Below are 80,821 nucleotides of genomic sequence, written 5' to 3'. Positions count from 1 at the left end.
TAAATCTACAAGGAGGGGTAGCCATGGAGGATAAGATTGATAAGCTTTATGACCTGGTAGAGAAAATGTATAATAGCCTATCCGGCAAAATAATCAATGCTGAAACCAATATTAATAAAAGGCTTGACAATATAGAATTGACGCAGGAGCAGATGCAGACAAAGTTGGAGCAATTAGCAGAAATACAACAAAGCCACTACGAAGAAAATAAGCGAGAGCATAAAGAAATAATCGATAAGCTGAAAAGGATCGAAACAGCTACCCTGGAGAACGAGACAGAGATATATAATATAAAAAAAGTAAAGTAGGGTTGATTTCCTGCTTTTTTTATGCCATAAAATACTAATAATAAGCATTTTTCATATTTTTGTTCCATTAAATAGGTTAATATCTTATACTTAATATAAATAGTATATTATTAGCAAGGCATGGTGAGAGTATGCGATTTCAATATATTCCATATATATGGCCTTTGATTGTGTCTTCGTGCATTACATTATCTTTGGGAATATATGCATTGCTGAGGCGAAAAAACGCAAAAGGTGCCGTCAGCTTTATACTCAGCATGTTTGTAGTGACCATATGGTCTTCCGGCAATGCTCTTGAAATGGCGGCGACCGACTTCGGCACCAAGCTTTTTTGGGCGAATATCCAATACTTTGCTTATTGCTATTCTCCTGTAACATTGCTTGTATTATGTATGGAATTCACCGGATATCATGGATGGGTAAGAAATAAAAAGGTTTGGTGGCTTGCTGTTATACCTACAATTATCATAATGCTCGTTTGGACTGATGGAATGCACGGCTTGATAAGGTATGAGATGCATATGGATTACAGCGGATTGTTTCCGGTCATAGCTAAAAAATACGGTCCCATGTTCTATATTCATGCTGCATATTCGCATTTTTTGAATATTACTGCATGGATACTTATCGCCAGAGCGGTATTTTTAAAGAACACGGTATACAGAAAGCAAGCATTTGCATTGTTTTTGGGCTTAAGCTTAATTGTTATACCCAATATGCTGTATATTTCAGGCATCAGCCCTGTGAAAAGATTTGATATCACGCCAGTGTTCTTTGGACCGGCGGGGTTGATAATGACATGGGGTATCTTTCGCTATAAGATGTTCGACTTGATACCCTTGGCACGTGCTACTGTGATTGAGACAATGGAAGCAGGGATATTGGTACTTGATTTGCAGGACAGGGTGCTGGATATGAATCCGGCCTTTGAAAGGATCATAGGTTTGACTGCTTCGCAAGCTTCTGCCAAAAGGGTTGAAGAAGCCTGCCCCAAAATTCCGGAGCTGGCTAAGGCTTGTATGGACAGGAATATTGCACACACAGAGTTTTCAATAGATGCCATGGAATATGCAAAGGTTTATGAGGCATTGCTTTCTCCCCTTGCTGACAGGGAGGGTACTCTTATAGGAAGGCTTGCAGTTATATATGATATAACTGATAAGAAGCAGGCACAGCAGGAGTTTTTAAGGCATCAATGGAGGCTTGCAGTGATTGAGGAGAGGGAACGGATGGCCAGAGATATGCATGACAATCTGGGACAGGTTTTAGGCTTCATAAGCTTACAGGCTCAGGGCATCAAGCAGGAACTTCTGAATGCAGGGGTAGAAGTGGCCTCTCTCAAGCTGGACAAGCTGATAGGCGTCACACAGGAGACCCATGATGAGATAAGGCGATATATACGCAATGCCAGGAGTGCCGCCTTTACCGAAAAGGATTTTATCACAGCATTAGAAAAGGATATCATTAGATTTGAGGAAGAAACCGGCATATATGTTAAAAGGGATATGCCTGCTGATTTTACAGGTGAGGTACTGGAGCCTGCTATACGGCTGAACATGCTTAATATCATAAAAGAAGCTTTAAACAACGTGAGGAAACATGCGGAGGCTGATAATGTGAAAATATCCCTTTCACTTTCACAGGAGGAGCTATGCACTATCATAGAGGACGACGGGAAAGGCTTTGATTGCAGTTTATACGAAAACAGCGCCGGTACAAAATTCGGATTGAATATAATGCGGGAGCGTGCCGCCGCAATAGGGGCGAAAATTCGCATAGAATCGCCTGCGGGAAAAGGCAGCAGGATTGCTTTATATCTGCCTGTCGGGAAAGGTGGGAAAAATGAAGATGAAACTAATGCTGGTAGATGATCATCCTTTATTTTTGGAGGGTCTTCAATATCTCCTTGAAACCTATGGCATAGATGTAACCGGTGCAGCCCAAAATGGCAGAGAAGCATTGGAGCAGGCTCGCGCATTGAAGCCGGATATTATTTTAATGGATATCAAGATGCCTGAGTGCACCGGAATAGATGCATTAAAGCTGATAAAGGCAGAAATGCCGGAAATAAAGATAATCATGCTTACCACATCGGAGGAGGATGGGGATCTCTTTGATGCAGTGAAGTACGGAGCATCAGGGTATCTTCTGAAGAACACCAACGCCAGAGAGCTTGTAGATATGCTGTCTGATCTTGAAAAAGGAGAGGTTCCCCTTTCGCCGGATTTAGCTTCCCGGCTTTTAAAGGAGTTTAAAAACAATAGCTCCTATGAGCATAAGCATATGGAGAACCCTTCGGAGGACAGCCGGGAGAGGCAGCTCACCCTGAGGCAGACGGAAATACTGGAAATGGTGGCTAAAGGAATAACTTATAAGGAAGCGGGAGATGCGTTGGGGCTCACTGAGCGGACTGTCAAATACCATATGGGAAGGATCATCGAGCTGCTGCATCTTGAAAACAGGGCTCAGGTGATCGCTTATGCTGCCCGGACGGGTCTTGTCGAGAAGACTCAAAAATAAAAAAATAGGGTATATGGAATAACCCCGCATTGTGCCAGGCATTCAATATACTCAAATTGATAGACCAATCCAAACACTCGGCATCAAGCAGGACAGCTCCGGAAGGCCGGTTGTCATCCATCGGTAACCTTCTTCTTTATTATCTGCTTGATCCAGCATTTTACTAAGTTTTGTCCTGCTGGCGTCTGCCAATCCTTTTCAAGAACCTCATGGCATTTCTGACCAAGGCCTTTTCTTAGATGATGGCAATAAAGGCATTCAAGCGGTTCATAGCCTGTGTCATGTAGATCACAAAGACCGTTTTTCAAAAAATTGCATCCATTGTTTGCATGTTCCTGCAAGGCAAAATTCCCCTCACAACCTTTGAATGCAGGGGAGAGAACACCGAAGGCCATATCGGGTGAAATTTCCAGCATCATGCGGCTTCCATAGCCAGCTTTGATAGCCTTTGATGCTTCCTCAACGGTCCACCAGCCCGGACGAAGACAATATGATCTGCATATATCACAACTGCACGGTTCAGATGGCGGATATCTTTCACTCAAAGATTTATACTTTCTCTTTCTTTTCATCGCGCCCACCGCTATCCTTTTCCATCATTCCGCAAAAGAATTTGAGTGTTTTAACCATATATCCCACTACAGATTTTACATCTGCAAGTCCATGTTGTGCCATAATGTATTCCTTTGTCAGAGCAATTGATACATAGTTATATTGTTCCGCTATGATACGGGCTTCGACAGGTTTAATCATTTTGCGCCGGATCATCTTATTAATAAGTCTTTCATAATAATCCGCAGGCTCCTTGACGAGGTACCGGTAATACATTTCGGCAGCTCGTGGATTTCTGTGCTTTTCACAATCAATAATCGTTGCTGTGTTTGCGAGAGTGCTACCGACGTTTTTTCCAACATAGAAAAGAATGCTTTTAAACACTTCTTCCGGCTCCATAAGCATGAGCATTTGATCAATTTCTTCGTTCGACGGCCTTGTTTCGGGAGCATATTTTATGAACTCGTCAAAAAGGGTTTCGAGAATGTCGGCTTTGCTTTTGAAGTGGTTATACAATGAGCTTTCTTTAATTCCAACCTTCTCTGCAATGGCACGCACCGAAACGCCGTCATATCCGTTTTTTGCAAACAAATCTGCGGATATGTCCAAAATTTGGCGTGTTGTTGCCACTCCTCTTTTGCGTTTTTGGGCGCCATCGCTTTTCACATTATCCATACATCCCATCTCCTTTGATTTTATTATAATATCAATCGCTAGTTTAATCAAATATAAAGTTAACAAACGTTAGTTTAAGTGCAGCGTTTTAGCACAAGAAGTATATGGAATGCTGTTATGAGAAACCATTTTGACCTTTGCAAACCTCCTTATTGGAAGGCTGCTAATAAGGGCTGTATTTTTTTATTTCTTGTGACTGTACTTTAGTACATTGTATATTTGCAGAAAAATATGTAATATCTAAGTAATTATACAGAAGTTTCAGATTATTGATATAAAGTACGGAAGAACTATCGAATACTATGGGGAGGGATTGGATTGAACAGTGCAAAAATGAAGCCGATTCTGGCATTCATGCTGATAATGATAATGTATATGTCTTTTTCAAGCATAACAGTATACGGCGGATATCAATGGTATTTGCTCAATGACGATGGAGGTTCTCCAGGCTCCTGGACAAATTTGAATGATGAGGTTGCAAGGGCTGCCTCTCTTAAGAACGGGCCTTCCGGCGGCAACCCGGGATATTTCTATTACTTCAAAAATGACGAAGACGGTACGAGAGAAATGGCTGATGCTGAGATTGCAAGAACTGTCAATTTGAATGAGGAACAAAAGATGTTGTGCAATTTGGGGCAGCTAACAATTAATTTTTCAGTAGACTATTTCGGATGGGATGATAGCAATGGTGATAATGATCGGTTTAAAGTCCGGTTATATAAAAACGGTACCGCACTTATTCATGATTCAGGTTATTATATAGGAAATAAATCCTGGGAAACGCTGCGGAAAACCGGGATTATTCTTCCTGCCGGCACCACAAGCATAAAAGTGGATATATATGCGGACAGGGATGGCGGAAGTGACCTGGACGTGTATCTGGATAACATCAAGGTATGGGTTTCCGATGAAACATCGCCTGCAATGACCGGTGCAGCGGTGGATGGAATCAGGGATTATAACGGCAATGCAGTGCCGTTGAAAAAGGACGAGGATACAGGGGAATATCTGGATAACTGGGTCAATACTTCGGATACAATTTATGGGAGTGTAAAGTATAATGAACCGGTAACTATATCAATGAGTACTTTTCTGATGACAAATATTCTGCATAGAGATGGCTCAATGCTCTTAGGAGATATTCCGGGCAGCACCTCGCCTAAATACTCCCATGAGTATCAGATTCCGCTTGCCGGTGCGGACAGATTGGGGGAAGGAAGCGGCACTGTAAAATTCTTTTACAATCCCGGTGAGGCGGGCCCTTTCAGCATACCTGTAGGGGACATTGGAGGAAACGATGCCAGATACATAGAGAAGCCGAATATAGAGAAATATAAACTCAAGCTGGATAATGCAGTTCCCGAAATAATTTCACCAGCATGGCCATATGACAGCTATAAGACCTACGAACCGGACAGGACAAGCGTGGATATTATAGTTCGCGAGGAAAACAGGGGGGCTGAGCAGTCGCCTCTCACCTTGATTTATCATTGGGAATATAGAGATATAAGCGGTATCAAAATAACAGGGCCGGAGAAGAAAATGCTCATAAGCAATACTGTAATACCCGTAGAGGATGATACTTATACCACCTATACAGTCAAAATTGATATTCCCAATGGAAGCGGCATACCCCCTTATCAGGAGTTCACGCTTTATGCCGAGGTAAATGATGAAGCGAGAAACGTATACGGGAACAATTATATATGCTTTGGAGTAAACCAAAATGATGCTACCCCGCCAGCCATAACCTGGGATAAGAGCATTCACGGCGATGGGACAGCAGTGGACCTCAATGAAGAAGAAGATACCCTATATGCCGCAAGCCGTACGGTTTCTTTCAGTGCGGAGGATTTGGAGAGCGGCATTAAAGAGGTAAAATATCTTTGGACAAGAGAGACCTATAAAGAGGGTACAGATGTAATAAACAAAGCGGTGCTGCCTGCAGAGGACGGCAAATATCATATACAAGGGACAAGCTTTGATGCTCCGCTGGAAGGTGTATATTATCTCAATATACTGGCATCAAACGGCACAGCAGCCGAAAGCATCAGCAGCAAAGCCTTTTATTTTGACAATGAAGGCCCTCGTGCTTCAGGTGAAATCATTTATATAGACGAAAAACCTGTTTCAGCACAATACCACATAGAGGATAGGGCTTTGCAGGGTAAGTTTTTATATGCTTTATTGACTATGGATATGGGCACCTGGGACTATGAGCCGGTCACTGAACCTGACATATCCGGAGGCATTAAGGATGACGGCATGTGGCGTGCATTGGAATTGGATAGTATGGAAGGCACTGCAAGCATAGATGGAGTGCTTGGTGGCATATCTGATACCGGATACTACAAGCTGATAGCCAGGTTTTATGACGAATATTACAATTGGACACAAATTGAAAACCAGATATCCTTTGATTTTGATCCTCCCATAATCAAGGTTAAAGATCTGGGAGAGCCGGAAGTATTTCAAAAGGATCATGAGGTCAGTATAGAAATAATTGATATGTCATATGTAGATTTACGGAGTGATGATTTTTCTGTAAACTGGGTAGACGCAACCGGCGTAGAAAGGATCCCTGCCAGCTTTGAAAATCTTCAATCCATTATCATAAGGGGAAGCGATGCTTTAAACGGCAGATATCATCTCAATATCAAGGCGAAGGATTTTGCCGGTAATAGTACGGATAAAACAGTTTTTGAGGATGGAAATCCTGCAGAGTTCTGCTTCGATAATAGCCCTCCAACGGTAGATATAACATATGATAAGGAAATTGCCCAAAACATATTCAAATTCTCCTATTCAGAGCTTAAGGATGCTTATACTGATGTAGCTTTGTTCAAATATGGAATATCAGCATCACCGGATAATGAGCCTTCAGAGTGGATAGACATAGGCATTGCTTCCAATCAAGGGGAAGTAACCTATCCTGCCGCTGAGGGGGTATGGTATCTGCATATAATGCTTCAGGATACATTGGGCAATGAGCAAATCACCTGCCTTACGGAGCCGCTCCGCATAGATTTGACCAGGCCATCAGGGAGCATCGCTTTTGGCAGCGGATATACCAACAAGCTGAATGTACCGCTGCAGCTCAGAATAGATGAACTGCAAACAATAGCCGGTAAAACCTTTAAGACCATATTATCGGATGATAGGACAATGCTTGAGGATGAGGCAATAGAGGCAATACAGCCAGCGGACTGGAAGGATATAACCTATGAAGATGGACTGGCGATCTGCAATTGGGCCCTTGCAGATAAAGAAGACGGGGAGCAGCGGGTATTTGCCAGGTTCATGGACGGGGTCGGCAATATATCAGATATATATGAAGCTTCCATCATATTGGACAGAACTGCTCCCACAGGAGAGGTGGCCTATGATATCACAGGGCCAACAGCAGGGAGTGTGATTGCAAGCTTGACAATGAATGACAATTATAATGCGGCCTTGCTCAATAATGATGGAATCAGCTCTTATGTATTCAACCGCAACGGAGAGTTTGAGTTTGTCATCGCGGATAGTGCCGGGAATAAGGCTCATATAAAGGCTGTTGTAAATAATATCGATAGGGAATCTCCAAAGGCATATGTCACATATTCCCATCCCAGAGATATATGGACCAATGAATCCATAACCGCTGCCCTTCATTTGGAGGATATAAACGGCTATACGATTTTGAGCGAAGGCGGATTTACCCACACCTTTGATGAGAATGGGGAATTTTTGTTCCGGTTTGAGGACACTTTGGGCAATAGTGGGAGTATAAAAGCAGAGGTAAAAAATATAGACAAGGAAGCGCCGGAAGGCAGCATCATATATGCCGGAGGAGATACAGCACCGATCACTGTATATCTTGATGCCCACGAACCTGTGGAGGTAACAAACAATGGCGGAAGCTTTAGATATGTGTTTGATGAAAACGGGGAATTCACCTTTGAATTCCAAGATAAAGCAGGGAATACCGGAACAGCGGTTGCTTCAGTATATACGATCACCTCTCCTGAAAGTTATATGAATGTTATGTACGGTGACTCAGGAGGCCTCACAAATGAAAACATCAGAGCGGAATTCACACCCAACCCCGCTTCAGCATGTATAACAAGCCCTACGGCGGAAGGGGATTCACTTGATACATATACATACCGCTTTATTGATAATGGGGATCATTCCGTATCGATAAGAGTTTTTAGTGAAGAAGGGAATACAAGGACAGTAACAGGCAGCGTTTACAATATTGACAGGATTCCGCCGGAGGCATATGTGTATCTTAGCACAGAAGAGCCCACAAACCGGGATGTGACAGCTATCTTGCTCACCCACGACGACAGGGGGAGAAATGTAAAGATCCTGAATAACGGGGGAGGATCAGAATATGTGTTTAATGAAAACGGCACCTTTACCTTTGAATTCATGGATGAGGCAGGAAATATAGGGTATGAGGAGGTCACCGTTTCCAATATTGACAAGTCGGCGCCGGAAGCCGGCATCAGGTATTATACCGATGAGCTCAAGCCCAATAAGGTATTTGCAGAGATATACTTTCCGGAGAAAGGGGAGGAAGTTGAGATACTGAACAATAATGGCCTGGATACCTTTGAATTTGTAGAAAACGGAACTTTTACCTTTCTCTATTCGGATAAAGCGGGAAATACAGGTGAAATAACCGCAAGGGTCAGCAATCTGTCTGACGGCGTTCCAGCGGGAACCATTGAATATTATATAGGGGAGACCAAAATCTATGACCCGGATGAAATGATGATAAATAAAAGCGTGACGGCAAAGCTGGTTTTAGCCGAAGAAGGCGGCCCCTATACCATAGTCAATAACGGAGGCAGCAGCAGCTATACCTTTGAGCAAAACGGAGAGTTTACATTCGTTTATGAAGATGGAAATTTCAACAGGGGCCTTGCTGCAGCTAAAGTGAGCACCATAGATAAGGAGGCGCCTGAGCTCCGGATTGTTGCAGACACTCTAAGGCCTACCAGAAATAATGTTATTATCACAGTAAGCTACAGCGACAATACAGGCATTGCAAAAGTAAGGCACAATATGGAGCCGGAGAGCATCATATCCTCTGAAGCGGGGTTCGACTACATATGCACCGAGAATAAGATAATTGAGGTTGCTGTTGTTGACACTGCGGGAAATGAGACTGTAAAGGCATTTGATGTAAACTACATAGACAGGAAAAAGCCGACGGCTGAAATAGCCTATACTCCGCTCACCGGTACGAACGGAGATGTAAAAGCGGTATTGATCATGAATGAACCGGGAAGGATTTTGACCAACAGCGGCAAAACGGAGTATATATTTACTCAAAACGGAGAGTTTGTATTTGAGTTTGAAGATTATGCAGGCAACAAAGGATCAAAAACAGCAGCTGTAACATGGATTGATAAGACTCCTCCCGCAGTGTCCCTGGAATACAGCAATGGTGAAATGACCAATAAGCCTGTTGAGGTCATACTGCGGGCAGAAGAAGGTTCGGTGATCATAAACAACGGCGGCTCAGCGAAGAGGGCCTTTTACAGGAACGGGGAATTCACCTTCAGAGTGATGGACGATGCAGGGAACATCGCTGAGATAAAGGCCGAGGTAAAAAATATTGATGCAGACAAGCCTGTGATAACACTTAAGGGATCGCCCTATACAACTATTTTTCAGGATGAAGCTTATATAGAACCGGGATATACTGCGGTTGACAATATAGACGGAGATATATCAGCTCAGGTTATTGTAAAAGGAAGTGTGGATACAGGAATACCGGGAATATATATTTTGAGATACAAGGTATCCGATAGGGTGGGCAACAGCGGTGAAGAAATAAGGACTGTAAAAGTATTGAGCCCAGGCGAAATTGTGCTTCTCCTCAACGATGAGGTCGCCGAAGGAGAAAGCGTGATTTTAAATGATTTGGATGTAAAAGTCAGCGCCCTTGGCAGCGAGGGGAGCTTAAAGCTCAAGTGGGAAAAGGGCAAAAGGACCCAGGCCTATTTCAAGACCGGAGGATACACTGTTGCTCCCGGAGAAACCGTCAGGCTTGAGGCATTCAATTGGTACACATTCTTCCTGCAGGATAGGGAAAGAAGGACAAAAACTATACAGGTATATGTAAATCAGTAGCGGAGGTGAAATGATGAGCAGGAGATTAAAAGCAGCTTTGATGCTTGCGGTTTGGGTTTTAGGCCTTATTGGTAATTCAATTCTGGAAGTCAGCGCGGCAGGAGTGCCGGAAGTGCAATCTATCAAAAACAATATAGTTGAGCTTTTGGTAAACAAGGAGGACGGAAGGTTTGCGGTTAAAACCGCCCAAGGCTCTCCAAGCAGGCAGGAGGATAATAATAAACCTTTGCTTTTTTCGGAAGGTGTTCCCGAGACCACCTTCACTACCTTCAGGATTGATGGAAAGGATTACATATACGGCAATTCATATAATGGGATAGTCATGGATGGAGGCATGGTAACAGCGCCAAAGGTGGAGGGGATGAATAATATCTCCGGCTGGAGAATCGGAGATATTGCGGTCACACAGAAGCTGGAGCTGACGGACAATATGAAAAGCAGCGATGTGGGAAACATCAAAATAAGCTATTCCATCACAAATAACGGTACCAAAAGCAGCATGGTGGGAACGAGGCTCCTCCTGGATATGATGCTGGGGAGCAACGACGGCTGCAGTGTTTCGTTGGACGGCAACACAGATATTTCTTATGAAACCCAGGTTATGGGAGAAGATATTCCCGTATATTGGAGGTGTACAGACTCTGCGGACAGCCCCAGGGTGGTGGCTTACGGTTTTATAAAAGGCTGGGGCAATACTCAGCCTGACAGGATGACTATTGCACATTGGAACGCACTATCCGCTTCAAAATGGGATTATTCTATCAATCCAAAGCGAAATATAGGTTCATCACTCAATGAGTACAAAAGTGCAGATTCCGCAGCGGCACTTTATTGGGAACCAAAGGCACTGGAGCCGGGTGAAACCATACAATTTGAAACTTACTATGGCCTGGGCAGCATATCTGACAGTACCAATGGGGATACCTTCAGCGTGAATGTCCTGGCTCCCGCCAGGCTGAATATTAAAGGAGACATATATGAGAACAATCCCTTTGATATTTTGATGGAGCTGGATAACAGCCTTGAAAGCTCTGAAGAGCTGGTGGGCATCAATGCCGAGCTGATCCTTCCGGATGGCCTGGAGCTGGCAGAAGGCCAGCAAAGCAGCCAATATCTATATAGGATACCTGTCAGCCAAAAGCAGACGGCATCCTGGAAGGTAAAAGCATTGAATACCCAGAGGATGAAGGTGCTGCAGTATATGATACGCATCACCTCCTTGGACAGGGAAATCAAGAATATAAAGAAGTTCATCATAATTCCGGGTTTTGAGGATGATGATTCCGATATAGGTTATACGGATATAGTGCCCAGGAATCTTTATTATGAGGATGAGGATAATGCCATACAGATCATAGGCTATGGATTCGAGAAGCTTAAGGATAAAAGCAGCTATGAAATGAGCCTGGTAAATACGTCGAAGGGGAATGCCATATACCTTGGCGAGTCCGATATAAGCATAATCAGTGACAACCAGGTCCGCATAAGAATTGCAAAAGGTTTGGATACGGGAACGTACAAGCTTGTAATAAACCATAAAAACGATATGCTGGACTATACCCTTGGACAATATATAACGGTGACATCGGATGTGAGATATAAATCCAGAAACTATGGGATTTTGGTAATAAAAGAGGAAAACATCGGCGGCAAAAGGGTTCAAAGTGCCGTGCTTTATGAAAATGAATCTCAGCTCAGTGCCGGCGATAAAAGCAATGCAATGCTGATAATCAGAGGCAAGGTGAGAAGTGTATCCGATGGAAGGTTCGATGTCTCCGGTGATACCATAGCCATAAATAATGACATATATTACAAGGGCTATGGAGACAATAATCTGACTGTATCCAAAAGCGGAGGCAGCTTCATAGTAAAAGGAAACGGCGAGCTTTACATGCAGTCGGCACTTTTGGGAAAAAGCATGGATATAACCTTGAAAAAGGGCCATTTCTATATCGATTCGGCAGAAGCCGTCATTGAGGATGAGGATGGCTATGTAGATGATACCAGCGTTTTGTATGTAGGATACTTCCCCATACTGGTAAAGAAGATTAAGATACAGAGCGATGGGGAAGTGAAGGTTGACGGAATACTGCAGCTTGAGAACAAATACTTCAACTTCCTTACCAGCATTGGGACAGGCTTTATGGAATCAGATATAAAGGATATGGGCATAACGAATAAGAAGATAGACATCGACACGGAGATTACGATACCATTTCCCCGCTGGAAGCTTGGGGGCTTTCAGTCCAAGGATTATATGACCAAGAAGTCTGCCAGCATCACCTTTTTTATCAATACAACAAAAGGAGCCTATGGCTTCAAGACCAAGGCAGAAAATCCCAAGCTGAAGCTGCTGGATATAAATGCCGAAATGGCTTTTGATAAGAATCTGTATCCCGACTATTTCGAGTTTGAGAATAAATATGGTGCAATACCCAAGCCCATAGGAAGCACAGGGCTGGCTTTTGAGAGTATTGGGGGAGGAATTTACGGGCTGAAGTCCATGATGGATTCGCTGCGTTATGGTATTTTGCCTACGGGCTCCAGCATCGCAGTAAGGGCGGATATTGTGGACTTGCTGACCTACCATGCGAGAATAAAGGGATATACATTGGTGGGGCTTAGGGATATTGAAGCAGTCTTGAGCTGTTCCGGTATCGATCTTGAAGGAGACGGGTATATTTATTTCATAGACGTTGGAGATATCGCGGGGCACTTTGATTTCAGCGGTGGTTATATAAGCGCAGACCTTAATATACTCGATATACTGATAGCCGACGCCTATTTCGGCATAAGCAGCCATGAGATAAAAGGCTCGATCAGCGGGAAAGTCAAGGTGCCGGATCGTGTCTGGTTTATAGGGGGAAAGACCATTAGCAGCTTCGGCGCAGGATTATCCGACAGAGAAATAGAAGGCAATGTCAAGTTCATGGGCGTTGGGGTTGGTATTTGCTATAAATGGGGCGGATCAGTAAGTTTTGACGTGGCATCCCTTGGCTCTCCGGATAAAAAGAGCATATATACAGTCAAAACTAAAGATGCCAGGGGAGAAGATGTAACTATAAGCTATGGCACCAATATAGAAAAGCTCAGAGATATCCCATATTCCTACAATGTCTGCTATGGAGGCAGCATAGGCGGTGCTCTTGCTCTGGGGGCTTCTGCTTACACATATAAGGCCAAAATAGATGAGAGCGTTGAATCTGCCATAATCGAGATGAAGTATGATTCCTCTGCAAAACCGGAGATAACAGTGACAGATCCGGATGGAAGCATATATGAGCTTGTTGAGGAAGTAAACTATAGGAACCATATCATACCCGCAGATGTGTCTGATTCCGGAATGGAAGAAAAGCGGCTGTTCGTGACTATTGTTTCACCAAAACCCGGTGAATGGACAATAGAATCAGATAAAGCTGTAAAAATGACCTTGTATAATGCCAAGGAACCGGCTGTTTTCCAATCACTTTCTGCAAAGCAGGAGGAAGGCAGGATCAAAGTGGATTGGGAGCTTAACAAAACTGAGGAGAGCGAGGTGGCCCTATACCTTGTAAGGGAGGACGGAATTTCAAGCTCAATAGAAATTGGGGAAAATTTGGATGGCGCTTCAGGATCATATGAATGCCCGATTCCGTCAGGGATAACAACAGGAAGCTATAAAGTCCGCGGCGAGGTAAAAAGGAACGGCACCGGCTTTGATGAAATGTATTCGGGAAAATTTGAGATAATAGATGCTCTGGCACCGGAGATCCCTTCGGATTTCACAGTAAAAACCATAGGAAACGGCATGATGAAGGCACAATGGGACGAAGCAATAGGAGCGGATGAGTATCGCATATATGCAGTGGATGATGAGGGAAAAATTGATAAAACCGTAGAAGCCATGGTAAGCATAGACGGAGACAAGACAGAAACAATATTCGGCGGGACATTGTTTGATGGTGAAGGCAAAGAATACGGCTGGCTTACCGGCAGAACATATAAATATGGTCTCTATGCAGTCGACAAAACACTTGCAGCGGGTTTGGAGGAAGAGCATATCAGCAAGCCCTCCTATTCGGAAGAAATATATCTGCCGAAGCCCCAGCCTCCTGAATTTACAATTGATTTTACTTCCGAATACGGCAATATAAATATAGAAAAAGATGAGAATGACAATGAGATACGATATACAAATGCCGAATATATAGATTGCAGATATCGGTCAGATGAAACGGCAAAAGCAGTATTCTACATCAATGGAGAAAAGATCGATGAAGCAGAGAACAAAAATTACAGCTTGCAGCTGAACCTTGTGAGGGGCAGCAATATGATAGAGATCGAGGCAGTAGGGGAAAACGGGGATAAGGCCATAAAGGCATATGATTTTTATTATGATGATAGAGCCCCGGAACTGATGGTGCAGAGCCCAAACAGCAATGATGCCATACAAAGCGGGAGCATATTGGTATCCGGAAAGACAACGGCAGGCAGCAAGCTCTATGTGAATGGAGCCCGGATGACTGTGGAGGAAGATGGCAGCTTTAACGAGGAATATATGCTTTCTGATTTGCAAAGGGAGACCATCACCATAACCTCTATGGACCTGGCAGGGAACCGTACAGAGTATTCTGCGGAAGTCCTCAACTCAGGTATCAGCGATATAGTGAAAGTAAAGATAATGCCGGAAGATATACAGATGAAGATTGGAGAAAGGATACAGATGAGACTCTATGGGATGACTGAAGATAACAGGCAAATATTATTGGAGCCGGATAAAGTAGATTGGCAGATATATGATACTGAAGGGTCGGCATCTATAACAAAAGACGGTTTATTGACAGCAAGGAAATATGGCGAAATTGCGGTGAACGCTGAATATATAGTTTCAGCCGATAGGGCTTACGAAGATGCTGCAATCGTCAGGATATTGCAGAAAACAAGCGGTAAGGACGACGAGGATGAGGATAAAGGCATTCCTACAGATATTCCTGATAATACGGGCATTATCAGAAACAGTGCCGAAACAGGAAGCCTGGTAAGAAGAAAGCTGGATTTTAGGGCAAATGAGGAAATAATAATACCGGGACTTCTGAAGCTCAAATTTACCGGTGACGAGCTATTTAAAAACGGATACATAGAAGTCCATGAAATAAAGGATCTGCTGGAATACAGGGACCAGAGCGATAAGGATTTCCTCAGCAATATATTTGATATCAAAGCACCGGAAGGATATAAATCCAATTCACCTGTTGAGATGACGATTTATTTCAATAAAAACAAAGCCAAGGGTTTAAAACACATAGGCATATATGAATATGATGAGAAAAACAGTGCTTGGGAGTTGATTGGGGGAGCCGGTGATGAAGCTAACGGCTCTGTTACGATAAGGATTTCGCATTTCAGCAAGTATGCAGTTATGGAAAACAGCGGAATAGCTCTTATGACAGATATAGAAGGCCACTGGGCGAGAGATGCAGTGTACAGGCTCATGGACAAAGGTATCGTCAACGGCATAAAATCAGCAGCCGGCGAATACATGTATGAGCCGGAAAGGCCGGTTACAAGGGCAGAGTTTGCTAAAATGCTCTCTCTGAGCGCGGGTTATGTGCCGGATAATGGTGACACAGATCTGTCTCAATTCGCAGATGATGGGGAAATACTGCCATGGGCAAGGACATATATGAAATACTGCAATAAAAGGGAATGGATGAATGGAAAGGGTATAGGCAAGGCAGTATATATGAAGCCCAATGACACCATAACAAGGGCTGAAGCAGCGGCCATGATATCTAGGGCATCAGGCTTTGCAGCAGCTGATAAAAATATAAAAGCAGCATTTTCCGATAAGAACAAAATACCGGACTGGGCAGCGGGATATATTGATCAACTGACGGAGGAGAAGCTTATGCAGGGCTATTCTGACGACACCTTCAGGCCGGAACAAGTGCTTATTCGAGCCGAAGCGGCAGCCCTGTTTGATAATTATTTGAAAAAATAAATCCTTTTTCTTTGCCGTATACTTGACACACAGTTGTCATATTTTGTATGATAATATTCAATAAAAACGGAGGAGATGGATAAAATGGTCGAGCTGCCGGAAGCTGTTGTGCTGGCGAATCAAATAAATGATACGTTGACCGGAAAGAAGATAAGGAAGGCAACCGCCAATCATACACCTCACGCCTTTGCCTGGTATACAGGTGATCCTGCCGGTTACCATGACTTGCTTGCGGGTAAGACGATTCTAGGTGCAACATCCATTGGAGAACATGTAGAAATAAAGGCTGACGACATGATATTGCATATCAGCACACCATTGCGCTACCATGCCGAAGGTGACAAGCTGCCTCAAAAACATCAGCTGCTGCTTGAATTTGAAGATGATACGGCTGTGAGCGCCACTATACAGATGTGGGGATGCCTATTCTGCTTCAGGGACGGAGACCAGGAAAGCGTTTCTGACTACTATCCGTTAAAGATATCCCCGTCGCCTTTATCCGATAGCTTTGACAGAGCATTTTTTAACAGTCTTTTTGATGAGAAAACGGCCAAGCTGTCGGCTAAAGCGTTTTTAGCCACGGACCAGCGTATTCCCGGGCTTGGCAACGGGGTCTTGCAGGATATCCTCTGGACGGCAAAAATTCATCCCAAGCGCAAGATGTCCAGCCTTACAACCGGAGAAATCGATGATATGTATGATGCAATAAAGCGTGTGCTGAAACAGATGACGATTAAAGGCGGCAGAGACACGGAGAAGGATCTGTTCGGGCATCCTGGCGGATATAAGACTGTATTGAGCAAAAATACGGTTGATATGCCCTGCCCTGCCTGCGGTTCCTTTGTAAAAAAAGAAGCCTATCTGGGAGGCAGTATATATTATTGTAAAGGCTGTCAGCAGCTTTAAAGCGATACCCATAAAGATACCAGGCCATGCGGCTTGGTATTTTTTTGCTTGACCTTATGGTATAATAATTGGTGTGAGAATATCAATATATAGAAAAGGATAGCAATAATGAATTACAGAAAAGATGAAAATAACGGACAGAAAATATTTACGGATATAAAGGATCCTGCCAGGGCAGAGGTTGTCAAGATTGCATGGCCGGTCCTGGTAGAGCTTCTTTTAGGCTCTTTATTCGGAATGATAGACATGATGATGCTGGGAAGGATAAGCGACAATGCATTGGCAGCCGCTTCCGTAGCCGCTGTAGGCATAACCAACCAGCCCTTATTTATAGGCTTGTCTCTCGTCCAGGCACTGAATGTGGGCGGAACAGCTATGATCGCAAGGTACTATGGGGCCAATGAAAATGAAAAAATAGAAACGGTATTGAAGCATGTTGTATTATTGAGCATGCTGATGCTGACCATTCCCTTATCTATATTGGGGTTGGTTTTTACAGATTCCATAATGACTTTTATAGGCGCTCAGGCAGACGCTTTGCAGGCCGGAAGAGGCTACTTCAGGATTGTTATGGTAGGCTTCCTTTTCCAGTCCTTAAATATGTCAATATCAGCGGCATTGAGAGGGATAGGGGAAACAAAGACGCCCATGAGAGTAAACCTGAAGGTCAACTTTTTAAATGTCATCGGCAATGCTGTGCTCATATACGGCTTGCTGGGATTCCCGAAGCTTGGAGTGACTGGAGCCGGCATATCCACCGCCATGTCTAATGCAATAGCCAGTGTGCTTTTGCTTGCTTACATAGTTAAAGGCAAAAGCATTATTAAAATCAGCCTCAGACACCCCTTTAAATTTGACGGGAATATCATATACAACCTGATCAAGATCGGTGTGCCTGCAACCCTGGAGCAATTAGCATTAAGAACAGGCATACTTTTGTTTGCCAGAATAGTTGCCGGTTTGGGAACCGTTATCTATGCGGCTCACCAAATAGCATTGAACATATTGGGGCTTTCCTTCCAGCCAGGCCAGGCCTTCGGCATAGCAGCTTCATCTTTGACAGGCAGGACCTTGGGCGCTAAGGAGCCTGAAAAGGCAGAAGAATACGCCAAAAAAACACGGAGAATAGGCTCGATGATCTCAACTTTTATGGCAGTGATATTCTTCTTCTTTGGCCCTCAGCTCGTCAGCTTATATTCTCCTGATCCGGTAATCATCCGGAATACCTCTGCCGCGCTCAAGGTCATAGCGCTGGTACAGCCCTTCCAGTCATCCCAATTCATATTGGCCGGGGCTTTAAGGGGTGCAGGGGATACATTCTGGCCTTTGGTGTCCACATTTACAGGTGTGCTGCTGATAAGGGTCGTCTTAACACATATATTTGTAAATATTATGGGTTATGGTTTGATAGGAGCCTGGATGGCCGTATTTATTGACCAGATTATAAGATGGGTATTTGTTTATGCGAGATTTAGAACGGGCAAATGGAAGCATGTGAAGATAAGATAAATGAATTGTGTGAAATAAAAAGTTGTAGAATAGGAATTCTACAACTTTTTATTTTTTGGCTGTCATTTTATTACTGGATTATAAATGCATATACAAAATTTTTAGAAAATTATAAAACATAGAAGGAAATTGAAAAAGAATGTCGAATTAACAGTTATGGTCATGACCGAAATAAGACCCAAATAATTAAAGGAGGTAGTATTATGAATTTTAATGCAAAAGAAAACAAGGTTATGAAAATGCCACATACTTATGTAATTTTATTTTGTATCATAATTTGTATGGCTTTGCTGACCTATATCATTCCTGCAGGAGAATATGCGAGGGTCAAGGATGAAGCAACAGGCAGAACCATTGTAGATCCCTCTGGATTTCAAAATGTTGAGAGTAATCCCGTTAATGCTTTCGGATTATTCAAAGCTATACCAAAAGGAATGAATGATGCTGCAAAAATAACATTTTTCATTTTTATTGTAGCAGGAGCATTTCAAATAATTACTTCAACTGGAGCAATTGAAGCTGGCATATTGAAGGTTTCAAAGGTCCTTAAAGGTAATGAACAGCTATTGATTCCAATATTTATGTTCTTATTCTCCTTAACAGGAGCATTTATGGGATTCGGTGAAGAGAATATGGTATTTATTCCGGTCGCTATTGCTCTGTCTAGAATGCTCGGTTATGACGCCATAGTGGGAATGTCATTGGTAACTATTGGAGGAGCTTGTGGATTTAATTCTGCGATGATGAACCCCTTTACTGTGGGAACAGCTCAGGGAATAGCAGAGTTGCCTTTGTTTTCAGGCATAGGGCTTAGGTTTATTGTTTGGATAGTATTGTTAATAGTCTCGATTGTATATGTAATGAAGTATGCAAAAAAAATTAGAGTAAATCCGGAGTTAAGCATAGTAGCAGATATTGAAAAGATGGAAAAGGACAGTAATACAGTAGATCTTAACAGTGATTTTAAATTAAAAGGTTCGCATTATCTTGTTTTTTTAACATTGTTGATTGGCTTTGCAATTATAGTGTTTGGCGTTTATAAATATGAATGGTACATAAATGAAATAGCTGCTGTATTTTTAGCTATGGGTGTTATTAGCGGATTTATAGGAAGAATGGGACCAAATGTAATGGCACAAGAATTTGTAAATGGAGCAAGATCTATCGTATTCGGAGCTTTAGTTGTAGGAATTGCAAGAGGTATATTAATTGTAGCTCAAGATGGCAAAATATTAGATTCAATTATTTATGCTTTAGCTTCTATAATTAATTCATTTCCTAAATCAATATCTGTTTTGGGAATGTATATTGTACAGATTATCATAAACTTCTTTATTCCTTCAGGAAGCGGGCAAGCTGCAGCTACAATGCCTATTATGGTGCCGCTATCAGATATACTTGGTATAACAAGACAAACTGCAGTATTATGTTTCCAGTTTGGTGATGGATTTACAAACAGCATTATACCAACCGCTTCTACTTTAATGGCTTCTCTTTCCTTAGCGAAAATTCCTTATGAAAAATGGGTTAAATATATTGGAAAACTGATGCTGATATGGATGGGCATAGGAGCTATATTTGTATTGATAGCAAATGTTATTTCTTATGGACCTTTCTAAAAAACAGAGATATCCAAGTTTGCTTGTGAGGTGTGTAATATGTATGATTTAAAAATTGTCAATGGAACAATTATTGATTTAAAGACCAATAAAGAGATAATTGGTGATATTGGAATAAAAGATGGGAAGATAAAAAGCATAGGAAGCTGCCCCGAAAAAGGCAAAGTAGAGATTGATGCCGGTTTAAATATTATATCTCCTGGTTTTATAGACATTCATATTCATGAAGAAGAAATAGAAGATGTGAAAAAGACTAATAACTACTTTACTACAAGCAAGATGATTTTAGAAGGTGTAACCACAGTGGTAGGGGGTAACTGCGGGAGCAACAGGCAAAGCATAAAGGAGCTCTCGGATTATATAAATGCAAAGGGCTCACCTGTGAATTACCTCAGCTACATAGGCCATAGATATCTTAGGGCTTTAGTCGGCAACGATGATCCTTATAAAAAATCCAGCAAAAATCAAATTGAAGCTATGGCAAAAGCAGCAAGTATTTCATTATCTGAGGGGGCTATTGGCGTTTCTTTTGGACTTGAATATTCTCCAGGCGCAGATTTTGAAGAAGTAACTGATTTGCTGGATTTAATCGGTAAAAAGGATATGCTTTTGGCAGCTCACTACAGAAAGGATGCAAAGTATGGCATTGACTCCATCAAAGAGCTTATAAGTATTTCAAAACATACATCAATACCTATGCAAATATCTCATATTGGAAGTTGTACTGCTTTTGGCATGATGGGTGAATCTCTTGAAATAGTTCAAAAAGCCATAGATGAAGGTATTGATGTATCAGCTGATTGCTATCCATACGATGCATTTGGGACGTATATTGGATCAGCAGTTTTTGATGAAGGATGCTTTGAGTTATGGAATAAAAGCTATGAAAATATTATGCTGACGGAAGAACCCTTCAGAGGAGTTAGATGCGATGAGAGCCTTTTTAACAGAGTTAGAAAGGAATATCCTAACATGATGGCAATAGCATATGTGATGAATGAAGAGGAAGTTATAGAGGCTTTGCAAGCGCCTTTTGTTATGGTGGCAAGCGATGGAATGTATAGGAATGAGCAGGGACATCCCAGGGGAGCAGGAACATTTCCTAAGGTATTGGGCAAATATGTAAGGGAAATAAAAAAGCTTTCTCTCGCAGAGGCTATAAGAAAAATGACTCTGATGCCGGCGGAAAGACTGGGGCTGCCTGCTAAAGGGAAAATTGAAGTAGGCTTTGATGCAGATATTGTTATATTTGATTCTGAAACGATTATGGACAAAGCTACATTTAATGCCCCCGCACTTCCCCCGAATGGTATCAAATATGTAATTGTTAACGGAGAAATTGCTGTAAAAGATAACATTATTGTAAAAGGTAATCTTGGTAGATTTATTAGTAATAAAGAGCTGAAAATGTAGCAGGGGGAGGAAATCCTTTGGACATACTGAAGAATAAAGTTGATAGTATTTTTCCGGAAGTAACAGAATGGAGGAGACACTTTCATAAATATCCTGAACTAAGCAATAATGAGAAAAATACATCAGAAACAATAGCAAGGATTTTAGAAAAGCTTCCATTAGATATAAAGAAAAATATTGGAGGATATGGGGTTGTAGCCGAACTCAAAGGTGATAGCAAAGGAAAAACAATTGCTGTAAGGGCCGATATGGACGCCTTGCCCATTCAAGAAAGGAATGAAGCATCGTATTCTTCCGGCGTGAAGAATATAATGCATGCTTGCGGACATGACGGACATATTTCAATTGTTCTGGGTATAGCTCATGTCCTTTCCGAAATGAAGAACAGACTTAAAGGAAATGTCAAGTTTATATTTCAACCTGCAGAAGAAAATGCTCCAAACGGGGGAGCTAAAGCCATGATCGAATCTGATGTTCTTAAAAACCCAGATGTGGATGCTATTTTAGGCGTTCACATCTGGCCTGATTTAGACCAAGGTAAAATAGGCATCAAAAAAGGGCAGCTTATGGCTTCCTCGGATTATTTCAAAATTGAGGTATTTGGCAAAAATGGACATGCTTCAGCACCCAATGAAGCGGTGGATACTCTATTTACAGCATGCAAGATTATAACAACTCTGCAGTCATCGTTGAGCAGGATTTTGAATCCTCTTGATCCTTCCATTGTTTCTGTCGGCACATTAAAAAGTGGGGTAAGATATAATATAATATCAGACTATGCAGTTATAGAAGGAACAGTAAGAACTCTATGTCTGGATTCTAGAAGATTAATTAAAAGAAAGATCTCTGATGTTGTTGACGGCATATGCAAAATAATGGGAGCCGAAGGTAAGGTAGACTATGAAGAAGGATACCCAATTTTAAACAATGACAGCAAAATTATAGAAATAATCGAACACAGCGCCAGGGAATCTTTAGACAATCAGGATGTTGTAATCTTAGAAAAGGCTGCATTAGCTGCTGAGGATTTTGCCAATTATTTAAAGGAAGTCCCGGGAGCGATGATATGGCTTGGCAGTAAAAACTATGAGTTGGATTACATTTATCCGCTTCATAATCCTAAGTTTAATTTTGATGAAAGTATTTTGAAAACAGGTATAAATGTTTTGTCGGCTGCAATAATCAATTATCTGGATAATAATTAATACAGTTTACTTATGCCTAAACCTTTATTTTATTATATAATTGAATTTTACAAGTATTACAAGTAGAATATAGATAATTATATAACCATGAAATAAAGGAGTTTTATTTTATGAAAATAAAGATAGGTGTAATTGGTGCATGTGACACTGTAAATAAAGTAAAAGCTGCATCAGATGAGTTTAAAAGCAAGGCAGATATCTATATTTACCCCTATTCACATAAGGATGAAATTTTCAAAATATTAGAAGAGTCCGAAGCTATTGTTGATATAATATTATTTTCTGGTCAAGTTCCTTATAATTTAGCCAGAAAAATGAACTTGGTAAAAAAACCCTATTACTTTATACCATTTACAGGGGCTACCCTATACAAAGCATTCTGGGAGATGAAGGGAAAAGGGATTGACTATGAACGCGTCAGCTTTGATACAATAGAGAAGAAAGATGTTATGGAAATAGCCGAGGAATTGAGCTTAGCCAGTGAGAGATTTTACATAAATGATTGTCATGAAGATATTGACTATGACGAGGTGACAAAATTCCATTATGAGCTTTGGAAAAAGGAAGAAGTAAATGTAGCATGTACATGTTTGAATTCAACATACATTAAATTAAAAAACCTAGGGATGCCTGTAATAAGGCTTTTCCCAACGGTTTCTTTGATCAAGGAATATCTAAATAAAATTATATATGATGCTAATATTGCAAAGGCAAAGTCTGCTCAAATTGCAGTCCAGATAATAAAAATAAATCATGATTATGCAAACATGTCATCTGAATATTCTTTTCTTGAACTAAGAAACACTATTGAAAAACATATAATAAATTATACTAAAATAGTTATTGGTTCAATGTTTCTTTTCGGCAGAAATGAATATTTAATTTTTACTACCAGAGGGGCAATAAACGATGAAGTATATGGATCTTCTATAAAAGAATTGGTAGTAGAGTGTAAAAAGAATAAAGTAAATATCAATTCAGGCATAGGTTTTGGTAGTACAATTTATGAAGCAGAGGTAAATGCAAGAATAGGCTTAAGCTATTCTGAAAAGAACAGGGATAATTGCTTATATATGGTTAGCGAAAATGGATTGATAACAGGACCGTTATGCAGTGATTACAGCGAATATGGAAGCTACCATTTGACATCATTTGATGAAAAAATCAAAGAGATATCAACAAATACAAACTTAAGCAGTGCTTATATTTCAAAAATAAAATCAATAATAAATTCAAAAAATAAGAACACCTTCAATGCAGAAGAATTTTCGAATTATTTGGGTATAAGTGTAAGAAGTTCTAGGAGAATTTTGAATCAGCTAGTTGACGGAGGATATGCAAAAATAGTTGGTGAAGGCAAGAAGAATAATACAGGCAGACCATACAATATTTATGAAATAAAATTTTATTGATTTTTCAGAATTCATGCATGAATATAGATGCTGTGCTCAAGGCAGCAGGTGCAGATAAAAAGGATGCTATAGTTTGTAAGGAATGAGGATAGATAAAGTTACAAGATAGGAGTAGAATTTATGAACTATATCTGTATAGAATGCGGCAGCAAGTTTCCATTAGAAAGCAATGCTTGGAAATGCAGCTGCGGAGGGTTGCTAAACCTTGAGTATGAAAAGAAGCCCATAGATTTCAAATCCACTGCAGCAGCAAGGGATCACTCGTTGTGGAAATATATTGATGCGCTGCCCTTTGAAAAATATGATTGTTGGAGAGGCATTACTTTGGGTGAAGGAGATACTCCTTTGATTCGGATTGAGGGGAACTTATATGCAAAAGCGGATTACTACATGCCCACTTTATCCTTCAAGGACAGAGGGGCTGTCGTTCTGATATCCATGGCTAAAAAGCTTGGGGCAGGCAGAGTTATTGCGGACAGCAGCGGCAATGCAGGGACGGCGATTGCCGCCTACAGCGCCAGAGCGGGTATGAAGTGCGATGTGTTTGTGCCTGCGGCAACCTCGGATAAAAAGATAAAGCAGATAGAAGCTCATGGAGCAGCGATCCATAAAGTGCCCGGGACCAGAGAGGATACTGCAAAGGCTGCTATAGATATGGCAGAGAGCACAGGGCTATTTTATGCCAGCCATATTTATAATCCTTTGTTCTGGGAAGGAACCAAGACTTATTTTTATGAGGCCTTTGAGCAGCTGGGCAGACTTATGCCTGATGCTTTTATCATACCTGTAGGAAATGGTACTCTGCTTGTGGGGGCGTACATCGCTTTTAAGGAGATGCTTTCCTGGGGAGCCATCGATAAAATGCCCAGGATTTTAGCTGTGCAAGCAGAAAACTGTGCGCCAATTTTCAAGGCTTTCGTCGGAGGAATGGATAAAGTGGAGCCCTGTAAGAACCTGGGGACATTGGCAGAAGGGATCGCTATAGCAGCTCCTGCCAGAGGCGCTCAGATATTGAAGGTGATACGCGAAAGCGGAGGAGATATCATCGGAGTGTCAGAAGAGAGCATAACCGAAGCCAGAAGGTCATTGGCCTGCCAGGGCATATATGTGGAAATAACTTCTGCCGCCAATTATGCGGGCTATTTGGATTATATAAAGAAATACCCTGAGCTTAAAACTGCCAAAGTGGTATTTCCTTTATGCGGGGCTGGTATCAAAAGCAGCTAGACAGGCCATAAGGCGCTGCCTAGCCCATATCTTCGATTTCAGTATCTTTATAAATTTCAGCGAAGCCTTTTTCTAAAAGCTCCATAAAATTATCATAGGGCATCTGCTTATATGTGCCGTTTTCATCAAATATCTTCACCAATTTGCCGTCAATTTTAGAAAGCCGCCATTTTGCCTTTATATCGCCAAGGTTGAATATTATTGTTTCTCCGCCGCGTAATTCCATATATCATACCTTCTTTACACCTTTTCATCATTAATTCTACAAAACCTTGGAATTTCCTTTTATCTTTCGTATATAATAGAAATTGGAGAATAATATATGGAGGGCTTAGGATGAAAATAATGAAAAGATTGATTGCTCTGACAATCATATTTTCGATGCTGATAATGCCTGGCGCCACAGCTTATGGAGACAGCATTATTTATATAGCTTATTTCAATAAAACAGTGCTTCAGGGTGAAACCTTCATGATCTATATATCCGGGATCAAAGCTGATGATACGGTAAAGGTTACATCAGACCTGAAGGCCAGATCGGAAAAGTATTTTCCATATAAAAACGGAAAGCTTGCCATCATAGCCGTAGGCTGTACTGCAGAGCCCGGAGAGTATGGATACGACATCCTGATATCCCGCGGAGACAAGGTCTTAAGAGATGTGAAGAATAAGATAACGGTGAAGGAAAACTCTTTTAAAAAGGATTACATAAAGGTTTCAAAAGAAACTCAGGAAAAGAAGAGCCAGGATAATTTGAATTTTGATACGGAACAAATTGCCAAGGCCAAGGCTGATCCGGAGAATCTGCCTCTTTATAAAGGCAGGTTTATTGCTCCCGTAGATGCCGAAATAAATACCGAATTCGGGGCAATGCGCTATGTAAACGGCGTCAGGAGCAGCGTTCACTCCGGATTGGATTTCAAAGCCAAAAAGGGCACGCCTGTGATGGCTTCCAATGACGGAAAGGTAGTGCTTGCCATGGAGCTGAATTCATCAGGCAACACTGTGATTTTAGATCATGGGCTGAATATATATACTTCCTACTGCCATCTGGACAGCATCGGCGTTGAGATAGGAGACCGCGTTGAGAAAGGCGATATCGTAGGCAATGTCGGCTCTACGGGATATTCTACGGGACCACATTTGCACTGGACTTTTTCCATTGGAAGGCAATCTACGGACCCAAAGCCTTTTATGGATGGCTTCGGAACGCCCAATTTTTAGCTCTTCAAGATAAAGCGATGGACGACAAATGACATGAGATTAATTACTATTGCTAAATAGGCATATTTTATATATAATATTATAGTGCCCGCAAAAGAATGTGAGGGATTTTCACATATATGGATATGCATGAAAATTTCATGAAAATTGCTTTGGATGAGGCAAAAAGAGCAGCCGACATCGATGAAGTTCCCGTGGGTGCGGTGATTGTCAAAGATGGCATAATAATCTCTCAAGCCTTTAATACCAGGGAATCCTCCAAGGATGCAACGGCCCATTCGGAGATCACGGCAATAAAAAAAGCCTGTGAAGCTTTGGGCGGTTGGCGGCTGATAGACTGTGAGATGTATGTGACTCTGGAGCCCTGTCTGATGTGCAGCGGCGCCATACTGCAATCCAGGATCGAGAAGCTTTACATCGGCGCCATGGACCCTAAAGCCGGCGCAGCCGGATCTGTCATAAATGTGTTTGAGGATTACTGGTTTCACCACAAATGTGAGGTATACACAGGAATACTGCAGGAGGAATGCAGCAGTATTTTGAAGGAATTTTTCAAAAAAAAGAGATAGCTGAAAATAATTAAATATGGAGAGGTATCGAAGTGGTCATAACGGGGCTGACTCGAAATCAGTTAGGGAGCAATCCCACGCGGGTTCGAATCCCGCCCTCTCCGCCATTGATAAACGAATCACTCACAAGAGTGATTTTTTTAGTATAAGAGAATGAGTAAGGGGGATTCGAACCCCTCTTCTTTTCTTTTTTGCGGTCGAAAATTTCTTGCAGAAGCATTATAATGGATAAAAAGGTGATCAATCCGGAAATGAATCATGGCATTAACACTATGGATTGATGAAGGGGGTGCCGTGTATCAAAAACTTAATCGAGAAGCATAAACTGCTGCCTGTTCTGCTGGCGGCACTTCTCACTGCGGCTGTGCTGGCAGCGCTGGTCAAGCTGACGGGCACGATCGGGCCCCGGTTAAATTGCGTCACCGTTGCTGAGCAAAAGGGTGTCTATGACCTGACCGGCATTGGAGACCTGGAGGGAACCATTGCACTTCTTACACCCGGCACGGCTTATTACCCCAATACATATCTGGAGCCGAAAAATGCGGATACCGCTGTCCCCGAAAGCATCCACCGATACAAGGAACTGCGGGCGGATTACCTGTCCCAAAAATTTATTCTCCGGCTCCCGGACAACAGTGATGTGTATATGCTGACCTTTTCCCTCTCCGGCCGTCACGCTATGCGTGTCTATGTAAACGGCAGACTTGCCGGGCAGGCCGGCAGGCCAGGCACCACTAAGGAGGAAACCGAGGTATGGGAAAACAACATTACCTGCTATGGGGCTGCTGTAAATGGAAAAATGGAGATCATCCTCAACAGTGCACAGTTCTACCATGCCAAAAGAGGCGCGTCCCTCGCACAGCTTAGCCTTAGCAAATCCGGAGCGGTGCCCGATATGTTTTTTTACGACAGAATGAAGGGTATACTGACAGTAGGTGTGTTTCTGAGTGCAGCGGCAATGCTGACGGCCTTATACCTGCTTCTTTCCCCCGTGAGAGCCAATTTGTATTTTGCCATGGCCTCCGTTATCATGGCGCTGAGGGAGCTGCTGCGAAGCAAGGCATGGATATATTTCCCCATACCCGGAAATCTTTCCTTTATGCTGGAATACATGAGCATGGTGCTGCTGACCATATTCCTTTCGCTGTACCTTGGCCAGTATGCAATCGGAAGGTTCTTGCAGGGCGTCCGGTATACGGCAATCATCGGCTCCTGTGTCTACGGCGTTTGCTTACTGTTTGGCGATTCTATTTTCTACACTTCAGTACTGAAATATTATCAGTTATTGCTGATGCTGTGCATCGTTCCGGGAATTATCCGGTTGTTTTGGAATATGCGGCGCCCGACAAAGGAACAATCTGTCGCCATATACGGCATCGGGGTCTTTTATATTGCCGCCGTATATGATATTTTGCTGTATAGCGGGTTTTTAGGTGACGGCTTGAAGCTGCCCATATCGGAAAACGCCATGGTTGTTTTTGCGCTGACACAGGCTTTTTCTTTGTTCCTAATGAACAGCCGGGTGCTGGGGGAAGCAAAAGAAACTGAGCGGAAGCTGGCGGCGGAGAAGGAGGCTTTGGAAGATCTGAACCGGATGAAAACCGAATTTTTAGGCAATATCTCCCATGAACTGAAAACTCCCCTGACGGTGATGAGCGGCTACGCCCAGACCATAAGACAGCTCGCACAGGGTCCGGGGAAGCTGGACAATGAGAAGGTCGCCCACAGGATGAAGCTTATTTCTTCCGAAGCGGAAAGGCTTTCCCTGATGGTAGGGCAAATCCTTGATGTGACCCGTATGGAGGAGGGGCGTATGTCTATGGAGCTGAAGCCCTGCTATGTGGATGAAATCATTCATGGAGCAGTCGAAACTCATTATCCCATGCTGAACAAGAATGCCAACAGGCTGGAAATCCAAATAGAAAGAGGACTCCCTGCTGTCAATGCCGATTCCGCAAGGATATCACAGGTTATCGTCAATTTGATTTCCAATGCGGTGCGTTTTACCGCAAATGGTCTGATCACCATATCTGCAAAGCGGGAGGATGCTCATATCCTGATCTGTGTCACCGACACCGGTTCCGGAATCAACCGAGAGCAGCTGCCGTATATTTTTGAAAGGTATTATCACAGGCAAAAATCCGGCGGCGGTCAGGATACCGGCACCGGACTCGGGCTTTATATCTGCAGGAATATAGTGGAGCAGCACGGGGGAAGTATATGGCTGGAGAGCGAGGAAGGCAGGGGAACCTCTGTTTTCTTTACCCTGCCTGTTTTATAGGAATCAATAGCGGACCTTGCTGAATATGTATTCTTACCTTCCGGAGTTTACCAGTTCAAACCATCCTCCGCCATCAAAAGCTTTGCTTTTTTCATTCCATCACCACCTTGAATTATAAGAGCAGTTTACCATATTTTGGGAGAAAATGAAATGCCTCAAAAAATCCACCCTATGCTGTTAAGAATTCTTAACAGTCCGCACAGGACGGATTTTTTTTGTTACCCTTGAAGCATACGGCAAGAAAGAGGTGAAAGCCTATGCTTCAAATCACCCGGGCGGATATCGTGGACGGCCAGACGCTGGATATTGAGCTGAGCAACGGGCACCTGATACTCTTCGACACGCGGCGCCTGATGGAAACAGATCCCTCCTATGAGGTCCTGCGGGATATGGAGGTGCTCCCCCGGCCGGAAACGGACGGCCGGAGCGTTTTCTGGCGCGACGGCCCCCGGCTTGAGCTGGAAGAAATCATGACCCTGCTGAACCGGCAGGGACCATTTGAAAAATGAGGAGGTAATAATTAAATGAAACTGAAATGCAAACGTATCGGCAGCCTGCTTCTGGCACTGTGCATGCTGATGACAATGCTGCCTGTGCAGGTCGCGGCGGCAGTGGACGGCACCTTTACCGACAACGGCCTTGAATATAAGGTACTGACGGAGGACGGCGACGCGAAAACGGGCACGGTGGCGCTGACCGGCTATGAAGGCAGTAAGCCCTCAGGCAGCTTCACCGTGACGGATGCGGTATATAATGGCGGCATAACATATACCGTAACGGAGATTGGCGACGGGGCCTTTGAGTATTGCGATTTTGTAAACCTTACCATACCTGACTCGGTGGAAGACATAGGCGATGAGGCGTTTGCGGACTGTGAAGAGCTTGCAAGCCTTTCCCTGGGCAGCTCGGTGAGGACCATCGGGGAGAGCGCCTTTGCATATTGTGGAAAGCTTGAAAGCGTCACTATCCCCGCTTCGGTGGAGGCTATAGGAAATGATGCCTTTAACCAGTGCGGCAGCCTGACGGCATTTACCGCGGCTTCGGACAACCCGAATTTCTCGGCTGAGGGCGGCGTTTTATATGACAAGAGCGGGGAGACACTGGTTATATATCCCCCGGGGAAAGCGGACACTTCCTTTTCGATCCCCGCTTTGGTGAAGACTATCGGCGCATATGCCTTTGCACGCTGTGACAACCTTGAAAGCATCACAATCGGCGGTTCCGTTGAAACCATCGGGGAGAGCTCCTTTGCATATTGTGAAAATCTTGAAAGCGTCACTATCGGCAGCTCGGTGAAGGTCATAGGGGAGAAGGCTTTCTCTAATTGTTATTCTCTTGAAAGCGTTATTTTTGAGGCTAACAGTTCCCTTGAGACAATCGGTGATGGAGCTTTTGGCTATTGCATAAGCCTTATAAGCCTGACCCTTCCCGATTCCCTGGAAAGCATAGGCGCAAGTGCATTTGGATACTGTGACTCTCTTGAAAGCATAAATATACCTGCCTCGGTAAATACCATCGGCGACCAGGCATTTTACGTCATTCCTAAACTAGCGACTATTACGGTGGCCCCGGACAACGGGTATTTCTCGGCGGAAGACAATGTCTTGTACGATAAAGCGAAAACCTTGCTTATAAGATATCTTCCCGGCAAAACGGACACTTCCTTTTCGGTACCGGCTTCGGTAGTAACCATAGGCGAGGGTGCATTTTATGCCTGCGGAGATATTGAGGCTGTGACCATCCCTGCCTCGGTAAATACAATAGGAGATGCAGCATTTTATTGGGCCAGCGGGCTTGAAGAAATAAGCTTTCTCGGCGTTGATCCGCCAAGCTCTATTTCAGATGACGACAGTACCTTTAGCAATACAGACTTGACTGCAATATATGTCCCGGCCGGCAGCGTGGATGCATATAAAGCGGCGCTTCCGGACTACGCGGATAAGGTGCAGGCAGCGCTTCTCTCCGCCACCGGCACCATGGACATCGGCGGCGAAACCGAGAAAAACCTTGCGTCCAATCAGTCCGGCACAGGCTGGACGTGGGATGCTGCGTCTGCCACCCTGACGCTGAACAGCAGCTATACCGGTGAACCCATAGCCATCGACTGCCAATACACAGATGCCATCAACCTTATATACACCGGGGATGTTTCCATTAGCAGCAGCGCCGCCAGCTCGATTTTTTGCCGCGGCAGCCTCAACATCACCGGTAGCGGCGGTACGCTGACGCTTAACTCCGCCGGCAGTGACAGCGCATATTGCGCCATAGATGTTTATTCTGGAGCGTTGACCATCGGCGGCAGCGCGGATGTGAACGCCACATGCGCGGGGTCGGGTACAAGTCCTGCGGCGGTGGTGATATACGGAATGAAGGGCGTAACCGTCAGCGGCAGCGCGGATGTGACGGCTGACGCAACAGGAGCCGACGCCAGCGGTATTTGGGTTGAGTGGGGAGATATCACTATTTCCACAACCGGTACGGTAACAGCCAACGGCAACGGCACAGGCGGCGCCCTCGCTATGTGGAACGTCAGGAAGTTGAATATGAGCGGCGGAACCCTCACGCTGACCGGCAATCCGCTGGTCGGTCATCGTGCAGACCTTAACATCACCGGCGGCAGCATCACCATAGGCGGCACCCCCGTCTACCGCGCCCTGCTGACCCTTTCCGGTGTGAGTGAGCCTGCGCAGGTTACGTCAATCAGCTCTCCCGCATCCGGCTACGGTGTTTCCAGTGATTATACCAGTGATGACGGCAGTCTCTGCTTCCTGCTTCCGGCCGGAAGCAGGATCGTTACCCTGACGGCGGACGGCAAGACCTATACCGGCACGGTGAATGTCACCACAGACCATGCGGCCGCGGCTACGCTGACGTATGCGCCGGGAGTAACCGTTTATCCTATCACCGTAAACAGCGGTACGGCGGATCCGGCCGAAGCGGCGGCAGACACAACGGTCACCATCACGGCAAACGCTGCACCCAGCGGACAGCGGTTCAAGGAATGGACGGTTGTCAGCGGCGGCGTGACCCTTGCCAACGCAAACGCGGCCAGCACCACCTTTACCATGCCCGCAAACCCGGTGGAGGTAACGGCGACCTATGAGGACATTCCGGCAGGCGTTAGGCCCGTAACCGGAATTACGCTGAACCGAACAAGCGCATCCCTGTACCGCAACGCAACCCCGAATACCGTTACCCTTACGGCAACGGTTGCACCGGCCGACGCTACGGATAAAACCGTGACATGGCGGAGCAGCAACACAGCGGTTGCCGCCGTGGATGCAAGCGGCAAGGTGACGGCGGCCGGCAACGGCACGGCGGTCATTACGGCCACTACCACCGACGGCGGTTACACGGCTTCCTGCACCGTAACGGTAACGACCTACAGCAGCGGCGGAGACAAAGACGGCGGAAGTTCCGGCAATGACAGAAGCAGAGGAGGAAGCACTGCATCGGCTGCCGGAACCGCGGTAACGGACGGCGGCGGAACAGTCACAGCCACGGCTTCCGTTGACGGCAGCGGCAATGCATCGGCAGCGGTGACACAGGCACAAATAAGCAATGCAATAGCGAAGGCTTCGGAAGCGGCGGCCAAATCAGGCCGGCCTGCAATGGTGGAGATCAAGGTGAAAGCCCCTGCGGATGCAAAAACAGTGGAAACGACAATACCCCAGGCTTCAATCAGGGAACTGGCCCGGGGAAAGGTGGAAGCCCTGACAATAAATACACCGGCGGCAGAGATCACCTTTGACGCCGAAGCCCTTTCAGCCATATCGGAGCGGGCGGCGGGAGAAGTGAAGATAACGGTAGCAAGAGCGGACGCCTCATCACTTTCAGAGGCCGACAGGCAGAAGATAGGGGACCGCCCGGTATTAGACTTCAGCGTAAAGAGCGGAGACAAGGAGATCACACAGTTCAGGGGGACAGCCACCGTATCGGTGCCCTACACTCCAAAGCCGGGCGAGGATATAAACGCCATAGTCATATACTACATCGACGCAAAGGGAGAAGCGGAGGCGGTTGCCGGCTGCTGGTACGATCCGGCAACAGGAAGGGTAATATTTGAGACAGACCACTTCTCAACCTACGCGGTAGGCTACAATAAAATAAGCTTCAGGGATGTGGAGCAAGCTTCCCCTTACGCTGAGGCGGTGACCTTCATAGCGGCAAGGGGCATCACCGGCGGCACAGGAAACGGCAATTTCAGCCCCGGAGAGGGTCTGACCAGGGGAGAATTCCTTGTGATGCTGATGAGAGCCTGCAACATAGCTCCCGACAGGGATATTTCCGAAAATTTTGCAGACGCGGGCAATACCTGGTACACAGGCTACCTTGCGGCGGCAAAGAGGCTTGGGATTTCAGAAGGCGTTGGAGCGAACAGCTTTGCTCCCGAAAGGAAGATAACCAACCAGGAGCTATACACCATGCTCTATAACTCCCTGGAGGCAATGAACAGGCTGCCGGAAGCGGCCTCAGGCAAAACACTGACCGCATACAGCGACAGCGGGGAAGTAGCCTCCTGGGCAAGCACAGCCATGAGCCACTTTGCCAAAGCAGACATACTGGCAGGCTCCGGAGGAAAGCTGTCCCCGGCGGCGGCAGCCACAAGGGCGGAAATGGCAAGGATAATGTACAGCCTGTTATCGAAATAAAGAATAAGTACAACAAAATGGGGCGGTGTGAAAACCGCCCCTAAATTATTTTTCTTTAATACCGCACCTTGCTGAATATATACTCTTCTTTCCCCGAGTTGGTAAGCTCGAACCATCCTCCGCCGTCCGCCCCCAGCTTTTTGCGCAGGTTGGCCACATGCACCGCTATGGTCCTGGCTGCGCCGGGGGAGCTTCCGCCCCATGCACGGCGGTAGATTTCACCGTAGCTGAGCCGCCGTCCCGCAAAGAGGGCGAAGCAGCCCAGAAGCTGCAGCTCCTTTTGAGTTAGCGGGATGTGCTTCCCTTCAAGGGTCGCTTCCCCGGACAGAAAATCAATGGCAAGAGGAAAAAGCTCTATCCTTCCTGCGGTCATGACGCCGGCCCTCCTGAGCTGGGCCGCCACCCGCGCGCTTAACACGTTCAGGTCATAGGGCTTGGTGACATAATCATCCCCTCCCTGCAAAAGGCCCTTTACCACGCTCTCGTTTTCATCCCTGCAGGTCAGGAATATGACGGGAGCGTTTGTTTTTTGCCGCAGCTCGGAGCAGAACCCGAAGCCGGAGCCGTCGGGCATCATCACATCCAGGAGGATCAGGTCGGGGCTGTGCTCCTCCAGCTGGAACCGTGCCTGCTCAAGAGTGGCTGTGCAGACCACCTCATAGCCCTTGCCCTCAAAGTATTCCCGGTTGATTTCCAGTACGTCGGCTTCATCCTCCACCATAAGAAGCTTCGCTTTTTTCATTCCATCACCACCTTGAATTATAAGAACAGTTTACCATATTTTATGCGAAAATGAAACGCTGTAAAAAAAGTTCGCCCCTGCTGTTAAGATTTCTTAACAGCACACAAAGGGCGGGCTTTTTTTGTTATCCTTTCCTCATAGATGAAAGTTTGGAATTTTATATAGCAAGAAAGAGGTGACGTCTATGCTTCAAATCATCCGCGTGGACATTGTTGACGGCCAGACTTTTGACATTGAGCTGAGTAACGGGCATCTGATACTGTTTGACACACGGCAGCTGATGGAAAAGGATAATTCCTACGAAATCCTGCGGAATCTGGAGGTGCTGCCCCGCCCGAATACCGATGGCCGGAGCATCTTCTGGCGGGATGGACCCCGGCTGGAGCTGGATGAAATCATGGCCCTGCTGAACTGGCAGGAAAGCAATTAAAGATGAGGGGGAGTATTTAAAATCAGACAAATACGGAAGAGGTCCTTGCAAAAAAAATGTGTAAAGGAGGTAATATATAATGCGACACAAGCCTAAGAGAAAAATTTTATCATTATTGCTGGTGGTATGCCTGATGCTGGACAGCTTACTCGGCATGGCTTTGCCTGTATATGCGGCTAATATTGGCGCTAATGCCTATGGGCACCAGGCAGTATATACCCCCGTGAATTATCTGTACACCACGGTAGCCCACCCCAGTTATGTGGTAAAGGGGGGAACGAGCTACGCCAATTTTCTATCATTTAAGCTTTTCGATGGCCAAAACAGCGACTGGAACAAAGTGGGTGAGAGCATTTACAAGGATAAAGCCAAAACAAAAAGCTGGCTTATCCGCAATCAATATCTGCTGAACGAATTCGGCTGCCGCAATGACATCCGGGTGACGAAAAACGGTAAAACCACATATTATACCAGCCCGATAATACAAAATAAACCTGACACAAAGATTTTCCCCGGTAACTGCCGGGTTGGATACCGGGATGGATCCTTTTACGCAACATATAACTTTGAAGGTCTATCCTGGCAGGATTCCGATGCATGGATAGGATACGGGGCAAACAAATATGATTATGCCATAGCCAATATGAATCACGAAAAGACGGGCAATATAGGAAATATGCTGGTTAAAGGAGATATTCAATATTTTCTGGCTTTTGAGCTGGACGGATACAATCACAGCTGTATATTCTGCGACAGCTACGATACTTCTACTTTGAAGATTTTTGGCAATCAGTACAAAAAGCAGGAGTTTGAATCTTTTAACCGTACAAATAATGTGCCTGACTTTGGAGTCGACAAAGCCTGGTTCCCGGCGAATAAGTTAACAACATTATATTATTCCGGAGATTCGGGGCATGACGAAAAGATCAGCGCCAAGCTTACTGAGGCCATTCTGGTGGGGCGGGATATTGCAGGCCCCAGGATCAAAAGCATAAAAGTCACTTCCGATAAAGAAGGCAAGAATGAGTTGCCGGGAGGGGCTATCACGCTTAACAATATAAACAGCCTCAGTGACCGCACTGTATATTTTCAGGTGATCTGGGATGAGCCGGTAATGTTTAAGGGTCTCACCAATGCGCAGACAGCAGCCCTCAGCCTAAAAGTGCAAACACAGGGCATAGACGGCACCAGCGGCATGATGGCCGAGGCACCTTTCTTGAGCTTTACTCCCAAAAAATCCGATTCTACACCAGTTATGACTTTTGAATATAGGCTCCCTGACCCCTATAACGATACTTCTCCTGTTACCCAAGAGAGAGGGTATTTCTATAAATTCACCAAAGTTGTTGTCAGCAGTAATGAAAATGAAAATCTATGGGGGAATATTACGGACATCGCCGGCAACAAATTTGCAGCCAACAGCAATGGCCAGCAGCCTGCAGGCAAGGTGGAATGTGCTATCAGCAGCTCACCCTTTGTAGATCTTCGCCCCTTTGCCATAGAGAATATCAGGGTGAATAAGGATAAAGCACCGGGCAATGAGTTTGTAGAACCGGGAGAGTTATTGTCTGTTACTTTAGAACTGAACAAGAACTTCGCCTATGAAGTTTTCGGAATTGACAGGGTCAATAATTATTTCAATAACGGGACAAATTACGAGAAATTGCCGTCGATAACCCTGAATATTAAAGATTCGTCAGGGCAATATGTGACCATTGCCCCCACCAATCCGACAACCGATCGGTTGGTCAAAAAAGTGTTTGACGGCGGCGCTTGGAAAGATTCCTCGCCAGAGCAATATTGGACCTCGCCGGCCAGCTCGTATAAACCCGTAGCGGCGGTGAACGCCAAAATAAATAAGAGTATATGGGGGCCCGGCAGCGTCAAATATGAAGCAAACAGCATCACCTATAATATACAGCTCTATCCGGGCTATACCATAGACGGGGATACCATAAAGGTAACCAAGGTAACCTCTCCGGCTGGCGCAAAGGATACGGCCGGCTATAGGCTTATGAATTATGAGGATAAAGGCGGCGTCTTAGAGCCTACTAATCTGCCGGCAGCGGCGGCGGGCAAGCTGAGTAAGTATAAAAAAGCCATGGATAAACAATATAAGCTGGACTTTATACCCCCGGTTATAGATGTCAGTGTCAGCGATGAAGAAAACGGCATCATCAAGGTCAAGGCGGATATCTCCGACCAAAATCTTTGGGGATGCGGCGCAGCCTTTGATATCAAAGTGGAGGGGAATGTCAATGGTCAGATAGAGTATCAGCCCTCGTCAAACGGTACTTATACTGAAGCTAATTGGGTCAAGGCTCCGGAAGGCTCCGCCCGTATCGGCGTAAGCGGGCCTATAATGGGGAGCGGCACGAATAGAAACGCCTATGCATTTATAAAGCTGCCTCATGAATCGGAGGTCAGCAGCGTCACCGCGGCGGTCACCGTTACCGACGAGGCCCGCAACAGCTCCGAAGGATCAGGGAAGCTGCCTCCGGAGGGCGGTTCCTGGAGCGGCTTTGACAGGCTGCCGCCGGTGGTGGCATTGACCAAAGATGGAGAAGCCGCCAAAGTAGACATAAACGATATGAGCTCGGTGACTTATACCTATGAATGGCAGGACACCTTTGAAGCAGACGGCACTAACCGCAAAGGCGAGCCGGGTACGTATACCGGAAGCGGTTCAGAAAATATGTACACAATTTCCTATACAGGTACTGCTCTGCCCGAGGGCAATACGATACATTACAAGACCTTGTGGGTCAAGGCAGAGGACAGTGAGGGCAACGAGAGCAATCCTGTATCCATGGATTTTGCCTTTGACAGGACCTATGCGGAGATAATTATAGGAGATATTAGCACCGGCAGGCTTGGAGCAGGTGAAGTGCCGGAGGCAAATATAACATTGAAAAATGTGAAGCGCTACTGGTATATGTGGCTTGAAAAGCCCACTGATTATATATATAAATATGGCACAGAAGAAATTACGGATGACATAGATTATGGCGATACGGCGGCATATGTGGCTGGTAAGGGATGGGGTATTTTCGGTTCTCGGTTTAACGGATGGGATCCGGAGGATGATAATATAAAGTTTGAGCGAGAGGTGGAAAACCAGCATACCGGTGGTTTTGCAGGCTTCTCCTTAAATAGCTTGATGCCGGGCAGCCCTGACAGCCAGGCTGAAGGCACTGTGGCAGGCGCCGTATACGCCGGCGGCTTTGACGGCAAGGGCCAAATCACCGTTGCAGAAGCCGTATATGCAGGATTGACAGCTGGGGAACCTTATACAAACATAACTGATCTGGATATCAAGCTTGATTATGATAATACCCAGGTCATAAGATGCGAAGACGATAAGCCTGAATATGAAGATCAGAAATGGATGCTCAGAAATGAGGAAAGCACTTATGAGCTTATGCTCCAGACGAAACCTGCTAAAGAGAGCAATCGTCCATTGGTGCTTCTGATATGCGTGGAAGATCCCAGCGATGAAACGGAAATTGGTGCCACACCCGGCAATCTCCGTTTTGCCTCCATAGAATTTGACACCTTTTATAATGAGCCGGAGATGGCAGTGCGGCAGATGAGATTCTCCACCAATGACAGCAGCGGAAATCGCATAGACCATGAAAGGCAAAGCGATGAAGGTTGGATTGAAGTAAACGAAGGCTTATATTGGCCAATGGATAAGTTCTATAGCTGGAGCGGAGGCGATAGGATACAGCAAAATCAGCTTATGATAAATACTACCGCATTCCATGACTTTGGCGAAGCAGAGTTCTACTTAGGTGCAGATCCGGCCACAGGCCTTGAAAGGCTGCCCGATGATGGCATAAAGCTTGAGCTTCGGAAAGAGCTTTACAGAGCTAGATACAAAGAAGAAATGGAAGACGGCAAGCCGACAAAGCTTGTATTTGATGATGATGGCTTATACATCGAAACATCGAAGCTGCCGGTAACGGTACAAAGTTGGGCTATAAATAAAGCTGATCTCACAAAGGCACAATTGTTTGCCGATGGCTACATCAATAATACCATAGGCAGCCAGCAGGACTTCACCTATGGCAGCAAGGCTTACAGATTCACAATAAAGCTGGACCCGGCCCTTGTGGACGCGGTACCCTATGAGATTCACCATGTTGGAGAAGATGAAGATGGAAATCCCGAACTGGAAGTATGGTATGTACGATATAGCTTCTATGCCGTCTATGATTATGGCGAGGATATAGAGTCACCCGATGATGAGCTCATAAGCAGGTTCATCTTTGACAATACCGTGCCAAGCGCCCGGTTGGAGGCTGTAGCTTATGAATATGATTCTGATAATTATTTCCGCTCCAGGGGCGGGGATGATATGCCGACGACGACAGAAGCGGTTTTTCAAGTGGATGTGAATGGCATTGATTTCACTGATGTGACGTCTTCACCTGCACTTGTTACTTACGGCGGCACGGATAAGCCCTGGCTGGATTTTGAATTCTATGATTCAGGCTTAGATATAAACGGAGCGCTGCCTCATACCCCAAGCCCTTATATGCCATTAATTTTGGCAGCAAGGGACAACGAGGATACGAAGCTTGGCTCCCGGCCTGCAGTGAGATGGGGTACCGGGGATAAATTGGAGGTAATGGGGAACCGAGTGAGATTTAAAAGCGATGCACCAAATGACGAATTCACCATTGATGAAGAAAGCATCAGACTTGAATCGGATTTTGTAAAGCCTATATATGGAGACGCCGGTGTGACCCAAAATGAATTCGACAGCAGCCTCATATACTATCAGTTCTACGATGATATCCGGGGAGTTGAATCGCCCATTTACGTTGTTGACCTGAGAAGGGACGATACACCGCCGGTGGTGGAGCTTAGCGTATCGGAGACAGAGATGCCCGTCAGGGAGGTAAGTATCAAAGTGGACGGCCTCTATGACATCCATCCGGTGACGGCAGGAGACATTACCACTTATATAGTAGATACCCCTGTGGGAGAAATTGAATTTGAAGTGAACGCATGGCGCAAGGTTGACCCGGGAGAAACCTTCAATACCACAGAGCCCGATGGGGACGATTACTATGATGAGGGAAAGGACTTTAATGATGACGGAGAGCATCAATATGTAAGGGTAAAGCCTGACAATGACGGCGTATATACCTTTATCCGCAACGGTTATATCCATATCGTAGCGATGGACTCGGCAGGGAATGCTGCGAGGGATTTGATTGTCAACGGTAAAGCCGGCGCCCCTTCGATGGAATGGGGAATGCTGTATGAGGTTGCAAATATAGACCTAGATCCTCCAAAATTCGTCACCGAACCGGTTTGGACAGCTGATGCTGCCCAAGGCAAATTCACTTTGACCGCCAAAGCCGATAACACTGCCACAGCGGCCTATATAAGATTCGACAAGGAATATACGGAATTTTTGACGGGAGATAACTATGATGAGCAAGAAGTAGAGCTTGAACCCCCTATGTTTGCAATAGGAAATATTCCCGGTCAATTAGGAGGCAGCTTCAATCCGGATACCGGTGAAATTGACTTGACTGTGCATATTAAATATGGCGGAAACAAAGCCCTGAAAGCAGCGTCTATTATTTTCACGGATATAGCCGGCAACGAGGCCGAGAGCAGTCATGATTTCGGCGCCGGGCTGACGGGAGTAGTGCCAAAAATCATCAATACCACAACGGGGATAGCTGAAAATGTGAATAATTACCCTGTTTACAGCTATGGAGAGAGCCTCGGCTTCAGCGCGCCGGTGAAGATCGATATGTATAACACGGGTTTTGCTTTGGAGCATGAGAACCTGCCTATTTACAGCGACGGGGCCATGCCTTTGGGCTATGTGGATCTCTTCGGCGGCACCTATGTGGAATATGTCTATGCCGATATATTCGGCCCCGGCTTCAGCCACAGCGTAAAGCTTTATGCCGGTGATGAGGAGCTGGATACCAGCGCCACTGTAAATAAAGGCGTCACCAATAAAGACATAACGGTAAAGATAGATACAAGCGGCACATCCGGATTAACGATTAACGGTGTAAACCAATGGCAGACCGCTGTAACAGAAAACGGCTCTGTGAATTATACATTAAAAAACAATAACTTAGGCCAGGAAAAGACCTTCACCCTCCCCATAAGCTGTATCGATAAAACTGTGCCGGAGGCCTATGTCAATACTGTAATAAACAGCTCCGTAGATGAAGAAACCGATGAAACCGCCGTCTATTCAATAACCTATGAGATCACAGGCTTCAGCAAGAAAAATGTGACGGTGATTGATGAAGCCGGCAACAGCGCACCCATAAGCATCACCTTTGACAAGAGCTCGGAAAGCAAGGCCTATACCTTTAGATTCCGAGATGAGGCGGGAAACATCGGCAGCTATGCCATAGACGTCAGTGCCATAGATTTCAGCGACCGGTCGGATGCGGAGATAAAAGGATACCGCCTGACCTTCACAGGCTCCGGCAAGGATGGAGCCAATATTCTGGGAATATATACCTCCGGCGGTGAGGCCATTAATCTGGGAGCGATAAACAGCGATGTGGCGGTAAAAGCCGAGGCGCTTAATTCCAGCGGCGAGACGGTGCCTGCATTGATGAGCCTTGTGGGTACGGCACCCCAGGGGGTTACAGCCTTTACAGCTCAAAAGAGCATGCTCTTTACCCTGGAAAAGGAAACGGAGCAAAAAGTCACGATAAAGCTTACGGGGCCTGCTAATAATATAGAAATACCCATAGCTCTGCCCGGGGGCACCATTGACAAGACCTCGCCCATAGGGACGATAAACTATGCGGAAAGCGGCGGCAATATTAAGGCCTACCTGGTGCCTTTATGCTCAGACCTGGCTGAGGATGGTGTCAATGTGACAGGGCAAAAGGGCGATGGTATAGCGCTGGAGTTGAAAAAGGACTCGACCGGCCATTATGTAGAATTTGACGCCAACGGCAGCGGATATTTTATCTTAAAGGATAAGGCGGGAAATATCGGTACTGTAGCCATTGCTGTTGCCACCATAGATAATAAGGCGCCCGAGCTGGGAGCGGAAGGCTGGTCAGGGGTTATCGAAGCCTACAGCAAAGCAGATAGCTGGATTGCCGACCTGGCTAAAATACTCAGCACCCCCACCAATAACTCCATAAAGGTGTTCTTCTCCTTTAATGAGCAGCTTTCAAAGGCTGAAGCAACTGCTTACGACAACAGTACGGATAAAAACGTGCTATCACCTGCTGAGGATTATGTCACCGCCCTTGTATCCGGAAATACGGTGACCATAGAGTTTAAGCAAAATTGCCAGGCAAAAATTTCGGTCTATGATATAAGGGGAAATGAAACAGTCCTATGGCGTCCCGAGGACGGGCCCATAACCATAATAGATAAAATCCCTCCGAAACTGAAAGCAGGTTATCCCCTGCAGTCAGTTGATAACAACAAAGTGACCATGGCCTATAAGTTTGATGAAAATGTCATGCTTTTAAGCAGCTCTGCCGAGGGATACAAAGATGAACATTCTGTAGAGTTTGGAAAAAACGGCCAGTATATCCTCACCTTTGCCGACAAAGCAGGCAATGTGCTGAGCCAGTATCCGCTGATCGAACAGATCGATGAGCTGGCACCCCATATAAAGCTAAGCCTGGAATTCGCGGGAGAAGGCAAAGAAGCAGGGGGCAAAGACGAGAAGGACAATGCTTTTTACTATACGAACCGTGATGTGCGGATCCTCCTCAATGTGTCAGATGATGCCGCCGACGGGCTGACCGTCACGGCATCAAAGCAGGGAGGCGCTCAAATGACGGTCACAAAAGAAGATGTCACAGTAGACACCAGGAACTATACCCATCACCTGACGGCTATGGAAAACGGCGTCTATGCCATCACAGCCAAAGACAAATGGGGGCATGAAAACACCGTCTATGCCAATGTGACCATAATCGACAAGACCCCTCCCACCATTGTGATGGCAAGCACCAAAGCAGTGGCCGTTGAGAAAAATGCCGGCGGGGAAGCCGTCAAAAATGCGGCTCTGCAAGGTGTGACGGCAGCGGATGCCCAGTCGGGGGCAAACGGAGGCGTGACGCTGAAGGCGGATATGTCAGATGTTGACCTGGCAAATCCGGGCAGCTATGCGGTCAAGATCACCGCTGCCGATAGATTGGGCAATGAAAGTATAAAGATGCGTACGGTGAACGTGCTGAGCGGCGAGCTCAGAATCTTTGAGATAAACGGCCAGTCCCTGGAGGCCAATGACGTTTTCATCACAACTCCGGGTAGGATTACCGTTTCAACAGCTCACCAAAGCTTCGGCGGGGAAAAAGTCAACCTCTACTATGCCCAGGGCTACAAGACCGCTGCTCAGATGAAGTACGCCACGCCCTTTGACGGCTCCGAGGGCTTTGATGCAAGCATTAAGGGAAATTACACCATACTGGCACAGAGCGCGGAGCGGGGCATGTACCTTGTATATGTCTATGTGTACTAAGAAGGGAGGGGAATAGTTATGATGAAACGTATAATATCAGTTTTTCTTATAGTCACCCTCATGCTCACCTTTGTCCCCATGGAGCCGGTTTGGGCGGCGTGGACAGAGCCCAAGACGGTGGAAATCGCCAATCAATATATCAAAGTGACAGTCAGCCGGGATAACGGAGGCTATGTCATAGCCACCAAAGACGGAGATATATTAAAAAAGAGCGATGATGATATGGCTTTGACCCATCGGGGAGCCAATATGGATACCTCCTTCACCTCCTTTAGGATCGGAGATAAGGATTATATATTCGGAAATGATTACGGATTCCTGGGCCAATCCACAACAGCCGTGACAACGGCTGTTGACCCCATGGGGGCCTGGGTGGCCAGCACCTGGAGCGTGAAGGATGTAGAGATAGAGCAGAAGATCACGCTGGTGAACAGCGAGATCTCAGAGCAGCTGGGTACAGCCATGATAAGCTATACAGTGAAAAACAAAGGAACCGGTTCTGCCAATGTGAAAAGCAGAGTCTTGATCGACACCCAGCTGGGAGACAAGGATTATGGCTACTATGAATTGCCAAAGCAGAACCTGGGGCAGGGCTATGAATACTTCGAATTTGAGCGCACCTGGGACAGCATCGCCGATCCCACCATCAGGATGCCTGCGGATTACTTTGTCAGGGATAATCCTTTTGCATCGGCTATAGTGGGCTTTGGGGTGAACAGCGTATTTGAGGATCAAAAGCCCTATAAGATGACCTTCGCCCATTGGGCCAATATTGCTGCGACGAAGTTTGACTATGCGCCTGATTTATCATTGAACTTCACCAACGGCATCAACGGCACCAAAACCGCCGACAGTGCCGCCGCCCTCTACTATGATCTGGGGCCGGTGGCAGGGGGAGGGGAGAAATCCTTCTCCACCTATTACGGGGTAACCGCTAATTTAAAAAATAAGGATAACAAAATTCTCATAAACACCACCGCACCGTCAAAGCTGGAGTTCACCGACGACAGCAATACGGCATATAAGGGATCGGAAAAGGATGTGGGGGAAAACATCGTCCGCATCAACACCACCATCACAAATCCTTCGGATTCAAAGAAGATGTACGATAATCTGGCGGTAGTGGTATATGCCCTTGGGTTTGAAACCCAGCGGCAGACGGATCTGGGGAACTGGGTCGAATACGATAATTCAGATCCGGTATATACGGATGTGATCAGCTTTGAGCCGGGGCAGAACCGCACCACCTACTTTGATTTCAAATTTACACCGGATAAAAACGCTCAGCTGGGCAGCTTCGTGACAAAGGTATTCGATATGGACGAAGATGTCAATGAGCTTGGCTCCTATGCGGAGGAATACTGCCTGGGCACCACGGAGAATTTTATAGTATTGCCGGGTACAGATCCTGACCTCCCCGCCATAACCTTGGCGGAAATAGGCCCTAAGATACTGTACAACGATGATACCCGCTACCTCACCGTGACAGGTCAGGGCATGAGCTTCTTCAGGAGCGATCTTTTAAACAAGATCGAGCTCAGGGGCGAAAACGGAAAAACCCATGAGGTCCCCATCGGCAATCTGACCTATGAACAAGGCGACAGGCCAAAAAGCGTTACGATGCAGATAAGCGGCTATATGGAGCCGGGGCCTTATGAGCTGCATTTCCTTTGGAAAACGGATACGGGTGAAACGGCACTCCAGGGTGTGCCGACGGATTTCACTTCATCCGCCATGTTTGTCCATATGTCCGGCGACCCAAAATACCGCAATGATCAATACGGAGTAGTGACAGTCCAAAGGGATGAGGGCAATAAATATAAAGTAGTACCCTATAAAAACGAATCAGCATTTTCAGCGGCGGGTGTAAACGCCGATGATCTGCTGCTGTCCTTCAGAGGGGATATCCTTCAGGATAGGGAAAACAAGAATTTCTATCGCATGCTGGGCAAAAATAAAAACATCAATATCAACCATATGTTGAATTACTACGGCAGCGATCTCACCATAGAGCAAAAAAACGATGGCACCGCAGAAGTTTTAATGGACGGCAAGATCACCACCATAGGTGCCAATACCACTGTGCGCGATGGTACGGCAGCATTTAGATTAAAGGCAGGCACAGAATACATTGTCCCCTTATACAATGCACGGGGTGAGATAAAAAGCGGTGATAGTATAGCCCTGGGGCAGGACTATATCGAGCTTAAATGGGATAATGCCTTTGACACTTTGCGGACCATAGGAGGCTTTTTAATCGACCTCAAATACGGTGTGCTGGGCAAGATCCAAAACTCAGACGGCAGCACCTACGATATCATATCCTTCGGAGGGGGCCTGGACCTGGGCTTTCTCACACCCGGGGGAGCGGCAAAAGCCCGTCAAAATAAAAAAGGCGGGGATAGCTGGACCAGGGAAACAGTGGTGGATGAAGATGATGATCCCGACGGCTTCGGCTTTGGATTAAACTTTGATGATGAGACCGGGGATATAACGGCACAGACAAAAGAAGTGGATGCGCCTCCGAAAAACTCAAAGCCCAGCAGAGTTGAGGCCGGAGCTGCCATTCACGATATATTGTACGGCGGCAAATCCCCGGGCTATATAGGCATCAATATGGACGCTCACGTCAGCCTGCCTCAGCTCGTCAGCTTTTTGCCCAACAAGATCGAAGCGGATTTGGGGATCAACACCATCGGCGGATACCAGGTAGGCTTTGACGGCAAGGTCAAGACAGCGACTATGGAAATGCAGCTTTCACTGGTGATAAAGTCCAATCCGTCAGGGGCCCCCATCCCGGATAAATTATACTTCACCATTGGCGGCTTTGAGCCGGGCTTTAATGTGGACGGCGCGGGAGTGCTCTGGATAACCGGCGGGGGAGGGGGCTTTGATAAGCTCTATGACACCATATACGGCAAGGACGGCATACCGCCTTTGACACTTTTGCTCCATGTGGAATTTGACGTGACAAAGATTTTATCAGGCAGCGCGGATCTTGAATTGTCCTTGCGCTCTATTTCAATAAGCTTTGATGATCTGAGCCTGAAAAAGCTGAAGGATGCCAAATTCATCGACGGAGGCCTGGCAGCCATAGGCTGGTATCCCAATTTCAGCCTCAATCTGAGGGCAGGGGTCACCTATATGCAGATACTTAAAGGCTCCATGCAGATAACGGCAGGAGCCGGAGGCGATACAAAAGCCTTCTTTGAATTTGTCCTCCGGGTATCCCTGACTTTGCCCAAGATTATCCCGGTAGTCGGCGGAATGCAGATAGCATCGGCGGAGCTGGGGGGAGGCACGGAAAAGGTATGGGGAACTATTATTCTCCTTGAAATAGTAAAGGTTGGCTTTGTCTACTACTGGGGCGGCGATGTGGAGTTTACCGCCGGCAATGTGGGCGGCGGCGAATCCATGGGCTTGGCTCCAAGCGGGCAACCCATCATGTTTGCCGATGCGGGAGAGCGGCGCAGCTTTGCCTTATATAAGGCCATGACCGCACCCCGGGAAGTGGGGGCGGACCCGGAGACGGGAGAAAGCCAATTTGTATCAGTGGGCAGCAATCTGTCCTTCGTTGCGGGGAGCAAGGTTGCGGCAGATTTCGCGGATATGGCGGCTCAGGCTATGCAGCCTGCCGGAAGGATGAGGGCTCTCGCAGCCACTCCGACTCAGATATATGCCAATGAGCAGCGGACCAGCCATCTGGTGCAGTTCGGCGATGCGGACGATTATATTTTGACGGTGAGCCGCGCCGACGGTGAGGAGCTGACCGGAGATTATCTGCAGGAGCATATGACGGTGAAACAAAACGGCAGCTTATATCCTTTGAAATACTACACGGCTCCCGGAGCAGGGGCAACGGATACGGAAAAGGAAAATGCCCTGAAAACCGCAAATGTAAATATTGCGGGAGGCGTGGCGTATATAGTAATCCCCCATACTGACCTTACAATAAACAAAAATTTCTTGATAGAGTTTAATGATAACAAAGCCTATGACGTGGGTGCTATTTATGTGGACCCCATAAGCGAGCTCAAAACTTGCGGATCATCCTTATCAGGAAATAGTCTCACCGTCAATTGGACGGGAGAAAATATCAGCGATACGGCAAAGATAATCGTGTCCATATCCGACATAGAGGGTCAGGACGGCGTTATCCTCAATACTGTTGATATCTTTGCAAAATATACGGGAGATAAAGGGGAAGCGGTGTTAAACATCCCATCGGAGATGGCCGGCGGGAAATATTATGTGACCTTGACCTTGAGCGATGAAGAAAAATGCTTTGAAAAGTATGAGGCAGGCAGCGTTAACGTCACAAACAGCAAGGCACCCGGAGCACCTATATCGGTGGTTCTGAGCAATGCCGGCAATGACAAGCTGAAAGCGGATATCACACCCGCTGATCCGGGCGATGCTAAGCTCAAAGGATACTTTATCGATGTTTACGAAGACGGCACGCTGGTTGACGCCGGGCTGTATTTTGACAAAGACGATGATATCCTCATCGGAGGTCGTTATGATGTGCCGGTAATGGATGGTGAAGGAAAGCCTACAGGACAATCCGTGACGGTGGGATATACTCCCAGAAAGAGGTACAGTATAAAGGCGAGAGCAGGGAACATTGAAGACCCGGATCCGGATATTGACGGCGATGAAATATACCATTGCAGCTCATATGTCAATTCGGAGGCTGTGGCATTAAAAGGAGCAACCCCGCCAAAGCTGACTATAGCCTATGACCGGGCAGCGGGCAATGCTTTGATTACCTCAGACGTTGCCATTACAGGAGAATTATATATAAACGGCGATATAGAGGATGGCAAGTGGTATAAATTTGATACCCCGGCAACAAGGATGGCCCAGCCCCTCAGCTTGCCTGACGGCGAGCATAGCCTGGAATTCCATGCCGTGGATGGGGATGGAGACCATGCCATTGTGCAGCAAATAGTCAATATTGATACCACCCCGCCCTCATTCATGCTGGAGGCTCCTCTAAGCGGCAATACCTTCAGCGGAAATACCATCTTGGTGCGAGGAACGGCGGATCATGACGCCGTATATACCTTTAAGCTAAACGGAGAAGCAGTTATTCCTATTGAGAAAGACAACATATTTAAGGATGGGCTCTTAAGCTGTACCCTTCCTCTGGGCTCCGCGGCAAATTCATCGAAGGCTGCTCTTGAGATCACCGCCGCAGATGCTGCAGGCAATGCGGAAACAAAGCTGGTGGAGCTTACAAATGCGAAGCTGGCGGATATCAACAGCATCGCGATTTATAAGGAGGCTTCCCCCGCAGCCAATGGTCAGATCAGCCTGAACGAGGCGGAAAGGGCGGAACTTCGCCTTATGGGCTTCATAAAGGGCGGAACCACGATAGACATAACCGACAGTCCGGCTTCAAGACTGGAGGTGTTCGGCGGCAGCTCCGCATCCCTGGAGGGGAACCTTGTCACAGCTAAAGCGGAGGGGCAGACTTTGCTGAGGGCCCAATACGATCTGGGCGGCGGCAGGATGCTGCAGGACGGCGTAGTGATAGCTGTAGCTGAGTCTGCCTATGGCGTCAGCCTCAGCGAGAGCGGCACTTACACCTTTGCAGGACGCAAGGAAGGATACGGCAGTACAGCCTACAGGGAAGTAATCGTAGCCAACATCGGCAGCCAATCTACGGGAGAGCTTGCTGTGTCGCTTTCCGGCAGGAACGGCAGCAGCTTTGCCTTAGCCGGGACTCCCATAAGCAATATTGACAAGGGCGGCACCGGAAGGTTCTCCATCAAGCCGAAGGATAATCTCCCGGCAGGAACCTATGAGGCAACTGTCACGGTTTCCGGGAGCAGCGGCATCACCGCATCCTTTAACGTCAGCTTTACCGTAAGCCCCAAGGATACATCAGGCGGCGATGATAAGGATGACGGCGGAGGCAGCAAAGGCAGTGCAGATGCCGGCAAAGCAGCAAAAGAAGACAAAACCCCCTCACCGTTGACACCGGAAGCAAAATGGGAAAATCCTTTTGCGGACATCAAGGAATCCGATTGGTTCTACTCCTATGTGGAGTATGTATGCTCAGAGGGATTGTTCAACGGCACAACGGAGAGCACATTCTCACCGGCCATGCCTATGACGAGGAGTATGCTGGCAACAGTGCTTTGGCGTATGGACGGATCTCCGAAGCCTCAGGGCAAGACTTTCTTCGCCGACCTGCAGGATGGCTGGTATAAGGATGCGGTGCTCTGGGCCAGTGAAAACAACATTGTATCAGGCTACGGCGGAGGGCTTTTCGGCCCCGATGACAACATTACCCGGGAGCAGATGGCAGTCATGCTTTATCGCTACAGCCAGTACAAAGGCTATGACGTGACGGCAGGAGCTGATCTAAGCGGCTATATCGACGCAGAGGATATAAGCGGCTGGGCTTTGGCGGCCATGAAATGGGCTAATGACCGGGGCCTGATCACCGGCAGGAGCGATAAGGAGCTGGCGTCTAAAGCCAAAGCCGGCAGGGCAGAGATTGCCGCCATACTTTACCGGTTTATGACAAGATATATGGAAAAGTAAGCTTTATAAAGCTGGATAGTGAAAGCGGGCAATGAAGAACTGTCCGCTTTTCACAATTCTTCATTTACTAAACAAAGAATTATATGTATAATTTATATAGAAAGCTAAGTTATTTTGTTCAATATTCGGGAGGGAAATAGCGGTGGGCAATGAGGAAAAAATACTGGAAATGCTAATCGATCTTACAAAAGCAATAGATAATACCAGGACAGAGCTCAAAGCAGAGATTCAAGGTGTCAGGACAGAGCTCAAAGAAGAGATTCAAGGTGTCAGGACAGAGCTCAAAGAAGAGATTCAAGGTGTTAGGACAGAACTCAAAGAAGAGATTCAGGGTGTCAGGACAGAGCTCAAAGCAGAAATTCAGGGTGTCAGGACAGAACTTGAGACAGAAATTCGGGAGAACAGAAAAGAGATTATCAAAATCGAGAATAAGATTGAAAGTGAAATATCAGATAAAATCTGCGGTCTTTACGATAGCAGAGAAGTGACAAATGACAAACTTGATAAAATTTCTAATGATATTGGAGACATCAAAGAAACCATATCAAATGTTGAACTCATCACCGCCAGCAACTGGAGAGATCTAACGAAGCTTAAATCAATAAAATAATGAGCCTGTAAAGTTCTATAAAAATGGTATCAGGCTTGTGCTGAAAAAGAGGCAGCCATCGCGACTGCCTCTTTTATATAGCTGCTTTTTATCCCTTTGCCACCTTTGCAGGGTACCACTTGGCAAACCATATCGTAAAGGCGCCCATCAATGCAGGTGCTGCGGAATTGATCAAACCGGTGTAGGCGGACAGGGGGCTGCTCATAAGAAAGTATGAGAAGGCTGCAATCAGCAGGTATAATACTCCCCATGCCATGGTCAGTATCCTGTTTGTTTTGATGAACAATGGGTTGCTCAATGCTCCGTCACCGCCGTAATCGCCGCTTGAATAATGGGCGGACAATGGTATTTTTACTGCGCAGGATAAAAGCCACAGCATTCCAAACAGCAGATAGGACAGGCAAATGATGAGGGCTTTATCGACGGAAAGCAGCGCCGTCAAACTGAGCATGGATACCAAAATGCCGCTGATCCTATCGTAAACCGTCAATCTGTATCTATAGCCAAGCATGGGAATCAGAGCGCAAGACAAGATTCCTGCTGCGCCGCCCCAGACAGCATCGATGGGAAGCAATACCCACAAGGCGATCCATTGATACAGCAGGATGCTCATATTGGTTTTCCCCAGTTCACTATGATCCTCCAAAGCAGGCTTTTTTCCGCCGAAATATTCATCCATCTTCAGCATGGTGTCAAAGTCGCCCAAAACCCTGTACTGCTTTTTCATCATGGCTTCGGCGCCGTTGAGCTTTCCCTCCGAGATTTGCCGCCAAATTTCAAAGGATATTTCAATCCTTGTGGTATATGGTATAAAAGCATCGGTCTTGACAGTACATTTTTCTTTGCCCAATAACAATTGATAGGTCTTATCGAGGTCGGTAAAAAACATTTCCAGAATTATATCCTTCACATAGCTTTGGGGGTTGTAAATGGCGGCCATCTGCCGCATGAAGTTGTAGGAAGGGTCCCGTGGCTCGTCGCCCTGAGCAGATCCTTTTATATCCCAGCTGGCGTCGGCCATCTCGACAAAAACCTCCGGAGGGTATAAAAGCTCCTCCAGCTTGCTTTGCGTATCCTCTGAAAAACTGCCGTACAGGGCAAATTCCTCTCCTGCTTTTTTGACATAAGATAAATAATCGCCGGTCCTTGCTGAAAGCTGCGGCACCCGCAACAGCTCCCCCTCAGGGCAGATGATCTTGGCCAGCCTTTTTCCGAACATTATTTCAAACTGCCGGAGCAGAGCATCATAATTATTTTTTGTGGAATAAAAGCCGCAGGTTGAGATCAATACATGGCGTTGATGTGACAGGTCGTATCGCGGAGGGTGCCCGCTGGTCCCGTCCTCATATACAGCCATAAAAGGCAGGTTGGTAGGCAGCAAGCGATCCAGGAAGGCTTTGATCTTGGAAGGCATGCCCAGATAATAAAGGGGGAAGCTCCATAGGATGACATCGGCGTTTATATACTTTTCCGTAAGCTCTGCCATGTCATCCTTTATGATGCAGCGGCCGGGCGTTTTAGTCCAGCATGCAAAACATCCGCGGCAATGCTCAATGTTGGATTGGCAGATGGATATGATATCAATGCGGTGACTGCTGCCCTCACTCAATCCCTCCAAGAATGCATTTGCTAATTTAAGAGTATTGCTCTCGTCACCCCTGGGGCTGCCGTTGAGCACCAATATATTCATAGTGAGCCCTCCAGCAGCTTGATTGCGCTGTCTGCCCAATCAAGGCACATTTTGAAATAAGATTTGCCGAAGGCAGCCGTAAGCCCCCAGTAAAGAGCTTGTTGATTTGAACTGGCGCAGGAGCGGTAATCTTCTATATTGCCGTCGGTTCCTTCCAAAGCCTCCATGGCCTCCATACATCTTTTTTTATAGTTTTCAAGCATTATGATATTTTCATCAACATTTCTCTCGCCGGAGAAAAAAAGCTTCATTAAAAATGCGCTGCGGATTTGAAACTCGCTGTCCAGGCTGCTTTCATCCAGCCATTTGTACAGCTCCGCTTTCCCCATATCGGTAATGGAATATTGTCTCTTGTTTGGCTTATCCGTTTGGAACACGATTTCCGATGTGAGCCATCCAAGCTTTTCCATAGCGTTGAGTTCACGATAGATCTGGCTTGTCTGCGCCTGCCAGAAAAAGTTGAGAGAATCCTTAAACGTCTTATCAAGCTCATATCCCGTCATCCGGCCATAGCTCAGAAGGCCTAAAAGTCCGTGCTTCAAAGACATAGCGGCACCTCCAAATTTATATTATACAAATATTATATTACACAAGTATAATATAGTCAAGGAAGAAAAATCTTTTCGGCTCTTTCTGCGGCAACATAAAGCTCGTCTCTCTCAGGCGGTGTGATGGCTATGCAATCATCCCCCGAGACCAGGAGCTTATCCTTTTCCGTAATCTTTCCTATTATGGAGGCATCAATGCCGCGGGCTGCCAGGGCCTTCACCACTTCGTCGCCCTTTGGGGCGCATATGAGCATGGAACCGCTGGAAATAAGCCCAAGGGGATCGATCCGGAAAAAGTCGCAGATAGCTCTGGTTTCAGGCAATATGGGGAGCTTCTCCTTTATTATCCTTACCCCTGTACCGGAAGCTTCGGCTATCTCATAAACAGCCCCAAGCAAGCCGCCTTCGGTTATGTCATGCATAGCTGAGGCTCCTGCTTTGGCAGCGGCAAGCCCATCCTCAACGGCTCCTATTTTTTTGATAAAGCTTTGGGCTCTGTGCAGCAGTTCAGGTGACAGCTCCGCTTTCAATATATCCTCATAGTCCGATGCCAGTATTGATGTCCCTTCGAGGCCAAGAGCCTTGGTCACAATCACATCATCGCCGGGCCTGGCTCCCGAAGAGGTCACATATTCGTTCTTTTTTGCTATTCCCAGGGCAGTCACAGAGACCACCGGCTTGATAACCGCATCGGTGATCTCGCTGTGCCCTCCCAATATCTCTATCCCTATCTGGCGGGAAGCATCGTGTATGCCCTCCATCAGATCCTTCAGCATGAGCTCGTCGGCACCGGCGGGCAGAAGCAATGTCACCAGTATACCGAGAGGGTTTGCTCCGCAGGCGGCGATATCGTTGCAGGAAATGAAGACCGAAAGATATCCGCTGTTTTTATTGGCACCGGTTATGGGATCGGTGGAAGCCACAGCCACATTTTCACCAAAGTCGATGATGCTGCAATCCTCACCAAAGCCGGAGTGAACCAGCACTTCTTTTCTCATACTCCCAAGATATGGATAAACAGAACTCTTCAATATCTCAGGAGGCACTTTTCCTATTTTCAAGAATGATCACCTCTAAAATTTATCACTATTAACATGCGGTGCCCGCACAACGTTAAACAAAAGCAATTCATAGCAATGAAGCTTCGTTCAAACCATACAATAAAAGTATACATACAAATCTTTATAATGTAAACAAACCATTTTGCAGATTTTACTTGACAAATGCTCTTATTTGGCTTAAAATTTCTTTTAAACATTTGTTATAATTGAATAAGATCTTATCCAGAGAGGTGGAGGGACTGGCCCAATGAAGCCCGACAACCGGCATTCTCATTCGAATGCAGCGGTGTCAATTCCTGCAGGATTTTGTTTAAATTCTGAGAGATAAGGGTAGCGTATAGCATTAAAGTATATGATACTTTATTAGCCTGCAGCCGGCTGCTTTCTTATCCGAAAGCAGTCTTTTTAATTTGCTCCGCCTTGTCTCCGATAAAAAATTAGAGGAGGAGAATCATAATGTCCATTAAAAAAAGCTATGAAGAAATCAATGAAAAGATCAGGAAAGGTACGGCAGTTGTAGTTACGGCAGAAGAGGTCATAGACATAGCGGAAGAGAAAGGAATACGAGGTGCGGCCGAATATGTGGATGTGGTAACCACCGGAACCTTTGGGCCCATGTGTTCTTCCGGCGCCTTCATAAATTTCGGCCATTCAGATCCGCCCATAAGGATGGCCAAAATTTTGCTCAACAATGTCAATGCTTACGGCGGCCTTGCCGCAGTAGATTCATACATAGGAGCCACTGAGCCTTCACAGGATCTGGGCATCGAATACGGAGGAGCCCATGTCATATGCGATCTGATAGATGGGAAGCCTGTGCATCTTAAGGCCTATTCCCAGGGGACGGACTGCTATCCCAGGAAGGAGATAGATACCTACATTACCAAGGATTCGATAAATGAAGCTTACCTATATAATCCAAGGAATTGCTATCAGAACTATTCTGCGGCAATAAATACTTCCGACAGGCTCCTTCATACATATATGGGAGTGCTGAAGCCCCATATGGAGAATATAAATTATTCCACCTCCGGAGAATTGAGCCCTCTATTGAATGACCCTTATCTGAGGACCATAGGCATAGGGACAAAAATATTCTTGGCGGGCGCCGCCGGATATGTTTCCTGGCAGGGCACGCAATTTGTCACCGAAAAACCCAGGGGGGAAAACGGCATACCCCTATCACCGGCTTGCACCCTTGCAGTCACAGGTGATTTGAAGAAGATGAGCACAGAATATATTAAGCCTGCCGTTTTTGAAAAATACGGCACATCCCTCTTCGTGGGCATAGGAATACCTATACCCGTTCTGGATGAGAATCTGCTCCTCAACCTGTCGGTACAAAACAAGGATATATATACAAATATTGTAGACTACAGCGTACCCCGTCTCAATAAGCCCGTTCTCGGCAAATGCAGCTACGGAGAATTGAGAAGCGGAGAATTGGACCTTGATGGCAAGCTGATAAAAACCTCGCCTCTTTCCAGCCTTTATAAGGCGAGAAAGATTGCTCTGGAGCTCAAGCGATGGGTGGCGGAGGAAGGCTTTACCCTTCAGGAGCCCATAGAAGCTTTCCCAAAAGTTTCAGCTCTGAATTCGTTGAAAGAAACCTGTTGATGGAGGGATATGATGAATAAGATTTATATAGACAAAGAGAAATGTGTACATTGCGGTGCCTGCACGGCAGCATGCGGTTCCGATTCGCTCCGGTTGGAAGGCAAGGACTGCACCCTGTCCTTTGATAAGGACTGCTGCAAAGGCTGTGAAAGCTGTATCAAGGCTTGCCCCTTGAGAGCCATCACGGTAGACATGGCGATAAGGTGGCTCTATGTATGAAGAGCGGTTCTACAGAGAAATAATGAAATCCAAGGATTTGCTCTGTTTTAATGTAACCGAAGGCGAGTCGGATCTCCAGATTTTTGCTAAGGATGATCTGGAGGAAGAAGCCAGGAGGGCTTTAATAAAATGCAGGAGCCAGCTTCATGAATATATTCGTAAAAATCCTCATTTTCTTACTAGCCTCGAGCCTGTTAAACCTCAAAAAAACAGTCCTGAAATAGTAAAGCAAATGTGCCGTGCGGCAAAGTCCGCAAAGGTGGGCCCTATGGCGGCAGTGGCCGGAGCCGTATCCAAATATGTAGGGCTTTCGCTGCTGAAGCATACAGAGGAGATGATCATTGAAAATGGCGGAGATATATTTCTTAAGACTAAGATAGACAGAAGGATTTCCATATATGCAGGAAGTTTCCCGTTTTCAAACAAGATCGCCCTCCTAATACCCGGCAGTGATGAAGAATTGGGCATCTGCACCTCCAGCGGCACTGTAGGCCATTCCCTAAGCTTCGGCAAAGCCGATGCGGCAGTGATACTTGCAAGGGATGCAGTGCTGGCAGATGCTGCCGCCACTGCTGCGGGCAATGCGGTGAAAGACCAAAATGATATAGAAAAGGGGATAGAAACAGCCATGTCTATTCCCGGAGTGGAAGGCGTCCTCATAATAGTGGGAGATAAGATGGGTGCCTTCGGCAATATAAATCTGATCAAACCTTGAAAGGAGAAGTGAAAATGAAGATAAAAGAATTGTTCAATAAAAGCCCGGTAATATCCCTGGAGATATTTCCTCCAAAGCCCGAGACATCTATAGATACAGTCTTTGACACCATCGATGCCTTATCCGATCTGAAGCCCGATTTTATCAGCGTCACCTATGGAGCAGGAGGCAGCAGCAAATCCCATACGGTGCAGATCGCAGATATCATAAAAAACAAGTATGGCATTGAAGCCCTTGCTCATCTGACCTGTATAAGCTCTACGAAAAAAGAAGTAGAGGATATTTTAGCAAGGCTCCGCAGCTCCAATATAGAAAATGTGCTCGCACTGAGGGGAGACAGACCCCAGGATGGCACTTGCATTTTAGAAGAGGCCGAGTACGGGTATGCAAAGGATCTTATAGCGCATATAAGGAATTTCGGAGGATTCTCCATAGGTGCTGCCTGCTATCCCGAAGTCCATGTAGAAGCCAGGGATAGCCTCTCGGATTTGCGCAGCTTGAAGGCCAAGGTCGAATCCGGAGCAGACTTCCTCATAACCCAGCTATTTTTGGATAATAATTTTTTCTATGATTTTAAAGAAAAGCTGGATTTGATAGATGTCAACATACCTGTATCCGCAGGCATCATGCCTGTAATAAACAAGAAACAGATAGAGAGAATAACAAGCCTTTGCGGCGCCAGCATACCCGCAAAGTTCAAACGCATACTCGATAAATATGAAAACAACCCGGAAGCCCTGAAGGAGGCAGGCATCGCCTATGCAGCGGAACAGATCATAGACTTGCTTTCTTCGGGTGTGGACGGGATACATTTATATACGATGAACAAGCCTGAAGTGGCAAGAAAGATTATTGGCCAGATATCAAATATAAGGAGCTATCTGGGCAATAACATCAAGTATGCTTAATTTAACTCGTTGTTCTAGCTGATAACAAGTATAAAGTTTCAAGGCTAAGATTTTGTAAGCTTGTATAGGGCTGCGTCAAAACTCGCATGTAGCTTTTATCATTACTGTTAAAATTAAAGCAAGTTTATGAGGTTTTCCGATTTAACAGCATATAGGCTCAAACAGTTGACGCAGCTTTTCCTATACTTCGCTAACAAACTCTAAGCCTCTTCACAAAATACTCTTTTATCAGCTAGAATAACAGATTAACTCAGCATAAAATTGTTTCGGGGCAAAACAGCGCCAAAGGCTATCTTGCATTTTATATGTATTAAAGTGTATTATATTTTGAACGAGACTTCATTTTGCGAAGCAAAATGTTAGCCGAGTCCATGCTGTACTTAACCGCCCTTTGACACGCAGGGGATTTAGGGCGGGTTAGTTCAGTGCTAAAGCGGAGGGATTTTTTATGCATATAGACAGGATGGAAGTTTTAAGGTACTTGGGCCATAAGCATCAATATATGGATGAGAAGCTTGAAAAGCTTTTGACGGAATGCATTGCAGAGATGAGCGGAGCTTTGAGGAAAAGCTTTGTTTATAATGTTTATGATATTGAAAGAGACGGGGATAGGATCGCTTTGAAGGATACAAACTTGATCTTTCAGAGCAGGGATTTGACCATGCATCTCCGGAATTCGGATAAATGTGCGCTGATGGCAGCCACATTGGGGCTTGAAGCGGATAGGAGGATCGCATACTATTCAAAGACAGACCTTACCAAAGGCATAGTGATGGATGCATGCGCTTCTGCAGCCATTGAGGCTCTTTGCGATGAGGTACAGGAAGAAATAAGGATAGAGGCTCTAAAGGAAGGATACTGCTGTACTTCAAGATACAGCCCGGGCTATGGAGATCTGCCCATAACCCTTCAGAAGGGAATAATCGAGCTTCTGAAGGCATATCCGAGGATAGGGCTTACCGTTAATGAAAGCAGTATTATGCTGCCGCGAAAGTCGGTAACTGCATTTATAGGATGGCAGAGGCAGGAGAGCACCTCCGAGGGAAATAAATGCAGCAGGTGCAAGGACAGAAATTGTATATATAGAAAGGCTACTATTCACAGTTAAATATTAATTGTACCGAAATAATGTTGTATTGATTGATATAAGTTTGCATTGTGAAGGGGCTTAGAGTTTGTTAGCGCAGTATAGGAAATGTTGCGTCAACTGTTTGAGCCAAAGCGAGTTTTGACGCAACCCTATGCAAGCTTACAAAATCTTAGTTTCTGAAACACCGCAATCGTTACCAATCAATACAACATAAAATTTTGAATAACAACATAGAAAGTGTGGGGATATTGATGACTAAGGCTGTAAATTTTGACGGATTTCTCTTGTTTGACGGAGGGATGGGAACCATGCTCCAGGCTGCCGGAATGAAAGCCGGAGAATTATCTGAGAGCTACAATATCCAAAGGCCGGAGGTCATAGAGCACATACATAGGGCCTATATAGATGCGGGAGCGGATGTGGTCACCACCAATACCTTCGGGGCCAACAGATACAAGCTGAAGGATATGGATTTTTCTTTGGATATGGTGATAAGAAGAGGCGTGGAGATAGCAAGGACTGCCGCAGGAGATAAGCTGGTGGCTCTGGATATCGGCCCTCTGGGCCAGCTAATGGAGCCCTATGGCAATCTGAGCTTTGAGGCCGCCTATGAAGCCTTCAGGGAGCAAATAACCGCCGGTACATACGCCGGAGCGGACCTGATCCTCATTGAGACCATGTCCGATATATACGAAGCTAAAGCGGCTATACTGGCGGCCAAAGAAAATTCCAGCCTTCCGGTGATCTGCACCATGACCTTTCAAGCTGACGGAAGGACCCTGACAGGCACCGATCCTTTGACTATGGTAAATATATTACAGAACCTGAACCTGGATGCCCTTGGGCTTAACTGTTCTTTAGGGCCTGAAGAGATGCTCCCTCTCATCGCTGAGGTGCTGAGGTATTCAAGATTGCCCGTGATAATCCAGCCCAATGCAGGCTTGCCGAAGATGGAAGGAAACAAAACCGTCTATGATATAAGTCCCGAGGATTTCGGAAGATATGGGCGCAGTATGGCCGAGCAAGGGGTAAGGATATTGGGAGGATGCTGCGGCACCACGCCTGAGCATATAAGAGCCTTGAAGAAGGCTCTGGAAGGGCTGAAGCCTGTCGATACCGAAGTGAAAAGGATCACTGCGGCCAGCTCTGCCACCTCCACGGTGGTCCTGGGAGAAGAGGTAAAAATCATAGGGGAGCGCATAAACCCTACAGGCAAGAAAAGGCTGAAGGAGGCCCTGATAAAAGGCGATATGGATTACATATTGAGGGAAGCGGTAAACCAGAAGGATAACGGAGCCCATATGCTGGATGTAAACGTGGGCTTGCCCCAAATAGATGAGAAGGCGCTGATGGTCAGGGCTATCAAGGAGATACAGGGCATTGTGAGCCTTCCTCTTCAGATAGATAGCGTGAGGCCGGAGGTGGTCGAAGCCGGAGCAAGGATCTGCAGCGGCAGGCCTATAATCAATTCCATAAATGGCGAGGAAAAGAGCATGGCAGAGCTTCTGCCCATCGCCAAGAAATACGGATGCCTGGTAGTAGCTCTGACGCTGGATGAAAAGGGCATACCCAAGACTGCGGAGGAGAGGCTTCAAACTGCAGAGCGCATGATCAAAAAAGCCGCTGAATACGGCATAGAGAAGGAAGACATAATAGTGGACTGCCTTGTGCTCACGGCTTCGGCCCAGCAAAGAGAGGTGCAGGAGACCATAAAGGCTGTAAGGCTGGTCAAGGAGAACTTAGGGGTTAAGACTGCCCTTGGGGTCAGCAATGTATCCTTCGGCCTGCCGGCGAGAGGGCTTTTAAACAGGACGTTTCTGGCAATGGCCCTTGCGGCAGGGCTGGATGCACCCATCCTGAACCCTATGGAAGAGGATATGATAAGCACCATAAAGGCCTTTAATGTGCTGTCCAATGCGGATAAGGACAGCAAAGCATATATAAAAGCATATTCTGCCGCAGAACAGAAGCCCGCCGATAGTGGGGCCATGAGCAGCAGAGATCTGAAGAAGGTCATTATAGATGGGATAAAGGATGAAGCTGCTTCCCTTGTGAAGGAGCTTCTCAAGGAGTCAAGCGGTTTGGAGATTGTGGACAATTACCTTATTCCTGCCTTGGATATTGTAGGACAGAGATATGAAAAAGGAGAAATATTCCTGCCCCAGCTTATACAATCGGCGGAGACGGTCAAGAGAGCCTTTGAAATTCTAAAGGATAACATGAATGCAGGTTCGGGCAGTGATTCTCAGATAGAAAAGGGAAAGATAGTGATCGCTACGGTGAAGGGCGATATCCATGATATAGGGAAGAATATTGTAAAAATATTATTGGAAAACTACGGCTTCCGGGTTTATGATCTGGGAAAGGATGTCCCTATAGAAAAGGTTGTGGAAAAGACAGCGGAGGAAGATGCTCCTTTGGTGGGCCTGAGCGCATTGATGACTACAACTGTGCAAAATATGGAGGATACCATAAAAGCCTTGAGGAGCAGCTGTCCTCACTGCAGGATAATGGTGGGAGGCGCAGTGCTGAATGAGAGCTATGCAGAGATGATAGGAGCCGACTTCTATGTGAAGGATGCCAGGGAATCGGTGAAGGTTGCCCAGAGCATATTTGGGAAATAGGATTAGGAATAGCCTCTGGCCTCTGGTATTAGGGTAGGCCGTTGAGGTCTTAGAGAATACGGGAATCACTGAAAGTCTTTTTATTATTGCTATGGAAGTCAAGTTCCATTGTCATCCTGAAGGCTTTGCCTGAAGGATCTTATTCAAGGTTCTTCACAAAATTCCTGCTTAGATATGAGATTAGAAAAGTAGAAAACCGTGTTAATCCGTGGAATTTCAGTGCTAATCCGTGTTCCCCGTCTCCCATGACCCGCAAGGAATACCCTAGCTCCCGCAACACGCAACTCGTAGCTCGAAACTTTTATATATTCCGCTACAGTAAAATAGCAGCCATGTTATACATGACTGCCATCACTTTTGAATATTCTATCTTCATATTTCTCCAACACCTTCATAAGAGGATATCCAAAACCATAGCAAGCTATCATCTGACCCACAGCCACCCAGCCCATTGTGATCAGCAAAGGCAAGCCATACAGATAATTGAGTATATAGCCTACTATTATTCCGTTTACAACGACAGGCGGCAGGGGAACGAGCCATTTCTTCGGCATTTTGTAGGACAGATACGCTGCCATGAGAGTGGCAAGACTTCCGAATACTACATCTATTATTCCGCCTCCGCCGTATAGGTTAGCCACTATGCAGCCTACAAATAATCCGGGTATGGCAGCCGGTGTAAATGCCGGAAGGATTGTAAGGGCTTCGGCAACCCTGACCTGGATCTGGCCGTAGCTTATTGGCGCCAGTGCTATGGTTATTGCTGCATAGATAGCGGCTATAAGCGATGCCTGCATCAGAAAAACTGTTTTTTTCATTTTTTATACCTCCCTAGTTTTGTTTTAAGTCAGGATGGTTTCGAACTGACTGATCTTTGGACTCTTCAATAATACCATTGATAATACTATGTTTTCAAGTATTGATTACTTCCTTTATCCTGTTTATTATATACCTTTTCTTTGCAAAACTAACTTCCACCTTTCGCTTGTGTGGGTGTGGAAATTACTTTTTCAATGCAAGCATAACTTTTTTTATTTAGGCTGCTGTTTTCTTTTTAGAATTGGAGGCAATGTAAATGCTATTAATGTTAAAATTATTACAATATAATTAACATTTCTGTCACCAGATATAATGTGATATAAGAAAATTATAATTAAATAGAATGTAACACTTAAAAAAATATCCTTATACTTTTTCACTTTTTTCACTCCTCGTATAATAATAGCGGTATGTATATCCAAGCATATTAATATTACTGGATTTATAGCACACCACTTTTGCTTATTACTAAATATATTATACCATATTATACCATAAGCGTAGAACTAAGTTATATATACTATATTGTTCTAAACTTTTAAGAGTCTTCAAAAAGTCAATTGACTCTTGAAGAGAAAAAAATTAATTTTCTGAAAATTAATGTATTATTTTTATTGATTATGTGATATACTATAAACAAGGAAGATGCGATACATCTTTCCTGCAGACTCTAATTCAACCAACATGTAAATTTATCAGATTTCTAGTGATAGGTCAATCTATTGGTCAGTTAGGTAAGTATATTCTGGTTATAGCAAGTTGGATAATAGTGTAAATTGGTTTAGGGTTTGTAAGGTTAGTTAGAAAGTTGTTTGGTTAGAAAGGTAACGAGGTAAACTAAGTTTGGTTGATTCAGGTATCTGTGTTGAATTAGAGTCTGTTTCATAAGCTGGCTAAATTTTTAATAAGGATTTAGCCAGCTTTTATTTTTTGACGAAGGCATGGGATAGCCATAGAAATAATAAATATCCTCCCGGGCTTTAATCGATTTTATCTATTTGGATTAGGATGATGCTATACCTATAATAGAGATGGCAAGTAACTTATTAGCTGCATAAAAATGGAGGAAGAGAAATGAAGAGAAAGATCTTAGCATGGATGCTTATTTTGGTCATGGCATTGTCTTTGACGGCTTGTGCCAACAAGAGCGGAGAAGCTGCAAATAATAACGGCGAGCCGGAGAAAAAAAGCCTGGAAGGCACTGTTTTAAAGGTGGTCGCTGCCTATGGCGGAAAAGAAATAATATTTGAGGAGTTTACAAAGGCAACAGGTGTTAAGGTGGAATTCCTTGACATGTCCTCCGGTGAGGTTTTGGCAAGGGTCGAAGCAGAAGGCGGGAAGCCTATGGCTGATCTTTGGTTCGGCGGCGGCGTTGACAGCTTTATAGCTGCAAAGGATAAGGGGCTGCTGGAGCAGCATTTTTCGCCTGAAGCAAAGAGCATACCCGACAACTGCAAGGACAAGGACGGATACTGGAACGGCATATCCTATGTGCTGGTAGGCTTTATGGTCAATAATGATGTGCTGAAGGAAAAAGGGCTGGAAGCCCCCAAGACATGGGCGGATCTTTTAGACCCCAAGTATAAGGATGAAATCCTCATGGCAGACCCGGGCATATCCGGAACCAACTATGCTATGGTGAACGGCATGCTTCAGGATATGGGCGAAGAAGAGGGATGGAAATATTTTGAGGCATTGGGTAAAAACGTGCCCTTCTTTGCCAAGAGAGGCGGGGAACCTCCCAAGAAGGTCGCCGCGGGAGAGGCTGCAATAGGGATAATCCCTATGTCCGGCGAATTCATAGCTATGGAGGATCAGTTCCCGGTGAAAACCTATTATCCCGAGGATGGGATTCCGTGGGTTCCTGCTACAATGGCAATATTCAAAAATGCGGATAATGTTGATGCAGCAAAGGCTTTTGTAGATTGGGCACTGTCTGTCAAGGGGCAGGAGATCATCAGGGATGCAGACCCCAGAGTTATGATGAGGCCTGAAGTTGCTGATCACGATATGATGAAAGATGTGCCGATGGATAAATTCTTAAAAGTAGATTTTGAACTCTTTGGCCAGCAAAGAGATGAGATCTTGAAGATATGGAATGAGAAGCTTGCTAAATAATCTTAAAAACAATAAGAGGGTATTCTTAAAAAAGGATACCCTTATTTATGATTTAATTGAGACAATACTAATTATTGGAGTTGTCTTATCGGTGCTTATTTTTATACTTGGCCCTGTGGCGGCTGTTCTGAAAGAGAGCTTTATGCATAAAGGGAATCCGGATTTAAAGAATTTCCAGTATGCTTTCAGCAGGGGAGGCAAGCTCCTGTTAAACAGCGTTTTTTCAGCAGGGCTTGCAACGGCCCTGACCTTGATTTTTGCTGTCTGCATCGCTGTTTACGGTACTTTCTCCCGGGGATTATTAAAAAAAATAATGCCTTCAATGCTCATGCTGACCATGATATCCCCGCCTTTTGTCGCATCTTTGGCTTATATAACCCTATTCGGCAGGAGGGGGCTCATCACCCATAAGCTGCTGGGCCTTACCATCAATCCCTATGGCTGGCACGGGGTTGTTTTGATGCAAGCCCTGGGAAGCATATCAATAGCCGCCTTGATAATATTGGGAACCCTCAAATCCATGGACGGAAGCCTTATTGATGCTTCCTCGGATCTGGGGGCAGGGCATTGGCATACGGTAAAAAATGTGGTATTGCCTGCTGCCCGGCCTGGAATAATCGCCGCAGGCTTTCTAACCTTTATCCGGTGCTTGTCCGACTTCGGCACACCCATAATAATCGGAGGAAAGTTTAATGTTCTGGCTACCCAGGCTTATCTCGAAGTCATAAGCAGCTCCAATCTGCCTGCTGCTTCGGCCATGAGCGTACTGCTGCTGCTGCCCGCATTGCTGGCCTTTGCCTATTATAATCACAGCATAAAAAGCCTGAAGCTTCATGGAGGCAGCAATACCAAGTCACAGCTCAGAGAAGCTTCATTGAGGCTTGACGGACCCATCGGCTTTGCGCTGAAGCTCATATGCTGGCTTTATATCGGGGCCATGCTTGCGCAATACGGCTCCATACTTCTGTCTGCCGTCTCGTATTACCGGGGAGGGAGCATAGTGTTCACCCTGGAGTATGTTAAAGCCATGAGGTACGGAAAGCTCCGTAGCTTCTTCAGAAGCTTATGGTATTCCTTTGTTGCAGGCATTACAGCAGGACTGCTGGGAAATCTCTTTGCCTATTATACTGTAAAGAGGCGGATTTGGGGGAGCAAGCTTTTAGATTTTGCCGCATCCCTGCCTTATATAATACCGGGCACTTTTTTCGGAATAGGATATATATTGGCTTTCAGGAATTATCCTCTCAAGCTGACGGGTACAGGCATGATAGTGCTGTTGAATTGTATTTTCAGGCAACTGCCGACAGCAAGCAAAGCAGCTTCTTCGGTGCTTGTGGGCATCAATCCGGATCTGGAGAACGGAGCCAGGGACTTAGGAGCGCCAAAGCTGCTTGCGCTGAAGGATATAGTATTCCCTTTGCTCAGACCGGCTTTTGCCGTGAGCTTTATAAATACATTTACTGCTACCATGACTACAGTTGGGGCGATAATCTTTATAATATCTCCGTCGGCAAAGCTGGCTACGGTGGAAATGTTTGACACCCTGAGAAACGGCGACTATGGAGTGGGAGCGGTAATAGCAAATATGATAATATATTCAACATTGATAATAAATATATTGTTTTCGAGATTCGTGCTTAAAGAAAAGTCGGTAAAGGGGGTAATGAGCAATGTTTCTTCAGATAAAAGGTTTGGCCAAGCGCTTTGATGATGTTCCGGCCGTTGACGGAATAGATTTGGATATAGAGGCCGGAAGGCTAGTATCCATCTTAGGTCCCAGCGGCTGCGGAAAGACTACGACCCTGAGGATGATAGGAGGCTTCGTAAAACCTGACAGGGGCAGCATAACACTGGATGGTGAGGATATAACCGGCATGTCTCCTGAAAGGAGGCCCCTTTGCACCGTTTTTCAAAATTATGCTCTTTTTCCCCATATGACAGTCATGGGAAACATATATTACGGGCTGCGCTTCAAAAAAAATCAAAGCAAGCAGGAGAGAATGGAAAAGGCGCTGAACATGATAAAGCTTGTAGGATTATCGGGAATGGAAAACAAAAACATCGGGCTTTTGAGCGGCGGGCAGCAGCAAAGAGTGGCATTGGCCCGCGCCTTGGTATTGGACCCAAAGCTGCTGCTTTTAGATGAACCCTTAAGCAACCTGGATGCAAAGCTCAGGATGCGGGTGAGGGAGGAAATCAAGGCCGTGCAGCAAAAGCTGGGCATAACCATGATCTTTGTAACTCATGACCAGGAGGAAGCGATGAGTATGTCCGACAAGGTTGTGGTGATGAATGAAGGGCGCATAGAGCAAATAGGGAGCCCAAAAGGAATTTATGAAAATCCCGTAAATCATTTTGTAGCGGATTTTATAGGGCGGATCAATATGATAAAAATGGGGGAAGCCTTGATAGGCGTGCGGCCTGAGCATGTAAAAATAACCTGTGATGAAGGAGCTATGCGGGGAGAAGTAATACAAAAGCACTACATGGGCTCTTATACCATATATATGATAAAAGCGGAGGACCAGGTTCTCCAAGCAGACATCCCCAACGGCGCAAATGAAGATTTTCAAGCAGGGGATAAGGTGGGCATAGCATTTCAAAGGCAAATTTGTTTTAACAGTTAATCGAAATCAATGATATGCAGGGGGCAATTATGCCCCTCTATACCAGGAATCGTCTAAGATTATGGGCTCAAGATACGGAAATTCGTATTGGGACATTTCAAGCTCTTGCAGGACCTGTATAGCTTCTGCTAAATTTCCGTGCAAGGTCAGGCTCCTTTCGGAAAGGACATGCTTCAGGCCTTCATTTTCCCAATCCAGCCATCGGGAATACTTAAGCCTTTCTTCCTCATAATTTTGAAAAAGCTCATATGATTTGGCTGCCTCTGTAATTTCCCTGCATATGAAAAAGTTGCATACAAAGGTCCTGTATCTGGGGGGCAAAGTACATCCCTGGCCTGCTTTGACGAAAGGACATGCTCTGAAAAATATGGTGTGATCTTCTATATAATCCGTCTCCGCAAGCGTTTCGCCTTCCATATACTTCTCATACTCAGCTTCATCAAAGAATCCTCTGGCCTGCATATAGTAGTTATAAATTTTGGTGTTGGGATTATCTATGATCCTGTTCAAAACCTTTAAGCCTTCCGGCGCTTTTGTCATCCTCTGAATGTCAACAAGAGAAAATTTAGGAAAGTACCAGCAGCAGCCCCTGCTTTTTACCTTGCAAAGGCTTTTGCCGATGAGGCTCCCGCAAGCACTGCAATCTGTGCAGGCATATCTCGGGACATCACGATCTGTTTCAGTATAAATTTTTCCCATGGTTTAACCTCAATTCTATATCGGATGGAAGTTCACTTAAACATTATAATTTCCTGAAAAGCAATAAAACAAACATGATAATAGTCGATTTTGGTCAATATAGATTTATATAAGGCGATGTAGGCAAGCCAGATTTTTCGTTCTTTTTGCAGCTTTATTTTTTTATCGCTGCAGCTGCATTGATTCTTTAAGCCATTTGCTGTATTATTCAAATAAGATTATGGGCCGAAAAGAAGGTGAAGATAAATGAAATATAGGGTACTTGTGGTAGATGACGATCAAAACATTGCGGAGCTTATAAGGCTTTATCTTGAAAAGGAAATGTATGAGGTCAGGATCGCCTATGACGGTAAAAAAGCTATGAGCATTTTTTATGAATGGACGCCGGATCTGGTCATTTTAGATATCATGATACCCCAGATGGACGGCTATGAAGTTTGCAAGCATATCAGAAAAGCGGGAAATATACCGATCATAATGCTCACTGCAAGGGGTGAAGTCATAGACAAGGTGCTGGGGCTGGAGCTTGGAGCAGATGATTATATAGTAAAGCCCTTCGAGCCCAAGGAGCTTTTGGCACGAGTCAAGGCAGTGCTGAGGAGGACTCAGAACAGCGACATGATAAAGGAAGAGAAGCTGGTATTTCCGGGCATAAGCATAGATAAAAACGACTATACGGTAACATTCAAAGGCAAGCGCATAGAAATGCCTCCCAAGGAACTGGAGCTTTTGTATTTCCTGGCCTCCAGGCCGAACCAGGTATTTACCCGGGAGCAGCTTTTGGAGAAGGTATGGGATTATGATTATATAGGGGATTCAAGGACCGTAGACGTTCATATCAAAAGGCTCAGAGAAAAGCTGCATGACGAAATGGGAAGGTGGGAAATCAAAACCGTGTGGGGCGTAGGCTATAAGTTTGAGGTGCAGAGATGAAAAAGGGGATTTTCAAAAAGCTTTTTATAACCTATGGCGTCACGATCATACTGGGCTTCGGTATTTTGGCTTTGGTGCTTATGAAGCTTTTTTCCCAGTACTTCATAGACAGTAAAAAGGACCTGCTTCTGGAATACGGACAGAAAATAACCCAGGATATTGCCATAGGCATATATGCAGGGAGGCTGGACAGACAAACCCTTAATGAAGATTTAAAAGTCTTGGATAAATTCCTTGATGCCAGGATTTGGATAATAGACAAAGAAGGGACCATATTCGGCGTATCAGGCACCAATGAAGAGCAATACCTGGGTCAAAAAGTGGACGGCACCCGGCTTGGCGTGCTCTACAGAGGCAGAAACATAATCGAGACCGGCAACTTTGGGAGCAAATTCAAAGAACCGGTGCTGACCGTGGGATATCCCATATTTTATGAAAGTGAATTTGAGGGCGGAGTATTTATACATGCAGCCATGCCCGGCATTCAGAAGACCTTCAGGGATGTATACAATATGACTGTCCTGGCTATTGTCTTTTCCGGGCTTTTGGCCTACGGCATTTTGTATTTCCAGATAAAGCGTATTTCGGTGCCTTTAGGGGAAATAAGCAAGGCCGCCAGGGTCATATCAGGCGGAGAATTTCAAAAAAGATTGGAGATAAAGACCGGAGACGAGATAGAGGAGCTGGCCGAAAGCTTTAATGATATGGCGGAGTCCCTGGAGAAGATAGAGGAAAACAGGCGGAACTTCATAGCCAATATTTCTCACGATCTCAGATCTCCCATGACCTCCATAAGGGGCTTTGTGGGAGGCATAATGGATGGAACCATACCGTCCGATATGCAGCAGCATTATCTGGGGATAGTCATGGACGAATGCCAGAGGCTCATAAAGATGACCAACGGACTGTTGGAGCTCAACAATATTCAGCAAGGCCGGGTGGAGGCCAACAAGACGAATTTCGAGCTCAATGAATTGATACGCAGAAAGCTCATCAATTTTGAAAAAAATATAACCATGAAAAACCTGGACGTGCTTCTGAATTTTTATGATGATACCACCATTGTAAATGCGGATAAGGCAATGATGGAAAGAGTCATAACCAATCTCCTGGACAATGCAGTAAAATTCACCGGGGAAAAGGGCAGCATAAGCCTTAAAACCCGGGAGGAAAAGAATAAAGTAATAGTGGAGATAACCAACACAGGTGTAAGCATAAACAAAAATGAACTGAAAACCATGTGGGAGAGATTTCATAAGGGCGACTCTACCAGGGGAGTGTATAAGTCCGGCTTTGGCCTGGGACTTGCGATAGTAAAAGAGATGATAATCCTTCAAAATGAGGAAATCTGGGCGGACAGCGACCATGATTATGTAAGACTTTCTTTTACCGTGGGAAAAGGCAAATAATTTACATTTCATTCATAATCTATTCAAAAATGTATTTTAAAATAGAGATATAACAGACCAAGGAGGGATTGGTATGGATTATGAGGACATCAGAAAAGACATAAACGAGGATGTGCCTATTGAAAATACAGAGGCGGCAGATATGACAGAAGAGACGGATGAAGCTGCAAATGAAGCTGAAGAGATCATTGAATATGAAGTTCAGCCAGATGAAAATGAAGTAAAACCCGTGTTTTACAGAGAGGTCATCGAAAAGAAGCCAAAGAAGTGGGGCAAGGCGGCAATAGCTCTGGCTCTTGCGATAGGCTTAGCCTTTGGTTCTGCTTTCGGCTTTATCGCAGACAACATATTGGATGACATGAGCGGTAAAAATATCGTATATGCAAGTGAAGGCGCCAAATATAACTACGTCATCGATAAAACTGTTTCGCCGGTGGTGCCCATAGCTAAAAAAGTATCCCCTTCCATAGTAGCTATCAAGATAAAAAAGAATGTAAGGGACTTTTTCGGCGACAGCTATCAGAGCGAGGGCACTGGCTCCGGCATAATAATCGACGCCCAGGGCCATATTGTTACTAATAACCACGTGGTGGACGGCTCCGACGATATAATAGTTGTTCTGAAAGATGGCAAGGAGCTGCCGGCAAAAGTAGTGGGCAAGGATGCTCAGACGGATCTGGCCGTTATAAAGGTTGAAGAAAAGAACCTGCCCTATGCGGAATTTGGAGATTCATCGACCCTTGAAGTCGGAGAGCTTGCAGTAGCTATAGGCAGCCCTATGGGAACGGATTATGCAGGCTCTGTCACAGCAGGAATAATAAGCGGCTTGGACAGGAAGATATTCGTAGGCGACAAGAACATGACCCTTATCCAGACAGATGCAGCCATAAACCCCGGCAACAGCGGCGGTGCCCTGGTAAATTCTGAGGGCAAGGTTGTAGGCATAAACACGCTGAAGCTTATAGAGAGCAAGGTTGAGGGCATGGGATTTGCAATACCAATAAATGAAGCGAAGCCGATAATACAGCAGCTTATAGAAAACAAGAAAGTTGCAAGGCCTTATCTGGGAATCCAGGGCTCAACGGTAGATGCTCAGACTGCCAAGCAGTACAATGTGCCGCAGGGAATACTGGTCAGAGGCGTTGTACAGGGAAGCGGAGCTGAAAAGGCAGGGCTCAGGATAGGTGACATAATAACAAAGATAGACGACAAAAAAGTTGATACTATAGAACAACTGATTGAAATCATTAAAAGCCGTAAGGTAGGAGATGTTCTAAAGGTGGAAGCCTATGGCGAGCTTAACAGGTATAAAAGCATCCAAGTAAAATTGACCGAAAGCTCAGACTAAAATTGACCGAGATTTCATTAAGTGTTAGAAGCAGGCAGAATTGCCTGCTTTTTCAATATTTTTGTTTTTGATGGTCCAAAATTATGATATAATCATTACAATAAAACGAGGCTTCATTGCTATTCAAGCCTTGCTTAATTGTCATCCTGAAGGCTTTGCCCGAAGGATCTCATTCAAGCTTCTTCAGAATAGTGGAGGATGCTGTTTTCTAAAGCTCAGATGGAATTATAGCGCAGAAATACTTTTATAATATTAGGGGGGATTGCATATGGCTTATAAAAACTGCAATGATGTAGACTTCGAGCTGGTGTACAAATGCTTCAATGAGGGCTTCTCAGACTATATCGTAAAGCTGCACTTACCTTTGGAAGCCTTTAGAAAAAGATTTTTTGGCTGCGAGGGCAATGAACTGAAAAATTCTTTTATCGCAGTGGAAGAAAACGGTCCTGTCGGTTTGGTTTTCGGAGGAATAAAAGATTATCAGGGGATAAAAACTATGAGATGCGGAGCTCTTTGCATAATCCCCGATTATAGAGGAAAAGGAATTGCAGATGAACTTTTTTATCTCCATAAGGAAAGAGCTATCAGCGAAGGCTGCAGCCAGATGATGCTGGAAACCATCGTAGGAAATGACAGGGCCATGAATTTTTATAAAAAGCACGGCTATGAAAAAGTTTATGATCTTACGTACTTCCAATTGTCGGATTTAAGCATCTTGAAAGATTTGGATAAAAAGTATGATATAAGACCCATCGATTTTAATGAGTTGGAAGAATCAAGAGAGCTTATGGGCGATGTCCATATCAACTGGCAAAATGATTTCCCTTATATTGAGAGATCAGAAGGGCAGCATAACTACGGAGCATTTGATGGGGATAAACTGATCGGAGTACTGAGCATAAATGAATTCGGCAGGGTAAACATGATCTGGGTGGACAGAAAACACAGGGGAAAAGGAATTGCCACAAGCCTTTTAAGCAATGCAGCCGAAAGATTGAATTTGACAAAGCTTGGTGCAAGCTTTCCCAACAATTATGCTCTCTACGGATTTTATAAAAAAATGGGCTTTGAGAAAGAAAAAATAGAGCAATATGAGATGTATTTGCCCCTTTGATAAATTTTCATGTTGCCAATTAGATTTTTTTTTAGTATAATAACATAGTGCGAGCAGCAAACGGAGAGATGGCTGAGCTGGTCTAAGGCGCACGACTGGAAATCGTGTGTAGGCTAATACCCTACCGAGAGTTCGAATCTCTCTCTCTCCGCCATTAGAATCAAGGGTTGTAAGGTTTTATATCTTGCAACTTTTTTTAATTTTCCGTGCCTGTAATTGTGACATTATTGTGACATTTTTCATTTTTGAGAGAAACGACGTTATCAATGGCTACTGATGCTTCTTTATCACTGAACTAACCCGCTCTAAGACCCCCGCCTCTATAGGCGGCGGGTGCCAAGAGCGGCTAAGTCCAGTATGGACTCGACTAACATTCAGTAGGGGTTGAATCCCCCTCTGAATGAAGTCTCGTTCAATTTAAAATAATAAAAAAAAAGAAAATTATGCTATCGAGAATTATGAAACAATATCGAATAGCTTTCAAAAGGAGGGGGCTGTTGCACAACTAACAAATAGTTAGCTGTGTAGCAGCTCCCTTTTTATGTATTCATAATAGGTGAATGCAGCTAGGCCGATAAAGTTAAGTATCAAGGATATATCATAACCTCTGTTTATTCACCTTAATGCAATTGCAACTTTATCGGCTACCTGGGGTTTGCTCTGCGCAATGCCTGCTATTTATCTTGTATCATCATCTTGGATGATGGGCATGATATAAGATAACTCACCATTCAGTTAACGATTTACTTAAAGCACACGGTATCCTGATGAATGATCTGGTAAAAGAAGCAGGGCGCTTTCGTTCTGGCGGTGTAGGCGTATTTTTTTATGAAGATATTCCAAATGTGGGCTGGCAGCTCACCTTTTTTCTTTTTGGGTTTTGTAAAATGATGATGTCAATGACAACTCGACAATGATTTTTAGAAAGGGGATCGAACAATGGAGAAATCAGTAAAGAGCATCTTATCTCTCATACTAGCGTTTACGCTTATCTTTGCAATGATCATTCCGGCGTCCGCAGCGGCCTCGACCACAGCGGATACTAAGGCAACGGCACTAAAACAGCTTGGACTATTCAAGGGCGTTTCCGAAACGGAGGTTAATTTTGACCTGGACAGGGCACCTACCCGCGTGGAGGCGCTCATTATGCTGATTCGCGCGTTGGGGAAAGACGCAGAGGCGCTGAATGTCGGCGGAGCACATCCGTTTACAGATGTCCCAGCGTGGGCGGACAAGTACATCGGATATGCCTATGAGAAAGGGCTGACCAAAGGCGTATCCGCTACGGAGCTTGGCACAGGCAATGCGGATTCGGATATGTATCTGACCTTCATGCTGCGTGCACTAGGTTATAGCGACACAACAGGCGATTTTGCGTGGGACGAGCCGGATACGCTTGCCAAAGCGGTTGGTATCCTTCCTGATGATGTGAATACGGCAAATTTCCTGCGCAGGGATGTGGCGCTTATTTCATGGGCTGCCTTGGAAGCGGATATAAAGGGCGGCAATCAGAGGATGGCAAAAAAACTGATTGGGGAGAATGTCTTCACGTCGGATGCTTACGCTCAGGCCATTGGGCTGGCCGGTGAGGAAACGCCTGCAGTGGTGTCCGTGTCCTCATTTGAGATGTTGAAAACCGCATTGTCCGACAGCTCCGTAAAGGCGATCACCATAGATTCCGTCGGAAAGCCTGTGTTTGTCGCGGGCGAGCTCACTATACCGGCCGCCGTTACCGTGACGGTCAGCCGAGGCAGCGACTTTTATATCGAGGGGACTCTTGTCAATAACGGAACGATCAACATTATGGGTGCCGATTCCGTCAATGCAGACTTTGCCAACTATTCTGTAATGTCCGTTCAAAATGGCGGCAAATTCATCAACAACGGAGCGGTCAATTTGTTATCCGCCTCTTTGTCCGATACGGACGACTATGGGCCTGTGGGCGGAACGATACGCATTTTTGACGGCAGCTTCACCAATAACGGCTCTGTTTTCCTGAAAGCAGGAACTGCCAATACGCACGGAGGAGTGATCTTCGTGATTGAAGGCCCGTTTATTAACAATGCCGTCGTCATCGTAGACGGATTCCAGATTGCTATCATCAACGCCTTTACCAACAGCAAAGGCGCGGTGGTCATCAATAACACCTATATATGCACAAGAGGGGACGGAACATTTACCAATAACGGCATACTTTCCGGGCATACGGTTATAGAAGAATAGTTTCAGCTTGCCTCGGTTAGCAGAGGATAGCCATCCGGAAGAACAGCGTGCGAGAAGTAAAAAGAGGCATAAAATCGCCGCCATTATCGTGAGCGCCGCAGAAATTATTTGAAGTGAAGGGAGAGCTGTCAATGGCAACGCCGAATGAAAATTTAAAATCAGTGCTTGAGCATTTCGGCCTTACCAATCTTGCACTGGCAAAAGCGCTGGAGCTTGACCCGTCACTTGTCAGCCGGTATCTTTCGGGGCATCGGCAGCTAAAGGCGGCAAGCCCGCAGATGGAAGCCATTGCCGGCTTTATCCTCACCCGCAGCAGACGCGTCAAGGATATGGAGTGGCTGAAAGAGCAGTTTCAGGCGGCGGGGCTGCCCACCGACATATCCACCGTGTACCGGTTTAAGCAGAACCTCATCATGTGGCTGGCCTCCGATGGCGAGAAGCTGCGCAAAAATCTCGGTGCGTTGCTGCCGGGAGACATCGCGGGCCGCGAACCACCCGTAGCCCAGCCCCAATATAATCATATGGAGGCCGCCGACAATGCCGTAAAGCTCGGCTGCCTTCAAATCGCGCTGGAGCTTGCCCCCATTTTGAAGGCACTGCCACGCGGCACTATGGCGGATATTTTTCTCTCCAGCGATCAGATCATCACAACGGTTAACGAGGATGTCGCCGCACTGCTTCTGCGGAGCATGGATGAAAGCGATTTGAAAATCCGTATGGTCGTCTGCGTGTCCGGCGACACAAAGGCGATGTCAGCACTCATTGATACCTATATGTCAGCCCTGATATCGGGGCATATTCAGTTGTCGGTGGTACACGGCATGACGCAAACCGTAACCAACCAAATGCACCTGATCATTCCCGAAAGGTTGGCCGTGCTGGTAACGGAAACGCCGGGCAGCGCCGCCACGCCTGTGGCTGCCATCCTGCGTGAGCAGTCATTTGTTGCGGAGATTCAAAAAAGCTTTGAACAGGCCGCCAGATATGCGCAGCCGGTACTGAACATTTACGGGGACGATTTTTCCCGCAATATTCTTGAGATCATCTATCAGGAATTTTGCACTCCCGGCGCGCTGGATGTGGTAAAAGACAATGTCAATCCTATGTATATGCCGCAGGAAGCGTATAATCGTGTTCTGCGGCTGCATGGGCACAACGAAACGGAATATGCGTGGCGCAGTGCGGAGTTTATCCGTTTTAAGTCGGGCATGGATGAAACGCTGCGGGGCGGCGACCTGTTCCGCGAAATCCTCGCACTCTCCCGGCTGAATCAGATCGTGCGGGACGGCTTTTGCCGTATGCCGGGTTTGTATTTTATGAAAAAAGGCTTTGTGCATCTGGATGCGCAGGGCTGCGCCGATGTACTAAATGGCTACATCCGCTATCTTGAGGAGTTTCCCAATTTTCATCTATTGATCCTTGACGACATCACGCTGCTGCATTCGGACAACTGCTGGCAGCTCAAGCAGAATCACCATCTTGCCATAAATCACTGGAGCGGACCGGAGCCGGTGATGATCCACTCCGACCAACTCATGCTCCTACGGGAGTTTCAGGAGCATTTCGACAGGCTGTGGGCCCAGGGCACGGGTGGTATAGGCAGCAGAGGGAATGTGATCAACATTTTGCGGGATGTGGCGCGACGAATGGAAATGAAGCTGAAACAATTATGAGATAGCAGAGATTAGGGGTAATGAAATGTCAAATTATGAACATGATGAACAAGCCTTGATAACAAAGATACTCGGCCCTTGCCAGCTTCCGCTGGCTGAAAGTATGGTTAAACAACTGCGTGATCAAGAGTCTTTGCTTTTTATTTATCACAATACAAGCAACATAGGAATTCAGTGCTCCGCTGTTAAACGCATTTGTGACCAAGGCAAGCTTTTTGAAATAGCGCAAAGCAGTGTAGAGTCAATAGCCTGTTCTGCTGTAAGAAACATTACAAATCAGGATATGCTGTTTAAGATAGCCAAGATAGGTAGAGGTGCAGTAATAAGGGAAGCATTAAAACGTATTATTGATACCGATTTGTTGATGGAAATCGCATTTGATGCAAAATTTGATTTTGATATTCGCCTGCATGCCACTAATCAAATTTGTGACGAAAAAACCAGAAAAGAAGTTTTGGAAATACTGGAGCCATCACCGGCGGAAAAGACGCAATATAACAGTGACATTCGCAGCGGAATGTGAAGCGTGCGTTCATAAAGGCGGTACATTTTGCCAGAGCACAATTTTAAGGAAGTAGGTGAGAAGATGAAAAAAGCTGTGATTTTATTTTTATCTGTAATTCTCTGCGTAACACTTTGCTCCTATGCCTCAGACCAATCGCAGGAAGATAAAATGGAGCCAGCCTCATCCCATGAACAGAATGCAACTGCGTCTTTTGAAAGCACTCCGGGTTTTGAATCAAAGCAGAGTGAAGCTACCCCAGCTTCTGACGAACCGGAAACGAAAGAGATCGCCTATCCCTATGAGGATACTGAGGGACGTGTCCGTCACCAGCTTTACATTAACGGGGAGCTTGTGGAAACGCAGCACGCCCCCTATACATATCCGAGCAAGCCAAAAGGGGCTTTTTATCCAATCGTTGAGATTCTTGAAAATATGGACGTCGAGTGCTTGTTCGACGAACACCTGATGACTTTGACCACAAAAATCAATGGGCAGATCGTTACCTGCAATGCGAACAATACTGATATTGTCGTTGGAAAGGTTACACTTGGCGGCACCGCGCCGGAATATATTGACGGCTGTTTTTATGTTCCAAGCTATACCTTTATGCAGCTATTAGATGCGACGGTAGATTTTACCTCTGACCGCAGCGGCGTGACGATGACCACCGATATGGTTATCAACCCGGATACTTCCGGGGTTGAAGGACTATCCATATCGCCAGAGGCTATAACCGCTTTGGGTGAACAGCATTATCCCGGCTCTGCGGCTTGTTCTCTCTGCGGCGGCACAGGAAGGTCCAGCTGTACCGCCTGCTCCGGAACGGGCAGCGTGACACAGTTCTCACAGAACCGGAGCCTTGTTACCGGACAGATGACGATACAAAGTTCACGTGCTTTCTGTTCACGTTGTGGTGGGAGCGGCCGCACGACCTGCGCTCTCTGTGGAGGCTCCGGCAAACGGTAACTTCAAGGCTGGCGGTTATTATTCCGATATAGATGATTTCAGGCAAACGAATTTCGCTTCTGATTGCTGTTGTGATTTTCACATTAGGCTTTGCAGGCGGCTGCAAGGATAAGGCAGGTAAGGCTGCTAAGGGAAAATGCACTTGAGGTTATCAAAAAAGAAAAATGGACAGAGGTCGGGGAAAATATCTATGTTTTTACCGGTGAGTTCTATCTTGTTAATATGGTATTGGTTACATCCGGAGGAGATGCAGTTTTAATAGATACAGGGATGGATGATCAGGAAAGTCAAAATGTTATGGACTTTATGAATGAGAAAGAATTAAAGCTGAAGAACATAATAATAACCCATATGCATGAGGATCACACAGCAAATCTCGAAAAGTTTATAACCGGGGATATTGTTCCCATAACGCCTGAAAATGCAAAGAAAAATCAAATCGTAAAGATAGGGAATAAAAATCTCAGGATACTGAGGGGCATTACAAGCCTCAGGGGCATATGTAATCATTCCCGGACATGGAGAAGTGGTTGAAAATGACCTGATATTTAAGCGGCAATTTGAATATCTTAATAATGCCAAGAGCAAGATTGAAGAATTGCTCCGAAATGGCGGGAAAATGACTGACTTAAGTAAAATAAAGCTCACGGATTGTATTGAAGATACATCCTATCTATATGACATGCAGCTGGATTACCTGCATAAGCAAACCCTTATGATCATTTACCGGCAGCTTAAAAAATAGACGGAAATAAAGGTGATTAAACCTATATACCTGCATTTATGGCCGTTAAAAGCAACTGAAGTTGAGATAAGTGGTATCTTTATAAAGAGATAGTGCCTATTACTAAAGCAATTGTGTTATAATATTAAAAAAACAAATTTTAATACCTTCAAATATGTTTTGGAGATGGTTTATGATGAAACAGGATGAAATTAGGAAAATAATCAAAAATGGTGAGAATTCGTATATTGAATTTAAAGAGGAAGGCATCAAACCAAAGGATTTGGCTGAAGAGATAGTTTCTTTTGCAAATTCAGAAGGTGGAACTATACTTATCGGAGTGGACGATGATGGAAACATCAAGGGTGTATCTGATTTATTAATTGAAGAGAAAATAATGAATATCTGTAGAAATAATTGTATTCCTAATATAGTTCCTGATTTTCAAAGTATTGACATAGAAGGTAAGACAATTGCAGTAGTTACGGTACATAAAGGTCTTAATAAGCCTTATTACACAGCGGATTACAAATACTATATAAGGGTAGGAACAACGAAGAGAATAGCTTCAAGGGAAGAACTTTTAAGATTGTTTGAAGCAAATGGTGCATTGCATTTTGATATTTCTCCAGTTGAAGACACTTCTATAAGGGACTTGAATATTGACGTTATAAGAGATTATTTTATGAAATACAATGCATTTGACCTATACGATGAAAGCAATGAAGCTACTGAACGGATACTTATAAATGCAGATATATTGAAAGAAGTAAACAGGAGAGTATTTTGCTCTGTTGGTGGTCTCATGATATTCGGAAAGGAACCTGAGAAAAGACTTCCTCAAAATGGAGTAAGTTTTGCTCACTTCAAAGGCACTGAAATTACAGATGAATTAGTTGACAAAAAGGTTGTTACGGGCAGGATTCAAGACATAGCAGAGCAGCTTATGGTTATTCTTAAGAATAACATGAAGACGCCTTCTGTAATAAACGGTCTAAGACGAGAAGAAAAGAAAGAGTATCCTTCTCTTGTTCTAAGAGAGGCTATAGTAAATACTCTCGTACACCGGAATTATAGTATAACCGGTTCGAAGATAAGAATTCTTATGTTTGATGACAGAATAGAATTTCATAGTCCAGGCAGGCTTCCGAACACAGTGACCGTAGAAAAAATGAAAATAGGCATTTCCTATGCAAGAAATCCATTTTTAGTTAAGTACATGGAGAATCTAAGGTACATTGACCAGCTTGGGAGAGGCATTCCAATGATATTGAAATCAATGAAAGGAGCAGGGGCAAAAGAGCCTCTTTTGCAGGAAGTTGGCGAGGAGTTTATTCTGACATTGTATAAGGCGTAAATACATTACTGAATGAAAATGGTGCATTGACGTTTTTCATTCTATTTCCTTCATTTAGCAATTATTTTCTTTTTGCTTATTTTACCACTGTCATTTCGTTTTTTCAAATCATGTCTTGTTTTATGGGTACATTATATTATTAGCGGAAATACATTTATATGTTTCCTTACATGGTGCATGTTGAGTCCGTCGCGTTGGTGGTTAGGGAGTAAAGCAACAAAACCTCTGTTGATTATTCAGCAGAGGTTTGCTATTTTAGGAACGAACTAATATGCTGGTGAAGATATCACCGAAACTGAGTGAGTCTCAATTCATGAGATATCTGAAAGGAATAATTCATTGATGATTTTTGAAAGGCATGCCAACTTGAAATACAAGTATTGTATAATAAATTGAATGGTAATTCAATAGCCAAACTACAGTTAAAAAGTATAATAAGACAGTGATTGAAACAAGGAAAATAAGTATCGGATATAGAATATTGGTATGAAATTAAATGAGTGAAGAGTTGGAAAGGCTGATTGCCTAAACCTTGTGTTTGGCATTAAAAGGGAGCGATGAAAGCATGAAGACAGCAAAGCAGAGGTATGAAAAAAGACAGCAAAGATATGATGAATTTTTACAAAGGCAGAAAAAGACAGAAAGAAAAATAAGCAACCTTAGACTTATAGTTTTTGTTATTGGAACTTGTACAGCAATATTAACATATATATTTCGCAATTACATCTTTCTTGCAGCTATTATAGTGTTATTTTTAGGAGTATTTATCTATCTTGTTATACATCAAGACAAGCTTATTAATAGAATTAAATACACAACTTTGCTTCT

50 protein-coding genes, 2 tRNA genes, 2 pseudogenes and 1 riboswitch (1 of these 55 running past the window's edge) are annotated in these 80,821 nt (G+C 45.2%); of the genes and pseudogenes, 45 read left to right on the top strand and 9 right to left on the bottom strand.

What is annotated here, in order from left to right; genetic code table 11:
• From LJD61_RS12205 to LJD61_RS12195, 3 genes and pseudogenes are all read left to right on the top strand, one after another.
• Positions 1-308: pseudogene (locus tag LJD61_RS12205) on the top strand (hypothetical protein); the annotation flags it as partial.
• A gap of 131 nt (positions 309-439) precedes the next feature.
• Positions 440-2,179 (top strand): histidine kinase N-terminal 7TM domain-containing protein, encoded by a 1,740-nt coding sequence (locus LJD61_RS12200; RefSeq protein ID WP_255227825.1) that lies wholly within the window; start codon positions 440-442, stop codon positions 2,177-2,179.
• Positions 2,151-2,828 carry a response regulator transcription factor gene (locus tag LJD61_RS12195; RefSeq protein WP_255227824.1) on the top strand — a complete coding sequence of 226 codons (678 nt, stop codon included), beginning with the start codon at positions 2,151-2,153 and terminating at the stop codon, positions 2,826-2,828. Before LJD61_RS12200 ends, LJD61_RS12195 begins: the two co-directional genes overlap by 29 nt.
• A gap of 113 nt (positions 2,829-2,941) precedes the next feature.
• On the opposite strand, the gene LJD61_RS12190 is transcribed toward LJD61_RS12195, so the two are convergent.
• Together LJD61_RS12190 and LJD61_RS12185 are read right to left on the bottom strand one after the other, a co-directional pair.
• A complete protein-coding gene (locus LJD61_RS12190; RefSeq protein WP_255227823.1) occupies positions 2,942-3,400 on the bottom strand; it encodes a hypothetical protein in 459 nt (152 codons plus the stop codon).
• Positions 3,378-4,055 (bottom strand): TetR/AcrR family transcriptional regulator, encoded by a 678-nt coding sequence (locus tag LJD61_RS12185; RefSeq protein ID WP_255227822.1) that lies wholly within the window; start codon positions 4,053-4,055, stop codon positions 3,378-3,380. Before LJD61_RS12185 ends, LJD61_RS12190 begins: the two co-directional genes overlap by 23 nt.
• A gap of 318 nt (positions 4,056-4,373) precedes the next feature.
• Here LJD61_RS12185 and LJD61_RS12180 point away from each other — a divergent pair, with 318 nt between their 5' ends.
• From LJD61_RS12180 to LJD61_RS12140, 9 genes are all read left to right on the top strand, one after another.
• Positions 4,374-10,184: a DUF5011 domain-containing protein gene (locus LJD61_RS12180; protein ID WP_255227821.1), complete on the top strand. Its 5,811-nt coding sequence runs from the start codon at positions 4,374-4,376 to the stop codon at positions 10,182-10,184.
• Between the two features lie 13 nt (positions 10,185-10,197).
• The gene (locus LJD61_RS12175) at positions 10,198-16,164 is read left to right on the top strand and encodes an S-layer homology domain-containing protein (protein WP_255227820.1); all 5,967 of its coding nucleotides are present in this window, start codon (positions 10,198-10,200) and stop codon (positions 16,162-16,164) included.
• A 75-nt stretch (positions 16,165-16,239) separates the two neighbouring features.
• Complete coding sequence (locus tag LJD61_RS12170; protein WP_255227819.1) at positions 16,240-17,070, top strand: DNA-formamidopyrimidine glycosylase family protein; 831 nt, start codon at positions 16,240-16,242, stop codon at positions 17,068-17,070.
• 108 nt (positions 17,071-17,178) lie between these two features.
• Complete coding sequence (locus LJD61_RS12165) at positions 17,179-18,579, top strand: MATE family efflux transporter (RefSeq protein WP_255227818.1); 1,401 nt, start codon at positions 17,179-17,181, stop codon at positions 18,577-18,579.
• A 203-nt stretch (positions 18,580-18,782) separates the two neighbouring features.
• Positions 18,783-20,198: a YfcC family protein gene (locus LJD61_RS12160; RefSeq protein WP_255227817.1), complete on the top strand. Its 1,416-nt coding sequence runs from the start codon at positions 18,783-18,785 to the stop codon at positions 20,196-20,198.
• Positions 20,199-20,237: 39 nt separating this feature from the next.
• The gene (locus tag LJD61_RS12155; protein ID WP_255227814.1) at positions 20,238-21,611 is read left to right on the top strand and encodes an N-acyl-D-amino-acid deacylase family protein; all 1,374 of its coding nucleotides are present in this window, start codon (positions 20,238-20,240) and stop codon (positions 21,609-21,611) included.
• 17 nt (positions 21,612-21,628) lie between these two features.
• Positions 21,629-22,816 carry a M20 metallopeptidase family protein gene (locus tag LJD61_RS12150; protein ID WP_255227813.1) on the top strand — a complete coding sequence of 396 codons (1,188 nt, stop codon included), beginning with the start codon at positions 21,629-21,631 and terminating at the stop codon, positions 22,814-22,816.
• A gap of 110 nt (positions 22,817-22,926) precedes the next feature.
• The gene (locus LJD61_RS12145) at positions 22,927-24,228 is read left to right on the top strand and encodes a hypothetical protein (RefSeq protein ID WP_255227812.1); all 1,302 of its coding nucleotides are present in this window, start codon (positions 22,927-22,929) and stop codon (positions 24,226-24,228) included.
• Positions 24,229-24,348: 120 nt separating this feature from the next.
• The gene (locus tag LJD61_RS12140; protein WP_255227811.1) at positions 24,349-25,455 is read left to right on the top strand and encodes a threonine synthase; all 1,107 of its coding nucleotides are present in this window, start codon (positions 24,349-24,351) and stop codon (positions 25,453-25,455) included.
• A 19-nt stretch (positions 25,456-25,474) separates the two neighbouring features.
• On the opposite strand, the gene LJD61_RS12135 is transcribed toward LJD61_RS12140, so the two are convergent.
• On the bottom strand, positions 25,475-25,681 hold the full coding sequence (locus LJD61_RS12135) for a hypothetical protein (RefSeq protein WP_255227810.1): 207 nt from the start codon (positions 25,679-25,681) through the stop codon (positions 25,475-25,477).
• A 110-nt stretch (positions 25,682-25,791) separates the two neighbouring features.
• On the opposite strand from LJD61_RS12135, the gene LJD61_RS12130 reads away from it, so the two are divergent.
• The 6 genes from LJD61_RS12130 to LJD61_RS12105 all read left to right on the top strand — a co-directional run bounded on the left by LJD61_RS12130 (position 25,792) and on the right by LJD61_RS12105 (position 34,181).
• Positions 25,792-26,679 carry a M23 family metallopeptidase gene (locus LJD61_RS12130; RefSeq protein WP_255227809.1) on the top strand — a complete coding sequence of 296 codons (888 nt, stop codon included), beginning with the start codon at positions 25,792-25,794 and terminating at the stop codon, positions 26,677-26,679.
• Between the two features lie 125 nt (positions 26,680-26,804).
• Positions 26,805-27,248, top strand: coding sequence for a tRNA adenosine(34) deaminase TadA (tadA, locus tag LJD61_RS12125; protein WP_255227826.1), 444 nt, complete (start codon positions 26,805-26,807; stop codon positions 27,246-27,248).
• An 18-nt stretch (positions 27,249-27,266) separates the two neighbouring features.
• Positions 27,267-27,355: transfer RNA gene (locus tag LJD61_RS12120), tRNA-Ser, on the top strand.
• Positions 27,356-27,528: 173 nt separating this feature from the next.
• Positions 27,529-29,529 (top strand): sensor histidine kinase, encoded by a 2,001-nt coding sequence (locus LJD61_RS12115; protein WP_408615359.1) that lies wholly within the window; start codon positions 27,529-27,531, stop codon positions 29,527-29,529.
• Between the two features lie 257 nt (positions 29,530-29,786).
• Complete coding sequence (locus LJD61_RS12110; RefSeq protein ID WP_255227807.1) at positions 29,787-30,038, top strand: hypothetical protein; 252 nt, start codon at positions 29,787-29,789, stop codon at positions 30,036-30,038.
• Between the two features lie 15 nt (positions 30,039-30,053).
• Positions 30,054-34,181 (top strand): leucine-rich repeat protein, encoded by a 4,128-nt coding sequence (locus LJD61_RS12105; RefSeq protein ID WP_255227806.1) that lies wholly within the window; start codon positions 30,054-30,056, stop codon positions 34,179-34,181.
• 55 nt (positions 34,182-34,236) lie between these two features.
• Here the strand turns inward: LJD61_RS12105 and LJD61_RS12100 are convergent, their stop codons facing one another.
• Positions 34,237-34,923, bottom strand: a complete 687-nt coding sequence (locus tag LJD61_RS12100) for a response regulator transcription factor (RefSeq protein ID WP_255227805.1) — start codon at positions 34,921-34,923, stop codon at positions 34,237-34,239.
• 184 nt (positions 34,924-35,107) lie between these two features.
• Between LJD61_RS12100 and LJD61_RS12095 the strand changes: the two genes are divergently transcribed.
• From LJD61_RS12095 to LJD61_RS12080, 4 genes are all read left to right on the top strand, one after another.
• Positions 35,108-35,353 carry a hypothetical protein gene (locus tag LJD61_RS12095; RefSeq protein WP_255227804.1) on the top strand — a complete coding sequence of 82 codons (246 nt, stop codon included), beginning with the start codon at positions 35,108-35,110 and terminating at the stop codon, positions 35,351-35,353.
• A 79-nt stretch (positions 35,354-35,432) separates the two neighbouring features.
• Positions 35,433-43,841, top strand: a complete 8,409-nt coding sequence (locus tag LJD61_RS12090) for a DUF5011 domain-containing protein (RefSeq protein WP_255227803.1) — start codon at positions 35,433-35,435, stop codon at positions 43,839-43,841.
• Positions 43,842-43,859: 18 nt separating this feature from the next.
• Positions 43,860-50,396 carry an S-layer homology domain-containing protein gene (locus tag LJD61_RS12085; protein ID WP_255227802.1) on the top strand — a complete coding sequence of 2,179 codons (6,537 nt, stop codon included), beginning with the start codon at positions 43,860-43,862 and terminating at the stop codon, positions 50,394-50,396.
• Between the two features lie 142 nt (positions 50,397-50,538).
• Complete coding sequence (locus LJD61_RS12080) at positions 50,539-51,006, top strand: hypothetical protein (RefSeq protein WP_255227801.1); 468 nt, start codon at positions 50,539-50,541, stop codon at positions 51,004-51,006.
• Between the two features lie 88 nt (positions 51,007-51,094).
• On the opposite strand, the gene LJD61_RS12075 is transcribed toward LJD61_RS12080, so the two are convergent.
• Genes LJD61_RS12075 through LJD61_RS12065 form a run of 3 tightly spaced genes read right to left on the bottom strand, consistent with a single transcriptional unit; the run spans position 51,095 to position 54,305 of the window.
• The gene (locus tag LJD61_RS12075; protein ID WP_255227800.1) at positions 51,095-52,696 is read right to left on the bottom strand and encodes an NAD(P)H-dependent oxidoreductase; all 1,602 of its coding nucleotides are present in this window, start codon (positions 52,694-52,696) and stop codon (positions 51,095-51,097) included.
• Entirely contained in the window at positions 52,693-53,244 is a 552-nt protein-coding gene (locus LJD61_RS12070) for a PadR family transcriptional regulator (protein ID WP_255227799.1), read from the bottom strand. Before LJD61_RS12070 ends, LJD61_RS12075 begins: the two co-directional genes overlap by 4 nt.
• Positions 53,245-53,300: 56 nt before the next feature.
• A complete protein-coding gene (locus LJD61_RS12065; protein WP_255227798.1) occupies positions 53,301-54,305 on the bottom strand; it encodes an AIR synthase family protein in 1,005 nt (334 codons plus the stop codon).
• A gap of 215 nt (positions 54,306-54,520) precedes the next feature.
• Positions 54,521-54,636, top strand: a riboswitch (SAM riboswitch).
• A 125-nt stretch (positions 54,637-54,761) separates the two neighbouring features.
• Here LJD61_RS12065 and LJD61_RS12060 point away from each other — a divergent pair.
• From LJD61_RS12060 to LJD61_RS12035, 6 genes are all read left to right on the top strand, one after another.
• Complete coding sequence (locus LJD61_RS12060) at positions 54,762-55,922, top strand: homocysteine biosynthesis protein (protein WP_255227797.1); 1,161 nt, start codon at positions 54,762-54,764, stop codon at positions 55,920-55,922.
• Between the two features lie 12 nt (positions 55,923-55,934).
• On the top strand, positions 55,935-56,141 hold the full coding sequence (locus LJD61_RS12055) for a 4Fe-4S binding protein (RefSeq protein WP_255227796.1): 207 nt from the start codon (positions 55,935-55,937) through the stop codon (positions 56,139-56,141).
• Positions 56,134-56,856 carry a UPF0280 family protein gene (locus LJD61_RS12050; RefSeq protein WP_255227795.1) on the top strand — a complete coding sequence of 241 codons (723 nt, stop codon included), beginning with the start codon at positions 56,134-56,136 and terminating at the stop codon, positions 56,854-56,856. Before LJD61_RS12055 ends, LJD61_RS12050 begins: the two co-directional genes overlap by 8 nt.
• 14 nt (positions 56,857-56,870) lie before the next feature.
• On the top strand, positions 56,871-57,764 hold the full coding sequence (gene metF, locus LJD61_RS12045; RefSeq protein ID WP_255227794.1) for a methylenetetrahydrofolate reductase [NAD(P)H]: 894 nt from the start codon (positions 56,871-56,873) through the stop codon (positions 57,762-57,764).
• 448 nt (positions 57,765-58,212) lie between these two features.
• On the top strand, positions 58,213-58,872 hold the full coding sequence (locus LJD61_RS12040; RefSeq protein ID WP_255227793.1) for a vitamin B12 dependent-methionine synthase activation domain-containing protein: 660 nt from the start codon (positions 58,213-58,215) through the stop codon (positions 58,870-58,872).
• A 233-nt stretch (positions 58,873-59,105) separates the two neighbouring features.
• Positions 59,106-61,478 carry a homocysteine S-methyltransferase family protein gene (locus LJD61_RS12035; protein ID WP_255227792.1) on the top strand — a complete coding sequence of 791 codons (2,373 nt, stop codon included), beginning with the start codon at positions 59,106-59,108 and terminating at the stop codon, positions 61,476-61,478.
• 335 nt (positions 61,479-61,813) lie between these two features.
• Here LJD61_RS12035 and LJD61_RS12030 read toward each other — a convergent pair whose 3' ends face one another.
• Complete coding sequence (locus tag LJD61_RS12030) at positions 61,814-62,296, bottom strand: QueT transporter family protein (RefSeq protein ID WP_255227791.1); 483 nt, start codon at positions 62,294-62,296, stop codon at positions 61,814-61,816.
• Between the two features lie 1,075 nt (positions 62,297-63,371).
• Here LJD61_RS12030 and LJD61_RS12025 point away from each other — a divergent pair.
• Genes LJD61_RS12025 through LJD61_RS12015 form a run of 3 tightly spaced genes read left to right on the top strand, consistent with a single transcriptional unit; the run spans position 63,372 to position 67,042 of the window.
• Complete coding sequence (locus LJD61_RS12025) at positions 63,372-64,415, top strand: ABC transporter substrate-binding protein (RefSeq protein ID WP_255227790.1); 1,044 nt, start codon at positions 63,372-63,374, stop codon at positions 64,413-64,415.
• Positions 64,396-66,123 (top strand): ABC transporter permease, encoded by a 1,728-nt coding sequence (locus LJD61_RS12020; RefSeq protein ID WP_255227789.1) that lies wholly within the window; start codon positions 64,396-64,398, stop codon positions 66,121-66,123. Before LJD61_RS12025 ends, LJD61_RS12020 begins: the two co-directional genes overlap by 20 nt.
• On the top strand, positions 66,086-67,042 hold the full coding sequence (locus LJD61_RS12015) for an ABC transporter ATP-binding protein (RefSeq protein WP_255227788.1): 957 nt from the start codon (positions 66,086-66,088) through the stop codon (positions 67,040-67,042). Before LJD61_RS12020 ends, LJD61_RS12015 begins: the two co-directional genes overlap by 38 nt.
• 27 nt (positions 67,043-67,069) lie before the next feature.
• Here LJD61_RS12015 and LJD61_RS12010 read toward each other — a convergent pair whose 3' ends face one another.
• The gene (locus tag LJD61_RS12010; RefSeq protein ID WP_255227787.1) at positions 67,070-67,741 is read right to left on the bottom strand and encodes a hypothetical protein; all 672 of its coding nucleotides are present in this window, start codon (positions 67,739-67,741) and stop codon (positions 67,070-67,072) included.
• 246 nt (positions 67,742-67,987) lie between these two features.
• Between LJD61_RS12010 and LJD61_RS12005 the strand changes: the two genes are divergently transcribed.
• The 14 genes and pseudogenes from LJD61_RS12005 to LJD61_RS11940 all read left to right on the top strand — a co-directional run.
• Positions 67,988-68,674, top strand: a complete 687-nt coding sequence (locus LJD61_RS12005) for a response regulator transcription factor (RefSeq protein ID WP_255227786.1) — start codon at positions 67,988-67,990, stop codon at positions 68,672-68,674.
• Positions 68,671-70,083 (top strand): sensor histidine kinase, encoded by a 1,413-nt coding sequence (locus tag LJD61_RS12000; protein ID WP_255227785.1) that lies wholly within the window; start codon positions 68,671-68,673, stop codon positions 70,081-70,083. The genes LJD61_RS12005 and LJD61_RS12000 overlap by 4 nt, the downstream gene beginning before the upstream one ends.
• Positions 70,084-70,156: 73 nt before the next feature.
• Positions 70,157-71,431: a S1C family serine protease gene (locus tag LJD61_RS11995; protein WP_255227784.1), complete on the top strand. Its 1,275-nt coding sequence runs from the start codon at positions 70,157-70,159 to the stop codon at positions 71,429-71,431.
• 268 nt (positions 71,432-71,699) lie between these two features.
• Positions 71,700-72,545 carry a GNAT family N-acetyltransferase gene (locus LJD61_RS11990; RefSeq protein ID WP_255227783.1) on the top strand — a complete coding sequence of 282 codons (846 nt, stop codon included), beginning with the start codon at positions 71,700-71,702 and terminating at the stop codon, positions 72,543-72,545.
• Between the two features lie 62 nt (positions 72,546-72,607).
• Positions 72,608-72,699, top strand: a tRNA-Ser gene (locus LJD61_RS11985).
• Between the two features lie 785 nt (positions 72,700-73,484).
• Positions 73,485-74,768: a hypothetical protein gene (locus tag LJD61_RS11980; RefSeq protein ID WP_255227782.1), complete on the top strand. Its 1,284-nt coding sequence runs from the start codon at positions 73,485-73,487 to the stop codon at positions 74,766-74,768.
• 131 nt (positions 74,769-74,899) lie between these two features.
• Complete coding sequence (locus LJD61_RS11975; RefSeq protein ID WP_255227781.1) at positions 74,900-76,441, top strand: helix-turn-helix domain-containing protein; 1,542 nt, start codon at positions 74,900-74,902, stop codon at positions 76,439-76,441.
• A 25-nt stretch (positions 76,442-76,466) separates the two neighbouring features.
• Complete coding sequence (locus tag LJD61_RS11970; RefSeq protein WP_255227780.1) at positions 76,467-76,964, top strand: hypothetical protein; 498 nt, start codon at positions 76,467-76,469, stop codon at positions 76,962-76,964.
• A 27-nt stretch (positions 76,965-76,991) separates the two neighbouring features.
• Entirely contained in the window at positions 76,992-77,912 is a 921-nt protein-coding gene (locus LJD61_RS11965) for a DnaJ-like cysteine-rich domain-containing protein (RefSeq protein WP_255227779.1), read from the top strand.
• A 90-nt stretch (positions 77,913-78,002) separates the two neighbouring features.
• Entirely contained in the window at positions 78,003-78,446 is a 444-nt protein-coding gene (locus tag LJD61_RS11960; protein WP_255227778.1) for an MBL fold metallo-hydrolase, read from the top strand.
• Positions 78,439-78,657, top strand: coding sequence for a hypothetical protein (locus LJD61_RS11955; protein ID WP_255227765.1), 219 nt, complete (start codon positions 78,439-78,441; stop codon positions 78,655-78,657). The genes LJD61_RS11960 and LJD61_RS11955 overlap by 8 nt, the downstream gene beginning before the upstream one ends.
• A 175-nt stretch (positions 78,658-78,832) precedes the next feature.
• On the top strand, positions 78,833-79,993 hold the full coding sequence (locus LJD61_RS11950; RefSeq protein ID WP_255227777.1) for an RNA-binding domain-containing protein: 1,161 nt from the start codon (positions 78,833-78,835) through the stop codon (positions 79,991-79,993).
• 259 nt (positions 79,994-80,252) lie between these two features.
• A pseudogene (locus LJD61_RS11945) lies at positions 80,253-80,374 on the top strand (transposase); the annotation flags it as partial.
• 184 nt (positions 80,375-80,558) lie between these two features.
• A protein-coding gene (locus LJD61_RS11940; RefSeq protein WP_255227776.1) for a MutS-related protein crosses the window boundary here: on the top strand, positions 80,559-80,821 show its start. The gene runs 1,597 nt beyond the window's last position; the window shows 263 of its 1,860 coding nt (coding positions 1-263); it begins with the start codon at positions 80,559-80,561; its stop codon lies beyond the right edge, outside the window.

Origin of the sequence: Lutispora saccharofermentans, from assembly GCF_024363565.1 — a bacterium.
Taxonomy (GTDB): Bacteria; Bacillota; Clostridia; order Lutisporales; family Lutisporaceae; genus Lutispora; species Lutispora saccharofermentans.
This window is presented reverse-complemented; position numbering and strand designations above follow the sequence as displayed.

What these genes read in the sequence shown, in the direction of transcription:
- LJD61_RS12200 (WP_255227825.1), top strand. Translation starts at nt 440, where the DNA reads ATGCGATTTCAATATATTCCATATATATGGCCTTTGATTGTGTCTTCG.
- LJD61_RS12195 (WP_255227824.1), top strand. Translation starts at nt 2,151, where the DNA reads ATGAAGATGAAACTAATGCTGGTAGATGATCATCCTTTATTTTTGGAG.
- LJD61_RS12190 (WP_255227823.1), bottom strand. Translation starts at nt 3,400, where the DNA reads ATGAAAAGAAAGAGAAAGTATAAATCTTTGAGTGAAAGATATCCGCCA.
- LJD61_RS12185 (WP_255227822.1), bottom strand. Translation starts at nt 4,055, where the DNA reads ATGGATAATGTGAAAAGCGATGGCGCCCAAAAACGCAAAAGAGGAGTG.
- LJD61_RS12175 (WP_255227820.1), top strand. Translation starts at nt 10,198, where the DNA reads ATGAGCAGGAGATTAAAAGCAGCTTTGATGCTTGCGGTTTGGGTTTTA.
- LJD61_RS12170 (WP_255227819.1), top strand. Translation starts at nt 16,240, where the DNA reads ATGGATAAAATGGTCGAGCTGCCGGAAGCTGTTGTGCTGGCGAATCAA.
- LJD61_RS12165 (WP_255227818.1), top strand. Translation starts at nt 17,179, where the DNA reads ATGAATTACAGAAAAGATGAAAATAACGGACAGAAAATATTTACGGAT.
- LJD61_RS12160 (WP_255227817.1), top strand. Translation starts at nt 18,783, where the DNA reads ATGAATTTTAATGCAAAAGAAAACAAGGTTATGAAAATGCCACATACT.
- LJD61_RS12155 (WP_255227814.1), top strand. Translation starts at nt 20,238, where the DNA reads ATGTATGATTTAAAAATTGTCAATGGAACAATTATTGATTTAAAGACC.
- LJD61_RS12145 (WP_255227812.1), top strand. Translation starts at nt 22,927, where the DNA reads ATGAAAATAAAGATAGGTGTAATTGGTGCATGTGACACTGTAAATAAA.
- LJD61_RS12140 (WP_255227811.1), top strand. Translation starts at nt 24,349, where the DNA reads ATGAACTATATCTGTATAGAATGCGGCAGCAAGTTTCCATTAGAAAGC.
- LJD61_RS12135 (WP_255227810.1), bottom strand. Translation starts at nt 25,681, where the DNA reads ATGGAATTACGCGGCGGAGAAACAATAATATTCAACCTTGGCGATATA.
- LJD61_RS12130 (WP_255227809.1), top strand. Translation starts at nt 25,792, where the DNA reads ATGAAAATAATGAAAAGATTGATTGCTCTGACAATCATATTTTCGATG.
- tadA (WP_255227826.1), top strand. Translation starts at nt 26,805, where the DNA reads ATGCATGAAAATTTCATGAAAATTGCTTTGGATGAGGCAAAAAGAGCA.
- LJD61_RS12115 (WP_408615359.1), top strand. Translation starts at nt 27,529, where the DNA reads ATGAAGGGGGTGCCGTGTATCAAAAACTTAATCGAGAAGCATAAACTG.
- LJD61_RS12110 (WP_255227807.1), top strand. Translation starts at nt 29,787, where the DNA reads ATGCTTCAAATCACCCGGGCGGATATCGTGGACGGCCAGACGCTGGAT.
- LJD61_RS12105 (WP_255227806.1), top strand. Translation starts at nt 30,054, where the DNA reads ATGAAACTGAAATGCAAACGTATCGGCAGCCTGCTTCTGGCACTGTGC.
- LJD61_RS12100 (WP_255227805.1), bottom strand. Translation starts at nt 34,923, where the DNA reads ATGAAAAAAGCGAAGCTTCTTATGGTGGAGGATGAAGCCGACGTACTG.
- LJD61_RS12095 (WP_255227804.1), top strand. Translation starts at nt 35,108, where the DNA reads ATGCTTCAAATCATCCGCGTGGACATTGTTGACGGCCAGACTTTTGAC.
- LJD61_RS12090 (WP_255227803.1), top strand. Translation starts at nt 35,433, where the DNA reads ATGCGACACAAGCCTAAGAGAAAAATTTTATCATTATTGCTGGTGGTA.
- LJD61_RS12085 (WP_255227802.1), top strand. Translation starts at nt 43,860, where the DNA reads ATGATGAAACGTATAATATCAGTTTTTCTTATAGTCACCCTCATGCTC.
- LJD61_RS12075 (WP_255227800.1), bottom strand. Translation starts at nt 52,696, where the DNA reads ATGAATATATTGGTGCTCAACGGCAGCCCCAGGGGTGACGAGAGCAAT.
- LJD61_RS12070 (WP_255227799.1), bottom strand. Translation starts at nt 53,244, where the DNA reads ATGTCTTTGAAGCACGGACTTTTAGGCCTTCTGAGCTATGGCCGGATG.
- LJD61_RS12060 (WP_255227797.1), top strand. Translation starts at nt 54,762, where the DNA reads ATGTCCATTAAAAAAAGCTATGAAGAAATCAATGAAAAGATCAGGAAA.
- LJD61_RS12055 (WP_255227796.1), top strand. Translation starts at nt 55,935, where the DNA reads ATGAATAAGATTTATATAGACAAAGAGAAATGTGTACATTGCGGTGCC.
- LJD61_RS12050 (WP_255227795.1), top strand. Translation starts at nt 56,134, where the DNA reads ATGTATGAAGAGCGGTTCTACAGAGAAATAATGAAATCCAAGGATTTG.
- metF (WP_255227794.1), top strand. Translation starts at nt 56,871, where the DNA reads ATGAAGATAAAAGAATTGTTCAATAAAAGCCCGGTAATATCCCTGGAG.
- LJD61_RS12040 (WP_255227793.1), top strand. Translation starts at nt 58,213, where the DNA reads ATGCATATAGACAGGATGGAAGTTTTAAGGTACTTGGGCCATAAGCAT.
- LJD61_RS12035 (WP_255227792.1), top strand. Translation starts at nt 59,106, where the DNA reads ATGACTAAGGCTGTAAATTTTGACGGATTTCTCTTGTTTGACGGAGGG.
- LJD61_RS12030 (WP_255227791.1), bottom strand. Translation starts at nt 62,296, where the DNA reads ATGAAAAAAACAGTTTTTCTGATGCAGGCATCGCTTATAGCCGCTATC.
- LJD61_RS12025 (WP_255227790.1), top strand. Translation starts at nt 63,372, where the DNA reads ATGAAGAGAAAGATCTTAGCATGGATGCTTATTTTGGTCATGGCATTG.
- LJD61_RS12020 (WP_255227789.1), top strand. Translation starts at nt 64,396, where the DNA reads ATGAGAAGCTTGCTAAATAATCTTAAAAACAATAAGAGGGTATTCTTA.
- LJD61_RS12015 (WP_255227788.1), top strand. Translation starts at nt 66,086, where the DNA reads ATGTTTCTTCAGATAAAAGGTTTGGCCAAGCGCTTTGATGATGTTCCG.
- LJD61_RS12010 (WP_255227787.1), bottom strand. Translation starts at nt 67,741, where the DNA reads ATGGGAAAAATTTATACTGAAACAGATCGTGATGTCCCGAGATATGCC.
- LJD61_RS12005 (WP_255227786.1), top strand. Translation starts at nt 67,988, where the DNA reads ATGAAATATAGGGTACTTGTGGTAGATGACGATCAAAACATTGCGGAG.
- LJD61_RS12000 (WP_255227785.1), top strand. Translation starts at nt 68,671, where the DNA reads ATGAAAAAGGGGATTTTCAAAAAGCTTTTTATAACCTATGGCGTCACG.
- LJD61_RS11995 (WP_255227784.1), top strand. Translation starts at nt 70,157, where the DNA reads ATGGATTATGAGGACATCAGAAAAGACATAAACGAGGATGTGCCTATT.
- LJD61_RS11990 (WP_255227783.1), top strand. Translation starts at nt 71,700, where the DNA reads ATGGCTTATAAAAACTGCAATGATGTAGACTTCGAGCTGGTGTACAAA.
- LJD61_RS11980 (WP_255227782.1), top strand. Translation starts at nt 73,485, where the DNA reads ATGGAGAAATCAGTAAAGAGCATCTTATCTCTCATACTAGCGTTTACG.
- LJD61_RS11975 (WP_255227781.1), top strand. Translation starts at nt 74,900, where the DNA reads ATGGCAACGCCGAATGAAAATTTAAAATCAGTGCTTGAGCATTTCGGC.
- LJD61_RS11970 (WP_255227780.1), top strand. Translation starts at nt 76,467, where the DNA reads ATGTCAAATTATGAACATGATGAACAAGCCTTGATAACAAAGATACTC.
- LJD61_RS11950 (WP_255227777.1), top strand. Translation starts at nt 78,833, where the DNA reads ATGAAACAGGATGAAATTAGGAAAATAATCAAAAATGGTGAGAATTCG.